A 110,863-nucleotide genomic window follows, 5' to 3' on the forward strand; every position below is an offset into this window, starting at 1 on the left:
TCGAGATCCTCGCGCAGCGACTCGTGGCTGACAGCTCCGAGAACGGCGTACTCCTCGATGAGCTCGCCGGTCGGGACGCCACCGAGCGCGTAGAGGTCCTGGACGCCGAACTCGTCGGCGACGTCGAGGAAGGCGTCGGTGAGCAGGTAGTGACCGTCGTTCGACTGCGCCTGGTGGTCGCCGGTGAGAACCAGCAGGTCCCGGCCAGTCTCGGGTGAGACAGCGTGGATTTCGGCACAGGTCAGGCTCGCGACGCCGTCCTCGATCGAGACCTGTGGCGGGAACTCCCGGGAGTAGATCCGTCGAACGAGCGTGCTCTCGTCTTCGAACTCCTCTAAGACGTGCTCTGCAGCCAGCGTTCCGACGTGGCCGACGCCCGGCAGCCCCTCGACGAGTACGGGGTCTGTGAGCTCGACCGCCGCGACGTCGTCGATTTCCAGTTCGTCCATACCCTATTCGTGATTGCGACGCTTAAGAGCGCGTCGGTACTTGCCGTGTGGATCGGCCGGGTCGAACGGCGCGGGGGCGCTGTTTTCGGCGTCAGCTCCACAGTCGGGACAGCTGGCAGAAAGGGTGTACACCGGTCTGTCGTGGACCTCACGCCACGCCGAACAGACCTGGATGTCGGATTTCACGGCTTACTCGTCGTCGGTCCGACGCTCGCGGTGGTACTCGCCGTCGCCGCCCTGGTCCTCGATGGCGGCGACTGCACGGTCGGCGCTCGCCTCGAGTTCGGACTCGGCGGTCTTGTAGTTCGGTGCCTGCACCTCGATGCGGTACTCCGGCGCGCCGACGTAGCTCACCTCGAGGTCGACCTCATCGGGCACGTTCCCGTTGCCCTCTGCTGCCTGCAGGGCCTCGCGGACGCCGTCGACCCCGCTTTCTGCGGGGTTTTCCAGATCGACGTAACCGGTGACGTTGACGTACGGTACCGAGACGTTCTCTCGGGCGGTGTCGACGATCGCCTCGATCTCCTCGTCGTCGAGATCTGTTCTCTCGAGCGCGTCCTCGCCGTGGATCGCAGCCTGTTTGAAGCCGTCGTAGAGACTGCCGTGTTCAGCGAGCAGCTCGTTCGCGATTGCGCCGTACTGCTCGCCGGTGACGTCTTCGCCGAAGGCGAGCTCCATCCAGTTGTCCGCTTTCTGCTCGTTTTTCCACTGCTGAATCTTCTCGGATCGCTGGTGGTCGTTGACGTCTTTCAACGAGAGGTCGATCTGCTGTGAGGATTCGTCGACGTCTAAGACCTTACAGACGACGATCTGGCCCTCGCTTACGTGATCGCGGACGTTTTTGATCCAGCCGCTTGCGACTTCGGAGATGTGGATCAGTCCTCGCTTGTCCTCGTACTCCTCTAAGTCGACGAAGACGCCGAAGTCCTCAATCTCGTCGATCTTGCCGACGACGAGCTCGCCGGGATCGGGCCAGCCGCTGTACTTCATCGTGACTCGACTGTTTCGACGATCTCGTGGTCGATCTCGGCTTTGCCACCGGTCGGAACAGCGAGCGTCGTGCCACAGACGGCACAGGCGACCTCGGTGGAGGCCTTGCCGAAGACGACCTGTTCGTTCTCACAGTCGCCACAGCGGACGGTGTAGAAGTTTCCTGCCATCGTGATCACTCCTGGAACTCGAGTCGGCCGGCGCGCCATCCCTCACGGAGGTGGGCCTTCCCACACTCGCTGCAGCGGTACTTGAGGTCCGTCTTTTTCGTCGGCTTGTCGCCACTCGGAACCTTCGAGAACTTGCCGCTGTTCCCGATGCCCGTGTTGCGTTTGCGCTGGCGGTCGATCCACTTCATTCCGGTCTGGCGACCGGTACGGACCTTCTCGACTTCGTGTTCGTGGTGTTCGTTACAGTGCGGACAGTACGTGTTGAACCGGCGTGGCATCTGCATGGTTATCTCACTTGCCGAGGGCTACGAGAGGGGCGTTTAAAACGCGTTTGGTTCGCCGCAGGCGTCGTCACGAGAGGGGCCCAAGCGTCGCGAACGCTTGCCGGGCCACACGAGTTGCAAGTGTTGGCCCCTTGCTTATGACTCCCCACTCCCAAACCCGAGCGATGGTTCGATCTGATCGATTCTCTCGGCGATCGATGCTGCGATTCGTCGGCGGCGCAACGGGGATCGCACTCGTCGCGGGCTGTACCGAGGGGACGGGAGACGGCAACGACGTTTCCGAGGAACACGACGAAGATTTAGCTGACATCGCAGACGATCCCGACGTGCCTGAAACAGGCTGGGATGAGGGCTGGGAAGACGTCGACACGATCGAACTCGAGGCCGAGAGCGACGGCTGGCTGGGGAAGCGACCGGCGGCCATCGAGGGTCAGGAAAACCCCGACCTCGCTCTCTACGAGGGGCGGGAGTACGAGTTCGTCTGGACGAACGGCGATGGCGACGAGCACAACCTCGCGATCTGGGACGACGACGAGGCGATCGTCTCGTCCGAGTTCGCCGAAGACGAAGATGAAACGACGACGCTCACCGTGGAAGCGACCGACGAGATGGAGTTGTTCCTCTGTGAGACCCACGGGAACGAAATGGCCGGCGCTATCGAAATCCGAACCGAATAGTCGCCGTCCGCTTTCCTGCGTCGAACCTGGTCGGTCCAACGGTAAGGATAGAATTATATTGTTATACAATACATGAATGTGTTTTTCAACGTCACCGTCTATCGATACTGTGGTCCTAGCTAGGCTATAAGAATCTCGGCGTAGTCGAGAGCCTGCCATGAGTCAACCGGATCAAACGTCTCCCTCGGATCGGCCACGTCAAACGTCCACTCCGGATCAACCGGGAGCCAAACGACGGCTCGATCACGAGGAGTTCGATCCGATCGGGACGCTCGCGCTGATCGCACTGTATTTCCTGGTGCTGATCGCGATGTGGTTGTTCATGTACTTCGTCGAGTTTCTGGGTAACGAGCTAACGGTGGTGGGTCTGGCGTGAGGATCCACACCTACGAGAAGTGGTGGCTCGGCGCGTCGCTTGTACTTATCGTCCTGTTCGTCGTAACGGTCACGTTCGGTGCGGTCGGGCTCGGCATCACGATGGTCGGCGACGAGGAGAATGTCGACCCGGACGAACTCGACGATCCAGACGAACTTCCCAACGAGTTCGAGGAGTTCGCCGAACCGGGCGTCTACGAGGTCGGTGACGGCGAGTACGAAGTGTACGTGCGGGCCTGGCAGTTCGGCTACACGCCCGGCTCCGAGCAGTTAGGACTGGACCCGATCGAGGTGCCAGAAGACAGCACGGTCACCTTCTACGTCACGAGCGAGGACGTCATCCACAGTTTCAGCATCGTCGGGACGAACGCGAACACGATGGTCATTCCGGGTGAAGTGTCCACGATGACCGTCGAGTTCGACGAACCCGGCGAGTACGGCGTCATCTGCAACGAGTACTGTGGGATCAATCACCACGACATGGAAGGGACGGTGATCGTCCTCGAGGAAGACGAGTTCGAGGAAGCGGAGGAGGAGGACGACGAATGACGTTTGCCGACGCGTATCCGGATCAGGCACGCATCGTTCGGATGTCGTTCTGGAGTTCGTTCGTCGCGCTCGCACTCGGCGCGTTCTTCGGCATCCTCCAGGCGCTACACCGAACCGACATCCTTCGAGTGATCGACTCGAGTACGTACTACACCGTGTTGACTGGCCACGGCGTCTTCCTGGTCATCACGTTCACGATCTTCTTCCTGGTCGGCGTCTACCAGTGGGCGGTCACCGATAGTCTGGGACGCGGACCGGTCGACATGCGATTCACGTGGACGTGGCACGGGCTGATGACGATCGGGACGATCATGGCCGGCGTTGCGATCCTCGCGGGCTTTACCGACGCGACCGACATCGACGCCGACGTCCTCTTTACGTTCTACGCACCGCTTGCGGCTCACCCACTCTTCTATCTCGGACTCGTGGTCTTCGTGATCGGGACCTGGCTCGCCGGCGTGGACTGGTTCCGGTCGTGGCTCGCCTGGCGTTCCGACAATCCCGGCGAACGAATCCCGCTGCCGACGTTCATGGTCCTGACGACGATGATCATGTGGTACATCGCATCGATCGGCGTCGCAGTGGCAATCGTCGCGTTCCTGTTGCCCTGGTCGCTGGGAATCGTCGACTCGGTCAACCCGTTACTGACCCGGACGCTGTTTTGGTACTTCGGCCATCCGGTCGTCTACTTCTGGCTGCTACCAGCGTACCTGCTGTGGTACACTCTCCTGCCGAAGCTCTCGGGCGGCCGGCTGTTCAGCGACCCGCTCGCGCGCGTCGTGTTCATCCTCTTTATCCTCCTGTCGACGCCGGTCGGGATCCACCACCAGTACTTGGATCCCGGTATCGCGGAAGGCTTCAAGTTCATCGTGATGACGAACACGATGTTTCTCTTGCTTCCCAGCTTGTTAACGGCGTTTACCGTCGTCGCGAGCATGGAACACGGCGCGCGCCAGCGCGGCGGCGAGGGCTACTTCGACTGGCTGACCGCCCTTCCCTGGCGCGATCCCGCCTTTACGGGGATGGCACTCGCAGGACTCGTATTCGCCTTCGGCGGCTTCACCGGCATCGTCAACGCCGGGATGAACATCAACTACCTCGTCCACAACACGCTGTGGGTCCCGGGTCACATCCACACCCAGGTCGGCACCGCCGTCGCGCTGACGTTCATGGCCGGTTCCTACTGGCTCATCCCGCAGGTGACCGGGAACCGCCTCGTCGGCAGAGACCTCGGCCTCGTTCAGGTCGTCCTCTGGTTCCTCGGCATCGTGTTCATGACGAACTCGATGTACCGTGGCGGCCTGATCGGCATCCCGCGCCGAACGGCCGAACCCCGCTACACCGGCTTCGAGTACGAGATCGCCGTCGGCTCCGTCGCCGAACTCGAGTTCCAGCTCGCACTCGGTGCGGCGTTGCTGTTCGTCTCGACGGTCCTGTTTCTCGGTATCGTGATTGCGACGGCGCTCAACCACGACTCCGAGCCGCTCGACGACGGGACGATTCCCCCGGCGCTGTCCGGTCCCGAGGACGGTCCGCTCGTGCTCGACAACCTGAAGCTGTGGACCGCTATCGCCATCGTCCTCATCGTCATCGCGTACACGGTGCCGCTCGCGAGCATCGTCGACGGCGGCGGCCTGTTCGGTCCCGGAATCGATCCGTTCGATCCCATTCCCACCGCGCTCGAACCGACCGGCCTGCTTGCTGCACTCGAGTCCGTCCTCACGTAACGTGATCAGTCGATGCGTACCTCTCGAGCGAAACTCCTCATCCTGATCGCGCTCGTCATCGTCGTCGTCGTCGAGCTCCGAACGGTGCTCGCGTTCTTCGGGATTCGCGTCTCCTACGCCGCGATAGCGGGACTCGGCGTCGCGGCGATCGTCGTCCTCCTGCTCTGGGCGTTGTTCCCGACGTCGGCGTCGAGATAACGACGGTCCGAGCTGCTGCGGCACTCGTTCGAGACGGGCGTGCCTCCGAAGACCTTAATTTCCCATCGTGCGAACCGGCACCCATGAAACAGCTGATCGTCTACGGGGACCCCGGCATCCGGAAGGGTGCTATCATCGAGTACGACGACGAGGAGGTCGTCTGTTTCGGCATCAACCGCAACGGCGAGTGGCACGGCCCCAGCCAGGTCCAGCTCTGGTGTACCGTCGGCGACGAGTCAGAGTTCGAGGACTACGAGAAACGAAACTTCGTTCCGCACTTCCTCGACGTAGACCACGTCGACGCCGACGAGGTCACCGTCCGCAGAGAGCGCAGCGATCTCGCGATCTGACCGACGGCCTTTACTCTCGGGAGCGTTCACCCCGAACCGATGGCCCGGATCGCAAGCGTCGTGAGCCCAGCGTCTCGGTCGGACACGGCCGTCTTCGATGGCTAACTCGTTCACCGAGGCGGTACGGGTTCGCCTCAAAGCCTTGCTCTCGAGTACGCGACTCGGCCAGTTCGCCTCCGTGGGCGTCGTCGGTGCGACCGTCGACACCTTCGCGTTGTTCCTGCTAGTCGAGGTTACGATTCTCGGCCCCGTCGGGGGAAAAGTGCTCGCCTGGGAACTCGGAATCGTGGTCATCTTCGTAATCAACGAACGCTGGACGTTCGCAACCTACGGCGACCCGGGGGCCCGGGCGCTCGGACGGCGGTTTCTGCGCTCGAACGCTGTCAGGTTCGCCGGGTTTATCGTCACACTGACCGTTCTTACGATCCTCGTCTACTGGTTCGACGTCTGGTATCTGGCCGCGAACGTGATCGGGATCGGCGTCGGATTCGTCGTCAACTACACCTGTGAGAGCCTCTACACGTGGAAGGTCCACCGCGACGGGAGATAGAAACCACCATAGGGCAACCGAATCACAACCCTTAACTGTGAAAGCGGGTTACGAGTGAGTAGCGGGATGGGATAGCCAGGAGATTCCGGCGGGCTCATAACCCGCAGATCGGTAGTTCAAATCTACCTCCCGCTACTTTTCGACGCGAACAACAGCGAGGAACGGAGTGACGAGCGTCGTGAGCGTCGAAAGTCCGACGAGTAGATTTGAGTTAGAGAGCAGCTTGCCTGCGACCGTAGTTCAAATCTACCTCCCGCTACTTTTCGACGTCCCGACGCATCGCGATCTCGAACCACGGACAGAGCCTGAGCTGTCGGTACCATTCGGGGCGAGTGTGGAGCCGTTCGTACGGTGCCCACAGCAGCCCCGCGACCTCCTCCTCGTTGGGCTCGAGCGAGCGATCCGACAGCGTGAGCTGTAAGACGGTACAGACCTCGTGTTCGACGCCGTCGGTCTCGAAGTAGCGTTTGTACTCGAACTTGTCCGTCACGCGAAGATCGCCGTACTGGTCGGGGGTGATCCCGAGTTCCTCACGGAGACGCTGTCTGGTCGCTTCTTTCTGGGGCTGGTCCGGAGCGGGATGGGAGGCGACGGTGCCGTCCCAGTAGGTCCCCCAGAGACGTTTTTCCGGGGCGCGCTGTGCGAGCAAGACGTTGTCCTCGTGATCGAACACCAGCGCCGTAAACGCCCGGTGGCGAACGCCGTCGCCGGTGTGGGCCTCGAGGCGATCGACGACCTCGAGTTCGGTGTCGTCTTCGTCGACTGCGACGACGTCCTCACCGGCGTTCTCGTGTGGCAGATCGTCCTGCAGTGACATACCACGACGATCGAAGGGGAGCCACAAACCAGTGTCGACTCCGTGTCACTCGATCACCGACCGGCGTCCGGGTTCGGTCGGTAGCCGTCGCCGACGGCGACCTCGAGGATGTTAGCGCTCGTTTCGAGCTCGAGGCGACCGGCTTCCAGCGGTTCGCCGTCGAGAGTGTACTCGACGGGGTCGTCGTGGCGCGTCTCGACGGTGAGCCCCGGAACCCGCCGCCTGATGACGTGGCTGGAGTCGGGATCGTCGAACAGCCACGCGAGCGCCGCGTCGCCGACGAGGTTCGTCGGCGGTGCCTCCTCGACGATGGTGACCTCGAACAGGCCGTCCTCGACGTTCGCCTGCGCCCGGCGCGCGCTCGTAAAGCGCCGACAGTTTCCGACGAGAACGAACATCGCCTCGCCGGTCCATCGATCGTCGGAGCCCGCGGTCGTCTCGAGCGTGACCGCGAGCGGGAGCGGGTCGAACGAAGTGACGGTCTCGAGCGTCTGTAAGGCGTACGCGAGGACGCCGAACGTGCGTTTTCCAGTCGGCGTCGTCGCGGTGCTGGCCTCGGCGGTGATGCCCCCGACACAGGAGTTGACGAACGCGCGGTCGGTTGCGATTCCGAGATCGATCCGGCGTCGCTCGCCGTTTTCGATAACCTCGAACGCCGCGTCGACGCTCTCGACGCCGACGTTCGCGGCGAAGTTGTTTCCCGTTCCGGCGGGAACGACGGCGACTGTCGTCTCCGCCAGCGCGTCGCCCGCGTAGAGCCCGTTGACGACTTCGTTTACCGTCCCGTCGCCGCCGGCTGCGGCCACGAGGTCAGCACTCGCCGCCGCTCCCTCTCGAGCTAGCCGTCTCGCGTCGCCGGCGCAGTCGGTCGTTCGGACGTCGAATCCGTGTTCGCGGGCACGCGAGGAGATCCACTCCGTGTGGTTTTCGTTCCCGCTCACCGGATTGAGCACCAGGACGCGATCGGCCATACGTCGCCTTCGAGAGCAAGAGGCAAATTCCCTGGCCCCGTGTACGCCGACATGTTCGCCGTCGATCTGCACGCGCACACGCGCTTCTTCCATGGCTGTCATAGCCTGGGCGATCGGTTCGACCCCCTCGGCTTCCGGCTGCTCGCGTGGGCCGTCTCCCGTCGCGGTCTCGACGGCGTCGCGACGACCAACCACGATTACTACACGCCGTTTTCCAGTTCGTCGGTCGTCACGATCCCCGGGATCGAGGTCTCGACGACCCACGGTCACGTGCTCGTCGTCGGCCCGGATCCCCCGACGGAGACGGTACCGCTCGAGTACACGCCCACCGAGACGGTCGAGCTGGCTCACGAGCGCGATTGTGCCGCGATCGTCGCACATCCGTTTCGCAACAGCACGGTGGCCGACCTCGAGGACGTTCCGTTCGACGCGATCGAAGTAAACGGCAAACATCCCCGGACGCGGCCGCTGGTCGAGCGCGTCGCCGACGCACACGACGTACCGCTGGTCGGTGGAAGCGACGCACACGCTCCGTTCGAGGCCGGCCGCGCATACACGGTGATCGACGCCGACCGTCTCACGCCGACGTCGGTCGCCGACGCGATTCAAGACGGCCGCGTCGAGCCCCGCGTCGCAAAGAGCCATCTCGACGGCGTGCTTAGACGCGCCTACCGGGAGCTTCATCGCCGAAAGCATCCCGACGACGTCCTCGCACGGCCGACACCGGGCGTCGGATCGCCGCCAGGAGAGCGCGACTGACGTCCGCGCACCGATCGATCTGCGATCGGAGAGAAACCGGGTCTCTCGTTGACCGTTTATAAACTGGGGCGAGGGCGTGTGGACGGTACACACCCGCATCAGGCCCCCTGCCAACGGTTTTCAGTGCTCTGTCGACCGATACATTTAAATTGTCTGGAACAGTAGTTGCCGGTACCAGAACGCCACCGGCGTGGCGCGTATCGCTCGATGATCGATGACAGGGAATCTTATTCACGAGGTTTCGCAGGTCACGAGCGGACGCTATCGCCGGTGCGGGTATGGCACAGAGGTTTGACTAACACATGGTAGACGAATCACAGAACATCGAACTCACAGAAGACGACCTCGAGAACAAATCGAAAGGACAGCTCATCAAGATGGCCGGTCAGCTCCGGGACCGGCGAAACGAGCTGAACCAGATGGCCTCGGAACGGGCCTCCAAACGCGACGAGCTCAACGCGAAGACCCGCGAGAAAGTCGACGAAGCCCAGGAACACCGCGAGAAACGCGACGAGCTCAACGAGCAGGTCCAAGAGCACAAATCGAAACGTAACGAACTCAACGCCGAGGCCAACGAGCTGTTCGACCGCGTCGACGAGCTCAAATCCGACATGGAGCTCGACGAGGGCAAGGACTTAGAAGAACTCGAGGAGGAGATCGAAGACCTCGAGTTCAAACAACAGACCGAGGTTCTCTCGAGCGAAGAGGAAAAAGAGCTCATCGAGAAGATCGAGGCCAAACGCGAGGAGTACGAGAACCGAAAGCAGAAACTCAAAGGCAGCGACGAACTCGAAGAGCTCCGCGAGGAGGCAGAGGAAGTCCGCTCGGAAGCCTCGAAACACCACCAGAAAGTGACGGAGCTCGCGGACAAGGCCCAGGAACATCACAACGAGATGATCGAGGCCTACCGCGAGGCCGACGACATCCGCGACGAGGCCGACGAGATGCACGAGAAGTTCGTCGAGGCCCAGGAGGCAGCTGACCGCCACCACGAGGACTTCGTCCGCGTCCAGAAGCGCCTGCGCGAGCTGGACAAGAAAGAGGAAGAAGAGCGCAAATCCGAACGCGATAAGAAGAAAGAAGAGGCCAAAGAAGAGGCCGAGGAGATCTATCAGAAGTTCAAAGAGGGCGAGACGCTGGATACCGAGGATCTGATGAAGCTTCAGAAGACCGGCCTGCTCTGATTGTGGATATCTGACCCGATACGACAGGAGACGGGACGACCAGATTCGATTCGACCCGATCCGCTGTGATACGAGCTGGTTCTGTCACTCTCGAGTGAACTCGCTACAGCAACGCAGCGACGCCGATCCAGGAGAAGAACGCGCCGAACCCGGCGAGTACGACCCCGCTTCCGAAGGCGACCAGCGGTGCAAACGCGTCGATCCGTCGTCCCATTACGACGAGTGCGGCCGGGTAGGCGACGATCCAGAGAAAGATGCCGCCGAAGAAGCCGACGAGCAGCACCGAGCTGCCCGTCTCGACGACGATTCCATCGAGCAGCGCCGAAAGCGGCTGGGCGACGTGTGCGGATAGCTCGAGCGACCCGGGTCGGACGAGACCGACGCCGACGGTCAGCCAGAAGGCGATCTGGTAGGGGTTCGAAAGCGAGAGGAGAAACGCCTTCTGAAAGCCCGTTACACCCGCCGAGACGTCGCCCTCGACGAAGCCGGTCGCGGCGGTTGCGTTCTCGAGGGCGTCGACGGCGAAGACGAGCATGAGGAGTCCGCCGACGAGAAAGAGGACGTCCTGGATCGTCCCGTAGTGCTCGAGAACGGCGGCAACGCCCGCGAACGTGAGTACAAAAAAGAGCCCGTCGGCGAGCATCGCGCCGACGCCCGTCCGGAAACCGGAGCGCCAGCCGCGGAGGACGCTTTCTTCGGCGATGATGGCGTTCATCGGTCCCGGCGGAGCGGCGAGTGCCACGCCGAAGACGACGCCGACGATGGCGGTAGCGAGTGGCGAACTCACGGGCTGTCGTGGGTGGTGAGCGTACAAAACGACATCGCTCCCGCTGTGTGTCGTTTCGCGGCAGTCTCTAATGACGACTGTGAGTAATTATCACAGCACTCGATAATTCACGTGATACTGCCTATAACAGGCCTCGAATACGGGAATTCGGCTGTCGCTTTATATCGATGGCCAGTGTCAGTAACCACCATGGTAGAGAAGATCACTGCTACCGACCTTCGAGACAAGATCGACGCCGGCGAGGAGTTCGTCCTGTTCGACAACCGTCCCGAAGCGGATTACGAGAACTGGCACATCGACGGCGCGAAAAGCGTCGAATACTCCGCAGCCGACGACGAACTGATCGGCGACCTCGAGCGACATCGCGAGGAAGTCGAGGCGGCCGAGGAGGTCGTCACGATCTGTGCAGTCGGGAAGGCGTCGCAGGCGTTCGCCGAGTATCTCGAAGACGAGGAGGGACTCGAAGACGTCACCGTGGTCGAAGAGGGTATGGACGGCTGGGGACAGGTCTACGACGTCGTCCCGATCGCAACCCGTAGCAACGACCTCGAGATCCTGCAGCTCCAGCGTCGCGGCAAGGGCTGTCTAGGGTACGTCGTGGGCTGTTCCCGAACCGGCGAGGCCGCCGCGATCGACGTCACGCGTCACAACCGGGAGTTTCTCGAGGCGGCTCGCGATCACGGCTTCAGAATTACGGCGATCTTCGAGACGCACATCCACGCCGATCACTTGATGGTCGGCGGGCGCGAACTGCGCGACGAGCTCGAGGTCCCCTACTACCTGGGAAGCGAGATCGAGACCCGGGATCCCGAGTTCGAGTACGATCCGGTCGAGCCGACCGGAACCATCGAGGTCGGCGAGGTCACCCTCAAGGGAATCCACACGCCCGGACACACGACCGGCTCGACCTGCTGGCTCGTCGAAGACGAGACGGTCATGACCGGCGATACGCTGTTCGTCGAGTCGGTCGGCCGGACCGAACTTCAGTTCGAAGGCGCGGACGCGGAAGACGCCTCGGAGATACTGTACGAGAGCCTCCAGTCGCTGATGGAACTGCCCGATACGGTGACCGTCCTGCCGGGTCACTTCAACGTCACCAACGACGGCCGCTACGTCGGTGTCACGCCCGGCACGCCGATGTCGACGACGATCGGCTACATCCGACGGCACAACGAGATGGTGCGAATGGACAAAGCGGAGTACGTCGAGACGGCGTTCGAGAACATCCCCGAGAAGCCGCCGAACTACGAGACGGTCATCGCGACCAACGAGGGGAAACGCGACCTCGAGAGCGAAGACGAGGCCGACGAACTCGAGCTCGGTCCGAACCGCTGTGCGGCGACCGAAGAGAGCGTCCTCGCCACTGACTGACCGACGCCTGTCGCTGCTGTCGGCGAGGGTATCAGAGACGTTTTCCCACGGTGTTGATTCTACTCGTTCTTTCGGGACTTGACCGCCAAGTGGGTCTGCAAACTGATTTCTGACAGATAAATATCCTAATAGTTACTCATCTTTCTCACGAATGCCGTACGAGGTGGGGTTAATCGCCGGCCCCAATATGATCATGACCGTGATATCCTCGGTAATCTTAAAGAAGTCGTGTTCAAGAGAGGGTTCGACGTAGACAAGATCGCCCGCTTCGATATCGTGGGTGTCATCGCCGACCCGAATTTTACCCGACCCCGAAAGTACGTAGTACAGTTCCTCTTCGTTGTGGGGGTTCTTCGGGGCAGCACTGTCGGCGGGATACTTGCCAACGTCAACGGTGATCGGCCCAGCCTCGAGGACTTCCTTGTGTTGGAGTTCGCCCGGTTCAAGATCGTCGAGTGTGTCGGTGATTGAAACACGAGTCATGCACTGTCACTTCAGGTCCGGATCAGCTTAACGCTTCTATGCGGTAATCTCGTGAACCTGTACGTACCGTTCGTTGGATAGTCACAGAGAGAGTATCCGAGCCATTCTATGACACGCTACCGGCTGTAGCTGGCTCTCGCCGTGAGCGCTCGAACTCGATATACCCGCAGTGGCGTCGCTTTCGCGGTTGGTGCGTGTGCAGGTACGCCGCTCAAGGTCGTCCGCCGCCGGGGTTGGATAGACGCGTCTCATGGACCCGTTCGAGCCCGTTCGACAGGTCTCGGATCGTGCGGCCAGGGCCCCGACGAAGCTCGCACAGCTTCCGCTGCGAACCCGCCAGCTTGCACGCGCCGAGCCAGGACAGACTCCGTACACCGTCGTCCACGAGGAGCCGCTCGTCGACCTCCGGCGGTACGAGCCGGCCGCGGTCGACGCCACCGAGAGACGGGCCCCAATCATGATCGTCTACCCGTTTATCAACGATCCGTCGATCCTCGACTTTCGCCCCGAGCGAAGCGTCATCAGGGGATTCCTCGAGCGTGGCTTTCCGGTGTACGTCCTCGAGTGGACGGACGCCTCGCCGCTCGATCGATCGCGAGGACTCGACGACGTCGTCGGCCGAACGCTCGCCCGCTGTGTCGCGTTCGCCCGCCGGGACGCAGACGCCGAGGCGGTCCACCTGCTCGGATACTCGACCGGGGCACCGCTTGCCGCCGCGTACGCTGGACTCTATTCCGACACCGTCCGAACGCTCACGCTCCAGGGGGCACCGCTCGATTTCGACGCCGGCGGCTCCGTCGGTCAGCTTCGATCGATCGCGAGGCGACTCGACCTCGAGCAGGTCGCCGAGACGTTCGACGTCGTCCCCGCGTCGTTTCTCGAGGCCGGGTTCGTGCTCCGAAAGCCCGTCGAGTACGCGATCACGAACCCCCTTCGCCTGTGGGACCGGTTCGACGACGACGAGTACGTCGAGGACGTCGCCCGGAAACTGGCGTGGACAGTCGACGGGCCAGCGATTCCGGCCGCGTTCTTCCGGGAGTTCGTTCGACGGCTACTGGTCGAGAACCGGCTGGTACGCGAGGAGTTGTGCGTGAACGGCCGAACGGTCGCACTCGAGGACGTCTCGATGCCGGTACTGCTCGTCGTCGGTCGGGACGACGCGTTCGTCCCGCCTGAGGCGAGCGTCCCGTTTCTCGACGTGATCGGAAGCGAAGATACCGAAGTGCGCGAGTTTCCGACGGGTCACGTCGGCCTCTCGACCGCCCCCGACGTCCACGACGCCGACGGCGGGTGGCCGAGCGTCCGTGACTGGCTCGTCGCTCGCGAGTGACTCCATACGGACCGCTGTATGTCATTGCCGGCGAAACCACAGACGAATCGTGGTGTCGCCGGGACGTCGTTACACAGACCGTATCAGCTGGGAGCCGTGAGCGTCGACGTCGGTTCGTCGAGAAAGCCCTCCACGCCCTCGAGGTCGAAGACGAACTCGGGACCGAACGCCCCGGCGGGGGTCTGGAACCCGGTGTCGGCGTCGCCGGCGAGGACGCGTTCGGTCGCGGTGACGGCGGCGTCTACGGTCACGGCGTAGGGATCCGGCGTCTGCAAGCGCGAGACGACCCGCTCGTCTTCGGTTCGTGCCTCGCCCCAGAGGTACGCGGAGCCGCGTTCGCGCGCTCGCTTCGAGGGGCCTTCCCGAACGAGACCGACGAAATCGGCGAGTCGTTTCAACAGCCACTGTGACGACCTCGTCGCCAGCAGCGGGGCGAGATACCGGTGAGATTGGAGAGCCAGTCGGGCGGGCTGGGGAATGACCGCGTACACCGCCACGTTCGGAACGTCGGTCGTGTGGTGGGCGACCGTGACGTCGCCCATCGGCATCGTGGTGGCCGGAACGAGTCGAGCCCCAGCGAAAGCGCGGTCGCATCGGGACAGTGTTCGTGGAGGTGTGCGGCCAGACAGTCCATCGGGACCGCGGAGAACCCGGACGCCGGAAGCAGCGTCACGCCGGCGTTGGCTGCCGTCTCCCCTCGGCTTTCGATCCGTTCGATGACCGGAATCTCACCCGTGATGTCGACGTAGTCGGTTTCGCTCCGGAGACAACCCTCGACGAGGGGCTCGGCGGTGTTCGAGAACGGGCCGGCACAGTTCAGGACACACTCGACGTCAGCGAGCGCCTCGGCGACGGTCGCAGGCGCCGTCAGATCGAACCCCCGGGCCCGACAGCCGAGGTCGTCGGAGTGGGCCTCGAGCGCCTCGCGGTCTCGACCCGCAAGAACGACGTCCACACCGCGATCGAGCGCCTCTCGAGCGACCAGGCTCCCGACGAAGCCGTACGAGCCATACAGAAGGACCGATGTCACACCCAGTTTTCGACCCCCGCGAGATTAAACGGCCGGCCGGCAGTCGCCGCCCGTGGAGCCGAGACGCTAACACCCAGCGTGGTCGTCAGCGACGCACGATCGGGACGATGGCCTACTCATACTGTCGGTCATACCGACGTGAACACGGCTGGTGACAGCACGGCCAGACACACGTTCAACGGCCGGATCACCCGGACACCAGTTCACAGGTCCATGACCGACAGTATCATACTATCGGACGTAACTGTGTGACGGCTCTCGCCACCCCGGGCGGCGAGGGTTTTCACGACGTACGTCCGGCAGTATTACTCCTGCCCCTCGTCCGCGAGCGCCTGCCAGGAGAGGCGTGGATTCCGGGCGGCGGTCGTCTGATCGATCCGACCGGCGGCGGTACGTCCGGGCGCAGCCTCGAGGGTCTCGTCGTCCTCGCCGATTACGGCGTCGAACGCCGCCGCGAGCTGGTCGAGCGTCTCCTTGCTCTCGACCTCGGTGGGCTCGGTCATCAACGCCTCCGGGACGATCTCGGGCCACTTCGTCGTCGGCGGGTGGACGCCGTAATCGAGCATCCGTTTCGCGACGTCGGCGGCGTCCTGATCGCCCGCGCTCGCGACGAACTCGTGGTGGAACGGGCCGTACGGGACGTCGTAGGCAATCCGGCTGGCGAGGTAGTTCGCGTTGAGCACGGCTTTCGCGCTGGCGTCGGCAAGCCCTTTGTCGCCCAGCCGAGCGATATAAGCGAAGGCTTTCACGAGCACGAGCCAGTTGCCCTGGAAGCCGTGGACCGTGCCGATGGTGTGGTCGGGCTCGAACAGCTCGTACTCGAGGTCGCGTTCCTCGTCGGCTTTCCTGACGCGAGGGGTCGGCAAGAATGGTGCGAGCTCCTCGACCACGCCCACCGGACCGGCGCCGGGCCCGCCGCCGCCGTGTGGCGTCGCGAACGTCTTGTGGACGTTGTAGTGCATCACGTCGAATCCCATATCACCCGGCCGAGCGCGCCCGAGCAGGGCGTTTAAGTTCGCCCCGTCGTAGTAGAGCAAGCCGCCGACGTCGTGGACCATCTCGGCGATCTCTTCGATGTCGCGCTCGAACAGCCCCAGGGTGTTGGGGTTCGTGAGCATCAGTGCCGCCGTATTCGCAGAGAGAGCCGCCTCGAGTGCCTCGAGGTCGACGCGACCGTCGTCGTCGCTTGGCAGCGTGACGACGTCGTAGCCGGCAAGCGCGGCGGTTGCGAAGTTCGTTCCGTGAGCACTCTCGGGAACGATGACCTCGTCGCGGTGGCTCTCGCCGTTGTGTTCGTGATAGGCCGTGGCGATGCGGATCCCGACGAACTCGCCGGCTGCGCCGGCGGGCGGCTGGAGCGTCACCGCGTCCATCCCGCCGATACGACCGAGGTAGTCCTGTAGCCGGTACATGAGCTCGAGGGTCCCTTGGACCGATCCCTCCGAGCGGTCGGGATGGACGAGTGCCGACGGCAGCGTCGCGACGTCCTCGGTAAACGGCGGGTTGTACTTCATGGTACACGATCCGAGCGGGTACGGACCGCTGTCGATCCCGTAGGTCATCTGAGAGAGCCGGGTGTAGTGGCGGGCGAGTTCGGGCTCTGAGAGCTCCGGTAGCTCGAGCGAATCGCGCGTGAGTTCGTCGGGCAGTGGCGACTCCTCGCCGACGTCGACGCGCGTCCGATTTTTCTCGATCAGCAACGGCTCGTAGCTCCCGTCGGTCCTCCACCGGGCCTGATCGTAGCGAACGCCTGCTCGGGCGTCGTCTCCGCCGCTCGGGTCGTTCTCGCCCGTCATCCCATCACCTCCGACAGCGCCGCGACGAACCCGTCGAGTTCGTCGTCGCCCGCGCCCGCGACGCAGACCTGGATCTCGTGATCATCGACGACGTGGATCGCGTAGCCGCGGTCCTCGAGGTCGTCGGCAACCGCCCGTGCCGACCGGTCGACGCGGGCGACGAACTCTCGGAGATGGTGTCTGTCGTGGATCGGTGCCGTAACGCCGTCGATCGCGTCGATCCGGTCTGTGAGGGTCTCGGCTCGTTGGACGCCACGGTTCGCCAGCTCGACGAGTCCCGAGGGACCGAGGACGGCCGCGTGCATCGCCGTCCGCAGGGCGACCCAGGCCTGGTTCGTACAGATGTTGCTCGTCGCTCGCTCGCGACGGATGTGCTGTTCGCGGGTCTGCAGGGTGAGGGTGTAGGCCCGCCGGCCGTCGGCGTCCTCGCTCGCGCCGACGAGTCGCCCCGGCACCTGCCGGAGGTACGCCTCGCGGGTCGCGAACAGCCCGAGCCCCATCCCGTAGCTCGTCGGCAAGCCGAGAACGCTCGCGTCGCCGACGACGACGTCGGCACCGACCGCAGCCGGCTCCTCGAGCACGGCGAGTGCGACGGGATCGGAGCCCAGCACGAACAGTGCGTTCACCTCGTCGGCGACGTCGCCGATCTCGTCGAGCCGTTTCTCGATCGCACCGCGAACGGTCGGGTTCTCCGCGTAGACCATCACGACGTCGTCGTCGACCGTCTCGGCGAGCCGATCGACGTCCGCCGTCGCGTCGTCGGTCGGGTACGTAGCGACCGCGAGGTCGGTCCCGGCGACGTAGTTCGCGAGCGTGCTTCGCTGTCTCTCTCGCAGCGAGTCGGGCACGAGTACGCGGTCGCCGTCAACGTCCCGGACTCGATCGGCGAGCGTCGCCGCCTCGCCCAGTGCCGTCGCCGCGTCGTACATCGAGCAGTTCGCGACCCCGAGGCCGGTCAGTTCCACCAGCAGCGACTGATACTCGAACAACGCCTGGAGAAAGCCCTGGGAGGTCTCGGGCTGGTACTGCGTGTAGGAGGTCAGAAACTCCGAGCGGTCGGCGAGGTGGTCGACGACCGAGGGAACGTAGTAGCCGTAGTGTCCACGACCGAGCAGCTCGGTCAGCTCGTCGTTTTCCGAGAGGACGTCCGCGACCAGCTCGCGCGTCTCCCGCTCGGTCCGTGCGTCGATCCCGAACTCGTCGTCGAACTGTACTGCCGCCGGGATGTCGAAGAGGTCCTCGACCGAGTCGACCCCGATCGCCTCGAGCATCGCCGTCGTCTCCGCATCCGTGTGAGGAGCGTATGGGCTCCCCGTCGTGTCTGATCCGTGCATGGGCATGGGTTCGTCATACCGTTTTGGTGTCCACGTGTCGTCTCGAGCGTATCACGCGGGCATCCGAAACACTACGTAGTCGTTAGAAACAGACGGTAATGAACGCACGCCTTTGGGTTCGGGACCGCGTACGTCTCGGTCACTCGACGTAGCGATACTCGCGTTCGCCCATTCGACCCCAGCCGTCGAAGACGAACTCGCCGTCGGGTGTCGTACAGGCCTCGATGTCGACGTCCATCTCGTGGTTGTGGACGTCGTGGATCTCCTCGTACTCCTCGAAGGTGATATCGTATCGGGACTCGAGCTGTTCGTCGACGTTCAGCGCCTCGATCTCCTCGGCCCAGCCCTCCTGGACGGTCTCGGCGTGGAGTTCAGCCTGTGCGCCCGAGCCGTACGAGCCGACGAGCAGCTGCTGGCCCGCGAGCTCCTCGTCGTTCTCGAGGGCGTGTTTCAGGGCGCTAAGCCGGGCGACGTGGACCGAACCCGTGTACCAGTTGCCGACCTCCCGGGCGATCGACAGCGTCGGATCGATCGTCTCGGCGTACCACTCGCGGTACTGGTCCGTGTCTTTCAACGCGTCCATGTACTCCCGCAGTGCGTCGTGGTAGGCCTCGTCGTCGTCGAACCCTTCCGGCCGGGGCTGGCGACCGATCTCCGCGGCGAGTTCGTCCTCGATCGCCGTATCCCGGGTGATGTGACGGTACGCGAGCATCGCCGCCTTGCGTACCATGCCGGGGAATGGGGTGTGGAACGGGGCGTAGGCGACGTCGTCGGGGTGGACGTCGCCGGCGACGCTCTCGTAGTCCTCGAGGGCTTCGCGCATCCGTGCGAGGTAGACCTGCACCGATCGCTTCCCGTCGACGCTTGGGAACTGCTGGTTGGGTTTGAGGAAGTCGGTCTCGTCGGCCGAGCCGTAGCCCTGTTCGACCGACAGCTCCACGAGGTCGGGGTCCTCGTCGATATACATCGCGACGGCACCCGCACCTTGAGTCGCCTCGCCGGCGTCGCCGCGGGCGTACAGCGCCGTGTCGGTCGCGATCACGAGCGCGCCGCGGCCGCGGTTCCGGCCCGCGCGGATCCAGTTACAGGCGTCGTCCAAACTCTGGGTGCCAGCGATACACGCGAACTTCCGTTCGCCCTTGTTCGCGTGATGGAAGTCGCCGTCGAAGACCTCCTCGAGACAGCCTGCGACGTACGTCGAAACCGGCTTCGAGTTGTCGAAGGCGCTCTCGGTCGCGACGTCGATCCGGCCGACATCGTCGGGCTCGAGCCCCTTGCGATCCATCAGCCGGTGGGCGGCGTTTGCCCCCATCGTGACGATGTCCTCGTAACTGTCGGGGAACGAACTCGCCTGTAGCCCCAGTCCCTTCGTATACTTCTCGGGATCTTCGTCCATCTGCGGGGCGAACGTCTCCGGGAGGTCGAGTTTGAGGTTTCCGGTCCAGACTTCGACGGCGTCGATGCCGACAGCTGTCATATGGTCGTACGTGCAACCGAGGGTATAAGTTATTGTCGTTCATGAATTCGACGTCTGTCGATACTCGGTGCGGAGTCGGCCGACGACCAAGACGCAGGATGGGCCATCGAGCAATGAGAATAGACTCTCGGTTGGAACTGTTACTCGAGGGATAGCAATCCACGAGCAATCCGGTCTGAACGCGGGCCGGGCGCGATTTGAACACACAGTCGGACGTGCTCGCTTCGCTGCGCGCGACCTCCCTGCGATTCAAATCGCGCTGGCCGCTTTACTCCTCGCGTAATCGCTCGGAGCAAAAGCGGGCCGGGCGCGATTTGAACACGCGACCGTCTGATTAAGAGTCAGACGCTCTGCCGGACTGAGCTACCGGCCCTGTATCAGGACGTTTCCGATGGGCGTTGATATAGGTTTCCCTTGGACAGCAGTCTGTCCTGCCGACACAAACACCTCGAGTGTCGTGGTCTTCCGGGAAACCACGCAAAAACGTAACAATCTTCGGGAGCGTTAAGTAGGCAGGATCCAAGAGGCCGTCTATGAGTACGGGGGTTACGATCTCGTCGATCTCCGACTACGCCATTCTCGGGTGTGGCAGCGTCGGCTACGCCGTCGCGGAGGAACTCGTCGAGCAGGGAAAGGACGTGCTGATCGTCGACCGCGACGAGAGTCGCGTCGAATCGCTCCGCGATCAGGATCTCGACGCCCGTACTGCTGATATCGGCGAGGAGAAAGCCGCCGAACTCGTCGCCGATCGCAGCGTCGTGCTCATTCTCGCCTCCGACGTCGAGGCCAACAAACGAGCCATCGAACACATCCGAGAAGACGACAACGACCAGTTCGTCGTGGCGCGCGCGAGCGACCCCGTCTCCGGCGACGAACTCGAGAAAGCTGGCGCCGACATCGTCATCAACCCCTCGACGGTGATCGCCGAATCCGCCCTGCGTGCCCTCGAGTCCGGCGAACTCGAGTACAACGCCGGCAAGCTCGCCGAGATCATCGAGAACACCGCGAACGAGCTGGCGATCGTCACCCAGGACAACCCCGATCCGGACTCGATCGCGAGTGCGGCAGCGTTGCAGGCGATCGCGGGCCACCTCGAGATCGAGTCGGACATCGTCTATTTAGGCGACGTCGGCCACCAAGAGAATCGGGCGTTCGTCAACCTGCTTGGGATCGACCTCCATCGGTGGGACGACATCGAGGCCGAGGATCGCTCCCGGTACGATACGGTCGCACTCGTCGACCACACCACCTCGGCGGAGATGGACTTAGAGATCGACATCATCGTCGACCACAACGAGGCAAGCGAGGAGTACGAGCCGGAGTTCGTCGACATTCGCCCGAACATGTCCTCGACGTCGACGATCATGACGAAGTACATTCAGGAGTTCGATCTCAACGTCTCCGAGGAGGTTGCGACGGCGCTTCTGTACGGTATCCGCGCGGAGACGCTCGATTTCAAACGCGATACGACCCCCGCCGACCTCACCGCCGCGGCCTATCTCTACCCGTTCGCGAACCACGACACCTTAGAGCAGGTCGAGTCGCCATCGATGTCGCCCGAGACGCTCGACGTCCTCGCAGAAGCGATTGCCAACCGGGACGTCCAGGGGAGCCATCTCGTCTCGAACGCCGGCTTCGTCCGGGATCGGGAGGCGTTGACCCAGGCGGCGAATCACCTACTCAACCTGGAGGGCGTAACGACGACGGCCGTCTTCGGCATCGCCGACGAGACGATCTTCCTCGCGGCACGCTCGAAGGACATCCGGATGAACATCGGAAACGTCTTAGCGGACGCCTACGCCGAGATCGGCGAAACCGCCGGCCACTCCACCCAGGCGAGCGCGGAGATTCCACTCGGCATCTTCACCGGGATCGAAATCTCCGAGGACACGCGCGATACGTTGCTCGAGCTCACCGAGGAAGCGGTAAAGCGGACGCTGTTCGACGCGATGGGTGTCGAAAGCGAAGGATCGAACGGGAGCTAACGCGCCGGAACCGTCACGCGACGATCTCGGTTTCCTCTTCGTCCGGATCGCGAACGCGTTCGACCACGTCGTTGATCAGAATAATGTCGCCGGCAGCACGAACCCACCGGTACGGAACGATGATGCCACGTGCCTGGTCGACGTTCGATCCGAACAGTTCGGGGTTCAACTCGCCGAGTGCGAGTCCGGTGACCGCTTCGCCGTCTAAGTCGAGTCGCAGGTCTTCGATCTCGCCGACGAAGACCCCGTTGTTCGAGTAGACTTCTCGACCGACGAGCGACGTAATCTCCTGGGGTGTGTCGTCCATGTCCGGATACATGTGCGACTCACTATTAACTCTTGGTCAGCGGACGGTCCCGGCATCCGACGGTTCGGTCGGACCGAAACGCCGATCGAAAACCGGGAGCCAGTGCCGGGACACGGAGCGTCAGCACGAACTACTATTTCGGTAGAGCGTATCCTGGTCACACATGAGCGATCAGTCAACCGCGGCATCGTTCGAACAGGTCTGTGAGATCGAATCGGCGAAACCGACGCTCGTCGAGGGGCTGCCGGGACACGGTCTGGTCGCGTCGATCGCCGTCGATCAGATCACGGACCAGCTCGAGCTCGATCACTGCGGGAACATCGCTTCCGAGGATTTCCCGCCGGTAGTGACGTTCGAGGACGGCCTCGTTCAAGATCTCGTTCGCGTCTACGCCGGATCGGACCCGGACGTGATGACCCTCGAGAGCGACCTCGCGCTCCCGCCGACGGCGTTCGAACCGCTCACGGAGTGTGTCCTCGAGGATCTCGCAGAGGACTTCGGTCGCGCCATCTTCCTCGCGGGCGCGCCAGCCGAGACCGAAGCGGAGATCGGCGAGGTCACCGGCGTCGCGACGACCGAGCCGATCAAGGACGATCTCGTCGAGGCTGGCGTCTCGGTGCCGGACGATCCGGGACTGGTCGGCGGGATCACCGGCGCGCTCGTCCGAAAGTGCTATCAGGCCGACGTTCCGGCCGCGTTGCTGATCGTCCGATCGCACCCGTTCCTTCCCGATCCGCGGGCGGCCAAGTCCGTGATCGAGAACGCCCTCGAGCCGCTCGTCGAGTTCGATATCGACACGACACAGCTCGAAGAACAGGCCGAAGAGATCCAGCAACGCATGCAACAGGTGGCACAGCAGTACCAGCAGATGGCCGAAGAACAGGGCGCCCAGCAACAACAGTCTCCGACGGGAATGTTCCAGTAATACGGGACGGGGTCGTCGGCTCCGACCGCCAAGCTCTATTTCGACCGCCGGTGTATCCATCGTGCTCGACGGCTCGGTCCGTCGGCAGATTCCGATGACACGACTGTTCAAATCGCCGACCGCGTACGTACAGGGACGGGGAGCGCTCGACGAACTCGGCGACCACGCCGAGCCACTCGGCGAATCGGTACTGTTACTCGGGGACGATCTGGTTCTCGATCTCGTCGGTGACCGCGTCCGGTCGAGTCTCGAGGACGCGGGGCTTGAAGTGACGCTCGAGGAGTTTCGCGGCGAGGCCTCAGAGGCGGAAATCAGCCGCGTCGCCGACGTCTACGCCGACTCCGACGCGGACGTGATCGTCGGTGCCGGCGGCGGGAAGGCGATCGACACGGCGCGGGCGGTTCGCGAACGAACCGGCGGCGCATTAGTGTCGCTGCCGACGATCGCCTCGACCGACGCCCCGACGAGTTCGGTCGCGGTCATCTACACCGAAGACGGGGAGTTCGTCGAGTTCCACGTCTACGACGACCACCCCGACCTCGTGATGATCGACACCGAGATCGTCGCCGAGGCACCGACCCGGCTGTTCCGTGCGGGAATCGGCGACGCACTGGCGACCTGGTTCGAGGCGAACGCCGCCCACCGGGCCGGTGCGGCGACGATCTTCGGTACGCGCTCGACTCGGGCTGCACAGGAGATCGCGAACCTCGCGTACACGACGCTTCGCGAACACGGCGTCTCGGCCGTCGAGGCCGTCGAGGAAGACGCCGTCACCGAGAGCGTCGAGGCCGTCGTCGAAACGAACACGCTTCTGTCGGGTCTCGGCTTCGAAAGCGGTGGTCTCGCAGCAGCCCACGCCGTTCACAACGGACTGACGCAGCTCGAAGCGACCCACGACGCCCTCCACGGGGAGAAAGTCGCCGTCGGCACGCTGGCCCAGCTCGTCCTCGAGGGGCGAGACGACGCCGTTATCGAGGACGTCGCCTCGTTCACGGCTGCAGTCGGGCTTCCGGTTACACTCGCCGAGATCGGTCTTGCGGAGCCCTCGCGGGAAGACCTCGAGGCCGTCGCCGAAGCGGCGTGTGCCGAGGAAGAAACGATCCACAACCTACCACGGGAGGTGACCCCGGACGACGTTCGCGACGCGCTCGTGAGCGTGGACGCGATCGGTCGCCGGGTGCGCGACTGATCAGCGGAGAGTCGAGTGTCGAACGGCTTCGAGGCTGTCGTCAGCGGCTAGTCCCACTCGATCCAGTCTTGCTCCCAGCCTCGACGTGACTCGGCGCGTCGTCTGGCGAACTCGAGGTCCTCGCGAGCCGTGCGATCGCGTTCGATCGCACCGGACTGTTCGCCCTCGACCAGCAGTGGGTCGAACGCGACGACGCCGTGTTCCTCGCGGGAGCCGTCGTCCTCGATGGCGAGAAGTCGCTGGCGGCGGCTCCCGCACGGGAAGACGAGTCGGCCGCCCGGAGCCAGTTGCTCACGGAGTGTGCGTGGCGGCTCGACGGCGGCAGCTTCGAGCAGGATCCGATCGAACGGTGCGTACTCCGGGAGTCCGCGTGCGCCGTCCCGGCAGTCGACGAGGACGCCCTCGTAACCCGCTCGAGCGAGGTTCTCTCGGGCCTCGTAGACGATCGGTCGCGCGATGTCGACCGCGTGGACGTTCGTCTCGCCGACCAGTTCGGCGAGCACCGCGGCGGTGTAGCCGACGCCGGCCCCGACGACGAGAACGGCGTCGCCCGGACGGGGCGTAAGCGCCTGCAAGAGGCGGGCAACGACGCTCGGTGAGAGCACGCGGGTGCCGAGACGTTCGTGCTCGCGGTCTGCGTATGCCTGCCGGTCGTCCGCGAGGAACTCGTGGCGAGGCGTCTCGCGCATGGCGACGCCGACGGCGTCGTCCTCGAGTACGGCTTTCGACTCGTGCTCGAGGCTGTCGACCATGTCCTCTCGCAGTGCCGCACGGTCCATACGACCGGTACTGCGCCGAGGCTAATGAATGACGCGCGATTCGCCGAGACGTGGCTCGTACGGATATCAAACCCGGGATCGGTCCCGGTCGAGCCGTTCGGGAGCCTCGAAGTCGGTCGTCAGCTCGAGCAACTGCACGAGGATGCGACCCGTCGCGCCCCAGACGGTGTAGCCGTCGACGTGAAAGTAGTGGATGACGATGTCGCCGTAGTAGGGGTGATCTCGCCGTTCGGACTCGTAGTTCCTCCGGTCGAGCAGTCCCGACAGCGGGAGAACGGCGACCTCGGCGACCTCGCTCTCGTCGGGGACGTACTCCCGATCGGGGACGCGCGCGACGAAGGGCGTGACGGCGTACTCGGTCACGGTCCGGATGTCGTCGAGCTGACCGACGACCTCGACCTCGTGGGCTTCGAGGCCGATCTCCTCGTTTGCCTCCCTGAGAGCGGTCTCGAGCAGCGTGTCGTCGTCGGGTTCGGTACCGCCGCCCGGAAAACTCATCTGGCCGGGATGTTCCCCGAGGTGGTCGGCACGTTTCGTAAACAACAGGTAGTGTTCGCCGTCCCGGTCGAGAACCGGCGCGAGGACGGCTGCGTCGTAGGGTTGGTCGTCTATCTCGGTGGGATCGTACGCCGCGACCGGCTCTACGTTCATCCGTACCATCGGTTCACTCGAGTGCGTCGTCGAGACGGGCTCGTTCGCTCGTACAGTCGATCGGGGCCCACGCCTCGAGGTCGTAGCTCACGTCGAGCAGGTGCCGGATACGGTCGTTCGAGCCGGATTCGAGCGCCTCGTCGGCGGCGCGTGCGAAGCGATCGCGGGTTCGCTCTCCGAGGCGTTCCCGATCGATCGTTCGGGGCTCGACGTCTAAGATGTGTGGCAGGTCCTCGGCGTGATCGGGTGGTGACGGAAACGCCGTCGGACCCGCGACCAAAAGCGGCTCGGTCGAGACGCCGTCCCCGTTGTCGTCCGGGGCCGTCCCCTCGTCGCCGGCCGCCGGTGGGACCGCCCGCTCGTATCGGACCAGGGCAAACGACGAACGTGCCGACTCGATCGCCGCCTCGAGCGTCGGCGTCTCGACCGAGCTGCCGTCGGTGCGGTAGGCGACCTCGGAGCAGGCACGCTCGAGTTCCGTTCGCGTCAACCCGCCAAAGAGGTCGACCAGGCCGGCGAGTTCGTCGGCGGTCGCGTCCATGCACGCCACATCGGCGGCGGGAAAGATTAGCATTGCGGTGACAATCAGGCGCGCTTTCGACAGCGGCCGATCAGTTCGACCGCTCGAGCGAGAGCTCTTCGGTCTCTACTCCTGCCCGTTCGGCCCGTTCGTTGGCGTCGATCAACCGCTCGAGCTTGGCCTCGAACTCCGACTCCGAGAGCTCGCCGGCGGCGTATCGGTTCTGAAGTCTCGTCACGGGATCGGATGCGTCCGGGGCGTCGTCCCTGTCCGAACGCGTTCCGACGCGCTGGGTGAGATACCACGCGAGAAAGACGCTGGCCAGGAGCAAGGCGGTGATGGCGACGGCATACAGCGGTCCAGCAAAGAGCAACGCCATGATGATCACGACGTCCGCGAGCACGAACTTGATCGCGAAGATCTCCGTGAGGCTGTACTCCCTCCCCATACGGTAACGTACGGCCACGACGGGGATAACTGTGCAGGCCCCGTGGTGCTCACACCGGACCGTAGGCTACTCGTCCGGAGCCGGCCGCGCCGCCGCCACGACCACCTCGGGTGCAAACGGCGCGTCCGTCCACGGCGGGAGTCGTCGGTCGGGACCCGGCGGTTCGATCGCCTCGGCGTAGCGGGCGAGTTGGTCCCGTTCGGCCGCTGGGTCGTATTCGAGGCCGTTGAACGCCGCGTCGGCCCGGTAGCGCTCGATCAGTCGCCGGCCCGTCTCGCGGTAGCGCCCGGGCAACGTCTCGTAGTCGGGCTCGAGTCCGCCCTCCTCGAGTACGCGAAAGAGCGCGGCGGCGACCTCGCGGCTCATCCCCTCGAGGCCGGTGTCGCCGGCGACCGACCGGTGGTCGTGTTCGTGACGGCCGAGATCGACCTGGGCCGTCCCCTCGAACCCGGCGTGAGCGTAGGCGTCCCCGAGCGTGGCGATCTCGAGTCCCCAGGCCCGCGGCGGGCGAAGCCGTCGGACGAGGTCGGCCGTGGCGGCGAACTCCCCGGCGAGTGCGTACCGGAACGACTCGAGGTAGTCGACGATCGGCTCGTCGTGAGCGTCTGTGAGTGCCCGCACGAGCGGTTCGTAGAACAGCCGACAGAGCCGGCCGTAGAGCCGGTCGTTCTCGACGCGGGCGTAGTAGCCCTTCGCGAACGTAAACCCTTGCTCGAGGGGGGCGACGAGCCGGGCGACGTGGTCGGCCTCGTAGCTTCTCGCGTCCGCGTCGTGGACGACGACCCGATCACAGGCAGTAGCCGCCGGCCCGAGTGCGAGCCAGACGTCTCGCCCCTTGCCGAACCCGTTCGCGAGTCCGGCCTCGACGAGCAGGTCCCCGACGGCCGGCGCGTTACACCAGAGCACCCGCAGGGAGAGCTCGAACGACTCGAGCCACTCGCGAAACGGCTCGATGCGATCGGGGGCGGCACGGACGGGGACGTAGACGGCGGCGGGATCGAACCGCTCGAGTTCCGAGAGCACGCGTTCGGCGGCGAGACTGGCGTGCTCGCGGTCGGTCATCGGGACGACGACGGCGACGTCGTCGGCCGGTCCCGTGACCGAGGACGGCCTCGTCCCGAAGTCATGAAGCGTCGCGATTCGCTCCTGGATGTACTCCATCGGTCGATGGTTCGGGCGAACGGTGAAAACGGCCACGACTTCGACGACCCGTCACGACCTGTTCTCCGCCTCGAAAATCTGTGAGCGCGTTGTGGCTCCCCACCGCTTCGATCAGCTCGGCCGCTCCGCTCCGAGCTCTTCCGTTTCGGTCTCGGTGTCCGCAGCTTCGTGATACGTGTCGACGCCGAGACGGGCACTGATGGGACACGTCCGGGTCAGGGCAGTGCCGAGCAGTACCAGTCCGACGACGACCGCGAGAGCGGCCAGCGCGGTTCCGAGTGCGATCGCACCGCCGACGGCGGCGAGGCCGACGACGAGCAAGACGAGGCCGACGACGATTCGAAGACCGCGGTCGTATCCACCGACGTTTTTCTCCATGGTTTTGACACCGACTACCGATAGGACCGACAACGATATAACGTGTGTGTGATATTCTGTGTCACAGTCTCGGCGGGAGATAGATCGCGATTACGACACCGGACAGTTACGATTCCCGAACGTCGGTCTCGCCGGTACCGGCGCTCGAGTGTACCCGCTCGAGCGTTTCCCGGACCCGGTCCCAGTGGCTCCCCTTCCAGAAGTGCTGGCCGCAGTCCCGACACCGCCAGACGGCTGTTTCGGCGAGGTCGGGTGCGTACTCCGGCGTCGAGCCGCTCTCGACGCGCTCGAGGTCGCCGTTGCACGCCCCACAGTAGGTCGGTTCGGACTCGAGTTCGAGGTCGATCCCCGCCGCGGCGAGTTCCGCGAGCTGGCCCTCGACCGGGCGGGACTCGAGTAGGATCGAGCGTTCGGCCCGTGTCGCGAGGTCGACGTCTCGGGTGACGATCGTCCGACCCTCCTCGCGGGCGACGTCGCGGATCGCGTCGTCTGCCTCGAGGGCGCGGTCGCCGGTGTAGACGGTGTCGTGACCACACATCCGGAGGTAGGAGACGACCCCGCCGCACATGAGGTCGACCAGCAGTCGCATTCTCAGTGGAGAAACGCCTGCAACTTCTCGATCGGCCACGTGTTCATCACGTCGTCGGCCTCGGCCCACCCCCGGCGGGCGGTGTGAACGCCCCAGCGCATGTACTCGAGCGTCGCTGGCCGGTGAGCGTCGGTGTTGATCGCGATCGTCGCCCCCTCGTCTACGGCCGCCTGGACGGCACTGCCCCAGAGGTCGAGCCGGCGCGGATTGCCGTTGACCTCGAGGGCCGTCTCGTGGTCGGCGGCGACCTCGGCGAGGACGCCCGCGTCGAAGGAGAGTCCCTCCCGGCGGTTGAGCAGCCGCCCGCTGGGATGGCCGAGCACGTCGACGGCGCGGTTCTCGATCGCCCGGACGAGCCGTTCCGTGGCCGTCGAGGCGTCCTGACCGAGGCCGCTGTGTGGCGAGGCGACGACCAGGTCGAGCGCGTCGATCACGTCCGCCGAGAGGCCGATCTCGCCGTCGGCGTCGACGTTCGCCTCGATACCGGCGAACACCTCGAGGTCGGAGTTCTCGTCGACGGTCCGGATCTCCTCGACCTGCTCGAGAATCTCGTCCTCCGAGAGCCCCACGCCGCCGACGACGCCCGGCCCCTCGGCGTGGTCGGCGATACAGAAGTAGTCGTAGCCCCGTTTCTCGGCGGCAGCGACCATCTCCGCGATCGTGTTGTTGCCGTCGGACCACTCGGTGTGGGTGTGGAGGTCGCCACGGACGTCCGCCCGCTCGAGCAGGTCCGGCAACGCGTCGCGTTCGGCCGCGTCGATCTCGCCGCGGTCCTCGCGTAACTCGGGTGGAATCCACGGCAGGCCGAGTGCCTCGTACATGCCTGCCTCGGTCTCGCCGGCGACGCGGTCGCCGACGCGCTGGCCCGCCTCGTGATCCGCGACGTCCGAGACGTCGAAGGCGCCGTACTCGTTGAGCTTCATTCCCCGTTCGATCGCGTAGTTCCGCAGCCGGACGTTGTGGTCTTTGCTCCCCGTGAAGTACTGCAGCGCCGAGCCGAACTCCTCGGGGGAGACGACCCGGAGATCGACCCGCATCTCGCCGACCCTGACACTCGCTTTCGCCGGCCCGGACTCGATCTCGCTGTCGACGGCGTCCCACTCGAGGAGTGCCTCGACGACCGCCTCCCCGCGGTCGGTCGCTGCCAGGGCGTCGACGTCCCCGATCGTCGCCCGCCAGCGACGGATCGAGCCCGCCACCGCACAGCGCTCGACGGCCTCGAGGCCCTCGAGGTACGCGAGCACGTCGTCGGCCAGCGGCCGGGCCTCTCCGAGTAGCTGGCGAGTGCCGACCTCGCGGGCGAACTCGAGGTTCTCCAGAATGTTTTGCTCGGTCTTCGGGCCGAACCCCTTGACCTCCTGGATCTCGCCGGCCTCGGCGGCCTCCTCGAGGTCGTCGAGCGTCTCGATCCCGAGTTCGCGATAGAGTGTCCCGACGGTCTTTGGGCCGACGCCCTCGATTCGGGTGAGATCGGCCATCTCGACCGGTAGCTCCGCGCGCAGCTCCTCGAGTTCCTCGATCTCGCCCGTCTCGACGTACTCGATCAGCTTTGCGGCGATGGCCTCGCCGACGCCGTCGATGTTCTCGATCGCCTCGCGATCGTCCGACGCGACGTGATCGGCGATCGGCACCGGGTAGGCGGCCACGTTCTCGGCCGCCCGGCGATAGGCCCGGGGTTTGTACTCGACGTCGTCGGCCTCGAGCAAGTCCGCGAACGCCTCGAGCCGGGCGGCGAGTTCGGCGTTGGTCGTCATCGCCCCCTCCGTGCGGACGCGTCGTCGTCCTGGCCGAGCGCCTTCTTGAGGAAGGACATCCACCGTTTCCTGTCGGCGGCCTCCGTGGCCTGCTGTTCGCGCTCGAGGTCGGTCGGGCCGAGACTCTCTAAGGCGTTCAGCGCCCGATCGATCCCGATGACGCTTCTGGCGAGTTCCTCGCCCTCCTCGCGGTCGATGTCGCCCTCTTCGATACGCTCGACGCGCTCGAGGCGCTCGCGTCGCAGGTTCCGCTTGGCCTGCTCGACGCGGTCGCGCTCGCCCGCGGGCACCGTCTCACGGCGCTTGATCTCGAAGACGAACGTCCGGAGGTCGATCTCCTCGCCCTGGACCTCGATCGTCTCCGGAATCTCCGCGCCGACGGTCGCGCCCTCCCGCTCGACGCGCTCGAGCAACTGCTTTCGCTCGTACGGTTGCACGCCAGAAACTGGGTGGTGCGGGGCAAAAAATATACCGCGGCCGGCCCCGTCCGGAGCGTCGGGCTAGAAGGTCGACTTCAGCCGATCGAAGAAGCCCTCGCTGACCTCGATCTCCTCCCCGCCGGCCTCGGCGAAGGCCTCGAGCGCCTCGCGCTGTTCGGCGTTTAGGCTCTCGGGGGTGACGACCTGGACCGTCACGTAGAGGTCGCCATGACTGCGCCGCTGGAGCCGGGGCATCCCCTTGCCCTCGAGGCGGAACCGCTCGCCGCTTTGGGTGCCATCGGGGATCTCGAACTCGACTGCGCTGTCCAGCGTGGGCACCTCGACGGTGTCGCCGAAGACGGCCTGCGGGAACGAGATCGGCAGCCGGTAGTAGAGGTCGGCCCCCTCGCGGTCGAACTCGTCGTGGTCTGCGATCGAGACGTCGATCAGCAAGTCGCCGTGGGGGCCGCCGTCGGGACTTGGTGCGCCCTCGCCTTCCATCCGTAACGTCTGGCCGTCGTCGATTCCCGCGGGTACCTCGATCGACAGCGTCGCCTCCTCGCGGACGTAGCCCTCGCCGCGACAGTCGCTGCAGGTCTCGGAATACAGCGTCCCCTCGCCCTCACAGCGCGGACAGGTCGTCGTCTGCTGGACGCGGCCAAGCGGCGTCTGCTGGACCTGGGTGACCTGGCCCCGACCCTGACACTCGGGACAGGTCCGGGAGTCGGCCTCGGGCGGATGACCCATGCCGTTGCACGTCGCACACTCCTCCGGTCGTTCGACGGTGAACTGCTTCTCTGCGCCGTCGTAGGCCTCCTCGAGATCGATGTGGAGTTCGGTCCGGAGGTCACGACCCTTCCGTGGTCGCGATCGGCCACGCCCGCGGCCACCGCCGCCGAAGACCTGCTCGAAGATGTCCCCGAGGCCGCCGCCACCGCCGCCCATGCCGCCACCACCCATGCCGCCGAACGGGCCGCCGCCCTGGCCGGCGTCGCCGGCGTCGAAGCCGTGCTTTTCGGCCTGTTCGTACCGGTCGTGGCCCATCCGGTCGTAGGCTTCCCGTTTCTCCTCGTCGGTCAGAACCTGCTTTGCCTTCTGGATCTTCTTGAACTTCTCTTCGGCGTCGGGGTCGTCGCTGACGTCCGGATGGTACTCGGTAGCCTTCTCTCGGTAGGCCTGTTTGATCTCCTCGGCCGACGCGTCCGGACTCACGCCGAGCACGTCGTAGAAGTCCTCGCTCATTCGTTGTCACCCGATAATCCGTTGACCCACTTGAAACGACCGTTCCCGAGACGCTCGAGTTGCGTCGGACTGCGATCGGCGACCTCTCAGAAGAGACGCCACGCGCCGAGTGGCTAACGGTGGTCGATCAGTTCTCGTCGTCTTCGTCGTCTACGTCCTCGAAGTCGGCGTCGACGAACTCCTCGTCACCAGCGCCGGCATCGGGGCCCATATCGCCCATGCCGCCAGGGCCAGCGCCTGCGCCGGGACCGGCACCAGCACCCGCAGCACCGGCACCAGCACCCGCAGCACCGGCACCAGCACCCGGGCCAGCACCGCCGGCACCCGCTCCGGCGGCGTCAGCGTCGTACATCTGCTTGCCGATCTCCTGGAGTTCTTTGCTCAGCTCCTCGGTCGCCGCCTCGATCTCCTCGGCGTCGGCCTCGTCGTCGTCGATCGTCTCCTCTACGTCTTCGATCGCCGCTTCGATCCCCTCTCGCAGGTCGTCGTCGACGTTCTCGTCGTTTTCCTCGAGTAAGGTCTCGGCGCGTTGAATCGTCGCCTCGGCGGTGTTGCGCGCCTCGATGCGCTCGCGGCGTTTCTGGTCTTCCTCGGCGTGTTCTTCGGCCTCCTGTTGCAGCTGTTCGATCTCCTCGTCGGAGAGGCCGGCACCGCCTTCGATCGTGATCTCCTCGGCGTTACCCGAGCCCTTGTCTTCGGCGGAGACGTTGACGATACCGTTCTCGTCGATGCTAAAGGAGACCTCGATCTGTGGGGTTCCGGCCGGGGCTGGCGGGATGCCGGTCAGGTGGAACTCCCCGAGCAGTTCGTTCTTCTCGGCCAGTTCGCGCTCGCCCTGGAAGACGCGCACCTGCACGGAGGTCTGGTTGTCCGCGGCGGTGGTGAAGATCTTCGACTCCTCGGTGGGAATCGTCGTGTTCTTCTCGATGAGCCGTTCGAAGAGGCCACCTTTGACCTCGATACCCAGCGACAGCGGCGTGACGTCGAGCAGGACGATGTCGTCGACGTCGCCGCTCAAGACGCCACCCTGGATCGCCGCACCCAGTGCGACGGCCTCGTCGGGGTTGACGTTCTTCTGGGGCTCCTTGCCGGTGAGTTCTTCGACCTTCTCGGCGACCTGGGGCATCCGGGTCGAGCCACCGACGAGGATGACCTCGTCGATGTCGTCTTTCTCGTAGCCGGCGTCCGCTAAGGCCTGCTCGGTCGGTTCGACGGTTCGGCCGATGAGGTCGCTGGTCAGGGACTCGAACTTCGCGCGGGTGAGCGATTTCTCGAGGTGGATCGGGCCGTCGTCGGTCGCGGTGATAAAGGGCAGGTTGATCTCCGTCTCCTTGCGGCTCGAGAGCTCGATCTTTGCCTCCTCGGCGGCGTCTTTCAGTCGCTGGAGGGCCTGGCGGTCCTCACGGAGATCGATGCCGTGGTCGTCCTCGAACTCCGCGGCGAGCCAGTCGATGATCGCCTGGTCCCAGTCGTCGCCGCCGAGGTCGTTGTCCCCGTTCGTGGCGACGACCTCGTAGACGCCGCCACCGAGGTCGAGGATGGAGACGTCGAAGGTGCCGCCACCGAGGTCGTAGACGAGCACCGTCTGGTCGGACTCGTCGTCGAGTCCGTAGGCCATCGACGCGGCGGTCGGCTCGTTGATGATCCGTTCGACCTCGAAGCCAGCGATCTCGCCGGCGTCTTTGGTCGCCTGGCGCTGGCGGTCGGAGAAGTAGGCCGGCACCGTGATGACGGCTTTCTCGACTTCCTCACCGAGGTACTCCTCGGCGTCGCGTTTGATCTTCTGGAGGATCATCGCCGAGATCTCTTCGGGCGTGTACTCCTCGTCGTCTATCCCGACGGTGTACTCCTCCTCGCCGATGTGGCGTTTGATCGAGGCGATCGTCTTTTCGGGATTCTGGATCGCCTGATTTTTCGCGGGTTTTCCGACGAGGCGCTCGTCGTCGGTGAAGGCGACGACTGAGGGCGTCGTCCGATCGCCCTCGGCGTTGGCGATAATCTCCGGATCGTCGCCTTCCATGACGGCGAAGGCGCTGTTCGTCGTTCCGAGGTCGATTCCGAGAATCTTGTTGCTCGCCATCTTGGCGGTAGTTACGCGCACTTTGTTTTAAAGCTTGCTACACGCACCTCTGGTGCGAATTAAATCCACGCCGGCCGTCGGCGAGGCGACCAGGGTGGGCGAGAAACGATCGGCTACGCGGTGAGTGAACCGGGAGACGAGTCGGTGTGGGGGCGACGGTACATCGTTACAGCAATCCGTCTCAGTCGACGAGCCAGCCGCCGTCGACGTCGACGGCAGCCCCGTGCATGAACGAGGCCTCGTCGCTCGCGAGAAAGCGGACGACACTGGCGACTTCCGCCGGGTCGGCGTACCGTCTGGCGGGCGTCGCCTGGACGAGTTCGTCGACCTCGTCGGGCGTCTCCTCGATCAGATCCTCGGTCATCCTGGTCTCGATGAAGCCAGGGCAGATGGCGTTGGCACGGATCTCGGGACCGTAATCGTACGAGAGCTGTCTGGTGAACCCGATCAGGCCGTGTTTCGAGGACGTGTAGGCGACGCCACCACCGCCAGCGACCTTGCCAGCGACCGAGGAGACGTTCACCACGACGCCTTCGGACTCGCCATCGGTGAGCGCCGGGAGAGCTTCCTTCGTGAGCAGGAACACGCTCTTCAGGTTGACGTCTACGATCGTATCCCACAGCGCTTCGTCAGCCTCCTCGAGCGACGCGAAGTCGTCGAAGACTCCCGCGTTGTTACAGAGGACGTCGATCGTTCCGTACGCCTCGGTCGCTCGATCGACGATCACCTCGACGCTGTCGGGATCGGCGACGTCGCCGACGACACTGATCGCCTCGCCGCCGTCCGCGTCGATCTCGTCGACGACCTCCTCGAGCCCGTCCTCGTCGACGTCGGTGACGACGACGGACGCCCCCTCGTCGGCGAATTCGAGAGCGACGGAGCGACCGATACCCGATGCACCACCGGTGACGACGAGAACGCTGTCGGCTATCGAGACCATGCCGTACGCTCACCATGCATCATGATAAGGCTGTCACACTGCCAACACGGGCGACGTCTCGACGATCGACTACGTCTCCGCGTCGTCGCTTTCTGCCGCCGATTCGTCGTCGCTCGAGTCGTCCTCCTCGGCGAGCGCGCCGTTGCTCACCGTCACCTGTGCGTCCTGGATGACCTTGCCGGCCATCTCGTAGCCCGACGTGTACACCTCGTCGATGGTCCCTTCCGGCAGGGCGCTGTCGACTCTAACCATCACCTCGTGGCGCTGTGGATCGACCTCGGTTCCGGGATCGGGGTCGATCTCTTCGACGTTTTCTTCCTCGAGTACGCGGTCGAACTCCCGCATCGTCATCTCGACGCCGTCGCGAAGCGCCTCGGCGTCGCCGCTTTCCTCTTCGAGAGCGCGTTTCAGGTCGTCCCGGACGTCGACCAGTCGGGTGACGAGGTCTTCTGTCGCCCGCTCTTCGAGCTGTTGCTGGCGCTTTTTCGCGCGTTTCTTGTAGTTCTGGAAGTCGGCCTTGGTGCGTTTCAACGCGCTCTCGAGGTCGTCGATCCGTTCGTCTTTCTCCTCGATCGTCTCGGCCTGGTCGTCGATGCGTTCGCGCAAGTCCGCCAGTTCCGCACGCTGGGTCTCGACCGCCTCCTCGAGGTCGCGGGCAGTTTCGACGATCGCGGAGACGTCGGCCGCGAGTTCGTCGTCGTACTCGGTGATCCGGTCGAGAACGCCTCCGGCTTCGACCGCCGACTCGTGATCGGCGTCGTCCGGGGCGTCCGCCGTCGGCTCGCCGTCGCTCGAGGAGTCAGACGCCGACGGCTCGTCGACGTCCGTCTCGTCGTCGGGTTCCGCCTCGGACGAGACACCCGAAACGGCCGAGTCCGTCCGCTCGTCTTCGCTCATGTCTCAGTCAAGGCACAGCGGTAATAAAAGGGTTGAGGTACGCCGTCGAACGACCGTCGTCGGTGCACCCACAGGCAGTTTCGGGATCCATCGACACCCGTATCGGGTAGTGGCATATATGTACTGTCCGCCCGGAACAGGTGATGTCGTGGACACGATCACGCTCGCCTACGAGGACGGGACGGTTCGCGTCGACGGCGACCTCGCCCGCCTCGAGTCGCCACCGTCGGTCCTCGAGCGCGACGAGCGAACGGGGACGTATCGCACCCCTGCGTACCGCTACGTCGACCTCCGCGTCGCGCTCGAACGAGCCGGCCTCGCGGTCGACGATCGCGTTCTCTCGTCTCCACCGCTTTCGGCTCTCGAGTCGGCGTACGAACTCCGATCCTACCAGCACGACGCCCTCGCCGACTGGTTCGACACCGACCGCTGGGGCGGGCTCGCGGACGTCCCCGTCGATGCGGCTCCCGCCGGCGTCCTCGAGCTTCCGACCGGCAGCGGCAAGACCGTCGTCGGGCTGAAAGCGATCGAACGCCTCGGGGTGTCGACGCTCGTGGTCGTCCCGACGATCGACTTACTCGAGCAGTGGATTCGAGAACTCGAGCAAGAGTTTTCGGTTCCGGTCGGACGTTTTGGCGGCGGCGAGCAACGCCGCGAGCCGATCACCGTCTCGACGTACGACTCGGCGTACCTCAAAGCCGACGCGGTCGGCGACCGGTTCGGGCTGGTCGTCTTCGACGAGGTACACCACCTCGGCGGCGAGGGGTATCGAGAGATCGCCCGTCTGCTTTCCGCACCGGCCCGGTTGGGGCTGACCGCCACCTTCGAGCGACCCGACGGCGCACACGAGGTGATCGAAGACGTCGTCGGTCCGCTCGTCTGTCGCGTCGACGTCGACGACCTCGCCGGCGACCATCTCGCCGCCTACGACGTCAAACGCCTCGAGGTGTCGCTCACCCCCGAGGAACGCGAGGCCTACGACCGCAACCAGGAGACGTTCACCGACTACCTCGCACGATCGACCCTCGAGCTTCGAAGCGGCTCGGACTACCAGGAACTCGTCAAACGCTCCGGGTCGGACCCAAGGGCTCGCGAGGCCCTGCTGGCCAAACAGCGCGCTCGCGAGATCGTCTACGGCAGCGAAGCGAAACTCGATGCGCTCGAGGGGATCCTCGCCGATCACGCCGACGATCGGATCATCGTCTTCACGGCGTACAACGACCTCGCATACGACGTCTCGGAACGCTTTCTGATCCCGGCGATCACCCATCGGACGGGCGCGAGCGAACGCCGGGAGATTCTGGAGCAATTCCGCGAGGGGACGTACTCGCGGGTCGTGACCTCGAACGTCCTGGACGAGGGCGTCGACGTCCCCGACGCGAACGTCGCGGTCGTTCTCTCCGGCAGCGGCAGCGAACGCGAGTTCACCCAACGACTCGGTCGGATCCTCCGGCCGACCGAGGACGGCCGTCGTGCGCTGCTTTATGAGGTCGTAAGCGGCGACACCGCCGAGGAACGGATCGCCGACCGCCGTCGGTGACCGCTATACTATCGGACGTAACTGTGTGAAGATTCGCGCCACCCCGGGGCGGCGCGAATCTTTCACGACTTACGTCCGGCAGTATACTCCCCCGCTGCGTCGGCCGTCCGTCGTTCTCTCGCCGGTGGTGTCTTCGACAGCAACTTCCCCCACAGCATGCGGTTGTTCGCGACCCGGCCGTACGCCCACTCCCTGACGGCGGTGTAGTCGTCGAACCGCCGCAAGAACTCGATCGCAGGCCGGAGCGGTCGGCCGACGGTCGATCGGACGAACGCTTCTTCCATCGCGGCTCCACAGGAGTATCGCATCTCGGGCGTCACCAGGTGGGCACACCGATCGTAGTCGTCGGGAAGCTCGTCCCGGAGTTCCGACTCGAGGTCGGAGAAGCCGACGATCGGCACGTCGGAACGCGCCTCGAAGAACTCGGCCCACCAGGTGCAAAAGCCGCAGTCGTCGTCGTACACGAGAAGCGCGTCGCTCATGGACCGGTGTACCACGGCCGACGACTAATAGGTGACACTCGACCTCTGTGGTCCACGTTCGGGTGACTTTTGCCCTCGAGTCCCCCACCGACGGGTAGATGCTGACGAAGGACCTGCTTCGCGTCTCCCGGGCCGGCGGCGGCTTTCACCCACAGTTCGCCGGACGCGAGCACCGGCCGCTCGCTGCGCGGGTCATCGGCACCTTCCAGGGCCACGTCGAGAAACCGCGGGCGACCCTCGAGTCGGCCCTCGAAGACTGCGAGCGCGAGGCCGACGACTACAAGCTCGTCCGGGGGTTCAAGTCCTTGCTCGAGCGCGAGGCGACGTTCGAGACGCGGGCGGCCGTCGCTCCCGAACGTGCCAGGGAGGCGGCCTTCGAGGCGGCGGAAGCCGTCGGCGTCGTCACGGCCGACGACCGGGCGATGGCGTTGATTCGTGCCGGTGAATCGCTCGAGGTCTCAGCTGATGACATCGAGGGCGCGCTGTACGCCGACCTCGAGGAGCGACAGATTCTGGCGAGCGTCGACTCGCGGTGGGGTCCCAACGACCTGCTCGCCCAGTACAACCTCTCGCTTGCCCAGACCGCGCTGTTCGACGCCACCGAGATTCGGGTACGCTCGAGCGATCCGAAGGCGCTGGTCTCGGCGATCAAGCGCCTTCGGTTGATGTACGAGATCCACGAGACCGAACGCGGACGCGAGTTCGTCGTCACCGGACCGACGCGACTGTTCCGGGCGACCCGCCGGTACGGCACCCGCTTTGCCCGTTTGCTGCGGACGGTCGCGAAAGCCGACGAGTGGTATCTCGAAGCGACGATAGACGACCGTGGCACCGAACGGACGCTCTCGCTTTCGGACTCCGATCCCGTCCGCGTTCCAGATGCCGAGCCCGTCGCCGACGTCGAGTTCGACAGCACGGTCGAGGCCGACTTCGCCGGCCGGATCGAGCGTCTCGACCTCGAGTGGGAACTGCTGCGTGAACCCGAGCCGCTGGCGACGGGGACGCGGGTGATGATCCCCGACTTCGCGTTCGAGTACGCCCACGACGTGTCCTCCGATCCTGAGACGGGGAGTGGCCCGTGCGACCACGACCACGACACCGACCGCCGTTTCCGGATCTACCTCGAGATCGTCGGCTTCTGGACCCCCGAGTACGTCGAAAAGAAACTCGCCCAACTCGAGGACGTAGAAGACGTCGACCTGCTGGTGGCGGTCGACGAGAGCCTCGGCGTCGGCGAGGAGATCGAGGCCCGCGACCACCGGGTGATCACCTACGCGGATCGAGTCCGGGTCAAAGACGTCGTCGACGTCCTCACAGAGTACGAACGGGAGCTGACTGCGGCGAACGCCGCCGCCTTGCCCGACGAGCTCGTCCCCGACGACGACGACGTCGTCACGCTCGCCGAACTCGCCGCCTGTCACGGCGTCAGCGAGGCCGCCCTCGAGGGGAAGCGATTCCCGGAGCACGACCGCGTGGGTCGGACGCTGATTCGGCCGTCGGTCCTCGAGACCGTAGACGACGAACTCGAGCCCGGCATGCGCCTCGCCGAGGCCGAATCGGTCCTCGAGGCGGTCGGGATCACCGACGCGAGCGCCGCCCTCTCGTCGCTCGGGTATCGCGTCGAGTGGGAAGGGCTCGGTGGCGGCATCGTCCGGAAGCAAGAGTGACAGTCCGATCGAGATGCCTCAGCCGGACGTCGGCCGCAGCCGACCAAGCGTTTTTGTCGTCGGTGTAGTGGAATACCCAGAGAGGATCCCAATGCGCGTACCACGTCCGGAGACCGGTCAGCTCGCGGGACAGTTCCCCTACGTCCGGGTCGGCGACGGCCCGAAGACGGTACTCGTCATCCCCGGTATCGGCGACGCGATGTTCGACGGCGAGTACGGCCGCCCCGGAGCCATGGGCGTCGCAGTCCAGTTTCGGCGGTTTCTCGAGGAGTACACGGTGTACGTCGTGAGCCGTCCCCGGGGGCTCCCCGAAGGAACGTCGATCCGCGAGCTGGCCCAGAACTACGCACACGTTCTCGAACGACACGTCGAACCCGCCTCGGTACTCGGCATCTCGATGGGCGGGCTGATCGGCCAGGAACTCGCGTACGAACGACCGGACCTGGTCGACCGGCTCGTCGTCGCCGTCGCCGGCTGTCGGCTCGCAGCCGAGAGCGTCCGGGTGCTCCGGCGACTTCGCCGATACGGCGTCGAAGGCAGGTGGACCGAGATCCGATCGGCGTTTCTCGAGGCGATGTACACCGGCTGGCGACGACAGCTCTACCCGCGACTCTCTCGGACGGTCGGTCGGATCAGACCGCCGGCGCCGGCAGATCCCGACGACTTCCTCCACTCGGTCGACGCCGTCCTCGAGTACGACGCCACGGACCGTCTGGCGCGGATCGAGCCGCGAACGCTCGTCATCGGCGGCGACGACGACCCGTTCTTTCCCGAACGAATCCTGCGCGAAACACACGACGAGCTGCCCGACGCCCAGCTCGCGATGTTCCGCGGGGCTCGTCACGGGGCCTTCCTCGAGCGAAAGGAGGCGTTCGACGACTGGGTGAGGCAGTTTCTCGCCGGCGAGCCGGCGCGGGCTCGATCGTAGATGCCGATCGAGGGAGCGCCCTCGGTGACGGCGGTCCGCGGCGACGGGAGAAACAGCACGCTAATGACTGCGTGTTACCACTCCCCGACATCGATGGTCGAGACACCCACTGCATTCGACTTCGAGTACGTTCCGACCGAAATCGTATATGGGCGTGGCTGCGTCGCGAAACTCGGCGAGGTCCTCGAGGAGATCGGCTCGGAACGCGCGCTGGTCGTCTGCGGCTCGAACGTCGGCGCGAACCGGGACGTGATAGACCCCGTCACGACCGGGATCGGCGATCGGCTGGTCGGCGTCTTCGACGAAACGACGCCGGAGAAATCGCTCGAGACCGTCCTCGACGGCGTCGACGCGATCCACGACACCGACGCCGACGCCGTCGTCGGGCTCGGCGGCGGAAGCTCCCTGAACGTCGCTCGAGCGATGTGCTCGATCGCGCCACTGGACCGTCCTCGTGAGGACGTCGTCGAGGAGGTTCTCGAGACGCAGACGGTGCCGTCGCCCGCCGCGTCGACCGAACCGATCCCGAACGTCGCCGTCCCGACGACGATGCCGGGCGCTGACGTCTCCGCGGGCGGGAGCGTCTTCGTCGCCACGGAAGCGCACGCCCCCGATGCGGATCGAATCGCTGCCAATATCTCTGACTCGCGGCTCATGGCCGACGCGAACGTCTCCGATCCGGAGCTGTACGCGACGACGCCGACTGACGTGCTCGCGTCCTCGGCGATGAACGGATTCGACAAGGGGATCGAAACGATCTACTCGCGGGAGACGACGCCGATCGCCACCGCCCACGCAATCGAGGGACTTCGACACTACCGCGCCGGGCTGTCAAACCTCGTCGACGCCGCTGTCGACGATCCGGCGTACGACCACGCCGTGCTCGGAACCCTGCTCGTACAGTACGGACGGAAGACGAACATCATCCACACGTTCGGGAACGGTATCTCTGGCCAGTACGACGTTCAACAGGGGGTCGTTCACGGTATCGTGGCCCCGCACGTGCTTCGGTACGTATTCGACAACGCCGACGGCTCCCGACGCCGGATCGCAGACGGACTCGAGATCGACACCGCGGGCAAACGCGACGACGCTGTTGCGGACGCGATCGTCGAGGACGTAATCGAAATTCGCGACGCGCTCGGACTCCCGACCCGTCTGAGAGACGTCGAGGGACTGACGCGCGATCACGTCCGCGACGTCGCCGAGGCGATCCACGGCAACTACAAACACGCACGTAACCCGCCCGGTGTCGATCCCACCGTCGAGGAGATCGGTTCCGTGCTGCAGGCGGCCTGGTGATTCGATACCCGGCGACGCTTCTGGCGAGTTCGCTCGTCGTCACTCGTCTCCGCCTGCTGGGACGCAAAACACGGGCACGTCGGCGTTTCGAACGACGTTCTCGGTGACGCTTCCCAGCAGGCGCCGTCTGATCCCTGACCGTCCGTGGGTACCCATCACGACGAAATCGATGTCGTTGTCGTCGACGTACTCGAGGATCACCCGCGCCGGCGGACCGCTCGCGAGAGTCCCTCTGACGCTGACGCCCGCTTCGGTCGCCCGTTCTCGCACCGTCGCGAGCGCGTCCTCGCCGCGTTGCTCGAGCGCGGCGAAGAGTTCGTCGACCCCGTCGCCGGTCAGAAGCCGGCTCGTATCGGCCGAGTAGATCGCATGCCCTGTCGCGTCGTACGTCTCGGCCAGGGCGATTCCCCACTCGACGGCGACGGTCGCCGGTTCGCTCCCGTCGGTCGGCAACAGGACGCTCCCGTAGCCACCGTCGCCCGTCGGCTCGGGCGACGCCGGCGGCACGGCGAGCACCGGCACGCTCACGGTCCGGAGGACGTTCTCGGTGACGCTGCCGAGCAGGGCTCGCTCGAGGCCGGTCCTCCCTTCCGTCCCCATCGCGACGACGTCGATTCCCTGCTCGTCGGCGTACGACTCGATGACCCTGGACGGAGCGCCGCGTTCGACGACCGTTTCGACCTCGAGGTCGGCGTCGACGTCGGCGGCGAGTGCCGCGACCGTCTCGACGGCCTCTTCGGCACTGCGTTCGAACGGCGAGTCCTCCTCGGCTGCGAGCATGCGCTCGGGGGCGTCGGCCTCGGTCGTGTCGACGACGGAGATGGTAGAGACATCGGCTCCGACCGTGCTGGCGAGTGCGAGGCCGTGTTTCGCGCCGGCGAGTGCACCGTCGCTGCCGTCGGTGGGAATCAGTACTGACTCGATCGATCGGTTCATGATGCGTGATATGACCTCCGTCGTAAAATAACGGTGGGAACCGACGAGGCGGCGGTCGGAGACTGACCCGCCAGCACGGTTTTCGGGCTCGCCACCCATGTGCCTCCATGACACGCACCGATATCATCTGACGCACACGTTCCGTCCGAGCAGGTGATCAGTAGCGTTCGTTACAAATCTCGCTGTCTCCCTTTCGGCACCATCGAGCGCAACTCGCCGTGGACGTAGAGTCCGACGCCGAGCGGTTCGCGGTCGCCACCGAGTTCGTGGGCGGCGATCAGGTAGCCCCAGTCGCCGTCCCAGGCGAGCTCCTGGTCTTCGCCGGCGACGAACCGACGGGCCTGCTCGCGGGAGAGTTCGATGACACACGTCCTGGCGTGGGCACCGAATCGCTGAACGAAGTCGGTGGTCGGCTTCCAGTGTTCCTGGCGCGTCCGCAGACAGGTCATTCCGAGCGCCTCGAGTTCGGCAGGCGAGGGTGACTCGCCGGCGTAGATCCAGATCTTGCCCGCGCCCTTCTCCCAGAACGTGTGCTCGTCGAACGTCTCGGGCGGAATGCCAAAGCGGTCCGCGAAGTACGCGAGGACGTCGCCACGGCTCACCCGCCCCTCGACGGTCCGTTCGGCGTCGGTCGCCGGGAGACGGTCGAACTGCTGGCCGACGTTTTGCTCGAGTGCGTCGCTGTCGCCGTCCTCGCTCATTCGGCGGTCACCTCCAGTTTCGCGACGAAGAACCCACCCGTGTCGTTCTGGTGGGGGTAGATCCGGGCCGCGTGCTCGAGACTCGGGTCGTACGTCTCGTTCTCCCACTCGGTGACCCCCGGCGAATGCTCGAGGTCGAGTTCGAAGGGAACGACCCGACAGTCCTCCCGGTCGAGGACGTGGTCGACGACGGCCTCGTTCTCCTCGGGGGCGAACGTACACGTCGAGTAGACGACGGTCCCGCCCTCGCGGGTGGCCTGGATCGCCCGTCGGAGAATGCCCTTCTGGATGCCCGCGACCGAGTGGACGTGATCCAGCGACCAGTCCTCGAGTGCGTCGGGGTTCTTCCGGATCGTCCCCTCACACGAGCAGGGGGCGTCGACGAGCGCGCGATCGAACTCGTCGAACGCGAGCGGTTTCAGCGAGTAGTTGCGAGCGTCCTGGTTCGTGACGGCCATCGCGGTCACGCCGAGGCGTTCGGCGTTGAACCGAAGCGCGGAGAGTCGACCGAGGTTGTTGTCGTTCGCCACGACGGTGCCGCGGTCGTCCATCAGGGCGGCAAGTTGAGTCGCCTTCCCGCCGGGTGCGGCACAGGCGTCCCAGACCCGCTCGCCGGGCTCGGGATCGAGCACGACCGGCGGCACCGCCGAGACCTCCTCCTGGCCGTGGGTGAAGCCGTGGTAGGAGGTCCACGTCGACCCCGGTGAGTCCGTCTCGAGGCCCAGTACGCGGGGGTTCCAGTCGGCCTGCTCGTAGCCGACGCCTTCCTCCTCGAGGGTCGTCGTTGCCCGCTCGACGCTCGCTTTGATCGTGTTCACGCGCACGGCGATTCCCAGATCTCGCCGGCAGGCGGACAGAAACGCCTCGAAGTCGTCGATGACCGGCCGGTACCGCTCGAGTGACTCCATCGCCCGCGGCTTCGCTCCCCCGGCGTTTGTGGGTTTCGAAGCGGCGACGATCGCCGGCAGTCGGCCGGATCTCGTTCCGACATACTGTAACAATCCTGTCAGAAACGCTTATTGGAGGGATCGTTGAACGAACGGATAGCTGGTTGATAACTATGTCGAGAACGTCAGCGGAAACAACGGTAGTCTGTCACGTACGTGCCCCCCTGCTTCTCGAGCCGGTAGACCAGCAGGTAGAGACGCTCAACGAGTGCGAAAACGAGGGAACGATCGACACGGTATTGCTCCGAAGCTGGCCCAAGGAGGTGACGATCTCGTCGGAGAGTCCGTACCCGGAGGTGCTTGACGCGGTCGATCGGTTCGAACGGTGGGCAGACCGGCAGGGGGTGAGCATCTATCCCCCGTTTAGAGAGCGAACGCGTTCGACCCTGACCGAAGGGACGAAAGACGTGCTCGTGACCCCGATGCTGTGTCTCGCCGTCTACCGCGGTGACGAGCTGTACGGCGTGTTCCCACACTCCGACGGCGAGGAGACCTACACGGCCACCGATACGATCGCGACGCTTCGGACCGGCGAACTGCCCACGCCGATGGGATCGCCGGCGCTCGAGTCGCCGGAGCCGGACACCTGTCCGGAGTGTGACGGTCGCCTCGTGAACGGTCAGGGCGTCTACGTCTGTCGCGACTGCGAGTGGATCGGCGAGACGATGTCCGACGGCCAGTACGTCCCGGTCTCGCTGTCACCGGTGACGAGGCCGACGCGATCGCCGACCCTGCCCGAGACGTAAGCGTCTGTTTTCGTTCCCGAATCGATCCGAGTCCGTCCCGGCGATATCACAACCTCTTTTCAGCTGCTCGGTTATCTCTCGTCCATGGAGCCCGACATCGGTCCCGAAGACTGTCCGACGGTCGACGGCATACCGCGGCTCGGACTCGGCACCTACCGGAACACCGATCCGGATCAGTGTACAGAGAGCGTCCGGACCGCCCTCGAGCTCGGCTATCGGCACGTCGACACGGCGGCGATGTACGACAACGAGGTCGCCGTCGGCGAGGGGATCCGACAGGCCGCCGTCGACCGCGAGGAGGTCTTTCTCGCGACCAAGCTCTGGTATACGGACCTCGGTCGTGGCGACGTTCGCGAGGCCGCTCGAGCGAGTCTCGACCGGCTGGGTGTCGACGCGGTCGACCTCTTGTACGTCCACTGGCCGACCGAGACGTACGTCCCCGACGAGACCCTGCCGGCGTTCGCCGAGCTGTACGACGATGGACTGATCGACCGAATCGGCGTGAGTAACTTCTCGCCGGAACTGCTCGAGGAGGCGATCGACGTCTGTGACGCCCCCATCGCCGCGAACCAGGTCGAGATGCACCCGCTATTGCCACAGCGAGAGCTACGCGAGGCCTGCGACCGCCACGACGTCGAGCTCGTCGCGTACACGCCGATCGCTCGCGGCGCCGTCTTTGACGTTCCTGCGATCCAGGACGTCGCGTCGAAACACGGCGTCAGCGAAGCGCAGGTCAGCCTCACCTGGCTGCGCGAGAAAGGCGTCACGGCGATCCCCAAAGCGACCGGACGAGACCACATCGCTGACAACTGGGCGTCGCTCGCCCTCGAGCTCGACGACGAGGACGTCGCGGCGATCGACGGCGTCGACCGGCGACGTCGCGAGGTCGACCCGAGCTTTGGCCCCTGGAACTGATCGACTCCCGACCCGTCGTTGTACCCAACTGTCTTCGTGCCGTGAAAAACCCGAAAGTTAACGGTACCCCGCAAGTTGTGATCCGGTATGGCTACCCGCGCACGAAGCGGCGGTGGTGGTGGTATCGTCGGCGCGGTGAGGGTCGACCTCGAGCGTCTGTACGGGGCGTGGATGGAACTGGCCTTCCCGCGCCAGCGCGGCCGCGGCCACTCCGTGATGGGCAAGTGGAAACCGGAGACTCTCCCCCAGACGGTCGCGTACCGGTTCTGGAGCACCCTGGGCGTGCTCGGGCTCGTCGTCCTCTATCCGCTGACGGTGTTTGGCTTTGCGACTCGCTACTACGCGAGAAAACTCGACTCGACGACGACGCGACTGGGGATCGCCGGCGTAACCGGTCTCGCGATCCTGATCTGGGGAGCGTTGACCGTCCTCGCTCACATCCAGCTTCCGTTCGATGCGTTTCTCGCCGTCGCCGCGGCGAGCGTCGCCGCGGTCGTCTCGGCAGCGCTCGCGGCGACGTTCTCGAAAGTCGGCGGCCGCGGGACGTCGGTCGCGCTCGCGTATCCGTTCGCGATGACCGCGATCTTTCTCCCGCCGGTCGTCGCCGCACTCGTCACGCCGTCGCTCGAGCCGTACGTCCTCGAGCCGAGCTACGACTTCGCCGCCTGGTTGCTCGATACCGTCCTGTTCGTCGGCGGACTCAACGACTACCTCCGGACCAACTACGAACTCGAGGGCGTCGCCTACGCGGCGATGTGGGTCGGATTCTCGTTTCCGCTCGGCTGGTTCCTCGGCGGACTCGTCGCGCTGGCGAATCTCGTCCGACCCTCGGAGTGATACTGTCGGACAGAAGTACGTAAACGAAAGAAGACGACAATCGGGACAGCCGACGAAACAGCGGGCGCGAAGAACGGGACTGCTGTCCCGTGATGAGCGCCCGGACACTGAAACACCGTGTTCGATACTGGCGGGCGAAAATCCGCCAGGATTTTCGTCCGACAGTATGAGTCGGAACGTCCAATTGTTGCCCTCGAGTCGTCCTCGATCTGCCGAATCCGAACGTACTGCCGGTTCCCGATACCATTAGGAGAACTGACTGCTAACGCTTGCGTATGGAACTCGACCTGCCGAAGACCGTCGTCGCGTTCGTCTTGGTCGTCGCGATCGGAACAGGTGCACTGTTGACGATGCCGATGGGTATGACGACCGACACCGTGTTGATGATGGTGACGCCGTCGATGGTGATCTTCGGGCTGATCACCCTCGCGATCGGCGTCGCACACGGACAGTACCGGGCGACGAACTGACCGTTACATGTACCCGAGGTCGCGCAGACGCTGCATCAGGTCCTCTTTGTCCTGGGCGCGGCCGGCGCGTTCGGTCGTCTCTGCGAGATCCTGGAGCCAGGCTGGTTCCTCGTCGCTTTTCTCGGTGGAGACCTCGCTGCCAAGCGACCGGAAGCCGGCGAAGTACTTCGGCGAGACGGGGATGTCCTCCTGTGTGAGGTCGTTCGGAAGGTCGTCGGCGCTTTCTGGCACGTAGCCGTCGTCGGGGAACTCGGGGACGGTGTCGGGAACGACGTAGTTCCAGAACGCCTCCCAGACGGCGGTCTCGTCGAACTGGAGGATGGGCTGGATACGGTCGTGAGGCGGGTAGATCTCGGGGTCGTGTCGCGGCGAGAAGAACGTCTCGTCGGCGCGGGCCTCCTGTTCGTCCCAGCGCACGCCCGAGATGACGCCATCGACGTCGTACTCCTCTAAGGCGTTGTTCAGGGCGACGGTCTTCAGCAGATGGTTACCGACGTACGTATCGAGCAAGAACGGGAACGTCTCCTCCTCGTACTCGAGGATCTCGCGGACGTGATGGTGGTTGTGCTCTGAGAGGGCGTCGACCGGGATGTCGTCGCCGGGCGTAAGGTCGTGTTCGTCGACGTACTCGCCGACGTCCTCGTTGCGGGCGTAGACGACCTCGAGGTCCCACTCCTCGGCCCAGCGGGAAACGAAGCTGTGAATGTCCTCGAAGTGCTGGAAGTGGTCGATGAAGATCGCCGTCGGCAGGTCGTAGCCGTACTCCTCGGCGACTTCTTTCATGAAATAAAGCGTCAGCGTCGAGTCCTTGCCGCCGGTCCACATCACCGCCGGGTTCTCGTACTCCTCGAGTCCCGTGTGGGTGACCTCGATCGCTTTCTCGATTTTGTCCTCGAGACGCAGGTAGTCTTCGGGATCTTCGCCAGCACCGTCTTGGTAGTCGACGTCGACGTAGTCGGGAAAGTTCTCGGGCATGAGCTGTAATTAGATATAATTAGGAGCGTAAAACGCTTTGGGACGCCGGAAACCTCTGTCGGTACTGTGAACTCGCCGGCCGGCGACTCCCGGAGTCGCGCCGGTCAGCCGTCGGAGCCGGTCAGCTTGTACCGCGCTTCCGCGACGACCGCGTCGCCCATCTCGAAGACGTTCTCGATCCTGTCTTCGCCGTCGGGATCGAGCGCGTCGGGATCGCCATTGGCGTCTTCGACCCACTCGTAGCCGACCTCGACGTCGTTGAGAACGAGCCACAGCCCCGTGAGCGTATCGGAGAGCTGTCGGCCGTCGACGTCCCACTCCTCGTCGTCGGCAGTCGCGGTAAACCCCCACTCGTCGATCTCGGCCTCGAGTGGCGCAACCTCCGCGTCGTACTCCCCGAGCAACGCGTCGGCCTCGGCGGCGACCTCGACCAGCTCGTCGGTCCCCGCCTCTGCGGGCTCTTCGAGCCACGCGTCGAACGCGATCTGGGCCGTCTCGACGGTCGAGACAGCATCGTCCATCCAGGCCCGGACGGTCTGCCAGTCGTCGGGTGGGCCGTTTCCGAAGCCAGTACACCCTGCAAGCGAGAGCGAGAGTCCGCCACCGATCGCGGCCACGAGTTGCCGTCGGTGCATGCGCTGCACCGGTCGCTACGGCGTAATGAGTGTTTGGAAAATAGAGTCACTATCAGCCGTCGTCGCATTCGGGGACTCACGGAGAACGTGTCGACCATCGGACGTCCATCGGTCAACGACTTCGGATAGCGATGATAAATCCGCCGACCCTGATTACGATAATCGCAAAGACAGCAATAGCGAACGCTGCCATGATCACGTCCACGACGGTAAACTCTCCGCCGGTGAGAGCCCAGGCCCCACCCAGAATTACCACTGCGACGACGAGTACGGCCACGAAACGGAACAGGTCTTTCATGTCCATCGTGCCATCGGCCATCCTGAATCCGATGTGACGCTGTGTACCGTGATAAAACGTACGTATAGCTAAAGTTAAGATTCGTTTGGATGGTTCAGTGTTTTTCCGGATATCTTCACGATAGCCCTACGAAGGACTCACGCCTCTCGGACGACGAACACCGGGGTCGCCGCGTCGTCGACGACCCGTTCGGAGACGCTACCCATCGAGAACTGCTTCTCCCGTGCGCTTTTCCCGTGGGTACCGATGGTGATCAGGTCGATGTCTTCCTCGTCGGCGTACTCGAGAATCGTCTTCGACGGCGTCCCGCGTCGAACCGATTCGGTGGTCTCGAGGCTGGCCTCGGCGGCCCGGTCGGCGACGGCGGCGACGGCGTCTTCGCCCTCGTCCTCGAGTTTCGTTTCGATCTCCGTACGCGTCTCGTCGGTCGCCGCCTGCAGGATTCGGGTATCGATCACGTACAGCGCGTGGATCGTCGCGTCGTTGTCCGCGGCGATCGGGATCGCGTGCTCGAGGGTCTGTGCGACGGTGGCGCTGCCGTCCGTCGGCACGAGGACGTCGTCGTACATAGTCGGCTGCACTCATTCCGAGGTGAGAAGTGTTTTGGTCGGGGCTGTAGCCGCGGTCGTTTTGAGGGTCGCGATCGAACGACCGGTATGTCCCTCGAGAGATACGACGACGCGATCGCCGACCTCGAACCGGACGCCGACCAGATCGAGACCGCGGAGGTGGTCGTCACGGACGACGTGCTCGTGAAGGCGTTCGCGCTGGGTCCGGGTGCGACGCTCGAGCCACACGAACACCCCGACAGCACGAACGTCTTTCACGTTCTCTCCGGGACGGTGACGGTTCTGCAAGATGACGAGCACGAACGGGTCTCGGCTCCGGGAGTCGTCCTCCACGAACGAGGCGTCGACCACGGCGCGCGAAACGACACCGACGAGACGGTCGTGTTCACCGCGAGTCTCTGTCCGCTTCCGTCCTGAATCGGGGCTCGGCTTCGACGCGCTCGTACTCGTTCGTCGCCACCACATCAGTGACACGCGGCCACGAGCGGGTGCGTCGAACGCTCGAGACGGATTCTCCTCGGTGACGGTCAGACATAAAGTACTTTGCCCTGTGCTCGAACGTATCGGCGTATGATAGATCCCGTCTCCGTGGGGCTGGTTCTCGCCGGACTGGTTCTGTTGTTCGCAGGTGCGACGCTGTCGAGTTACGGCGTCGGCGCGCTGGGACTGGGGCTGGGCGGAAGCGGCGGGTACCTCTTCGGACCGGCAGTCGGTGCCGCGGTCGGGCTAGACGGGCTGGTCGCGACCGCCGTCGGCGTCGTCGTCGGTGCCGTCGCTGGCGTCGTCGTCACGTATCTGTTGTTGTCAGTCGCTGTCGCGACCGTGAGCTTCGTCGTCGGTACCTTCCTCGGTCTCGCGGTGTTTTCTCCCGTCCTCGCCGGCGGCGCGTGGTACCTCGAGTGGCCGGTCGCGATCGGGACCGGCCTCGCCGCGGCGTTGCTCGGGCTGGTGATGACCAAGACGGCGACGATTCTCGTCACCGCACTCGTCGGCAGCGCGTTAGCGACCCGTTCCGTGACGCTTTCGGCACTCGAGTCCGCGCAGGCGACGGGGAGTCTCGATCCGCTGTTGTTCGATGTCACCGCAGTGCCGTTTCTCGCCCTGTTCATCCTCGGGGTGCTCTCCCAGCTGGGGCTGTTCAAGTTCGGTTACGTGACCAGCGTGGCGAAGCTGTTGCCCGGCGCGAGCGTGCTCCGGGATCGGCGGCGGGGCGAAGCCGGATAAGACGCGTCCTCACCCACTCTTCTCGAGTTCGTCGACCAGCTCCGGTCCGACGCCGACGTAATCCGACGGCGTCAACGCGAGCAACTGCTCGCGGGTGCGGTCGTCGACTTCGAGGTCGTCGAACAGCTCCCGGAAATCCTCGAGAGTGACCTCCTGGCCGCGGGTGAGTTCCTTCACGCGCTCGTAGGCATCGTCCTGGCCTTCCCGGCGGAGGATCGTCTGGACTGCCTCGCCGATGATCTCGGGGGTCGACTCGAGCTCTTCGCACACGACGTGTTCGTTGGGGACGACCTTTGCGAGACCGTCGGCGGCTTTCGAGTAGCCGATGAGACAGTGAGCGAAGGCCGCACCGATGTTTCGCTTGACCGTCGAGTCCGAGAGGTCCCGCTGGAGTCGGGAGGTGGTGACGTAGTCGGCGAGGAACTCGAGGTCGGAGTTCGCCTTCGAGAGGTTGCCCTCGCTGTTCTCGAAGTCGATCGGGTTGACCTTGTGGGGCATCGTCGAGGAGCCGGTTTCACCCTCGACTGCCTCCTGGCCGAGGTAGCGATCGGAGACGTACAGCCAGACGTCGAGGTCGAGGTCGAGGAGGACCTGGTTCGCACTCCGGAACGCGTCGAACAGGGCGGCGAGGTCATCACACGGGTTGACCTGGGTCGTGAGTGGCTCGAACTCGAGACCCAACTCCGTGACGAACTCCCGGGCGAAGGCGGGCCAGTCGACGTCGGGGTAGGCGGCGACGTGGGCAGCGTAGGTGCCAGAGGCACCGCCGAGTTTCCCTCGGAGGCCGTCGGTCGCCTCGCGAATCTGCCCCGTCGCTCGACCGAGGCGGGCGGCGTAGACGGCCATCTCCTTGCCGAAGGTCGTCGGCGTCGCGGGCTGGCCGTGGGTCCGGGCGAGCATCGGCAGGTCGCGATACTCCCGGGCCATCTCCGCCAGCGCGTCACGGACCTCGTACAGCGCGGGCAACAGGACCTCGTCGACGGCGTCGCGGACGAGCAGCCGGTAGGCGAGATTGTTGACGTCCTCGCTGGTCAGCCCGAAGTGGATCCACGCGGAGGCGTCGCTGTCGTCGGGCAGTTCGTGGCGAATGAAGTACTCGACGGCTTTCACGTCGTGGTTCGTCGCCTCGAACTCGCCGTGGCCGGAGACCTCGAGGGTCTTGATCAGCCGGGCGTCCTCCTCGGCGAAGTGGCGGTACAGTCCCCGCAGATCGTCGCGGGCGGCGTCGTCGAGTTCCAGTGGCGTCGCCTCGAGGTCGGCGAGTGCGATCAGGTACTCGACTTCGACGCGAACGCGGGCACGCATCAGCGCCGCCTCGCTGGCGTACGGCGACAGCGGCGCGGTTCGGCTGCCGTACCGGCCGTCGAGCGGCGAGACGGCGTACAGCGCGTCGGTATCGGTCATGCTCGTCCCTGCCCGGCCACGGCCAAAAAGCATGTCGAAATGCCCCGCGAGAACGTGCACACTCGAGGGGATGTACAGGGTCTTCTCGGGCGGATATATCCACGTTCGTGGATACTCCTGCGGGAGAGACCGCAACCGCTTTCCCGCTCGCGGGCGGGCGTTCGACCATGACGCGAATCGCCGGGATGGCCGGCAACCGAGGGCGTAACCTGCTGAACATCGCCGACCGCGCGCCGGGCGGCGCGGAACTGTCCGTCGTCCTCACGAACACCGAGGACGCACCCGTACTCGAGGCCGCCGACGAGCGCGGGATTCCGACCGAGGTCGTCCCGCTCGAGGAGGACATGAGCCGACGGGAACACGAAGAGGCCGTCCTCGAGGCGCTTGCCGGCTACGAGTTCGACCTGGTCTGTCTCGACGGCTACATGCGCATTCTCTCGGATACGTTCCTCGAGGCCGCGCCGACGACGCTCAACGTCCACCCCTCGTTGCTGCCTGCGTTCCCTGGGATGGACGCCTGGGGTGACGCGCTCGAGGCGGGCGTCTCCGTGACGGGCTGTACGGTCCACGTCGTCACGGACGCGACCGACGGGGCGGGCAACGTCATCGAGGACGAGGTCGACGGCGGGCCGATCGTCACCCAGGAGCCGATCCCCGTCTACGAGGGCGACGATACGGAGACGCTGAAAGAGCGCGTCCTCTACGAGGGCGAGTTCCGCGCGTACCCGCGGGCTGTGAAGTGGTTCGCCGACGGTGCAATCGAGGTCGACGAGGAGACCGGCGAGGTCACCATCGAGGCCGACGTCGCCGACGAGGAGGGCGGGCTACCGGCTCGACGGGTGGTCTCGAGCGATCGTCTCGACACGCTCCGCTACGGCGAGAACCCCCACCAGGACGCCGCGGTCTACGCCGACTACACCTGCGACGAGGCCTCGGTGGTCCACGCCGACCAGTTAAACGAGGGCGCGAAGGACCTCTCGTACAACAACTACAACGACGCCGACGGGGCCTTGGACCTCATCACGGAGTTCGACGAGCCGGCCGCGGCGGTGATCAAACACACCAACCCCGCCGGCTGTGCGACGGCCGACTCGATCGCCGAGGCCTACGAGAAGGCCCTCTCGACGGACCCGATGAGCGCCTTCGGCGGCATCGTCGTCCTGAATCGGGAGTGCAACGCCGAGACGGCCGACCTGATCACCGACTCGTTCAAGGAGGTCGTCGTCGCACCCGGCTACACGGACGACGCCCTCGAGGTCCTCCGTGAAAAGGACAACCTGCGCGTCCTCGACGTGGGTGAACTGGGCGAGCGAACCGAACGCTTCACCGAGAAACCGCTCGTCGGCGGCCGGCTCGTCCAGGAACGCGACGACCAGTCGGTTTCCGTCGACGACCTCGAGGTCGTCACCGACCGCGAGCCGACCGCGGACGAACTCGAGTCGATGGTCTTCGCCTGGCAGACCCTGAAACACGTCAAGTCGAACGGCATCCTCTTCGCCGACGGCACCGAGACGGTCGGCATCGGGATGGGGCAGGTCTCCCGCGTCGACGCCGTCCGGCTCGCGGCGATGAAAGCCGACGAACACGCCGAGGGCAAAGACGCCGAGGGTGCGGTGATGGCCTCGGACGCCTTCTTCCCGTTCCCGGACGGGATCGAGGAGGCCGCGAAGGCGGGCATCGAGGCGGTCATCCAGCCCGGCGGGTCGGTCAACGACGAGGACGTGATCGAGGCGGCGAACGACCACGAGATGGCCATGGCGTTTACGGGGCAACGGTCGTTCCGTCACGATTGAGCGTCGCGTATCCTGCTCGAACTCGCGAGCTCTCGAGTTCTCGAGTTCTCGCCGGTTTGGACACGGAGCGTATCATAGAGGGCTTAGTACACGCCGACTGTCGGAGCCTTGTCAATAACCGCGTGCAAGATACAGAGCGCGAATGTGTCACGAAGGTTCCGCCAGGCGTGAGGTGTTTCGATCGGTCGGTGTAGGAACTCTGTGACACCCTAATCGATTTTAATGATTGGGTCTTACTGAAATTATGGCCCTATTTTCAGATATGGACGTGGAAAAGAGGCTTGGAGCTGGCCTGTTATTCCTCATCATAGCGCTTGTCGTCCTGGTAACCCGGCCATGGGAACCTCTGCTAATTGCAGCCATTGCAGGTCTTAACCTCCTGATAAGCGCTATCTTCCTCCTCACCGTTGGAAGGGACACAGTCGAGGACACAGGGTACGATATGGGGTTCTGGCTTCTCGCTCTTGCAACCGCCACAGCCGCCTACATTGGTGCTGGATTCGGAATCAGAGGAGAGATCGTTACAACGGAGTTCCTCGTATTCATAATAGGGTTCGGGATTCTCCTGGGCCTCCTTGCAGAGATCAGAGGTAGAATATCAGAATAAGCCCTAAGTACCAGATCTCGTTCAAATCGCAAGCACGTCCTTGTAGCCGATTCAGCACACCTACGATAGGAGCGTGTCATAGAAACATTCACAGCCGATTTATCCCAGTGCAACATTGGGTGGTGAAATATTGGAACAGAGATGGTTACCGAAGGCAGCGCAAGACTTAGAAAGTGGATTCAAAACCGGAACGCGAGAGGTAAAACGAATCGGTAGCGATCTGTGATCCATTAATAAGCGTTTCCGAAGTTCACCCATCGTTTCGATTGAGATCCATCAGTCTGAAATAGCCCTTGACTACTCCCCAAGAGCTTTCAGTGTTTGATAATTAGTACCCATAGCCTCCGATTTCGATTTGGTTCCGTCCCGTGGCGTCAAAAACACCCGTTGTGGCAATTTAAACGGGCGAGATATCGGACTAACCGTTGAATATGATAGATGTAATCACAGAACGTACAGTTTGCGGGAAGAACGTGGGCTTGTATCGGATTCCTCTCGTTATTGCGTACCGACCGTCCGAAAACCAGTAGCAGCGTATGAGCACGAAGAATTTCACCCCGTTTCATACTGTCGGCTAAAAGTATTTTAAACGAGGCGAGACATTGATCGATTATGAACTCTCTCGACAACGTCTCTACCGAAGACTTCCGCCAGGTCTTGGCGGAGGTCGAGGGAAAGAAGCCGGCACAACGGCTGATGGCGGCGATCAATTACCTCGAAGAAGACGATGCGACGTTAGAAGAAGTCGCTGAGCGGTATGGATATACTGGTGCCTGGCTCTCGCAGTGGCTTGATCGACTCGAACGGCTCTCTGATGAGCCGTTCGAGGAGGTTGTCTACGACGATCATCGTTCAGGAAGGCCCTCAAAACTCTCCGATCAAGAGTACGAGCGGTTCGTTGAAGCACTCCATAGCTCACCAGAGGACGTTGGACTTGACGCGCCTGCTTGGTCTGTTCCACTCGCTCGTCACTATCTCGCTGAGGAGTTCGACGTTGAGTACTGCGAACGACACGTCCGACGACTGATGTCCGAGGCCGGGCTGTCCTGGAAGACAGCCCGGCCGGAGTTCCACAAGTCCGACGAACGGGCCCAAAAAGCGTGGAAAAACGGGTTCAAAAAAAGCTCGACAACCTGGACGACGAATACACGATCCTGACCATTGATCAGACGCGTCAAGTGCTCTCGACGCTGATCTACGCGTGGTTTCCGGAGGGAGAGCGCCCGTCACTCCCGGTGACGGGCGCGTGGGACAGTGTTAAACTCCTCGGGGCAGTCAGCGATAGCGGCGAGACGTTCTTTCTCCCGTGTGAAGAAAATTTCAACAGCGACACCACAATCCGGTTGCTCGACGCTCTCCAAACCGAGTTCGGCGAAAAGATCTGCGTCGTCTTGGACAATGCGTCTTATTTTACAGCGAATAGGGTGCAGGAATTCGCCGAAGGAACGCCGATCGAACTGTGTTACCTTCCACGGGGTTCACCGGAGCTGAACCCCGTGGAAGAGTGTTGGCGACGACTCAACCAGACACTGGGCAACCGTCTGTTCGACACACTGGATGAACTTCAAGAGGCTGCACTGACTGCGCTTGACGCCATTGAATCGCCGAACGTCTTTACGTACTTATGTCCTTGAGTATCAGGACGCGACTGAATTCACACAGAAGTACGGGCTGGCGTTCGTAATGGTTGCCAGTTACTTCGGCTCTGGCTCGGTGTTCATTGCCAGTCAAGCTGGCGTCATGCACGGATACACACTGCTTTGGGCCGCCGTCGGAGCGGCATTACTCGGATTCATGGCCCAGGACATGAGTGCTCGGCTAGGTATCCACGGAACATCGCTGATGGCGTTCACCCGCGAAAAACTGGGCCGGCCACTGGCGATAACGATTGCACTCTTCCTGTCGATTGGCTGCATCGCCTGGACGCTCGGGTTGGTCGCCGCAGTCGGCGCTGGTCTCTCCTTCCTGCTCGGGGGTGTTGTCGGCTGGCAACCCATTGCTGTTCTCACGACCTTCGCTGCGATCGGTATCGGACTATTGCGCTACGACACTGTCGAAAACATGATGATCGCAATGATGTTTTCGCTGATGGTCATCTTCGTGATCGTTGCCCTGCCGAGCGGTGCTGATCCAAGCAGTGTTACGACCGGGTTCGTCCCGGGCACTGACTCGTTGGGTGCGCTGGCGATGGTAGCAGGGCTGCTCGGTACGACCGCATTGTGGCCGAATTTCTTCCTGGAATCGATCCTAGTGGATACCAAAGGTTGGACTGACGAGAGCGACCTCCCGGAGGTTCGGAGAGACTTGGCAATCGGCTATGCAGTCGGCGGGATCACGATGGTTGCAATCCTGATCGGCGCAGCAGCATTACTGCGCCCGATGGGTTACACTGAGCTTGAGTCGTTCATTACACCGGGTCAGGCGCTCGTTGATGTACTTGGAACATGGGCCATGGTGCTGTTCGTCGGCGGCGTGATTGTCGCAGCGTTCAACAGTATCATCCCGATCATGTGGACGCCAGCCTACATCATTCCGCAAGCGGCGGGATACCCAGTTCAAAAAGGGGATCGGTTGTTCAACACCATATTCGCAGGACTGACCGGGATCGGCGTGTTCTCGCCACTTGTGAGCTGGTGGCTGAATTTGTCGGTCGTTGACATGGTAATCCTGTTTCCGATGTACAACGGAATCTTCGCGCTGCCGGTCGTAGCCATCCTGTTGTTCTGGGCGGTTAACGACCGCGAGACGATGGGCGAGTACACGAATTCGAAAGCGGTAAACGCTGTCAATTCACTACTTGTACTACTCGCGGTTATCCTAGCGATTCTGTCTATCCAAGACTTCGCTAAACTCATCACTGGCGGTGGGTTCTGACGGTGGGGCCACTCATCTCTCTTGAGACTCTGAGCGTGTCATAGAATTGATCACAGGGTTTTGAGCTTCGTTCGTCCGGGATTGTGTCCTCTTTCGTAGTTGGCAACTGCAACGATCACGCGGAGACACAGTGCAAGGAACACCTGTGTTCGCGTACAGGTGTTCCTGTCCTTGTGTCTGCGCCTCGTCATTGCGATCACCAACTACGAACGAGGAGACAATCCGGGAAGCACGATCATCACGGTGTGACAAGAGTTCTATGACACCCTCCTACGATAGAATAAACGCAATCGCCGTGCTGCATCCATGCTCTGGATGTTGCACGCGATCTCTGCCAGCCACTTGATAGATAGAACGAGACGTGCTGAATTGAGAGTGCGAATGTTCCATGAGGCGAGTGACGATCTGCGAGGGTCGTGGTCGGTCAGTACAGGCGAACTATCTAACGCGGCGAACTGTGACTTGTCCCTCAACAGATAGGAACCCTGCGCAAGACTCAGAGTATCAGTATTCTGGAACAATTTTAAGAACAAGAAGGTATAATTATGTCTTATGGAATGGGAGGACTTCATTAGCGACTTTGAAAATCTCCCGTTAGCTTTCCCGAACAATTGGGTCCATGAGTCTACAGAAGGGTTTTTACTTGAGACCAAAAGCGAAGGTTATGTGGGACGATGGCTTAAGGGAAATGATCGAGGAGAATCCGTTGGAATACTACCTCGACGGGAGCAACCAATCGATGGAGAACAAATATATTTTATCATATCTGAGGATGCATTCATTGTGTTTGAACCATGGTATAGTTTAATATCAAACGTTGTTGAAAGGTTAGTATCAACCCTGGGTATTATTTCGGCAGTGCCTTATATAAACGACTGGCACCCTTCCGACATTTTTGGATATATCACCACAAAGTTTGATTTGATAGGAATCAAGCTCAGCTACCCAATTTTTCTCTTGATCTTCTTTACAATCCTTAAATTGAAGGGCTGGCTATCAAAAGGGTATCTGTATGATACCGCATGTAATATGTCCAACGACAACATAGAATGACATTTAATATGAGCCATAGGGTACCCAAAATTCGTTCTATTATTCTGGTTATCACATTATGGTTAGAGAAACGGTCAATACTAACCACTTCCCGTGTTATCAATCGAATAGAATAAATTAGACCGCCATCCACGCTACGTTCGCGTCCCACATCCTGCACGGCGCTCAGAACATCATCTTGAACTGGTAGGATTCTCACCGTTCAATAAGCACGTGTAGTGATCGGATGGTTCACCGCTTTCGGAGTGAAACAAACGGTGTCGTCCTGCTGAACTTATGCTCTATATCTTGCACTGCCTTCCGTTACTATATCTATCTCAACATTCACCATCCGGATTGAACCGCAGTAAATCAGCTGTGAATGTTTCTATGACACGCTACACCGAGTAAAACACGAGAGCGAGAAGCGGGATCAGCCGTGGGTATAGCCCCGATCGGGTAACGGCTCCCCGTCGATCGTCACGCCGTCCTCGCGGACCCCACCGACGACCGACAGCGGGACCGACGTGGCCGATCGAGCGGCCTCGAGCTCGCCCTCCGGAACCGTCACGACGAGTTCGAAGTCTTCGCCGAAGGTCGTCGCGAGCTCGAGAGCCGCGTCCTCGCCGTCGGTGAGCTCGGAGACGGCGTCGTCGACCGGAACCCGGTCCGAGTCGACGGCAAAGCCACAGCCGGAGGCTTCGGCGAGCTGGTGGAGCGACCGGGCGAGCCCGTCGCTCGAGTCCATCATCGCCGTCGCGTGCGGGGCGAGTGCCAGCCCGGCCGCGACGCGGGGTTCGAACCGGAACAGGTCGTTCGCGCGCTCGAGGTCGCCGCGCTCGAAGAGTTCGATGGCGGCGGCGCTGCGTCCGAGAGTGCCGGTGACGCAGACGACGTCACCCGGCTGTGCGCCGGAGCGGAAGACGGGGTCGTCGGTCCGTCCCAGCGCCGTCGAGACGACCGTAAACTCCTGGTGGTCGTCGAGATCACCGCCGACGTAGGCGGCGTCGACGCGCTCGCAGACGTCGCGTGCGCCCCGGACGAACGCGAGTAGTTCGTCCTCGTCGAACGTGGGTGCAGCGTAGACGGCGACGGCCGCCGTCGCCTCGGCACCCATTGCCGCGACGTCGGACAGTGATGCGCCGACGGTCCGCCAGCCGGCCGTGTATCGGCTCGTCCCCGCGGGAAAGTCCGTCCGCTCGTGGAGCATGTCCGTCGTCAACACCTGTCCGTCGACGACGGCGGCGTCGTCGCCGACCGGATCGAGTTCCGCATCCAGCAGTGCCAGCGCCTCGCGTTCGTCCATACCCGCCGTTTCGAGTCGAGTGCGAAAAACGAACCGAAACGGGCGATCCGATCCAGGCTCGAGACGCAAGTCGGTGTCCCGTCCGAACGGACAACGATGCCCTTAAATGCCGCCGCAGGGAACGAAACGCCAATGGCTACGATGTACGACGTTCCGGCCGAGGACCTCATCGAGGCCCTCGCCGAGGACCTCGCGGATCGACTCGAGGAACCCGACTGGGCCGCATTCGCAAAGACCGGCTCGTCGAAAGAGCTCCCGCCCGAACAGGAAGACTTCTGGGCCGTCCGTGCGGCCAGCCTCCTGCGAAAAGTCGCCGACACCGGCCCCGTCGGCGTCGAACGGCTCGCTACCGAGTACGGCGGCACTAAACGCGGGACGAACCGCTACCAGGTCGCCCCCGACCGCCGCGCCGACGGCTCGCGCAACGTCATCCGGACGATCCTCCAGCAGCTCGAGGAGGAAGATCTCGTCGAGACCGCCGAAGGCGAGGGTCGTCGGATCACCGCCGAGGGTCGGAGCCTGCTCGATGACACCGCTGGCGAGGTCCTCGAAGAACTCGATCGTCCGGAACTCGAACGGTACGCGTAGGCGATTCTGTTCTTCTCTGCGTTCGCGGACACGCCCAAGCTCCGCGTCCACCGGTCCGTAATGGTTTTCCCACCCGATAGGTAACAGTGAGTTATGAGCGAAACGCCCGACGACGACGAACTCGAGGAACTCCGACGCAAGAAGATGGAACAGCTTCAGGAACAGGCCGACCGGCAAGGCGGCGACGGACAGGAAGCCGCCAGACAGCAGGCCGAAGCCCAGAAGAAGGCACTCCTGCGCCAGCACCTGACCGACGACGCCCGCAAACGGCTCAACACCGTCAAGATGAGCAAACCGCAGTTCGGCGAACAGGTCGAACGCCAGGTCGTCGCCTTGGCCCAGAGCGGACGCCTCCAGGACAAGATCGACGACGAGAAGATGAAACAGCTTCTCAACGAACTAAAGCCCGAGGAGAAGAGCTTCGACATCAAGCGACGCTGATGGAGCTTGGACTCCTCTACAGCGGGGGAAAGGACTCGACGCTTGCCGCGCTCGTCCTCGATCAGTTCTACGACGTCACCCTGACGACGGCACATTTCGGGATCACCGACGACTGGAAGCACGCCCGTGACACCGCAGAAGCCGCCGGCTTCGCGTTCGAACGTCTCGAGCTCGAGCCCGACGTCGCCCGGGAGGCCGCCGATCGCATCCGCGAGGACGGCTATCCACGAAACGGCATTCAGCTCGTCCACCACCACGCATTAGAACGGCTCGCCACGGAGGGGTTCGACGCCGTCGGCGACGGCACCCGCCGCGACGACCGCGTTCCGACGGTCTCGCGAGCCCAGGCCCAGAGCCTCGAGGACCGCCACGGCGTCGACTACGTCGCGCCGCTGTCGGGGTTCGGGCGACGTGCCGTCGATCGGCTCGTCGAAGACGCCCTCGAGGTCACCGCCGGCCCGAGTGAGGAGATTCCCCGTGCGGACTACGAGGCCGAACTGCGGGCGTTCATCGCCGAGGAAGACGGCCCGGAGGCGATCCGGGAGTACTTTCCCGATCACGAACAGACCTACGTGACCGACGTCGCGGACGGTCTCAGGTGAGTACCGGAGCCCAGCGCCGCTCCGTTTCGTGTACCCAACCCATTTTGGCTCGCCCTCCCTAGTCCATCCATGAGCGACGACGACGGATCCGAGCTGTCGGTCACGGCGTTCTTCGAGTACTGTCGGACGCAGGCGCGATTGCTCTCGGGGCGGGCCGAGACGATGCGGTCGGACGTCGACGACCTGCTCGAGGAGATCGACGACGATCTCGAGACGATTCGCGGGCGACTCACGGACCACGCTAACGATCGGGAGGGACCGACGGCCGGTCCGGCCGGAACCGACCTCGACGTCACGGAACTCGAGGAGCTCGAATCGACCGTCGAAACCAAACAGGCGCTCGTCGAGGCCAAACAGGCCCGGCTGGCTGCGTTTCAGGAACTCGCCGCCGACTACGCCGACCTCGCCGCGGAACTCCACTCCGAGATCGACGACGGACACGAAGCGATGGAGCGCGTAATCCGCTTCGAACTCGAGCACGATGCCCCCGTCTACTTCGACGATCGGCAGACGGTAGCCGAGGCCGCCGCCGAATCGAACGACCAGCGAGACGAGTAGCCGACTCGAGTTCGAGTGAGACGGGAAGGAAGCATAGAAGTGCGCCGTGCTCGAACCTGTGGCCATGTACGAGCGAATCAAGGGATTTCGTGACTTCTACCCCGGCGAGATGGCCGCCCGCCGGGAGACGATCGACACCCTCGAGGACGTCGCCCGACGGTACGGCTTTCGAGAGATCGCCACGCCAGCGCTCGAGCGGGCGGAGATGTGGACCGACAAAAGCGGCGACGAGATCGTCGAGGAACTGTACGCCTTCGAGGACCAGGGCGGCCGCCACGTCACGCTCACGCCGGAGCTGACGCCAACGGTCGCACGCATGGTCGTCGCCAAACAACAGGAGCTGTCAAAGCCCATCAAGTGGTTCTCGACGCGGCCGTTCTGGCGGTACGAACAGGTCCAGCAAGGTCGCCAGCGGGAGTTCTACCAGACGAACGTCGACATTTTCGGCTCGGCCGAACCCGAAGCCGACGCCGAGGTGTTGACGTGGGCCGCAGACGCCCTCACCGGCCTCGGACTCACCGGCGAGGACTTCGAGTTCCGGGTCTCTCACCGCGACATCCTCGGTGGCGTCCTCGAGACCTACGACGTCGACGTCGACACCGAGGCGGCGATCCGGGCGGTCGACAAGTCCGATAAGATCTCCCGGCCGGAGTATCACGACCTGCTGGTCGACGCCGGCCTCTCCTACGAGCAGGCCGCCGAGTTCGACGAGTTGATCGCCCAGGGCGACCTGGATGAGGTCGTCTCCTTCGCAGACAGCGAACGGGTGAGCGACGCCGTTTCCAACCTCCAGGCCGTCCTCGCGGCCGCCGCGGACCTCGGTGCCCGGGAGTACTGTACGATCTCGCTCGAGACCGCCCGCGGGCTCGATTACTACACCGGCGTCGTCTTCGAGTGTTTCGACTCGACGGGCGAGGTCTCCCGATCGATCTTCGGCGGCGGGCGCTACGACGACCTCATCGAGAGTTTCGGCGGCCAGCCCACCCCCGCGGTCGGGGTCGCACCCGGCCACGCCACCCTCTCGTTGCTCTGTCAGCGCGCCGGCGTCTGGCCCGCAGAGGAGATCACGACCGACTACTACGTCCTGCAGGTCGGCGACACGCGGGAAACGGCAGCCCGAATCGCCCGCGACCTTCGCGAACGCGGCCACGTCGTCGAGACGGACGTCGCCGGGCGGTCCTTCGGCGCACAGCTGGACTACGCCGACTCGATCAACGCCGAGACGACGGTGATCGTCGGCGAGCGCGACCTCGAGAACGACGAGGTGACGGTCAAGGACATGGACACCGGCGACCAGGTCCAGGTGTCCGTCTCCGAGTTCCCAGGTGAGGACGACCGGCCGACGTTCGACGACGTCGCCGAGTAACGAGTGCGAGTACGAGCGCGAAGACGAGTACGGCTCGGAATGTTCCGGCTGCGAGCCGGTACCGGTGCAGCCGGAAGAACGTCGAACTGCCCGCGACCGACTGACCTACCATTAACTACCGGGCCGGTGTACGACGCCCGATGGCCACCAGCCGCCCGAACGTCCTGTTCGTGCTCACCGACCAGGAACGATACGACCTCACTGCGCCCGACGGTCCACCCGTCGAGACGCTGGCGTTCGATCGGCTCTCGAGCGAGGGCGTCCGCTTCGAGCGGGCGTACACCCCGATCAGCATCTGTACGAGCGCCCGGGCGTCGATGCTGACGGGGTTGTACCCACACAACCACGGAATGTTGAACAACTGCCACGAGGAGGACGCGGTTCGGTCGACCCTCCCAACGGACCTGCCGACATTCTCCGAACGGCTCGCCGACGCGGGGTACGACTGCAGCTACACCGGCAAGTGGCACGTCGGCCACGACCGGACGCCCGAGGACTTCGGCTTCTCCTACCTCGGCGGGAGCGACAGACACCACGACGACATCGACGACGCGTTCCGTGCCTACCGCCGGGAACGAGAAACGCCGATCGAAGACGTCACGCTCGAGGACGCGATCTACACCGGCGGCCAGGACGGCACGCTCGTCGCCGGGACGACGCCGGTCGACGTCGCCGACACGCGGGCACACTTCCTCGCGGAGCGAACACTCGAGATGCTCGATCGTCACACCGAGTCGAACGCGCCGTTTTTCCACCGCATCGACTTCTACGGACCACACCACCCCTACGTCGTCCCGGAGCCGTACGCCTCACAGTACGATCCCGACGCGATCGAGCCGTGGGACAGCTACGCCGAGACCTTCGACGGCAAGCCAGCCGTCCACGAACAGTACACCCAGTATCGCGGCGTCGCGGACTTCGGCTGGGAGACGTGGGCCGAGGTCGCCGCGAAGTACTGGGGCTTTCAGTCGTTGATCGATGCGCAGGTCGGGCGCATCCTCGAGGGACTCGACGACCGCGGACTCGCCGGGGAGACGATCGTCGTCCACGCCTCTGACCACGGCGACTTCGTCGGCAACCACCGCCAGTTCAACAAGGGACCGCTGATGTACGAGGACACCTACCGGGTCCCCCTGCAGGTTCGCTGGCCCGGCGTCGTCGACGCGGGAACGACGCGGACCGAACCCGTCTCGCTCGTCGATCTCGCACCGACGTTTCTCGAACTCTGTGACGTCCCGGTACCCGACGGCCTCGACGGGCACAGCCTCCGTCCGCTACTCGAGGGCCAGGTCCCGCTCGAGTGGCGCGACGCCGTCGCCGCCGAGTACCACGGCGACGAGTTCGGCCTCTACAGCCAGCGGATGATTCGGACCGAGCGGTACAAGTTCGTCTACAACGGCCCCGACACAAACGAGCTGTACGACCTCGAGAGCGATCCGGCGGAGCTTCGAAATCTGATCGATCACCCGGAGTACGAAAACGCCAGACGCAAGCTGGCGAGACGGCTCGTCAGGTGGATGCACGAGACAGACGATCCGAACCGGACGTGGGTTCCGGGGACGCTCGACGGCTAGTCGCGTCGTTCCAGAATCCGGTCGACGATCAACCGCGTCGAGAGCAGTTCGCCGTCGTACCGGGGTTCGCGACCGTCGACTCGTCGGACGTCACAGTCGACTCCGCGCTCTTCGAGTTCGGCCTCAATCGCTTCCTCGTCGTGGTGTTGATCGTGACCGAGCGCGATCACGTCCGGTTCGATCTCCTCGATCGGGACGAAGATGTCTTCCTCGTGGCCCAGGATCGCCTCGTCGACGACCTCGAGGGCGTCGACGACGTCCCGTCGCTGTCTCGCATCACAGATCGGGGGTTCCTTGTGATCGACGTTGCTCGAGCGAGCGACGATGACGACCAGTCGATCGCCCATCGCGGCGGCCTGCTCGAAGTAGTGAACATGACCGGGATGGAGCAGATCGAACGTTCCCTGGGCGACGACGGTTCGTGTTCGTGTCTGTGTCCGTGTCATCGTTTCAGTCCCACCCGCGCAGCTCGGCGTCGATGTCCGCCTGCGTGAAATCGAAGAAGTCCTCGGCGTCGGGCAGCTCGACGTCGAGGACGTTCAGCGTCGTCGGCTTTCCCTCGGAGTCGAACGCCTGCCAGTCGTTTCGGCCATAGGGTGCACCGATGATGACGTGGACCGACCCTCTGGTGAACGTCTCGAGGTCGGCGTCGCTCGGACGCAGTACGCCGTTTGGGTGGGAGTGAACGCTCCCGAGTGATTTCACGTCGTTCGGTATCTGACTCGTCTTTACGGTCGCGCTCACGCTGTTTGCTTCCGTGCCCGGGATAACCAAGACGTCGGTGATGACGAGCCCGTCCCGATCCAGCCCCAGTCGCGACGCTTCGGTCCCGCGGAGCATTCCCATGTACTCGTCCGGGTGGGATGCCTCGGAGGACTCGAGCGCGAACTCGAGGGTCTCCTCGGCGATGCCGAGAATCTCGCTCGAGCGAAACAGCGCGTCGAACAGCCCCATACGTTCCGTTCGGTGCTTCCCGTTGCTAAACGTTCCGAAAGCCCTGCCGGCATCGTCACACACGAGCGATACGAACCCTTCTTGGCAAGGGTTATACGCGACCGCCCCAAACAGTTGGCAACGATGTCACGTGATTCTGCCGGCGAGGCCGGCGACGACGGGTATTCCGTCGTCTACGATCTCGATTCCGACTGTACTGCCGAAGACGTCGAGGAGGAGACACCATATCTCGCGGAGATCAACGGTATCGTCGACTACGGCGTCTTCGTCGACCTCTCCGATTCCGTCTCCGGACTCGTTCACGAGTCCGTCCTCGAAGGTACCTATCGCGTCGGCGAAGAACTCGTCGTGGAACTCGAGACGGTTCGAGAAAACGGCGACATGGCGTTCAAACCCGCCGACGTCGACGTCGAGGAGTACACCGTCCGGGAGGTCGGCCACGACTACTCGCTTACCGGCACCGACCGCCTCGAGGCAAACGCCGGCGATCAGATCCACATCGAGGGCGAAGTCGTCCAGGTCAAACAGACCGGCGGCCCGACGATCTTCCACGTCGCCGACGAGCACGGCGTCGTTCCCTGTGCCGCTTTCGAGGAAGCCGGCGTCCGCGCGTATCCATCCGTCGAAGTCGGCGACCTCGTCCGGGTAACCGGCGTTCCGGAACGACGCGATGACTCGTTTCAGATCGAAGTCGACGGCCTCTCGACGCTCGACGGCGAGACCGAAGCCCAGGCTCGCAAGCGACTCGAGGCGGCACTCGAAGACCGGGCGAGTCCACACGACGTCGAGCCGCTGATCGACTGGCCGGCCTTCGAGAAGCTCCGTCCCGACTTAGAGGAGGTGGCTCGCCGTCTCCGCCGGACCGTCCTCGAGGGACGACCGATCCGGGTTCGCCACCACGCCGACGGCGACGGGATGTGTGCCGCCGTCCCCGTCCGGATCGCCCTCGAGCGGTTCATCGCCGACGTTCACGAAAACGACGACGCGCCACGACACCTCGTCAAGCGCCTGCCCGCGAAGGCCCCGTTCTACGAGATGGAAGACGCGACGCGCGATCTCAACTTTGCCCTGGAGGACCGCGAGAAACACGGCCAGCAGCTTCCCCTCCTCCTGATGCTCGACAACGGCTCGACCGCCGAGGACGTGCCGGCCTACGAGACGCTCGCTCACTACGACATCCCGATCGTCGCCATCGACCACCACCACCCCGATCCCGAGGCGGTCGAGGGGCTGCTCGATGCCCACGTCAATCCCTACCTCCACGACGAGGATTACCGGATCACGACGGGGATGCTCTGTGTCGAACTCGCCCGGATGATCTATCCCGATCTCACCGACGAACTCCGGCACATTCCCGCCGTCGCCGGGCTCGCGGACCGCTCGAAGGCCGATGCGATGGACGACTACCTCGAGCTGGCCGCCGAAGAGGGCTACGACGAGAAACGGCTGAAAGACGTCAGCGAAGCGCTCGACTACGCCGCGTTCTGGCTCCGGTACGACTCCGGCGACCGGGTCATCCGGGACCTCCTCGAGATCGACGTCGGCGAGCCCCAGCGCCACCGCGATCTCGTCTCCCTGTTTGCAGACCGCGCCCGAACGGAGGTCGACGACCAGCTCACGGACGCGATGGTCCACGTCGAACACGAGTCGCTCGCAAACGATGCCCACCTCTACCGGATCGACGTCGAGAACTACGCCCACCGCTTTACCTACCCTGCACCCGGCAAGACGACCGGCGAGATCCACGACCGCAAAGTCGAAGAGACCGGCGGTCCGGTCATCACGGTCGGCTACGGCCCCGACTTCGCCGTCTTGCGAAGCGACGGCGTCCGGCTGGACATCCCGACCATGGTCTCGGAACTCGAGGCGGAGGTTCCCGGCGCCGGCGTCTCCGGCGGTGGCCACCTCGTCGTCGGTTCGATCAAGTTCGTCGAGGGCAAACGCGAGGACGTGATCGACGCGCTCGTCGAGAAGATGGCGGCCGCGGACATCGACGAAGAGCTCTCGACTGCGGCACCGATCGACGACTGAGGGCGGTTCCGTCTCGAGTCGCGACGCTCCCGGTCGATCGGACCGAACACGAGGTATCGCCGCGCCACGAGCAGACAAACGACGAGAAAGCCACCGACGACGACACCGAGTCCGATCGGCAGCGGCCACGACTCGCCCTCCCAGTCCTCGTCGAAGACGCCGGCGTAGAACGTGCCGGCCTCCTCGCCGTGTAACACGAGCGCCACCTCGCGGTTGTCGCGAACGGAGGTATTGTTCCAGTTCGGGCTGCCGACGATCGCTTTCTCCTCGTCGATCACCACACCCTTGGCGTGGAGCTTCTCGAACCGACTGCCGGGCTCGACGAGTCTGACCTCGAGTGGTAACCCCTCCTCGCGTGCCGTCCGCTCGAGACGGTCGGCGAGGGCGCGGTTCTCGTCCTCGACGTACCACGACGTGTCGAGTAAAATCCTGACCTCGACGCCGCGGCGAGCCGCCTCGAGGCTCTCCTCGAGCAGCGGAAACGCCGGGTCACCGATCCGGACCTGCTTGATACGGATCGACTCCTCGGCACCGGCGAGTAGCTCCGCGGTCCGGGCCTCGACGTTGTCGGGAGCGAGCAGGACCTCGACGTCGTCGACCGCGACGGGTTCGGGATCGACGCGCTCGGGGTAGGCGCCGTCGCGGTTGCCGTCTTCGACGAACGTCGCCGTCTCGCGGTGGTCTGTCCAGGCCGTCGTATCCCGACCGTCGGCGTCGGCCCGAAAGACGTCCGCCAGGTGGGAAGCCACGGCGGGATCGTCGACGACCACGCCCCAGCCGCGACTGGAAGCGCCCCCGACGCCCGAGGGTTTCCAGTTCTCCGTGAGCACGATCGCGCTGTCGTCGACGACGGCGTACTTGGGATGGTGGTACGTGTAGCGCGCCCCCTCGCCGCCCAGCACCCGGACCGTCACGCCGGCCGCCTCGAGGTCGTCGACTACCCCGCGGGTCCGTTCGGGCGTGCCGCCGACGGGACCACCCTCGAGCAGGACCTCGACGTCGACACCCCGATCCGTAGCCGCCACGAGTTCGTCGGCCACGTCGTCGGAGGTGAACGTGTACCCGGCGAGGAGGATGCGGTCGTCGGCCTCGGCGAGGGTCTCGAGCGGGACCTCCGGCGAGTCAGGGAGCACGAAAGCCGTCACCGCGTCGGCGTCGCTCGTCGCCGGGGAGAGACAGGTCGCCCCGTTCGGCCACCAGACGCCGTCACGGTCGTCGGCCCGGTGCCACGTCTCGGCTGTGGGCGCGCGATCATAGGCGACGGTGTCGACGACGCGTCCGTCTGCCCGGAGTTCGAGTTCGTCTCCGTCGGCTGCGAGCCGGAGGTATCCCTCGAGTTCGACCACGGGGCGGTCGGTCAACCGGTGCGTCTCGTCGGGGTCCATACTGATTGCGACCTGGCCGGAGACATCGTCGGGAACGGATGCGGTCGTGTGACCGTCCGTCACCGTCAGGTTCTCGGCCGCCGCCTCCGGCGGCACCTCGAGAACGAAAAACTCGCCGACGTTCCCCTCGGTCGTCGGGTTCGGATGGAGAGAGAGGATTCGCGGATCGGCGTCGGAGTCGATCGGCGGTAGCTCCGTCGGCCCGTCGGCACACCGAGTCGGCGTATCAGACGCGTCGACGGCAGGCGACGAACTCGGCTGGGCCGTCGTCACGAACGCTCCGACGACGAGCGACGCAGCTACCAGAGCGAGTGTCACACAGAGAGTCGCGACGGCCGGCCCGGAGCGCATTGTCGGGCGTGGCCGCGCCCCCGTACTTAAACGTTCGCCGCCTTCTCGGCTTCGGCCTGGACGATGTAGGAGCAGTCGTCGGCGTACTCGGCGGCGGCCTCGAGCGCCTCGGCGGTGCCGATCCGGTTGAGCGCCCAGGCGGCACTTGCCCGGACGGTATCCTCGTCGTCCTCGGCCAAGACGTCAGAAAGCGGTTCGATGGCGCGGGTATCACCGATCAGACCGAGCGCGCGGGCGGCGTGGCTTCGCACCTCGGGCTCGTCGGCGACGAGCTGGTTCGCGATCGGCTGGATCGCTTCCTCCGCGCCGAGCTCTCCGAGCGCCCTGAACGCGGGTTTCTGGAGCTGAGGGTTCGAATCGACGTAATCGAGCAGCGTCTCGACGACCTCCTCGTCTGCGACGCCGATCTTGCCGAGGGTCTCGATCGCCGCCTCGTCGCGCCGTCCCGCCCGCTGGAGCATCGGATCGATCGCCTCCTCGGGCCCCATCCGTTTGAGCGCCTCGAGACAGTGTTCTTCCATGAACTCAGACCCCAGCGACTCGAGTGCGAGCAGGACCATCTCGACGTTGCCGCGTTTCTCGTGGACTTTCAGTGCGTGCCACTCCGGCGGGAAGTCCTTGACGTGATCGAGCACGTCGTAGTAGCCCTCCCGGCGGAGCTGTTCGCGCACCTCGAGGTCCGTCCACTCGGTCGCGTCGTCGATTCCAGACGCGAGGTCGTCGGTCGCCTCGAGCAGGCCAGCGATCGTCTCGGCGTCGTCGTCGGGATCGAGGTCGGCGTCTTCGACGGCGTCGGCGACGCTTTCGAGAGTGGCATCGAGTCGGTCCGGCACGTCGTCGCCGTCGGCGATCGACTCCGCAATGTCGATCAGGCCGGCGGCGGCGGTCTCGAGGAACGTCTCGACGCTCGCTGTGAGTTGCCCGTGACCCTCCGCCTCGGTCCAGCGGGTGCCCGTGATCTCGCGTCGGGCGTCGTCGACCGCCGAGACGACGTCGTCGGCGTAGGGACCGCGTTGCTCTTCGACGCCGTCCTCGACGTCGTCGATTCCGCTCTCGACGTCGTCGATCTCGTCTTCGACGTCGTCGAGTTCCGCCTCAACGTCCTCGTACTCGGCCTCGAGATCTGCGAGCGGACCGCTCGGCTCCTCGTCTTCCACTTCTTCGTCCTCGTCTTCCTCCGGCTCCGGCAACTCGATCTCGTCGAACCGATCGCGAACCGCGTCGAACTCCTCGCGGACGGTCTCGAGTTCCTCGCGGACGGGCTCGAGGTGTTCTTCGACGTCGTCTAAGTCGTCTTCGGTCTCGGCGGCCTCGAGTTCGTCTTCGACGGGCTCGAGATCGTCCCGGACGGGAGCGACCGTCGGGCGGACGGGTTCGACATCCTCGCGGACGGCCGCGAGGTCTTCGCGGATGGCCTCGATCTCGGACTCGAGGTCGACATCTGCGTCCGTCTCCTCGTCGCTCATCTGCTCACCCGGCGGACCGACGCCGTGGCATTCGTAACCATGCTCATGCTCGTACGGGCACGTGTGAGGAGTATACCCCTAAGCGTTTCCATACTCCGCGTCGGCGATCGACGAGCCGTTTGCCCAGTACAGCCACGGGGCGAGCAACATGTACGCCAGTCCGAGCGTGAGCAAGGCGTACGGAAACGTCCGGCCGGCGAAGTCGGGGATCACAATCGCGAGCACGTGGACGACGCCCATGATCAACGCGTCGCGGGCGAGCAGATCGGGGTATCGGATCGGCGAGACCATCAGATACGCGAACAACGCGGTGCCCCCGATGACGAGCCACGGTTCGGTGACGCCGGCGAGAATTGCGGCCCCGATGATCGTCGCCGCGAGCGTCGTCTGGACGCCCTCGGTGTACTCCGTGGTCGTGTCGTAGGCGGTGTACATTCCGAGCCGGGCGACGGCCATCGCGACGAACGTCGCACAGACGACGCTCACGAGGAGGAACTCGAGTGTCAGCGTCTCGAACCCACCCAGCCCGTCGGTGACGACGACGAACGCGAGGACGGCGGGTGCGATAGCGAACGAGGCGACGTCGGCGAGCGAGTCGAGGTACGGCCCCGCCGGCGTGCCGCCGTACCGTCTGGCGAGGATACCGTCGAGTCCGTCGGCGACCGCCGCGAGCAGGACGAGCCTGGCCGCGAGATGTACGTCGACGAACGCGACGACGACGGCGACGAACCCGAGCGCGGCGTTTGCGATCGTCACCGCGTCGGCGACGCCGAGTCGTCCGACGAACCGGGGCAGCATACTCGCGGATTCGGCGTGGGGTGACCTTACGTGTTTTCGTTTCCACACGCCGAGTCCGCCGTCGATTCCCGCCGTTCGGGAACCGAACCGGGGGCGTTATATCGCGGCCGTTCTAACCCGCGACTATGCATCGGCGCGCCTATCTCGCTGCAGTCGCCGGCGGCGGCTTCGCCGGGCTCGCGGGCTGTACCGCGCTCGGTAGTCTCGGGAATTTCGGCGTCGACAACTACGACATCGGGATGACGCGAAACGAGTTCGTTCCGGACGAGTACGAGGTGACCGTCGGCGAAACCGTCGTCTGGAAGAACACGAGCGGTTCGTTACACACCGTCACCGCCTACGAGGGGAGTATTCCGGACGGTGCCGAGTACTTCGCGTCGGGTGGATACGACAGCGAGGAGGAAGCTCGCGAGGCGTGGCACGACGACTTCGGTGGCGGCTTCGATCCGGACGCGCTGTTCGAACACACGTTCGAGGTGCCGGGTACCTACTCGTATTTTTGTATTCCTCACGAGATGGACGGCCACGGCGCTGTTCGGATGGACGGACTCGTTCACGTCACCGAGTGACGTGACTCCTCGTCTTCACAAACGACGAAACGAATCGAGTGGGTCTAGTCGTCCGCCGTCGCTTCCTCGTCGACGTCGACCGAGGTCGCCTCTTCTTCGGCGACCTCCTCGGGGTGGGCCTCGAGGGTCGCCTTCTGGATCTCGACGCGACGCAGCGGATAGATCGTCTTCGCCTCGCCGTAGATCGCCGAGGAGAGTCGACCTTCGACGACGCCGTCGATAAGTTCCTCGAACGTCCGTTCTTCGGCAGCCGACTCGATCATCTCGACCATCTGCTCGCGGATGGCCTGTTCCTGGCTCGCGTCTGCCTTCTTCGTCGTGAACGCGACCGGCTGGATCTGGACGCGGTAGTCGTCGGTTGTCAACACGGTGACGTAGGCTTCGATCTTCGAGGCACCGCGTCGAACGAGCGAGCGCAGGTAGTCACGGGTCAGCGAGTGAGCCTTGAACTCGGTGTAGGCCGCGTCGCTGCCGACGTCTGTCACCTGGAAGGTAAGTTTCGTGTTGTTCTCGCTGGCGTCGTCGCGCAGGTCGCCAAGCGTCGTCTCGATCGTTCGGTCGAGTACCTGTTCCGGTTCGTCTGCGGGGGTCTCGCCGAGTTCCTCCCGGTCGAACTGCTCCGGGGCGAACACGGTGTACCACCGCTTTTCCTGTTTCGTGCGTGAGACTGATCGTTCGCTCATGAGTGGTCTGTGTCTGTATCGGTGCCGGCGTCCGCCGGCCGGTTCGCGTGCTGTGCCACTGTGGCCGCGACCTCGAGGTTGATCACGTAGTCGTCGATCGTCGAGTGCAGCCCGCCGGTCGTCTCGCGTTCGATCTGCGTGACGACGGTGCCGTCCTCGACGGTCGTCTCCATCTCGTCGGTGTTGTCGGGCGCGATCGCCCGTGCGACGAGTGCAGCGTCGTCGTGGTCCGTCCTGATCGTCGCCGTTCGGGTCATCGCTCTCTCACCGCCGTGATCACGGCCGAGTCGTCCAGCTGTGGGTCGTACTGCAGGTAGCCACGTCGCCGGCCGACGTCGTAGCCGGCTTCGAGTTCACGGGCGACGCCCTCGAGCGCGCTGCCGATCGGCTCTTCACGCGCGTAGAGGGCGGCCTCGCCGTCGCCGACCGCGAGCACGGTCGGTTCCGGCGAGCGATAGTCCGCCACGAGTCGGGCGATCGTCTCGACCGGTCCCTCGCCCGCGTCGACCACGACCAGGCCGTCGTACCGACCCGTCGAGGCCACCGCGAGCGCCTCGTGTGCGCGCCGACCGTGCTCGCGCCAGGCCGTGAGTGCCGCCTCGCTGACGTCGTGGCCGATCGCGAGCGCGACGCCCGTCCCGGATTCGGTCCGGGCCGTCGCCTCGAGGACGTCGGCGTGGCCACCGACCGTCTCGAACGGGGCCGCCGGCGTCACGTGTGGCCCCAGCACTCGAGCGACGGTCTCCGCCGCTTGGCGTCCGGCGTCCTCGCCGCCGACGGTCTCGAGGGCGACGAGCGAGCCGACGCGACGATGCGCGTCGTCGTCACGGTCGCCGAGTGCGAGCGAATCGAGCGTCTCCCGGACCGCCTCGCGGTCGCCGGACCACGGCGCGTGATACAGCGTCGAGTGTGCCAGTCCATCTGCCAGATCGGCAGTCGGGACGGCCACGCCGGGTCGGCGCTCGAGCAACCCGCGTTCGCGAGCGGTCTCGAGCAGCGGTTCGGTCTCGCCAGCACCGGGCTCGACACCCGACGCGAACGCGCCTGCGAGCGCGAGTACGGGATCGGGCTCGACGCCCAGTTCTCGGACGAGCGAGACGGTCTCGAGCGTCGCCGGTCGATCGCCGGTCCCGAGTTGGGGAACGTCGGCGTCAACGGCGCCGATCGCGACGGTCTCGGATGCATCGTCGTGACCGTTGCCGTCTTCGATTCGGTTCGTCCGTTCTTCGATCGTCCGACTGACGGTCACCTGAAACGCCGTCTCGCGTTCCGAAAGTGCCCGTGCGAGCACTCCCGCGGCCGCCAACGCGTCGCCGTCTGCCCGCGACGTGATCCGGACGAAGCCGGCGCTCTCGAGGGCGGCGGATGACGGCGACGTGTGACGACCCGTGGTGGACATCTACTCCTCGAGGATCTCTTTGGCGACGTCGTAGGAGTACGTGAAGCCTGGATCGAGTTCGTTCCCGCGGTAGTACTCCACCAGCCGGCGCACCTTCGATTCGGTGTTCTGGAGTGCGCGTTTGTTCTGGTGGTCCTGGGGATTCTCCTGGACGTGCTCGCGCAGGCGCACGGCACGTTCCATCAGGTTTCGCAGGTCCTCGGGAACGGCGGCTTCGGCGTCGTTCTCTTCGAGGATCTCCGTGATCTTCTTGCCCGTCGCCAGTTTGACGTCGGGGACTGGCGTGCCGGTGACGCCTTCATCACGCAGCTTGATTCCGATCTGGCTGGGATCGTGACCCTGCTCTGCTAGTTCGACGACCCGATCTTCGATCTCGTCGGGGTCGACGTCGCTCCACTCCGGTGGTTCGTCTGCCGTTGGCCTGTCCGAACCGGACGAGCCACGACGGCGGGTATGCATTCGTGCCATGGGTAGAGGATAGGAACCGCACTGACCGCTGTCGCGTGAATCCGGCTCTCGCCGGGTGCACTTCCGCAATCCCAAGCCACGCGAGATAGACGACAGCGGCCCAACGGACCGTCGCCGCCAGAGCGTGACGAAGTCGGATTTGCGGCCGTGCGCTTCCCACCGAGGGGTTTCGGCGACGGCGACTAAAGCGTTCCGGGATGGGGTTCGGCTACCGGCTGGCCTATCTGCCGCTAGACTCGGCCGTAGGCGGTGTCGAGAAAGCAAGAGAATCGACGAGAGACGACCAGCGCCGGCCGATCGCGTCGGTCCAGGATTACGCTTCGGCACCACTGTCGGCGGTGGCACCGACGCGGGCGTCCTCCACTGCGAGCAGCTCCTGGTACCGGTTGCGGATCGTAACCTCGCTCATCTCCGTGACCTCGCTTACCTCCTGCTGGGTGAGGTCGGCATTGGTGAGCCGTCCGGCCGCGTAGATCGCCGCGGCAGCGAGCCCGACCGGCGACTTGCCGCTGTGGAGGTTCTCGCGTTTGGCCCGCTCGAGCAGTTCGCGGGCGCGGTGTTCGGTCTCGTCCTCGAGCGCGAGTTCGCTCGCAAACCGCGGGAGATACTCGAGCGGATCGGCCGGCTGGATCTCGAGGCCGAGTTCCCGGTTGATGTACCGGTAGGCGCGTTTGAACTCCTCTTCGTCGACGCGGGTGACGGCGTCGATCTCGTCGATCGAGCGCGGGACCTGCTCCATCCGTGCGGCGGCATGGAGACTCGCGGTCGCGATTCCCTCGATCGACCGGCCCGGCAACAGGTCCTGCTCGAGGGCCTGGCGGTAGATCACCGAGGCGGTCTCGCGGACGTTCTCGGGGAGACCGAGAGCCGAGGCCATGCGGTCGATCTCGCCCAGCGCCTGTTTCAGGTTTCGCTCCTTGTGGTCACGCGTGCGGAACCGCTCGTTCCAGGTGCGCAGCCGTTGCATCTTCTGGCGCTGGCGACTCGAGAGGGACTTGCCGTAGGCGTCTTTGTTCTGCCAGCCGATGTTCGTCGACAGCCCCTCGTCGTGCATCATCTTCGTCGTCGGTGCGCCGACGCGGCTTTTCTCGTCTTTCTCGGTGGCGTCGAACGCGCGCCACTCGGGACCGCGATCGATCTCGTCTTCCTCGACGACGAGCCCACACTGGCGACAGACCGTTTCGGCCCCTTCGCTCTCGAGGCGACCGCCACACTCCGGACACGTGGTCGTCTCCTCGTGGTCGTGTTCGGTCTCGCGGTGTTCGGTTTCCTGTCGATCCGATTCGGTGCGCTGGTTAGCGCGGAATTTCGTCTGTGTCATGATGAAAGCGGGGATGGAAGGGCGGCGTATCATCGGGCGACCGCGCTCATGTGAGAAGGTCGCCCATCGGCGCTTCGCTTCACTTCACGTTAGGGGCCCACCATTTATAAATGTTTCGCACTATTTGTTGTTCATTATCACGGATAACGCGGCCGAAATCGGGTGATTTAGGCCCTCTTAGCGATGTGGGTGTTTCTGATATATCGATGTGGGGGCGAGATTCAATAGATAAGAACCTGTCGGGGGTCTCGAGCGGTCGATCTCCTGCGGCGAACACCGCTCGTACGGTGGCCGGGGACGTTATCACGCTACGCGTGCAACCCAGTACCATGGTTGCTGAACGTCCACGTGACAGTCGTCACGAGGAGATCGACGCGATTCTGGACGAACGGGACGGTAGCGTGACGGAGACGCGGGACGACGCCGACAAGTACACGGTCGTCGGTGCAGCCCACCGACGAACGTTCGCGAACTGGTTGACGCCTGTCGAGGAACACTTCGTCTGTCACAGAAACGATATCCCCTCAATCGACGAGGAGGCCTGGACCGTCTCGCTCACCGGGCAGGTCGAGGGGTCGGTCTCGGTTGCCGACCTCGAGGAGTCGTACCCGACAGTTGCGGTCGCACACACGATGGAGTGTGCCGGCAACGGTCGCGGCCAGCACCGCCCCGAAACCGGAAGCGTCCAGTGGGAGTTCGAGGCCGCGGCGACTGCGCTCTGGACCGGTACCCCGGTCCGTTCGATACTCCGAGAACACGGTATCGAGTCGCCCGACGGGCGGTGGCTCACGGCGATCGGCGGGGATCCCTCAGACGGCGACGACATCTTCGCACGATCGATCCCGCTCTCGAAGGCGCTCGAGGACTGTCTCCTCGCCTACGAGATGAACGGCGACCCGCTCCCTCGAGAGCACGGCTATCCGGTCAGGTTGATCGTTCCCGGATGGTACGGCGTCAACAGCGTCAAGTGGGTCGAAGAGCTCGTGATCATGGACGAGATGGTGACCGAGGGAGCGCTCGACCGTCCCGGCAAGCACGCATCCTGGCAGCAGGAGTCCTACCGCATTCACCCCGAGGGTGTCGAGCCCGACGCGCAAGCGACGATCGACGAGGTCGACACGTGGGCACAACTTGAGGGCGACGTCAGCTATCCGTATACGTTCGACGCGAACGTCATGTCGCTGATAGGCGCTCCGGACGGGGAGTCGCCCGTCCCGTTCGACCGCGACGGGATTACCGTACGCGGCGTCGCTTGGGCGGGTGACGACGCGGTCGACTACGTAGACGTGTCGACCGACGGCGGCGAGACGTGGGACGAGGCGGAACTGTTCGGTCCCGACTACGACGGAGCGTGGCGACTGTTTCGATACGACTGGGACGTCGAGCCCGGAACGCACGTGTTGTTCTCCCGTGCGACGGACGAACTGGGTCGACGGCAGCCGGTGAGCATCTCCGACCCGGACGCCTGGAACGAGGTGCTCGAAAACGACGAGTACCCCTGGAACGAAGGCGGGTACGCCGCAAACGCTTACGAGCCAAACGGCGTCGAGGTAACGATCCTCGAAGGCGACGACGAGTGATACGGATTGTGTAACCATTTCCCGGGGCAACCGCGAGACGAGTCGCGGTCGCTGAAACGGACTTTCAGCAGTCAGCATGCGTCATGACGTTCTAACCCGTACCGACGGGACCGCCGGGTCCGGCCGACCCGAGCGATCACCGACACGTAGAACGTGTCGTCTATCAACCACATCTATAACGAAGTCGGAAGAGATGCGTGACGGAACGTCCGTTCACTGCAGCTTCGTCTCGAACCAGTCTGCCGCCACCTCGGCGACCTCTTCGAGCTCGCCCGCTCCTTCGAAGAGGTGTCCGGCACCCTCGACGACGTGCAGTTCCCGCTTACACTCGAGTCGATCGTGAGCCTCGCGATTGAGCCCGAGAACCTCCGTGTCCCGCCCGCCGACGATAAGCAGTACCGGTGCTGCGACCTCCTCGAGGACGTCTGACGCGAGATCGACCCGTCCACCGCGAGAGACGACAGCACCGACGTCCTCGTCGACACGCGCTGCGGCTCGCAGGGCCGACGCAGCGCCGGTACTCGAGCCGAAGTATCCATACCGAAGGTCGCCGGTATCGTTACGCTGACTTACCCACTCCGTTACGGAAACTAGTCTGTCGGTCAACAACGGGATATCGAAACGATTCTCGCGGCTCTGATCTTCTCTCTCGGTGAGCAGATCGAACAGTAACGTCCCCACTCCTCGCTCTCTAAGGACTTCGGCGACGTAGTTGTTGCGTGGACTCTTCCGACTGCTGCCGCTACCGTGGGCGAAGATTACGAGTCCGCGTGCGTCGTCGGAAACGATGAGTTCACCCTCGAGTTCGACGTCGTCGACCGGGATGGATACCAGACTGTCGCTGGACATACGTCCGTGCTACGACAACTGTTGTCTTAGTGCCCAGCGGTATCAGTTACCACAGGCGATGGTCACCGACACTGTAACTGTTCTATACGTGACCACAGTATGTAACTTCGGACACACTATCACCTTGATATGATAGAGTAACGCGATACGGAGGGCTGTCAATATCGGTCCTGACTTCGATATACAAAAGGCCACACAGCCACAGCTGTGGCTGTGTAGGGCCGTAGATAAGTATGAAAGTATGAGTGGAGGCGGCGAACCAGCGTTTCCAGAGGGTCTCCCACTCCAGTACTTGCCGGAACGCTGGCGGGCTTATCTTCCGTGTTCGGGATGGGTACGGGAGCGCCCCGCCGCTGTGGCCGCCCGAACGCCGATCGACGGAATCGAACCGTCGCCACTCCAGTATCGGTCTCTCTCCGCCACAACCGTGTCGTACGTGTAGTCCAGTCTGCGCCTGGACCCGTTTCCGGGTCATGATCCATGCGGTATGAATGGTGGCTCGATCTGTTAGTGCTCGCGGGCTCAACGCCTCGTTGCCTTGGCGCGTACACCCCGAGTCTATCGACCTCCTCTTCTAGGAGGGATCTCAGGTGGTTCCTCGTTTCCAGGTGGGTTTCCGGCTTAGATGCGTTCAGCCGTTACCCCGTGGTGCGTCGCTGCCCGGCACGTGCTCTCTCGAACAACCGGTACACCAGTGGCACCCATTCGTAGTTCCTCTCGTACTATACGAACGTTCCTGTCAGGAACCGTAACACCCCCAATAGATAGCAGCCGACCTGTCTCACGACGGTCTAAACCCAGCTCACGACCTCCTTTAATAGGCGAACAACCTCACCCTTGCCCGCTTCTGCACGGGCAGGATGGAGGGAACCGACATCGAGGTAGCAAGCCACTCGGTCGATATGTGCTCTTGCGAGTGACGACTCTGTTATCCCTAAGGTAGCTTTTCTGTCAGCAATTGCCCGCAACGAGCGGGCTAATTGGTTCGCTAGACCACGCTTTCGCGTCAGCGTCCGTCGTTGTGCCGGACACTGTCAGGCTCCCATGTGCTCTTGCGCTCTCTCCCGCGTCTCCGACGCGGGTGAGGGAACCGTGGGGCGCGCCCGATATCTTTTCAGGCGCGTACCGCCCCAGTCAAACTGCCCGGCTACCGGTGTCCTCCTCCCGGAGTGAGAGTCGCAGTCACCATCGGGTAGTATTTCAATGCTGCCTCGGTGACCCGCTGGCGCGGGTACCTGTGTACTGGCTCCTACCTATGCTGCACAATGGCGACCACGTCTCAGCGACAGCCTGCAGTAAAGCTCTATAGGGTCTTCGCTTCCCCTTGGGGGTCTCCAGACTCCGCACTGGAATGTACAGTTCACCGGGCCCAACGTTGGGACAGTGGCGCTCTCGTTGATCCATTCATGCAAGCCGCTACTGAAGCGGCAAGGTACTACGCTACCTTAAGAGGGTCATAGTTACCCCCGCCGTTAACGGGTCCTTCGTCCTCTTGTACGAGGTGTTCAGATACCCGCACTGGGCAGGATTCAGTGACCGTACGAGTCCTTGCGGATTTGCGGTCACCTATGTTGGTATTAGACAGTCGGAGCGCCCGAGTCACTGCGACCTGCCCCGAAGAGGGCAGGCATCCCTTCTTCCGAAGGTACGGGACTAACTTGCCGAATTCCCTAACGTCGGTTGCTCCCGACAGACCTTGGCTTTCGCCGCCACGAGTACCTGTGTCGGTTCTCGGTACGGACAGTGTGCTCGCCTTTTCACGGGCTCTCGGTTGACCTGACTTGCGCTATCCAGCCATTCGCTCGCTTCCTGCCATTACGGCTTCCACGAACTTCGACTGTTCGACCGGGCGATGGCCCGGCTCAGGCGGCCCCAAAGCGTCGGCTTTGAGTGCACACTGGCACAGGAATATTAACCTGTTTCCCTTTCATCAGCTTCGACTTACGGGCTGATTTAGGACCGGCTAACCCTCAGCTGATCAGCAGTGCTGAGGAACCCTTACTCGTTCGGCCGTCGGGGGTCTAACCCGACTCACGCTGCTACTATGACCAGGATTTTCGTTACTGAACGGTCCACACGACCTCTCGGCCGTGCTTCCACCCGAACAGAACGCCAACCTACACGATCACCCGGTAAAGGGTGCGGCTAGGTCTCGGTGGTGGACTTGAGCCCCGATCATTTTCGGCGCCCCGAACCTCGGCCGGTAAGCTGTTACGCTTTTCTTAGAGGGTAGCTGCTTCTAAGCTCACCTCCCGGCTGTCTAGGGCTCGGGACCACCTTCGATCGCACTTAGTCCACACTTGGGGACCTTAACCCAGCTCTGGGTTGTCTCCCTCACGGTACACAGGCTTACCCCGCATACCGGACTCCCTGCGTCGACGGCGTCCGTAGGTTCGGAGTTGGACAGGGGGGCGTACTCCTCTCGGAGTACGGTCCCCCAATCCGTCGCTCTACCCCACGGACTACCTCGGCAGAGGTCATGCTTCGACATGTTTCGGTTGGAACCAGCTGTGTCCGGACTCGATGGGCCTTTCACCCCTAGACGTAGGTCACGCGAGGGTATTGTAGGACACCAACGCTAACAGGCCTCCACGCACCTTTCGGCACGCTTCACCTTGCCCACGCCTAGATCGTCCGGTTTCGGGTCGTGTCCGATTGACTCCCCGCGCTTGAACACGGCGGCCCTCGCAATGCTGCGGCCATGTCGGTTTCCCTGCGCCTTCCCCGATGATCGGGTTAGACTCGCCAATCAGACACACTCCCTGGTTCGTTTTTCAAAACGTACGACGGAACACCGGCTTCCCGATCTTCCTACTGTACCCTCGCGGGTAGGTCGTTTTGATCGGGACCTTGTATGCCCCGTCGTTCCATCGCCAACTGATTTCACGCCCTATTGCACCTCCCTTCGTGGGGTGCTTTTCAGCGTTCGCTCACGCTACTTGTTCGCTATCGGTCTCGAGGAGTGTTTAGTCTTCGCGGTCGATGCCCGCGAGATTCACGAGGGATATCCAACCCCCGATACTCTGGAGCTGACGCGTCCCGTACTACGCTTCACTACGGGGTTGTCACCCTGTTTCACGCTCCGTTCCAGGAGACTTCGTGAAGCGGTTCGAGGAGTGGTTGTCAGTCCGAACACCACATTGCCCGAAGGCTTCGGTTTGGACTGTGTCGCGTTCACTCGCCGTTAGTAACGACATCGCGATTGCTTTCTTTTCCTGCCGGTACTGAGATGTTTCAATTTCCGGCGTTCCCCATTGCGCGAAGCAATTGCGGTGGGGATTCCCATTCGGAGATCCTCAGTTCTTTCCCTCCGTGCGGGTCCCTGAGGCTTATCGCAGCTTGGCACGTCCTTTATCGGCTCTCGAGCCGAGCGATCCACCAGCTGGCACAGTAGCCACGTTCGACGGATCGGCGTTGCGACGAAGTCGCAACGATGTAGTGACCCGGGAACGGGTCCAGTGGACGCCTGGACTACACGTACACACGGTCTCATCCGCACGCCAGTAGACAGCTGGCCTGCATTAACCCTTCCCACCCGCGTTTACACGGGGTGGTGCATCGGTTCTGTCGTACCCAATCGTCGCGCCGTCTCCCACTTAAGGGGAGCGATTCGACGACGGGCCGAGACATGGACCCACTGGGAGTCGAACCCGGGGCGACCGCCGTCGGCGGCGGTCGCCCTTCCAGTCAGGTATGGGTCCAGCCCGCTCGCGTTCTCGTACAGAGCGAGCGGGAACGAGGTGTGAGCCCTGGTAGTTCAAAGGTGCCCGATCGGCCTACGGGTGGGCGACCGAACGTGGTGGTGTGGCACAACGGGCCACGAGTGGTGGGCTGGGGCGACGCCCCAGTCCCGGGCTGTGGAGGTGATCCAGCCGCAGATTCCCCTACGGCTACCTTGTTACGACTTAAGCCCCCTTGCGAAGCCCAGATTCGACCCCGATCGGGGCCTCATCCGGACCTCACTCGGGTGCTTTGACGGGCGGTGTGTGCAAGGAGCAGGGACGTATTCACCGCGCCCTTCTGAGGCGCGATTACTACCGAATCCAGCTTCATGCGGGTGAGTTTCAACCCGCAATCCGAACTACGACCGAGTTTCGGAGATTAGCGTCGCCTTTCGGCGTGGCATCCCACTGTCTCGGCCATTGTAGCCCGCGTGTCGCCCAGCACATTCGGGGCATACTGACCTACCGTTGCCCGTTCCTTCCTCCGCTTTGGCAGCGGCAGTCCTCCTAATGTACCCAGCTACCACAAGGGTACTGCTGGCAATTAGGAGTGCGGGTCTCGCTCGTTGCCTGACTTAACAGGACGCCTCACGGTACGAGCTGACGGCGGCCATGCACCTCCTCTCAGCAGGTCAGGTAAGCTCATCACACTGACCGTCACTCCTGCTGTCGATGCTGGTGAGATGTCCGGCGTTGAGTCCAATTAAACCGCAGGCTCCTCCGGTTGTAGTGCTCCCCCGCCAATTCCTTTAAGTTTCATCCTTGCGGACGTACTTCCCAGGCGGTCTGCTTCACGGCTTCCCTACGGCACACCACAGGCTCGTAGCCTGTGGCACACCTAGCAGACATCGTTTACGGCTCGGACTACCCGGGTATCTAATCCGGTTCGTGACCCGAGCTTTCGTCCCTCACCGTCGGATCCGTCTTCCAGAGGCGCTTTCGCCACCGGTGGTCCGTCCAGGATTACGGGATTTCACTCCTACCCCGGACGTACCCCTCTGGTCTTCCGGTCCCAAGCCAGGCAGTTTCCGCCGGACGCCCGCACGTTAGGCGTGCGGATTTCCCGACGGACTTGCCCGGCCGGCTACGGACGCTTTAGGCCCAATAATAGCGGTCATCACTCGAGCTGCCGGTATTACCGCGGCGGCTGGCACCGGTCTTGCCCAGCTCTTGTTCCACGACCACCTTACGGTAGTGAAAAGCGAGGACTGTATGCCCTCGCACTCGGAGTCCCCTTATCGCACTGTCGTGCAGTGTAAAGGTTTCGCGCCTGCTGCGCCCCGTAGGGCCCGGTATCTTGTCTCAGATACCGTCTCCGGGCTCTCACTCTCATGACCCGTACCGATTACTGGCACGGTGGGCCGTTACCCCACCGTCAACCTAATCGGCCGCAGCCACATCCTATGGCGCGAAAGCGTTTCGGACTCGACCCATTCCAGGGGTCGAGTCGTATGCGGGATTAGCCTCAGTTTCCCGAGGTTGTCCCGCTCCATAGGGTAGTTTGGCCACGTGTTACTGAGCTATCTGCCACGAGCCTGAACTCGTGCGACTAGCATGGCTAAATCGGACTCCAATAGCAATGACCTCCGGCAGGATCAACCGGAATGCTATCTCCCCGTGAAGGGGAGGGTTTGGCGGTGAATGTAGATACACACTCACACAAATGGTCCACGTTCGGTGATCGACCCACGATCGCGAACCGATCGGGCGTCACCGAACTACCAAGGCTCACATCAGATCCCATCTGTACGGAAGACCGCAGGGGTGGGATCCTCATCGACTGCGTAACTAAACAGAGTGGCTGGTTAGTACTTAAGGCCTACGAACCTTGGCTCCAGAGGTAGGTAGTCACAAACAGGTTCGGATTGGCCGGCGAAGCCTGCGTAGAGAGCGTACTCGCCCGCACATACTCACTTCCAAGGCGTTCCGACGGCTTCGGCCTGAATCGCGTGGCCGACGCGGAGCCGGCAGTCCGCCGTCGGCGTCGCGATGCAAGCGAGGACGAATCCTCGGTTTCGGGCTTCGGGTTTCAGTGCTCGAGGCGGTTCGCAGTACTCGAACTCCCCACCGAGCAGTCGTGCAGTGCAGGTTCCACAGGCTCCATACAGACAACCGTACGGGATCGAGACGCCAGCGGCATTGGCGGCGTCGACGACGGTCTCGCCCGGATCGACGGCGAGTACCTCCACGCTGCCGTCGGCTCGGACGAGCGTGACGGCGTGGGTCTCGTCCGTCGGGTCGTCTACGTCGTCCGGTCGGTCCATCACTGCCAGACGTCGCTGGTACAGTCGCCGCCGGGCCAGCGGATCTCGTGGGCGCGGGCGGGGCCGCCGGGAGCCTCACCGAAGTCGACCAGAAACTCCTCGTCGAGTTCCATCCGTCCTTCCTCGGGGTAGACGTTGGCTTTCAGCATGAGCGACCCCTCTTCGGCCATCTCGGGGTAGAACTGGTTGTCCCACGAGGAAAACAGCGAGGTGGTCCAGTACAACCGCTGGCCGTCCCGGGAGAGCTGGAGCATCTGTGGCGCACCGCGGATCTCGGTGCCCTGAACCACCTGGCGGTCACCGAAGAGCCCGCCAGCCCAGATCCGGTCGACCAGCCGGGGATTACCCATGTCGCTGACGTCGTACATCCGGACGTCGCCGTGGAGCCAGTTCGAGAAGAAGAGGTACTGGTCGTCGAGCGAGAGCACGATGTCGGTGATAAGCGGCGGCACGGGCATGTCCCAGTCGGGGTGTTCGCGAGGTTCCTCGTCGATGACGACGTCCCAGTCCCACGTTCCCTCGCTTTCCTCATAGAAGTGGATCATGTTCGAAGACAGCGCTGCGCCGACGTAGCCCTGGGTCTCTTCGGGATTGTGACTCATCCGCACCTCGAGTGGTATCTGTCCGTCCTCGCCGAATGCGAGCGTCTGGACGTGCTCGCGTGACTCCCAGTCCCAGATGTGGAGGCTGTCGCCGTAGTTGCCGTCCTCGACGTCATCGAGGTCGAAGCCGGGATAGTACGTTTCGGGTGCGGCCCACTCGCTCGAGACCAACACGTTGTGCCGGGGCTGGTACCAGTAGTCGTAGTTCATCGCCATCTCGCCGCGGTCGGCCTCCCAGCGGCCGTCGATGCTGAAGTCCTCCTGGTCGAGCTGGAGGAAGCCGCCGGGGAGTTCGCCGTCGGCGTTCCCGAGCATGCTGATGATGATCTTCCCGCCGGGGACGCAGTGGACGGTGTGGGGTGCCGAGAGGTCGTACTCGAAGACCTCCTCGGGTTCGATCACCCGAACCATCTCCGGATCTCGTGGATCCTCGACGTCGATAATGTGGATGCGCGAGGAGCGCTGTCCGGGGACGACGAGGTACTGCCGGGCGAGGTCGCCGACGTGACAGGACGACGAGCAGGCGTTCCAGCCGAAGTGGTGTAGTTCGTCGCCTCGGTTCGGCATCTCGACGACGTCTACCAGTTCGCTGTACGTCTCGGAGTCGGGATCGAGGTCGACGACGCCGACGACGTCGTGTCCTTCCGTCTCCATCCCGACGCGAGGTGCCATCACGTACGCCGTTCGTTCACGACCGGACTCCGTCCGCATAGCTGCAGGCGTCGGATAGCCGGGTCCGCCGACGTCCGGGTGCTCGTGTTCGTGGTCGTGGTCGTGGTCGTGGTCGTGGTCACCTGTGTGATCGTGTGTCTCGCTCATACGCTGACCCTCGTCCCGAAGTACGACACTAGCTACCAAGGGGTTTTTTCCGAGATACACGAACTGTACCGATAGGAAACGTATTTGTGTCTCCGTTGGACGGAACGGTTCGAGTATCGAGAGCGTACCAGACAACAACGTGATACAATTCTGTTCGGCGGCCACTATCTGGACTCGAAACGGACAATAGACCGCTCTTAACTAACGGCCGACAGTTCCCTGATAGGTGTATGTCCGACGCATTCCGATTGCGACCGATTTCCGGGGGTGGTGTCGATGGCATCTGAGACGTGGACGGGTCGATCAGTCGCTGTGCCGGCCGTCTCTGCACCCAGCACTGTCGCGTGTCTGCGCTCTCTCGGACGGCGTGGGGTTCGAACGATCGTCCTCTCGGACCACGAGACGACCCCCGGGTCGCGATCAGCGTACTGTGACGAGAACGTACCGGTTCCATCGCCACACGACGATCTGATCGCGTACCGGGACGCGTTGCTTTCGGTCGCGATGCGTCCGGACGTGGCGACGATCATTCCCGTCCGTGACGTAGACGTCTACGTCCTCTCGAAGTACAGAGATGCATTCAGCGAACACGTCTACCCGCTCTGGCCGACTCTCGACACTCTCGAACACGTCCAGGACCGCATCAGGCTGTTCGAAACTGCCGACGAGGCCGGCGTCGTAACGCCGACGACCGGATTGCTCGAAGACGACACCGAGTGGGACCGCGAGTGGATCGTCAAAGCGCGCTACTCGATCCTTACGAACGAGTACGTCGACCATTACGCGCCGGCCCAGTACCGCGATCCACCCAAAACCGAGTATCTCCGTCCCGGCGTCGAGCCTGACGTCGAGCGGCTCCACCGACGAATGGGACACGTCCCGCTGGTCCAGGAGTACGTCCCGACGACCGACGAGTACGGTTTCTTCGCCCTCTACGAGCATGGAGAACCGGTCGCGACCTTCCAGCACCGTCAGCGCCGGGGCTACAGTTACGCGGGTGGCGCGAGTTCGTTTCGCGAGTCGGTCAGCATTCCCGCGCTCGAGGACGCTGGACGGAGCCTACTGGATCGACTCGAGTGGCACGGACTCGCGATGGTCGAGTTCCTGCGTGACGACACGACCGGCGAGTTCAAGCTGATGGAGATAAACCCCCGCTTCTGGTCGTCGCTGCCGTTTTCCGTCCAGGCTGGAGCCGACTTTCCGTACTACTACTGGCTGCTCGCGACGGATGAACGAGAGCGGATCGACGACAGCTACGAGCCCGGCGTCGCTGGACACCTCCTCCGGGGAGAACTCCTCCATCTGCACTCCGTGCTCACCGACGACGTCGAGCTCGTGGAGAAACCGTCCGTTCCGGAGACGGTCGGCGAGATCCTGTGGTCGGTCGTGAAGCATCCGCGGTTCGACTACGCTCGCCTCGACGACCTGCGACCGTTCGTTCGGGATCTACTCAACGCCTACGGTGAGACGAGAGCGAAGTACCGCCCCGAGCGAAGCGATCCCGAGGAGTCAAACCCGAACACCGACGCACTCTCGGAGCCGGACGAGACAGGCAACCCCGCGGACGGCAGCGTCTCCGTCGACTGACCGGAAAACCGTGATCGGCTACCGGGTTCGAGTCGCTACTGGGAGACGAACGCCAGAACGTGTCCGTCGGGATCGGCGACCACGACCCGATCCGATCCGCGCTCGAGCAGTCTCACCCGCTCTTCGACCGCCTCGAGCGCTGTCTCCGGCTTCGGCGTCTCGAATCCGAGGTCGACGTGGACGCCGCCTCTGGCGTCGGCCAGCCCGAGCTGAGGTTCCCAGAGTTCGAGGTCGACAGGACCGGTCATTCGGACGCGAGTGCGTTCGTCGCCCCGATCGACCGTCTCGAACCCCAGGTCAGCGTAGAACGCGCGTGCGCGCTCGAGGGATTCGACCTCGAGGACGACCTCGAAGATCCCGTCGATCCCGGGTCCCGTAACCTCGCGTTGGCCGAGTTCGACACAGTTGCCGTCGGGATCGTACAGGTACAGCGACCGCGCGGATCCGAACTGAAACTCCGTTAGGTCGTACTCGTCGGCGAGTCGGTCCCACCAGTCGTCGTACTCGCCGGCCGGGATCGAGAACGCGAAGTGGGTGTGCAACCCCCCACGGGGGATCCCGTCGGATCGACGGCAGACGAACGCAGTGTCGCCGGCCTCGAAGCGGACCTCGCGGTCGGTCGCTTCGCGTACCGATAGGTCGAGCGTCTCCTCGTAGAACCGACGGGACCGCTGGAGGTATTTGACCTCGAGGGCGAGCCAGGCCAGGCCGGTCAGCATACCAGTGGATACTCGCGGGAGCGACAAAGAGGCGTCGGGACGGTATCGCCCCGACGCGTGTTTATGATGCTCGTCGTCGTAGTCGTCTCCATGACACTGCGAGTAGACGAACGCGCGACCGACGTCAGAGAGATCGATCGCTTCGAAGGCGGCGTCGGCTGGATCGCCCACCCCGAGGAGACGATACAGCGAGCGAGTCACGCCCTGGCCGTCGACGACGAGGTGTGGGTGATCGATCCCGTCGACGCCGACGGGCTGGACGAGTTACTCGCGGAGTTCGGTGAGGTCGCCGGCGTCGTCGTCACGTTCGATCGGCACACGCGCGACGCCGCGACCGTCGCCAACCGCCACGGCGTGTCCGTCTACCTCCCGAGCTTCTTCGAAAACGTCGCCGAGGGGATCGACGCCCCGATCACTCGCTTCGGAGCCGAACTCGACGAGACGGGCTTCGAGGTCCACGTCCTGCAAAACAACCGCTTCTGGCAGGAGATCGCACTCTACGACCCCGACGAGCGAACACTCGTTGTCCCCGAATCCGTCGGCACGGCGGCGTACTTCCTCGCCCGCGGGGAACGTCTCGGGGTCCACCCGATGTTGCGCGGGTTTCCGCCGCGTGATCTGGCCGGGTTCGATCCCGACCGCGTACTCGTCGGCCACGGCGAAGGGGTGTTCGCCGCCGCCTCGAGCGCGCTCCGGTCGGCGATCGACGGCTCCCGACGGCGGATGCCGGCGCTGTACGCGAAGACTCTGCGGACGTTCCTGCCGGTGTGACTCGATCACGGTCGACGGCCGAACGCTGCCGCCAGGCCATACATCTAACACTCACGCGTGTCTATGACAACTGTGATCTACGTAACGCGCGGCCTCGTCGACGTCTTGCTCGATCTTGCGAGCGACGCCGATCCCGACGACGTCACGACCGGTCTCTCGGTGACGCCGGCGGGCGAACTCGAGGGAGCTGGGCGACTCCCTCCGGAGACGCCCGTGTTCACGGACTTCTACCTGCCGGATCCAGGTAATTCGGTGAACGCCGTCTTCGGCGTCGACCTCTCGACGCCCGCTCGCCAGATTCAGGGTCGGTTCGTCTCCCACCCCGTCGGTGAACTGGAAGTGACGAAACGCGATCACCTCGCGCAGGTCGTCTTCGTCGCCGTACCACCGTGGGAACCCGACGAAGACTCCTTCGGTGCGTTCGATCGGGCAGGCGAGCGACAGCCACTCGAGATCGTCGACGCCCGGCCGCCAGAACGGTCGCTATCGGACCGGGACGGTCGGTGACGGCGGTGCCGGTCAGTCGAGATAGCCGAGCCCTTTCAGCTGCTCTGTGATCTCCTCGAACTCCGCTTCGGTGAGTTCGCCCGATTGCTGATGTTGGATGACGATGCTCCGCAAGAGAAATCGCACGAGGTCACTCGTGCTCTGGAAGCTCGTCCCCTCGATCGTTTCGTCGACGCGATCAGCGAGGTCTTTCGGGATCGAGACGGTCGTGTACTCGGTCATACTCGAGTATTCTCGGAGAGATACGTGAACCTGTCCCTGCTCGAGTGAGAGTATCGACTCCACAGTGATTTTTGTAGGGGGGCACTTACGTGTCCCTATGGGAGTCCGGCCACCATCGAACGACGACGACGACGAGCCCGACAGCGTCGAGTTCGGCATCGCAGCCGTCGACGCGACGCTTCGACGATCCGACCTCACCTTTCCGGCCACCAGAGACGACGTCGCAGCAGAACTCGGTCACGAACGTATTCCGTACGACGTCCACGGTAACGACGTCGCACTCGGCGAGATCCTCGCGGAGGTCGATCAGGATCAGGATCGCTTCGAGAGCCGCCAACAGCTCTTGAACGCGCTCCATCCGGAGTTCGAGGAGTACCGCAAGAATCACTCCGGTGGCGTCGTAAAGCAAGTGCGGTCGCTACTTCCGTTCTAGTCCCGGTCGTTCGTGTTCGTCTCCCGATCGCGCTTCGTCTCGCGTCGTAACCGATCCAGCCGCTGTCGTTGTTCACGGTGCAACGTGACGATCATATCGGAGAGAACGCCGAACATCACGAGCTGAACGCCGAGTAAGATTCCAGCCGCCGAGACGACGGCCAGCACCTCGTGGCTGATGCCGTACTGGAGGTATCGGTAGAGCACGTAGGCGGCGATCGCGGTCCCCGAGAGGATACCGGAGACGCCGACGCTGCCGAAGTAAAGCAGCGGGTTGTTCGTCTTCGCGAGCGAGTACAGCGTGAGCGCGATCGTCCCGCCGTCCCAGATCGGGTGCAGGTTCGTCGTCGAGTCCTCCGGCCGGGCGCGGTAACTGATCGGGACGACGGTCGTGTCGATCCCGTTTTTCACACACTCGACGGCGAGTTCGGTCTCGATCGTGAATCCGTCGGACGAAAGCGAGAGCCGCTGAAACGAGTCGGTCGTAAACGCCCGATAGCCCGAGAGGATGTCCTCGAAGGCCGCGCCGTGGACGAACCGAAACGCGCGGTTTATCACCCGGTTGCCGAAGCCATTGAGCGCGCGCATGGCGTCGTCGTCCATGTCCGCGAATCGATTACCGATGACGTGTTCGTACCCCTCGGCGAGCGGCTCGAGCATCGTCTCGGCGTCGGCCGGATCGTAGGTCCCGTCGCCGTCGACCATCAGAACGTACGGCAAATCGACGTACTCCATGGCCTCCCGGACGGCCTGTCCTTTCCCCGAGCCCGACTGTACCAGCACGCCCGCACCCCGCTCGCGTGCGATCTCGCGAGTAGCGTCTTCGGAGTCCCCGTCGACCACGAGAACGGTCGTATACCCCTCCTCGTGGAAGCCGTCGATCACCTCGCCGATGGTCGCTTCCTCCTCGAGCGTCGGAACGAGAACGCAGACGTCGTCAGGAGAGATATCGCGCGGCTCGTCGGTCATGGTGAGGACCTCCGTGTCCGCGCGAATCGCGTCATGCTCCATCGAGTGATCATTCGCCCGTCGGAGCCGAAAAGGCTACTGATCTGCCACGAGAGCGCCGTCCGAGCCGCGTCTCGTCGGTCGTCACCACGTCAGTCCCTCGTAGACCTCGAGGTCGGCCGGATCGACGCCGATTCGTCGCCCGTCGACGACGACCCGGCGGGCCATCCCCTCGACGTCGAGGTCGTCGAACTCCGGCCAGCCGGTGGCGACGACCGCACCGTCTGCACCCTCGAGAGCGGCGATTGCCGAGTCGGCGTACTCGAGGTCGGGGTAGTCGGGCCGGACGTTCTCGATCGCGACGGGATCGTAGGCGACGACGGTCGCGTCGCGCTCTCGGAGATGCTCGATCACGTCGAGCGCTCTCGATTTGCGGACGTCGTCGGTGCCGGGTTTGAACGAGAGGCCCAGGACGGCGATCCGTGCGCCCTCGAGGTCGACGTGATCGCCGAGGAGGGAAACGAGCCGGCGGGGTTGCTCGTCGTTGACCGCGACGACGGCATCGAGCAGGACAGGATCGTAGCCCTGTTCTCGTGCGCCCGCGCGAAGCGCGTTGACGTCTTTCGGGAAACAGGAGCCGCCCCAGCCCAGTCCCGACCTGAGAAAGCGTTCTGAAATCCGCTCGTCGAGTCCGACGGCCTCGAGCACCTCGTAGGCGTCCGCCCCGTAGGCTTTCGCGACGTTGCCGAGTTCGTTGACCAGCGACACCTTCGCCGCGAGGAAGGCGTTGTTGGCGTACTTGATGAGCTCGGCCTCGCGAATCCGGGGTTCGACGAGGTGGGTGTCGTCGTCGAGAATCGGCGCGTACAGCTCCCGAAGCGTCGCGGCCGCCGCCTCGCGTTCGGTTCCAAGCACCACTTTGTCCGGCTCGAAGAAGTCGGCGACGGCGGTGCTCATCCGGAGGAACTCGGGGTTCATCGCCAGCTCGAGATCCTCGCCAACCTCCTTGCCCGACCGATCGGCGACGATCGGACCGACGACGTCCTCGGTGGTACCCGGCAGGACGGTGCTCTTGACGACGACGAGGTGGTCGCCGTCTTTCTCGGCGAGGGCGTCGCCCAGCGACTCGACACCCGCTTTCATCACGGCGAGGTCGAGGCTGCCGTCCTCGCGCTGGGGCGTCGGGAGACAGAGCATTGTGAGGTCGGTCTCGGCGACGGCGTCGTAGTCGGTCGTCGCCCGGAGCCGCGTGCCTGCGTGTGCGTCGATGCGGTCGGCGAGGCCGGCCTCGTGGATCGGGGCCTCGCCCGCGTTGATCGTCTCGACGATCTCTTCGTCTACTTCGACGTTGACGACGTCGTGGCCCAGGTCCGCGAGACAGGCCGCGACCGTCGTCCCGACGTAGCCGCTGCCCACGATGGAGACGTGCATGTGCCCCGTCTCGAGGGGAGCGCGTTAGTCGTTTTTGGCTTCGCCGTACGCGATCGTCGAGAGCGTCGCGTGCTCGGCCTGTCGCGTGTCCTGGCGAGTGAACTGGACGACGACCGGCACGTCCGACTCGAGCACGATGCCGTAGTCTCTGCCGAGTGGCGGTGCGTAGGGGTCGATCAGGTCGTTGATTCGGATCCGCCGCACTCGACGCGGGGCGACGGTGAGCGGGTACGGCCCCGCTTCGTGGCCGTCGGCGTAGGTGAGCGTGATCTCGAGGGTGGCCATCTCCTCGCCCGCGTTCAACAGCGACAGCGCGTCGTGGCTGACCATCTCCGGCTCCGGGCCGGTGCTGTCAGCCGGTACGAAACCACCGGGAACCTCCCAGCGCGTCGCACCGATCGGGGCTTCGTCGGTCATGGTGAGGAACCCTCCTCCCCGACCAGCAGCTCTTCGAGGTAGTCGGTCAGGAACACGCCCTCCGGATCGAACTCGCGACGAAACTCGTGGAACCGGTCCCACTTCGGGTACAGCTCCCGAAGCTTCGGCGCGCGAAGCGTGTGCCGTTTGCCCCAGTGGGGACGGCCGTCGTACCTCCGGAAGATCGGTTCGATGTCCTCGAAGTACTCCCGATACTCGAGTTCGGCGTTCTGGATGCACGAGATCGTCGTCGTCTCGCGGTCGTACTCCGTCGAGAGGTACGTATCGTCGGCCGCGACGGTCCGGACGAGCAGCCGCCAGCCGACGTCGCTTCGCCAGCGATCTCGCACCCGATCGCGGACCTCGCGGAAACACTCCCTGGTCGCCTCGCGCGGGATGGCGTACTCCATCTCCTCGAACTTGCGGCCGATCTCGTTGTGCGCGGGAATGGCCTGGTGCCACCAGTCGGTCTCGCGTTCGACGAGCGTCGCGTACTCGAGGTCTGCGTCGTCAGTGCCGCCGCCGGGCGGGTTGAGCAGTCGAAGCTTGACCTCGTCCGACCGGGGATACCAGTAGAAGTCGAAGTTCCGGTTCTCGGCGATCAGCTCCTCGAGGTGGTCCCAGACGTCCCGAAATCGCCCGCAGTACTCGCGACGCTCGAGCTTGTACGTGCGTCGACAGTCGAGTTTCACCTCGGTGAAGATCCCGAGCGTGCCAAGCGAGACGCGCGCTGCCTCGAGCAGGGCGGGGTCGTCGTTGGCGTCGAACGCGCGGACCTCGCCCGTTCCAGTCACGACTCGCCCGCCGACGAGCGACCCGGCGAGGTTCTCGAAGGCTGGACCCGTGCCGTGGGTGCCGGTGCCGAACGAGCCCGCGACCGTCTGCATCGTCACGTCGCCGAGGTTCGCCAGCCCGAGGTTGCGCTCGTGGAGGTCGAGACCGGCCTCATCGAGCGTCGTGCCGCCCCGGACCGTCGCCGTCTTCGTCTCGGAGTCGGCGGAGACGAGTCCGGTCATCCGCTCGAGCGAGACGATCACGTCGTCGGTTTCGACGACCGGCGTCCAGGAGTGACCCGCGCCGGCCACGCGGACAGTCCGACCGTCGTCGGCACACTGGCGGACGATCGACTGGACCTCGGATTCGGTCTCGGGCGTGTACATCCGGTCCGGTTCGACGGAGACGCCGCCCGACCAGTTCGACCACTCCTCGCCTGCCGTCTCGCCGGGATCACTCTTGTCCACGATTACCCCTCGGAAAGCGCCGTAGTGATTCTCGACGGTCCAGTCGCTCGCACCATTACGAATCACCCGGGTGTGCGATCGTCGAGAGCAACGCGTTCTCCGCCTGCCTCGAGTCGAGCCGCGTGTGCTGACAGACCACCGGCACGTCCGACTCGATCACGCTCGCGAACGGTTCGCCCTCGGGAATTTCCGCAGGCTCTTCGAGTTCGTTGAATCGGAGGTGTTTCGTTCGGTTCGCGGGAACGGTCTCCTCGTAGGGACCGACCGGTTCGCGGTCGGTGAAATAAACCGTGAGTTCGACGGCCGCATCCTCGTCGGTGGTGTTCAGGAGACACACCGCCTCGTGGCTGACCATCTCGGGTTCGGGGCCCGTACTTTCTTCGGGGATGTACCCCTCGGGAATCGCCCACGTGTGTTTGCCCGTCATCGTCACGTGTCGAGTCTACGAGCGAGCGGTTACCGCCCGGGCTTGCAGTCTCAGGCGATCGAGTGCTGTGCTCGAGGTAGACCGGCGTCTCGGATGCACTCACTGCACACCTCGACTCGGCGGCGTCGGCCTCGTGGTCCGGCGTCGAAAGCGTAATCGAAATGCCGTCATTTCGACGCGTCGCTCGAGACCGCACACCGTTCGGGATGGCCCGCCCGTCCGAGGAAGAACAGCAACAACGCGAGGCCGCCGATCCGAAGGAGCGCGCCGTCGAACGGCAGCAGTGTCAGGCCGCCGGCGAACCCGAGGAAGGCTAGCAACCCCGCGCCACAGCTCGCACAGCCGGACGCGAGGAGGCCCGGGAGGACGGCCGAGAGGTCGGTCAGACTCGAGAATCCGACGATCCGAAGCTGTGCAACGGCGTTGACGACTGCGACACCGGTAAGGAGCGCGTAGAGGACGAGGATCACGAGCCCGGCGGGACCGTCAGCCAGATAGATCGACTCCGTCAACGAGACGAGGACATAATCGAACCAGTGGAGGCCGTCGCCGAGCATCTGTAACGCGAACTCCGGCATCGCGCTTAGTACCAACACGATGTACGTGGCGAACGCGACGGCGACGAATCCGATCGTTCCGCGCCACGATTCGAACGGGTAGGCGACCGCGGCCGAGAGGTTCCGGCCAAATCCGGCGATCGAGTCGGTCCAGTTCCAGGTCATCGGCTGATCACCGTACGGCCCGCCGGGGGTGCTGTCGTGGCGAGAGAGCGTGTCGTTTCGATCGTGTTCGAGTACACCAACAGGTGGATCGACGCAGGCCACTACCAAAATCGCATCCCCGATTTGCCGAGTCAGCAAAACGGCGGCTCCGTTACGGGTGGTCGATGAACCCAACACGCATCCCGAGCCGAACGCGAGAGCCACGTCAGAACGAGACGGCGGGTCAGTCGAACGCCGGCAACACCTCTTCTTCGTAGCACTCGAGAAAGCCCTCCTGATCGGAGCCGACCTGGTGGACCGCGATCGCGTCGAAGCCGGCGTCGACGTACGCCTGGATCGCCTCGACGTGAGCGTCCGGGTCGGGACCGCAGGGGACCGCCTCGGCGACGTCGTCTCTCGAGACCGCCTCGGTCGCTTCCGCGAAGTGCGCCGGCGTCGGCAGGTCCCACAGCAGCGTGCTGGGGAGTGCCTCCTGGGGCCAGAGTTCGGCCACCGTGTCGATCGCCTCGTCCTCGTCTTCGGCCCAGCAGACGGTCGCCTCGCCGTAGACGATACCGTCGTCGTCTGCGGTCTCTGCGAAGGTTTCGACCAGGCGCTCGTCGGGAACGACGGTGATGAGTCCGTCGCCGATTTCGCCGGCTTTTCGGGCCGTCTTCGGGCCGTCGGCTGCGACCGCGACGTCGGGCGGTTCCTCGGGGAGTGTGAACAGACGCGCGTTCTCGACGGTGTAATACTCGCCGTCGTGGCTCACGTTGTCGCCGGACCACAGCGCCCGCATCAGCCAGATCGCCTCTTCGAGCATCTCGAGGCGCACCCGGTGTTCGGGCCAGCGATCGCCGAGGACGTGCTCGCTCAGGTTCTCCCCGGTGCCGACGCCGAAGGTGAACCGCCCCTCGAACATCGTCGCGGTCGTCGCGGCCGCCTGCGCGATTATCGCGGGATGGATTCGGGTCGTCGGGCAGGTGACGCCGGTCCAGACCTCGAGGTCGTCGGTCGCCTGGGCGATCGCGCCGAGGACGTTCCAGACCAGCGGACTCTCTCCCTGCTCGGGAAGCCACGGGTGGAAGTGGTCCGAGACGTTGGCGAATTCGAACGCCGAGTCCTCGGTCAACTGGGCGTATTCGACGAGGTCGGTCGGGCCGTGTAACTCGCTGACGAGTTTGTGTCCGATGTCTACCATGATATCGTCCTCGAAGACGACCCGTACGACGACGGAGACGGGCATAATACTGCCACCGTCCGTTCGTCCATCCGAACTATCGTCCCATCGAACCGGTTCCGTTTCGTTCGTCGCGAGCGACGGGTTCCTTGCTGGTTGCGAAACCACGGCGACGGGTTCGGTCGGAACTCCCAGCGAGTCGAGCAGCATTAAGGGTCGGACCGATAACTCCGAGACATGCACGTCGAGGAAGACGACGGAGTCCTGCAGATCACCTTCGACCGGCCAGACGCGATGAACGCGTTCTCGACGGCGGCGGCGATCGAGTTCGCCGAAGCCGTCTCGACGGCGGATCCGGACGACCACCACGCCGTCGTCCTCACTGGCGAAGGCGAGGCGTTCAGTGCCGGCGGGGACATCGAGTCGATGGCCGAACGCGAGGAGGGGCCACAGGAGGCCTACGAACGGGTCTGTGAGACGTTCGGTCGCGTCGTCGAGGAGCTGCTCGAGTGTCCCGTTCCCGTCGTCGCGCGGGTCAACGGCGACGCCGTCGGCGCGGGTCTTGCGATCACGGCGCTTTCGGATTTCGCCTACGCCGTCGAGGACGCCACCTTCTCGTGTGCGTTCGTCCGCGTGGGACTGATTCCGGACACCGGCGGCACCTTCCTGTTGCCCAAACTCGTCGGCCTGCGAACCGCGAAACGGCTCGCGTTCACCGGCGAGTTCTTCTCGGCGGCGGAGGCGGCGGAGTACGGTCTGATCACCGAAGCCGTCGCCGAGGACGAACTCGACCAGCGGGTCGACGAGACCGTCAGGACGCTCGAGCGCCGTCCCACGGAGACGATCGGACTGATGAAACGGGCAATACACGAGAACCTCGGTCGCCACTGGTCCGAGGCGCTTGACTACGAGTCCTTGCTTCAGGTACAGGCCTACAGCTCCGACGCACACGAAGAAGGCGTCAACGCCTTCCTCGAAGGTCGGGAGCCGAAGTTCGACTGAGAAGCTACAGCGTGTGACGCTCACAGGCGTATGAAAGCACCATCGACTTGCGCCGGGACGTCTCTATTCGTGATGTTATGTGCGCACAGTTCACCGACGACGACGTCGGCAAACGGGTCATCAACGCGAACGGCGAAACGGTCGGAATCGTCGCCGCCATCGAACACGGAACAGCACACGTCGAACCCGATCCGGGGATGTTCGAGACGATCAAGGCCAAACTCGGCTGGGAAGGGACAGACGAGGAGAGTTACCCGCTACAGGAAGAAGCCGTCGCAGAGGTAACAGACGACGAGATCCGCCTCGAGGGAGATCTGTCGGACGTCGGCGGCTCTCGTATGGGAACCGACACTACGACGGAGACAGAGTCCGGCACTGGGACTGACGACACCGGAATGGGAACGGACACCAGTGTGGGCGATGACGACATGATCGGTGACGACGACGACAGTATCGTCGGAGATGACGACGACGATCTGATTGGCGACGACGACAGTCGGAGATAACGACAGCCAGAGCGGTGACACCCGCGGCCGAACGACACCTAGCTGGATCGGTCGACGTCCGTGTTTTTGTCCGTCGTACCGAAGGTCGAGAACTCGAGACGCGCGAGACACGAAACGCACGCCGAAGCTACAGCCCGAGGAACGCCTCGGCGTTCTCCCAGAGGAGCTTTCGCTGGAGCTCCTCGTCGAAGTCGAGTTCCGCGAACCCCTCGAGCCAGGGTTCGGGCTCTAACATGGGGTAGTCGGTACCGAACATGACCTTCTCGGAGATGAGCGACTCGGCGTACTGAAGCACCTGCTCGTCGATGTACTGGGGCATCCACCCCGAGAGGTCCATGTAGACGTTGCCTTTCTGCTGGCAGATCGCGAGCTGTTCTTTCTCCCACGGGAACGCGGGGTGAGCGATGAGAATCTGCAGGTCGGGGAAGGTCGCGGCCACGTCGTCGATCAGCATCGGATTGCCGTACTTGATCTTCAGCCCCCGGCCGCCGGGTGCACACGCGCCGAGCGTGGAGTTGCCGCCGTGGAAGACGACGGGCACCCCGAGGTCCTCGATGGTCGCCCACAGCTGCTCGTGGTCGGGGTCAGAGGGGTCAAAGCCCTGGGCGATCTGCTGGAACTTGAACCCCGAGAGATCGAGGTCCTCGACGCAGCGGATCGCTTCCTCGACGCAGTCGTCTTTGAGCGGGTCGACCGACCCGAAGCCGACGAAGAAGTCGCCGTACTCGTCCCGGACTTCGGCGACGTAGTCGTTCGGGACGGGCGGGTTGCCGGTGTTCGTCTCGGCGTCCCAGCCGAGCAAGACGGCACGGTCGACGCCGACCTCGCGGTACGCTTCGATCATGTGCTCGTAGGTGTCGGTCTCGAGGTCGGTGCCGAAGCGGTCGGCTGCATCCTGCATCATCTGTCCGCCGGCGTCGTGGAGGAACTCGCTCGTCGGCTGGTGGGCGTGCGTGTCTATCGCCCGCGGCCCGTCTGCGTGCTCGAGTGCAACCGGAAGCGACATGTGTTCGGGTGGGGCCGCCAGCGTGAAAACACGCCCGTTTCGCCCCGGCCACCGCCCGGGGTATCGAATCGTGCTCCCGGCTCGATAGACGCGAACGCGACACCTTTGGTTGTCCCGTCCGAACGACAGCCAATGCGAACGAGCCTCACTGTTCCCGAGGAGACTCTGGCCGAATTCGATCGGACCTGGCAGGCAGAGGGCCTCGACTCGCGCTCGCGGGCGCTCCGGGAGGCGATCCAGGAGTACGTCGAGTCACACCACGACCTCGAGCGCGCCGACGGCCCCGTCGCCGCGGCGATCGTCTTCGATTACGAACACGACGACGTCCTCGAGGAGCTCCACGACCTCCAACACGAGTTCCAGGCCGCGATCGATACGACCAGTCACGTCCACCACGGCGAGTGGTGTCTCGAGACGGTCTTCTGTCACGGGCCGGCGTCACGGGTTCGAGAACTCGTCTATCGGCTCAAAGACTTCGATGCCGTCCGCCGGGTCTCGGTGACGCTGTTGCAGGCAGAGCACTGACAGTCGCGGTAACTCGGAGACAGCGTCCCCGTTAGGGGACGACGACGAGCTTGCCGAGATAGCTCTCGGTCACGACGTCTTCCTGGGCAGCAGCCACCGCCTCGAGGTCGTACGTCCGGGAAACGACGGGTTCGACGTCGCCGCGTTCGTACAGTCGGACGAGTCGTCCGAGCACGGCCCCGATGTCGGGCGTGTTGAACATGCTAACGTGGTGGACCGAGAGCGCTTTCCCGCGTGCGGCGGGAACGTTCGGGAACGTCGCCTCGAGGTCGGTGTTGCCGATGGCGGCGATATCGCCGTCGAAGGCCGCGACGCGACAGTCGAGCCCGAGGTAGTCGTCCAGCCGGTGGTCGAGGATGGCGTCTGGGTCGCCCGCCTCGAGGATGGCGTCCTCGAGGTCGCCGCGCCCGTAATCGAGGACCGTCTCGGCTCCCATCTCGGCGAGTCGGTCGTGGTACTCGGGGGAGGCGGTGGTCGTCACGTCGGCACCTGTCGCGGCCGCCAGTTGGACGGCGAGGTGGCCGACGCCGCCGCTGCCGCCGTGGACGAGTGCCCGCTCGCCCGGCGAGAGATCGCAGGCGGCGATCAGTGACTGCCAAGCGGTGACCCCAACGAGCGCGCCGGCCGCGGCGGTCTCGACGGAAACGGCGTCGGGAAGCGTTGCGGCGAACGTCTCGGGGACGGCGACGTACTCGGCGCAGGTCCCCTGGTGGTCGTTCCCGAGCCCGGTCGCGACGATCCGGTCACCCTCCTCGAGGTCGGTCTCTGCACCCGTCGCCTCGACGACGCCGGCCACGTCGGAACCGGGGATCCAGGGGAGATCGCCCGGCGGGTACGAGCCCTCCCGGAAGTAGGTGTCGACGGGGTTTACCGCCGCCGCCCCGACGCGAACGAGCAGTTCGTCGGCTCCCGGTTCGGGCCGGGAGACGTCCTCGACGTCCAGCACCTCGGGGCCACCGTGGTCGTGGTATCGTACGGCGCGCATATTGGCACCGACGGAAGCCGGCACCAAAAACCCGGCCGAACCGGCGGCGGTACCCGGTTCGTCAGTCCCTGGCTTTCTCGTCGGCCCGGTCGGCCTCGAGCGCTTCGGGGTCGCGTTCGTTCGGATCGCCGTGTCCGCCGCCACCGGGTGTGCGAACCGTCACCGTCGTCCCCGCACCGACGTCGACGGTCGTCTTCGCCGGAACCGGTTCGCCGTCGATCAGGTTCTCCCCCGGCCGTCCGTCCTCGCCGCCTGCGACGCCGCCTGGAGCGTGACGACGTCGCTCGGTCAGAAGCGAGACCGTCGCGTCGGTCTCGACGGCGACGGTTCGCTCGAGGCCGAGCCCACCACGGTGTTTGCCGCGGCCGCCGCTGTCCTCACGCAGGGCGTATCGCTCGACGCGAAGCGGATACTCCGTCTCGATGGATTCGACGGGTGTGTTGAGCGTGTTCGTCATTCCGACCTGGACGCCGTCCATGCCATCGCGCTCGGCTCGGGCGCCGAAGCCGCCGGCGATGGTCTCGTAGTAGGTAAAGGAGCCGTCTCTCGCGCCGACGGTCAGGTTGTTCATCGTCCCCTGTCCCTGGGCGGGGACGCGATCGGGTGCGGCTTCGGCGAGCGCCGCGAAGACGACGTCGGTCACGCGCTGGCTGGTCTCGACGTTACCGCCGACGACGGCCGCGGGCGGCTCGGGGTTCAGCAGCGTTCCGTCGGGCGCATAGACGGAGACGGGCGCGTAACAGCCGTGGTTCGGCGGGATCTCGGGATCGGTGACACAGCGGACGACGAAGTAGACCGCGCTCTTTGCGACCGCGATCGGCGCGTTGAGGTTGCCCTCGAGCTGGTCTGCCGTCCCCGAAAAGTCGACCTCGATCTCGTCGCCGTCGATCGTCACCGTGACGGCGATCTCGACGTCCTCGTCGGTGACGCCGTCGCCTTCTAAGACGTCCGTCGCCTCGTAAGAGCCGTCCGGCAGCGTCTCGATCTCGCTCGCGATCCGATCGCGGGAATACTCGATCACGGCGTCGAAGCCGTCGAGGACGGTCTCGCGGCCGTGCTCGTCGAACAGCGAAACGAGACGCGTTTCGGCGCGGTCGTTCGCCGCCAGCTGTGCCCGGAGGTCGGCCCGGCGCTCGCGGGCGTTTCGGACGTTCGCGAGCACGATCGACCGGACGTCTTCGCGAATCTCGCCGTCCGCGACGAGGCGAACCGGCGGGAGCCGCAGTCCTTCCTGGTAGATCTCTCGTGCACCCGCGGGCATGCTGCCGGGAGCCATCCCGCCGACGTCGGCGTGGTGTGCCCGTGAGACGGCGTAGCCGACGATCTCGCGGTCGTCACCGTCGCCCGGTGCGAGCGGCGAAACCATCGTCACGTCCGGCAAGTGGGTACCGCCCCGGAACGGGTCGTTGAGCACGAAGACGTCGCCCGGTCGGGGGTCGCACTCGCGGACGGCGTCGACGGCTTCGGGCATCGCGCCGAGGTGAACCGGGATGTGTTCGGCCTGGGCGATCATCCGCCCCGCCGCGTCGAACAGCGCCGTCGAACAGTCCCGTCGTTCCTTGATGTTCGGCGAGTACGCCCCGCGGATCAGGGTCTGGCCCATCTCCTCGGCGACGCTCTCGAGCTGGTTGCGAAGCACTTCCAGCGTGATCGGGTCGACGTCGTCGGTCGCGTCGGTCATTGCTCCACCCCCTCTCGAGTCATCGTGAGCGTTCCGTCTTCGAGCACCTCACCCGCCCACATCGGCGGGATGACGGTCGTACTCTCTGCCTGCTCTAAGATCGCCGGCCCGGAGACCGTCGTCCCCGACTCGAGGCGATCGCGGTCGTAAACCGTCGTCTCCCGCGCCCCGACGCCGGGGAAGTGTGCTTCTCTGGTTCCGAGCAGGGCACCGCCCTCGCCGGCGTGACGGACGACGGGTTCGTCCCCCTCGACGGTCGCCGTCGCTCGCAGATTGACGATCTCGATCTCCTCGTCCATCCGGTAGCCGTAGGCCCGTTCGTGGGCCGCGTGGAACCGCTCGGCGACGGCCCCGACGTCGACGCTCTCGTCGACGGAGACGGTGAGTTCGAAGCTCTGCCCGGCGTACCGACAGTCCGCGGCCCGTTCGACGACGGCCGCGTCGGGATCGGAGGTATCCGCGAGCACGTCGGCGACGAGGTCGGCGTAGACGTCCTCGAGGTGGGCTCGCTCGACCGTCGATAGATCGACGCTTACGGTCCGGACGGCGTCGTAGCTCTCGTCGGCCGCCAGTAGACCAAAGGCAGAGAGGACGCCGCTGGGTCGCGGGACGATCACGCGGTCGATCTCGAGCGCCTCTGCGAGTGCCGCCGCGTGCATCGGGCCGGCACCGCCGAAGGCGACGAGCGCGAACGCGCGCGGATCGTATCCGCGTTCGACCGTCACCGACCGGATCGCTCGGGTCATCGTCGCGTTCGCCACGCGGTAGACCCCGCGGGCAGCCTCGAGTGCGTCCTCGAGGCCCGCCTCGTCGGCGAGGTCCTCGAGCGCGCCGTAGGCGGCCTCAACGTCCAGGGTCATCTCACCGCCCAGGGCCGTCTCGGAACCGATGTACCCAAGCACGACGTTCGCGTCGGTCACCGTCGGTTCGGTGCCGCCGCGGTCGTAGCAGACGGGGCCGGGTTGGGCTCCTGCCGATCGCGGGCCGACGCGGAGTGCGCCGCCGGCGTCGATCCAGGCGATCGAGCCGCCGCCCGCGCCGACGGTGGTGACGTCGACCATCGGCGTGCGGATCGGGACGCCCGCGATCTCCGAATCCGTCGTCCGTTCGGCTTCCCCATCGCGGACGAGGCTGACGTCGCTCGAGGTCCCGCCCATGTCGAAGGTGACCAGCCCGTCGACACCCTCGTCGTCGACGGTCGCCGCGGCACCGACGACGCCGGCGGCGGGGCCGGACATCGCCGTCGTCACGGCGCGTGTCCGTACCGTCTCCGGGTCGGCGATGCCGCCGTTTGCCTGCATGATTCGCGGTTCGGGAATCCCCTCCGATCGAGCCTCTTCGACCAGCCGCCCGACGTAGCCTTCGATTACGGGTCGGACGTAGGCGTCGGCAGCCGTCGTCGAGGTGCGCTCGTACTCGCGAAACTCCGCGAGCACCTCGTGGGAGGCCGACACCGGCACCTCGAGTTCGTCTCTCAGGGTCTCGGCGACGACGCGTTCGTTCTCGGGGTCGGCGTAGGCGTGCAGCAAGGAGACGGCGACGGCCTCGACGTCTCGCTCTCGTACGGTTTCGGCGAGCTCTCGGACCTCATCGGGATCGACCGACCGCTCGACGCCGCCGCCGGTCGTTCGCTCGTCGATCTCGAATCGACGGCGTCGTGGGACGAGTGGCTCCGGCTTCTCCGCCTCGAGGTCGTACAGATCCGGCCGATCCTGGCGACCGATCTCCAAGACGTCCCGGAATCCGTCGGTTGTCACGAGCGCCGTCTTCGCCCCGCCGCGCTCGAGCAACGCGTTGACCGAGACGGTCATCGCGTGGGCGAACGTCTCGAGGTCGCTCGGGACGATCCCGGCCTGCTCGCAGGCTTTCGCGATACCCTCTAAGACGCCGACGCTCTGGTCGTCGGTCGTCGGCACTTTTGCCGTCACGAGCCGGTCGTCGACCGACAGTGTCACGTCGGTGAACGTGCCGCCGACGTCGACGCCGACTCGCGTGGCGGTGGTCGATGCGTCCCGTTCGGTGTCGTGTGGCTCTGTCATAATGGAGGAGTTTCAAGACGTCTGGCGTCGGTAGCGAACGCCGCCGTGGCGAGCGCCTCCGCCCCGACCGTTTTCAACTGTCCGACGACTCCCATGTTCGGTATCCACTTGCAACCTTCTCTGACTCGTCCAAAAGGGTTCGGAGACGCGGTCGGCGGCCGCGACGAACTCGGGATCAGGCTCGCCGCCGGCCTCGGTCTCGGTCACGAGACGCTCGAGAGCCGCGTTCGAGTCGTCGTCGAGCGATACCGTCACACGCCGGGTCATGAGACGACGGACGAACGCGAGACGGGTATATACACCCGGTCATGATTCGTTCAACAGTCGGCTGCCGGGAGTGGCCTCGATACGGGTTCAGTCGGCCATTCAGTCCACGAGACCGTTGACTGGACCATGACCGGGTGTATAGTTCACGTCCGGCGGCGACGACTCGGACTCGAGGGCGTCCGTCGAGAGCCCGCCCCATACTCGGTCGAAACCTCCCTAAATGTCTTTTCCCATATGATATAGTTGTACTATCATATATATTATCTAATTACGGCTCGACGAACTGCGTTGGTCGCCTTCGATCTCCAATATCGGTTTGTGAGTCGGTGTATCGCCAGATATAGCCACATACTGGCGTATTTCGACGGCTTCACATAACAAATCTCCGATAGTATCGAATCCGGAGTATCTATCTGCGTCAAACCGGCTACCTAGCGCACGTATCGCCGCAATCGAGCACGGTATCGATCCCACGTCTTGTATATCGCGTCACAGCGCCGACTGACGTCTGCCGTCGGATTATTGCAGATCTTTCAGATTAGCATATGGAATGTGAATATGATGATTGGAGTCCCCCACGTTACAGCGGCGGCATCACTGGGTCCGCCCGTCACGGCTCGCCGACTCGGCGCGATCTACCGGGTCTGGCTATACTCTTCGATCCACTCCTGGAGCGTGACTCCCATCGCGGACCGGGTAATCGCGTTCGAGGACGCCGAGTTGGCGGACTTGACCAGTTCTGCCTCGAGCGTTCGCGTCGGTACTTCGCCGAGGAAGTGCGGGATCGCCCGCTGGACCGCGAGGGGACAGCCGACCTCGTGAGCCAGCGCGTAGCCGGAGATCGAGTGGGGGACCTCCTCGCTCGCGTAGCGTTCCCGGTCGGGTTCCTCGAGGAGGTCGGCGTCGACGACGTCGACGTACTCGTAGCACTTGCCCACGTCGTGGAGCAGGCAGGCGGCGACGATCACGTCCTGGTCGGGGTCGGCACCGTGGAACTCCCGTTGCACCGCGGCGGACTCGAGGGCGATCTTCGTCACGCCACGGACGTGTTCGACGTTGGTTACCTCGTGGATGTTCCACGCGTAGGGGATGTCCTCGATGTCTCGCCAGCCGCCGCGTTCGAGTCCCAGCCGCCAGGCCTCGACGACCTTCGCCCGGAGGTCGTCGTCGCCGATCTCCTCGAGTTCGGGGTAGGCCTCGCGGATCTGGGCCTCGTACCCCGGCGGCGCGGTCATTCGAGGTCGTCGGCCCGGACGAGTCGTTCCTGGCCGACGAAGCGGGGACGATCCGCGAGCGCGAGAAAGTTCTCGACGTCCTCGCGCGGCGCCTTCGCCGTGGGATGGTCGGGGTCGTAGTCCCGGGAGGACTCGTGGCCGAGGGCGGCCCGCAGCGCATCCAGCTCCTCGAAGTAGAGTTCGGCGATGCCGTCGAACTCGGACGTGTCGGGCTCGGTGGGAACGACGCGGGCGTAGCGAACGACGCCGGGGATCTCGCGTGCGAGCGGGACGTGTTCGGTCGCCCAGTGCTCGAGGAACGCCTCGTAGCTCATGCCCGCTTTGCGGACGAGAAACGCCGAGTGCTTGTAGAGGCCGTCGGTGTCGCCGCCGACGTCGTCTCTCTCGACGATCTCCTCGCCGATGAGTCGAGGCCGCTCGTCGATCGCGAGGAAGTTCTCGACGTCCTCGCGGGCTTTCTTTGCGTTTCCCTTCTCCGGATCGTAATCGCGAGATCCCTCGCTGCCCAGCGCGTCGTACAGCTTCTCGACGTCTTCGAAGTAGAGTTCGGCGATACCGTCGAACTCGGTTGCGTCGGGGTCAGCCGGCAGAACCTGCTGGTAGCGAACGACGCCGTCGATCTCCGTGGCGATCGGCGTGTGTTCGCGTTGCCAGTGCTCGAGGAACGCCTCGTGGCTCATGCCGGCCTTGCGGACGAGCAAGGCGACGTGCTTGTACATGTCACTAGACAATTGATGCGATCTAATAAAACGTGAGCACCGGCCTGGAAACGGGTGACGTGACGAGACCGGTGGAGGACGGGCCACCGGCCGACGTCGTACTATGCGTTCGCCGGCCGGTCGGCCGGAGCCAGCCCGACGGCGTCGGCGATCGGTTCCTCGAGGGACAGTCGCATCCGGACGTCGTTACCGCGGCGTTCGATCTCCTCGAATCCTAACGTCCGATAGACGGCGACTGCGCGTTCGTTCGTGGCGGTGACGTCGAGCACGAGCGCCTCGTGGCCGTCGGCGTCGGCGTAGGCGATGGCCTGACGGACGAGTTCGCTCCCGATGCCGCGCTCGAAGAAGCCGGGGTCGACGAAGACGATGAGGTGGGGCTCGTCGCTCGAGGTCGGCGAGTACGCCGCGTGGCCGACGACCCGGTCGCCGTCGCGAGCGACCAAATTTCTACCGCGTTCGCGCAAGTCCGCGAGCCACTCCGCGACGTACCCGCTGGTCACGGGCGGCAGCCCCATCGAGCGGTGCTCGGCAGGGTAACTCCCGTACATCGAGCACAACTGCTCGAGGTGGCCGTCGGCGAGCGGTTCGACGAGCAACACCTCGCCCCGCGCGTCGACGAATCGCGGGCAGCGAGGCGGACAGTCCGTGCCACCGGTACAAGATGTCGGATTCCAGGCGCGACAGGTGTCGCCGGTCATCGACCAGGAGTACGGGATCGACGCAGATCACATGTCTTCTTTATATACACGGTCTTCATATTCCCCCTCCCCACCGAATCGAGTTACCGTCCGACATGGACCGAAGGAAAAGTATTTAGCATCAATGTCGAAACAGTACCCTCATGGCGTACAGCTACGAGCCCCACTACTTCGAGGACTTCGAAGTGGGGCAGACGTTCGAGAGCGTCGGCCGTACGGTCACCGAGTACGACTTCGTCATGCACTCTGCGTTCACGGGTGACTGGACGGAGCTACACACGAACAAACACTTCGCCGAGGAGGGACATTTCGGCGAACGCGTCGCTCACGGTCCCATGACGTTCAGTCTGGCGACCGGCTTCGTCTATCGCTGTGGGATCGTCGAACGGACCGTCTACGCCTTCCTCGGGATGAACTACATGGACATCCCCGCCCCCGTCCACATGGACGACACCATCAGCCTCGAGATGGAGGTCACGGAGAAACGCGAGATCTCGAGCAAGGACGACGCCGGCCTCGTCACGATCGACACGACGATGACGAACCAGGAGGACACGGTCGTCTTCGAGGGCGACATGAAGTTCCTCATCAAACGCGCCGAGCACTACGCGTAACTCGCTACCAGCGCCGGCGTCCACAGACGCCGGGATCGATTCTCACGCCGTCGGGTCCTGTCGGTAAAGCCAGAGGCTACACGCGAGTGCAACCGCGCTCGCGACGGTCGCGATCGCGAACGACACCTGGTAGCCGACCTCCGTGTAGATCCGCGCGCCGGCGACCATCTCGCCCGTCCAGTAGGCGTCGAGGACGTAGCCCAGAAGCGTCGGGAAAAGCGCCGCACCGAGAAACGCTGCACCGTTTATCGTCGACGTCGAGACGCCGCTTGCGCTCGTCGCGTGTCGTTCCTTGATCACGGCGTAGCTCAGCGTGAACGCCCCGAGCAGAAAGCCCATAGCGAAGTAAACGACGCCGACCACGATCCGTGGCGGCTGTCCCGCGACCGCGAGGATACCGAAGCCGGCGACGTAGCCGACACCGCCGACGACGACGAGAACGGTCCGGCGCTCGAGGCGATCCGAGAGCCAGCCGAACGCGGGCGGGCCGAAGAGGAGTCCGAGACTGCCAAGCAGCGTGTACCAGGAAGCGGTCGTCACCGAGACGCCGTAGGTCTGGACGACGTAGGGCACTCCCCACAGTCCAAGCAGCGTGATCAGCATCCCCGTCGAACAGAACAGCATGAGGCTGATGGCCCACGTGACCCGTTCGGAAAGCACGACGCGAAGGTTCTCGACGACGTCTGCGAGCGTCAGACTCGTCGTGTCGGTCTCGGTTACGGGTTCGAAGCCCGCGTCTTCCGGTTCGTCGTCGGCGAGTACGAAGACGACGACGGCGAGTGCGAGTCCGAACGCCCCCAGCGCGAGCGTGGTTCCGCGCCAGCCGAACGTCCCGGCGGCGACGGCAAGCGGCGTCGTCGCGAGGATGCCGCCGAGCCCGGAGACGGCGACCGTGAGTCCGTTCATCGTCGCGAACTCGTCGGCACGAAACCAGCTCGCACAGAATCGTAGTATCGAGATGTATATCACCGCGCCGCCGAGACCGACGAGCGCTCGAGCGAGAAACGCAACGACGTAACTGTCCGCGAGTGCGAACCCGACCGCACCGACGTTGAGAACGATCGCCCCGGCCGTCGCCGTTTTCCGGGGACCGGTTCGGTCTGCGAGCACGCCGGCGGGCAACTGCATGAGCGCATAGACGTAGAAGAACGCGGCATGAAGCGTTCCGAGTGCCACACCGCTGGTATCGAACGCCACCATCAGCCGGTCGGCGAGGACGGCCGAAGAGAGCCGATAGAGGCTCACGAGCAAGAAGACGACCGCGAGTATCCCCCAGATAATCCAGCGCTGGTAGCGAAACGTTCCCCAGTATTTCACGGTAACTGATACCAATCAGCGAGGGGACGAAAACGTTCGGGTCACGGAACCCGCGTGCCGGTACCGGATCGCCGACCGAGGGTCGTCACCGACCGTTCCACGTCGGCTCGCGATCCTCGAAGAAGGCGTCGATGCCCTCGTTTTTGTCTTCGGTACCGAACAGCTGGGCGAACAGTTCGGCCTCGTACTCGATGCCCGCCTCGAGGTCCATCCGGGAGCTCGCTTTCACCGCCTTCTTCGCGAACTCGAGCGCGACGGGACTTTTCGCGGCCATCGACTCGGCGAGGTCGTACACCTCCTCGTCGAGTTCGTCGTCGTCCGCACAGACGACGTCGACGAGGCCGATCTCGCGGGCCTCCTCGGCGTCGATCAGCTCGCCCGAGAGGATCAGGCGCATGGCCTGTCCCTCGCCGACCAGCCGGGGCAGACGCTGGGTGCCGCCACCGCCGGGCATGATCCCGAGGGTGATCTCGGGCTGGCCGATCTTGGCCCGCTCGTGAGCGATGCGTACGTCACAGGCCTGGGCGAGTTCACAGCCACCGCCCAGCGCGTGGCCGTTGAGCCGACCGATGACGGGCTGGGGGAGGTCGTCGACGACCTCGTAGACCCGCGGCCGTTTCGAGATCTCGCGTTGCTCGAGGGCCGTACGCTCGCGGAACTCGGAGACGTCGGCCCCGGCGACGAACGCCTTCGCCTCGTCTTCGCCGGTGAGGACGACGACGCGGACGTCACTCGCTTCGATCGCTGCCGCGACCTCCTTCAACTCGGCGCGGACCTGCGCGTTCAGGGCGTTTCGCGCGTCGGGCCGGTCGAGGGTGACAGTCGCGACGCCGGCGACGCGGTCGCCGACCGAGGCGTGGACCGTCTCGCAGTCGTCGGCGACAGCCTCGACCTCCTCGGCACCGTCGACGGGGCTCTCGGGCAGGCTCATTCCTCGACCTCCCCGCTGACGCCGACGATTTCGCCGTCCTCCCAGACGTAGAAGCCTTCGCCGGTCTTCTTGCCCAGTTTGCCCGCACGGACCTTCCGTTTGAGCGCCTGTGGCGGCTTGAACCGCTCGCCCAGTTCCTCGCGGAGGTACTCGAGGATGTCCAGGCGGACGTCCAGGCCGACGACGTCGCCGAGTTCGATCGGTCCCATCGGGTGGTTGTAGCCCAGTTCCATCGCGGCGTCGATGTCCCGGGGG

The 110,863-nt window shown here is 64.3% G+C and carries 113 protein-coding genes, 2 tRNA genes, 3 rRNA genes and 3 pseudogenes (2 of these 121 running past the window's edge); 48 read left to right on the forward strand and 73 right to left on the reverse strand.

Annotation, left to right across the window (positions count from 1 at the left end; translation table 11 throughout):
- The 5 genes in view from QQ977_RS14415 to QQ977_RS14435 are tightly spaced (at most 5 nt apart) and all read right to left on the reverse strand, a layout consistent with a single transcriptional unit that may run on beyond the window.
- Positions 1-449, reverse strand: partial view of a proteasome assembly chaperone family protein gene (locus QQ977_RS14415; RefSeq protein ID WP_285926467.1) — the 5' portion only. Its footprint begins 322 nt before the window's first position; the window shows 449 of its 771 coding nt (coding positions 1-449); it begins with the start codon at positions 447-449; the stop codon falls past the left edge of the window.
- A 3-nt stretch (positions 450-452) separates the two neighbouring features.
- The gene (locus QQ977_RS14420; RefSeq protein ID WP_285926468.1) at positions 453-635 is read right to left on the reverse strand and encodes an RNA-protein complex protein Nop10; all 183 of its coding nucleotides are present in this window, start codon (positions 633-635) and stop codon (positions 453-455) included.
- 3 nt (positions 636-638) lie between these two features.
- Entirely contained in the window at positions 639-1,439 is an 801-nt protein-coding gene (locus tag QQ977_RS14425) for a translation initiation factor IF-2 subunit alpha (RefSeq protein ID WP_285926469.1), read from the reverse strand.
- Positions 1,436-1,609, reverse strand: coding sequence for a 30S ribosomal protein S27e (locus tag QQ977_RS14430; protein ID WP_285926470.1), 174 nt, complete (start codon positions 1,607-1,609; stop codon positions 1,436-1,438). The genes QQ977_RS14425 and QQ977_RS14430 overlap by 4 nt, the downstream gene beginning before the upstream one ends.
- Positions 1,610-1,614: 5 nt before the next feature.
- Positions 1,615-1,893, reverse strand: coding sequence for a 50S ribosomal protein L44e (locus QQ977_RS14435; RefSeq protein ID WP_285926471.1), 279 nt, complete (start codon positions 1,891-1,893; stop codon positions 1,615-1,617).
- Positions 1,894-2,090: 197 nt separating this feature from the next.
- Here QQ977_RS14435 and QQ977_RS14440 point away from each other — a divergent pair, with 197 nt between their 5' ends.
- The 8 genes and pseudogenes from QQ977_RS14440 (at position 2,091) to QQ977_RS14475 (ending at position 6,454) form a co-directional block, all read left to right on the forward strand.
- The gene (locus QQ977_RS14440) at positions 2,091-2,570 is read left to right on the forward strand and encodes a cupredoxin domain-containing protein (RefSeq protein WP_345783339.1); all 480 of its coding nucleotides are present in this window, start codon (positions 2,091-2,093) and stop codon (positions 2,568-2,570) included.
- A gap of 157 nt (positions 2,571-2,727) precedes the next feature.
- On the forward strand, positions 2,728-2,946 hold the full coding sequence (locus QQ977_RS14445; protein ID WP_285926473.1) for a hypothetical protein: 219 nt from the start codon (positions 2,728-2,730) through the stop codon (positions 2,944-2,946).
- A pseudogene (locus QQ977_RS14450) lies at positions 2,943-3,488 on the forward strand (cytochrome c oxidase subunit II); the annotation flags it as partial. The gene QQ977_RS14445 and the pseudogene QQ977_RS14450, both read left to right, overlap by 4 nt.
- A gap of 2 nt (positions 3,489-3,490) precedes the next feature.
- Entirely contained in the window at positions 3,491-5,221 is a 1,731-nt protein-coding gene (locus tag QQ977_RS14455; RefSeq protein WP_285926474.1) for a b(o/a)3-type cytochrome-c oxidase subunit 1, read from the forward strand.
- A 12-nt stretch (positions 5,222-5,233) separates the two neighbouring features.
- The gene (locus QQ977_RS14460; RefSeq protein WP_285926475.1) at positions 5,234-5,419 is read left to right on the forward strand and encodes a CbaC protein; all 186 of its coding nucleotides are present in this window, start codon (positions 5,234-5,236) and stop codon (positions 5,417-5,419) included.
- Positions 5,420-5,502: 83 nt separating this feature from the next.
- Positions 5,503-5,769 carry an HAH_0734 family protein gene (locus tag QQ977_RS14465; RefSeq protein WP_285926476.1) on the forward strand — a complete coding sequence of 89 codons (267 nt, stop codon included), beginning with the start codon at positions 5,503-5,505 and terminating at the stop codon, positions 5,767-5,769.
- A 97-nt stretch (positions 5,770-5,866) separates the two neighbouring features.
- Complete coding sequence (locus QQ977_RS14470; RefSeq protein WP_285926477.1) at positions 5,867-6,319, forward strand: GtrA family protein; 453 nt, start codon at positions 5,867-5,869, stop codon at positions 6,317-6,319.
- A 60-nt stretch (positions 6,320-6,379) separates the two neighbouring features.
- Positions 6,380-6,454, forward strand: a tRNA-Met gene (locus QQ977_RS14475).
- A gap of 121 nt (positions 6,455-6,575) precedes the next feature.
- Here the strand turns inward: QQ977_RS14475 and QQ977_RS14480 are convergent.
- Positions 6,576-7,136 carry an NUDIX hydrolase gene (locus QQ977_RS14480; RefSeq protein WP_285926478.1) on the reverse strand — a complete coding sequence of 187 codons (561 nt, stop codon included), beginning with the start codon at positions 7,134-7,136 and terminating at the stop codon, positions 6,576-6,578.
- Between the two features lie 53 nt (positions 7,137-7,189).
- On the reverse strand, positions 7,190-8,107 hold the full coding sequence (locus tag QQ977_RS14485; RefSeq protein WP_285926479.1) for a diacylglycerol/lipid kinase family protein: 918 nt from the start codon (positions 8,105-8,107) through the stop codon (positions 7,190-7,192).
- 51 nt (positions 8,108-8,158) lie between these two features.
- On the opposite strand from QQ977_RS14485, the gene QQ977_RS14490 reads away from it, so the two are divergent.
- On the forward strand, positions 8,159-8,866 hold the full coding sequence (locus QQ977_RS14490) for a PHP-associated domain-containing protein (RefSeq protein WP_285926480.1): 708 nt from the start codon (positions 8,159-8,161) through the stop codon (positions 8,864-8,866).
- 302 nt (positions 8,867-9,168) lie between these two features.
- The gene (locus QQ977_RS14495; RefSeq protein WP_285926481.1) at positions 9,169-10,050 is read left to right on the forward strand and encodes a coiled-coil protein; all 882 of its coding nucleotides are present in this window, start codon (positions 9,169-9,171) and stop codon (positions 10,048-10,050) included.
- Positions 10,051-10,153: 103 nt separating this feature from the next.
- On the opposite strand, the gene QQ977_RS14500 is transcribed toward QQ977_RS14495, so the two are convergent.
- On the reverse strand, positions 10,154-10,837 hold the full coding sequence (locus tag QQ977_RS14500) for a LysE family translocator (RefSeq protein WP_285926482.1): 684 nt from the start codon (positions 10,835-10,837) through the stop codon (positions 10,154-10,156).
- Positions 10,838-11,026: 189 nt separating this feature from the next.
- Between QQ977_RS14500 and QQ977_RS14505 the strand changes: the two genes are divergently transcribed.
- Positions 11,027-12,208: an MBL fold metallo-hydrolase gene (locus QQ977_RS14505; protein WP_285926483.1), complete on the forward strand. Its 1,182-nt coding sequence runs from the start codon at positions 11,027-11,029 to the stop codon at positions 12,206-12,208.
- Positions 12,209-12,340: 132 nt separating this feature from the next.
- Here QQ977_RS14505 and QQ977_RS14510 read toward each other — a convergent pair whose 3' ends face one another.
- Entirely contained in the window at positions 12,341-12,691 is a 351-nt protein-coding gene (locus tag QQ977_RS14510; RefSeq protein WP_285926484.1) for a cupin domain-containing protein, read from the reverse strand.
- A 250-nt stretch (positions 12,692-12,941) separates the two neighbouring features.
- Between QQ977_RS14510 and QQ977_RS14515 the strand changes: the two genes are divergently transcribed.
- Positions 12,942-14,021, forward strand: coding sequence for an alpha/beta fold hydrolase (locus QQ977_RS14515; RefSeq protein WP_285926485.1), 1,080 nt, complete (start codon positions 12,942-12,944; stop codon positions 14,019-14,021).
- Positions 14,022-14,104: 83 nt separating this feature from the next.
- Here QQ977_RS14515 and QQ977_RS14520 read toward each other — a convergent pair.
- From QQ977_RS14520 to QQ977_RS14540, 5 genes and pseudogenes are all read right to left on the reverse strand, one after another.
- Positions 14,105-15,057 (reverse strand): annotated as a pseudogene (locus QQ977_RS14520) (saccharopine dehydrogenase family protein).
- A 299-nt stretch (positions 15,058-15,356) separates the two neighbouring features.
- On the reverse strand, positions 15,357-16,847 hold the full coding sequence (gene gcvPB / locus QQ977_RS14525; RefSeq protein ID WP_285926486.1) for an aminomethyl-transferring glycine dehydrogenase subunit GcvPB: 1,491 nt from the start codon (positions 16,845-16,847) through the stop codon (positions 15,357-15,359).
- Complete coding sequence (gcvPA, locus tag QQ977_RS14530; protein ID WP_285926487.1) at positions 16,844-18,181, reverse strand: aminomethyl-transferring glycine dehydrogenase subunit GcvPA; 1,338 nt, start codon at positions 18,179-18,181, stop codon at positions 16,844-16,846. The genes gcvPB and gcvPA overlap by 4 nt, the downstream gene beginning before the upstream one ends.
- A gap of 139 nt (positions 18,182-18,320) precedes the next feature.
- Entirely contained in the window at positions 18,321-19,658 is a 1,338-nt protein-coding gene (hmgB, locus tag QQ977_RS14535; protein ID WP_285926488.1) for a hydroxymethylglutaryl-CoA synthase, read from the reverse strand.
- 299 nt (positions 19,659-19,957) lie between these two features.
- A tRNA-Lys gene (locus QQ977_RS14540) sits at positions 19,958-20,031 on the reverse strand.
- Between the two features lie 160 nt (positions 20,032-20,191).
- On the opposite strand from QQ977_RS14540, the gene QQ977_RS14545 reads away from it, so the two are divergent.
- Complete coding sequence (locus tag QQ977_RS14545) at positions 20,192-21,643, forward strand: DHH family phosphoesterase (protein WP_285926489.1); 1,452 nt, start codon at positions 20,192-20,194, stop codon at positions 21,641-21,643.
- Between the two features lie 13 nt (positions 21,644-21,656).
- Here QQ977_RS14545 and QQ977_RS14550 read toward each other — a convergent pair whose 3' ends face one another.
- Complete coding sequence (locus QQ977_RS14550; protein WP_285926490.1) at positions 21,657-21,950, reverse strand: PRC-barrel domain-containing protein; 294 nt, start codon at positions 21,948-21,950, stop codon at positions 21,657-21,659.
- A gap of 163 nt (positions 21,951-22,113) precedes the next feature.
- On the opposite strand from QQ977_RS14550, the gene QQ977_RS14555 reads away from it, so the two are divergent.
- The gene (locus QQ977_RS14555; RefSeq protein ID WP_285926491.1) at positions 22,114-22,875 is read left to right on the forward strand and encodes a proteasome assembly chaperone family protein; all 762 of its coding nucleotides are present in this window, start codon (positions 22,114-22,116) and stop codon (positions 22,873-22,875) included.
- Positions 22,876-22,969: 94 nt separating this feature from the next.
- Positions 22,970-24,064 (forward strand): glycerol dehydrogenase, encoded by a 1,095-nt coding sequence (locus QQ977_RS14560; protein WP_285926492.1) that lies wholly within the window; start codon positions 22,970-22,972, stop codon positions 24,062-24,064.
- Between the two features lie 47 nt (positions 24,065-24,111).
- On the opposite strand, the gene QQ977_RS14565 is transcribed toward QQ977_RS14560, so the two are convergent.
- The 13 genes from QQ977_RS14565 to grpE all read right to left on the reverse strand — a co-directional run bounded on the left by QQ977_RS14565 (position 24,112) and on the right by grpE (position 35,922).
- Positions 24,112-24,843 carry a protein-L-isoaspartate O-methyltransferase family protein gene (locus QQ977_RS14565; protein ID WP_285926493.1) on the reverse strand — a complete coding sequence of 244 codons (732 nt, stop codon included), beginning with the start codon at positions 24,841-24,843 and terminating at the stop codon, positions 24,112-24,114.
- Positions 24,844-24,909: 66 nt separating this feature from the next.
- The gene (locus QQ977_RS14570; RefSeq protein WP_285926494.1) at positions 24,910-25,503 is read right to left on the reverse strand and encodes an NUDIX hydrolase; all 594 of its coding nucleotides are present in this window, start codon (positions 25,501-25,503) and stop codon (positions 24,910-24,912) included.
- A 4-nt stretch (positions 25,504-25,507) separates the two neighbouring features.
- Entirely contained in the window at positions 25,508-26,035 is a 528-nt protein-coding gene (locus QQ977_RS14575; protein ID WP_285926495.1) for a DUF7109 family protein, read from the reverse strand.
- A 70-nt stretch (positions 26,036-26,105) separates the two neighbouring features.
- On the reverse strand, positions 26,106-26,462 hold the full coding sequence (locus tag QQ977_RS14580; protein ID WP_285926496.1) for an SHOCT domain-containing protein: 357 nt from the start codon (positions 26,460-26,462) through the stop codon (positions 26,106-26,108).
- Positions 26,463-26,528: 66 nt separating this feature from the next.
- Entirely contained in the window at positions 26,529-27,623 is a 1,095-nt protein-coding gene (locus tag QQ977_RS14585) for a glycosyl transferase family 2 (RefSeq protein ID WP_285926497.1), read from the reverse strand.
- A 111-nt stretch (positions 27,624-27,734) separates the two neighbouring features.
- Entirely contained in the window at positions 27,735-28,001 is a 267-nt protein-coding gene (locus QQ977_RS14590) for a YgaP-like transmembrane domain (protein WP_285926498.1), read from the reverse strand.
- Positions 28,002-28,107: 106 nt separating this feature from the next.
- On the reverse strand, positions 28,108-28,590 hold the full coding sequence (locus tag QQ977_RS14595) for a Mut7-C RNAse domain-containing protein (RefSeq protein WP_285926499.1): 483 nt from the start codon (positions 28,588-28,590) through the stop codon (positions 28,108-28,110).
- A 2-nt stretch (positions 28,591-28,592) separates the two neighbouring features.
- Complete coding sequence (polX, locus tag QQ977_RS14600) at positions 28,593-30,344, reverse strand: DNA polymerase/3'-5' exonuclease PolX (RefSeq protein WP_285926500.1); 1,752 nt, start codon at positions 30,342-30,344, stop codon at positions 28,593-28,595.
- A complete protein-coding gene (locus QQ977_RS14605; RefSeq protein ID WP_285926501.1) occupies positions 30,341-30,781 on the reverse strand; it encodes a DUF5788 family protein in 441 nt (146 codons plus the stop codon). Before QQ977_RS14605 ends, polX begins: the two co-directional genes overlap by 4 nt.
- A gap of 63 nt (positions 30,782-30,844) precedes the next feature.
- Entirely contained in the window at positions 30,845-32,005 is a 1,161-nt protein-coding gene (gene dnaJ, locus QQ977_RS14610) for a molecular chaperone DnaJ (RefSeq protein ID WP_285926502.1), read from the reverse strand.
- A 127-nt stretch (positions 32,006-32,132) separates the two neighbouring features.
- Complete coding sequence (dnaK, locus tag QQ977_RS14615; protein ID WP_285926503.1) at positions 32,133-34,085, reverse strand: molecular chaperone DnaK; 1,953 nt, start codon at positions 34,083-34,085, stop codon at positions 32,133-32,135.
- 181 nt (positions 34,086-34,266) lie between these two features.
- Positions 34,267-35,025, reverse strand: coding sequence for an SDR family NAD(P)-dependent oxidoreductase (locus QQ977_RS14620; protein WP_285926504.1), 759 nt, complete (start codon positions 35,023-35,025; stop codon positions 34,267-34,269).
- 69 nt (positions 35,026-35,094) lie between these two features.
- Positions 35,095-35,922 (reverse strand): nucleotide exchange factor GrpE, encoded by an 828-nt coding sequence (gene grpE, locus QQ977_RS14625; protein WP_285926505.1) that lies wholly within the window; start codon positions 35,920-35,922, stop codon positions 35,095-35,097.
- A 118-nt stretch (positions 35,923-36,040) separates the two neighbouring features.
- On the opposite strand from grpE, the gene QQ977_RS14630 reads away from it, so the two are divergent.
- Positions 36,041-37,462 carry a DEAD/DEAH box helicase gene (locus QQ977_RS14630; RefSeq protein WP_285926506.1) on the forward strand — a complete coding sequence of 474 codons (1,422 nt, stop codon included), beginning with the start codon at positions 36,041-36,043 and terminating at the stop codon, positions 37,460-37,462.
- A 62-nt stretch (positions 37,463-37,524) separates the two neighbouring features.
- On the opposite strand, the gene QQ977_RS14635 is transcribed toward QQ977_RS14630, so the two are convergent.
- Complete coding sequence (locus QQ977_RS14635; protein ID WP_285926507.1) at positions 37,525-37,944, reverse strand: DCC1-like thiol-disulfide oxidoreductase family protein; 420 nt, start codon at positions 37,942-37,944, stop codon at positions 37,525-37,527.
- A gap of 98 nt (positions 37,945-38,042) precedes the next feature.
- On the opposite strand from QQ977_RS14635, the gene QQ977_RS14640 reads away from it, so the two are divergent.
- From QQ977_RS14640 to QQ977_RS14650, 3 genes are all read left to right on the forward strand, one after another.
- Positions 38,043-39,611 (forward strand): DUF790 family protein, encoded by a 1,569-nt coding sequence (locus tag QQ977_RS14640; protein ID WP_285926508.1) that lies wholly within the window; start codon positions 38,043-38,045, stop codon positions 39,609-39,611.
- Positions 39,612-39,702: 91 nt separating this feature from the next.
- Positions 39,703-40,539, forward strand: a complete 837-nt coding sequence (locus QQ977_RS14645; RefSeq protein WP_285926509.1) for an alpha/beta fold hydrolase — start codon at positions 39,703-39,705, stop codon at positions 40,537-40,539.
- A 93-nt stretch (positions 40,540-40,632) separates the two neighbouring features.
- Positions 40,633-41,841: an iron-containing alcohol dehydrogenase family protein gene (locus QQ977_RS14650; protein WP_285926510.1), complete on the forward strand. Its 1,209-nt coding sequence runs from the start codon at positions 40,633-40,635 to the stop codon at positions 41,839-41,841.
- Positions 41,842-41,880: 39 nt separating this feature from the next.
- On the opposite strand, the gene QQ977_RS14655 is transcribed toward QQ977_RS14650, so the two are convergent.
- The 3 genes from QQ977_RS14655 to QQ977_RS14665 form a co-directional block, all read right to left on the reverse strand.
- Entirely contained in the window at positions 41,881-42,777 is an 897-nt protein-coding gene (locus tag QQ977_RS14655; RefSeq protein ID WP_285926511.1) for a universal stress protein, read from the reverse strand.
- Positions 42,778-42,947: 170 nt separating this feature from the next.
- On the reverse strand, positions 42,948-43,478 hold the full coding sequence (locus QQ977_RS14660) for a DUF7122 family protein (RefSeq protein ID WP_285926512.1): 531 nt from the start codon (positions 43,476-43,478) through the stop codon (positions 42,948-42,950).
- A complete protein-coding gene (locus QQ977_RS14665) occupies positions 43,475-44,386 on the reverse strand; it encodes an RsmB/NOP family class I SAM-dependent RNA methyltransferase (protein WP_285926513.1) in 912 nt (303 codons plus the stop codon). Before QQ977_RS14665 ends, QQ977_RS14660 begins: the two co-directional genes overlap by 4 nt.
- A 152-nt stretch (positions 44,387-44,538) precedes the next feature.
- Between QQ977_RS14665 and QQ977_RS14670 the strand changes: the two genes are divergently transcribed.
- The 4 genes from QQ977_RS14670 to QQ977_RS14685 all read left to right on the forward strand — a co-directional run bounded on the left by QQ977_RS14670 (position 44,539) and on the right by QQ977_RS14685 (position 47,393).
- Entirely contained in the window at positions 44,539-45,171 is a 633-nt protein-coding gene (locus QQ977_RS14670; RefSeq protein WP_285926514.1) for an HTH domain-containing protein, read from the forward strand.
- An 84-nt stretch (positions 45,172-45,255) separates the two neighbouring features.
- Complete coding sequence (locus QQ977_RS14675; protein ID WP_285926515.1) at positions 45,256-46,086, forward strand: aldo/keto reductase; 831 nt, start codon at positions 45,256-45,258, stop codon at positions 46,084-46,086.
- Positions 46,087-46,173: 87 nt separating this feature from the next.
- Positions 46,174-46,923, forward strand: a complete 750-nt coding sequence (locus QQ977_RS14680) for a hypothetical protein (RefSeq protein ID WP_285926516.1) — start codon at positions 46,174-46,176, stop codon at positions 46,921-46,923.
- Between the two features lie 275 nt (positions 46,924-47,198).
- Entirely contained in the window at positions 47,199-47,393 is a 195-nt protein-coding gene (locus QQ977_RS14685) for a DUF7333 family protein (RefSeq protein ID WP_285926517.1), read from the forward strand.
- A gap of 3 nt (positions 47,394-47,396) precedes the next feature.
- Here QQ977_RS14685 and QQ977_RS14690 read toward each other — a convergent pair whose 3' ends face one another.
- The 4 genes from QQ977_RS14690 to QQ977_RS14705 form a co-directional block, all read right to left on the reverse strand.
- Complete coding sequence (locus tag QQ977_RS14690; RefSeq protein ID WP_285926518.1) at positions 47,397-48,368, reverse strand: phosphoadenosine phosphosulfate reductase family protein; 972 nt, start codon at positions 48,366-48,368, stop codon at positions 47,397-47,399.
- A 104-nt stretch (positions 48,369-48,472) separates the two neighbouring features.
- Positions 48,473-49,003, reverse strand: a complete 531-nt coding sequence (locus QQ977_RS14695) for a hypothetical protein (protein WP_285926519.1) — start codon at positions 49,001-49,003, stop codon at positions 48,473-48,475.
- Positions 49,004-49,115: 112 nt separating this feature from the next.
- Positions 49,116-49,322, reverse strand: coding sequence for a hypothetical protein (locus tag QQ977_RS14700; protein ID WP_285926520.1), 207 nt, complete (start codon positions 49,320-49,322; stop codon positions 49,116-49,118).
- Between the two features lie 116 nt (positions 49,323-49,438).
- Positions 49,439-49,870 (reverse strand): universal stress protein, encoded by a 432-nt coding sequence (locus QQ977_RS14705; RefSeq protein ID WP_285926521.1) that lies wholly within the window; start codon positions 49,868-49,870, stop codon positions 49,439-49,441.
- An 87-nt stretch (positions 49,871-49,957) separates the two neighbouring features.
- Here QQ977_RS14705 and QQ977_RS14710 point away from each other — a divergent pair, with 87 nt between their 5' ends.
- Entirely contained in the window at positions 49,958-50,287 is a 330-nt protein-coding gene (locus tag QQ977_RS14710) for a cupin domain-containing protein (protein ID WP_285926522.1), read from the forward strand.
- 153 nt (positions 50,288-50,440) lie between these two features.
- Positions 50,441-51,094 (forward strand): phosphate ABC transporter permease, encoded by a 654-nt coding sequence (locus tag QQ977_RS14715; protein WP_285926523.1) that lies wholly within the window; start codon positions 50,441-50,443, stop codon positions 51,092-51,094.
- A 9-nt stretch (positions 51,095-51,103) separates the two neighbouring features.
- On the opposite strand, the gene purB is transcribed toward QQ977_RS14715, so the two are convergent.
- Complete coding sequence (gene purB / locus QQ977_RS14720) at positions 51,104-52,498, reverse strand: adenylosuccinate lyase (RefSeq protein ID WP_285926524.1); 1,395 nt, start codon at positions 52,496-52,498, stop codon at positions 51,104-51,106.
- A gap of 167 nt (positions 52,499-52,665) precedes the next feature.
- Here purB and purH point away from each other — a divergent pair, with 167 nt between their 5' ends.
- From purH to QQ977_RS14745, 5 genes are all read left to right on the forward strand, one after another.
- The gene (purH, locus tag QQ977_RS14725) at positions 52,666-54,291 is read left to right on the forward strand and encodes a bifunctional phosphoribosylaminoimidazolecarboxamide formyltransferase/IMP cyclohydrolase (protein ID WP_285926525.1); all 1,626 of its coding nucleotides are present in this window, start codon (positions 52,666-52,668) and stop codon (positions 54,289-54,291) included.
- A 262-nt stretch (positions 54,292-54,553) separates the two neighbouring features.
- Positions 54,554-54,898 carry a hypothetical protein gene (locus QQ977_RS14730; protein WP_285926526.1) on the forward strand — a complete coding sequence of 115 codons (345 nt, stop codon included), beginning with the start codon at positions 54,554-54,556 and terminating at the stop codon, positions 54,896-54,898.
- Between the two features lie 612 nt (positions 54,899-55,510).
- Positions 55,511-56,532, forward strand: a protein-coding gene (locus tag QQ977_RS14735; protein ID WP_285926527.1) for an IS630 family transposase whose coding sequence is annotated in 2 segments (ribosomal slippage) — positions 55,511-56,024 and positions 56,024-56,532 — 1,023 coding nt in all. Because the reading frame shifts where the segments join, the coding sequence is not laid out codon by codon here.
- Between the two features lie 49 nt (positions 56,533-56,581).
- Positions 56,582-57,772 carry an NRAMP family divalent metal transporter gene (locus QQ977_RS14740; protein WP_285926528.1) on the forward strand — a complete coding sequence of 397 codons (1,191 nt, stop codon included), beginning with the start codon at positions 56,582-56,584 and terminating at the stop codon, positions 57,770-57,772.
- A 552-nt stretch (positions 57,773-58,324) separates the two neighbouring features.
- Positions 58,325-58,825, forward strand: a complete 501-nt coding sequence (locus tag QQ977_RS14745) for a hypothetical protein (RefSeq protein WP_285926529.1) — start codon at positions 58,325-58,327, stop codon at positions 58,823-58,825.
- A 412-nt stretch (positions 58,826-59,237) separates the two neighbouring features.
- Here the strand turns inward: QQ977_RS14745 and thiL are convergent, their stop codons facing one another.
- The gene (gene thiL, locus QQ977_RS14750) at positions 59,238-60,110 is read right to left on the reverse strand and encodes a thiamine-phosphate kinase (RefSeq protein ID WP_285926530.1); all 873 of its coding nucleotides are present in this window, start codon (positions 60,108-60,110) and stop codon (positions 59,238-59,240) included.
- Between the two features lie 132 nt (positions 60,111-60,242).
- On the opposite strand from thiL, the gene QQ977_RS14755 reads away from it, so the two are divergent.
- From QQ977_RS14755 to QQ977_RS14780, 6 genes are all read left to right on the forward strand, one after another.
- Positions 60,243-60,698 carry a 30S ribosomal protein S19e gene (locus tag QQ977_RS14755; RefSeq protein ID WP_285926531.1) on the forward strand — a complete coding sequence of 152 codons (456 nt, stop codon included), beginning with the start codon at positions 60,243-60,245 and terminating at the stop codon, positions 60,696-60,698.
- Positions 60,699-60,791: 93 nt separating this feature from the next.
- Positions 60,792-61,139, forward strand: a complete 348-nt coding sequence (locus QQ977_RS14760; protein WP_285926532.1) for a DNA-binding protein — start codon at positions 60,792-60,794, stop codon at positions 61,137-61,139.
- Positions 61,139-61,741: a DUF7411 family protein gene (locus QQ977_RS14765; RefSeq protein ID WP_285926533.1), complete on the forward strand. Its 603-nt coding sequence runs from the start codon at positions 61,139-61,141 to the stop codon at positions 61,739-61,741. The genes QQ977_RS14760 and QQ977_RS14765 overlap by 1 nt, the downstream gene beginning before the upstream one ends.
- 69 nt (positions 61,742-61,810) lie before the next feature.
- Positions 61,811-62,299, forward strand: a complete 489-nt coding sequence (locus QQ977_RS14770; protein WP_285926534.1) for a ubiquitin-like protein Pup — start codon at positions 61,811-61,813, stop codon at positions 62,297-62,299.
- Between the two features lie 64 nt (positions 62,300-62,363).
- Complete coding sequence (gene hisS, locus QQ977_RS14775) at positions 62,364-63,665, forward strand: histidine--tRNA ligase (RefSeq protein ID WP_285926535.1); 1,302 nt, start codon at positions 62,364-62,366, stop codon at positions 63,663-63,665.
- Between the two features lie 140 nt (positions 63,666-63,805).
- A complete protein-coding gene (locus tag QQ977_RS14780) occupies positions 63,806-65,239 on the forward strand; it encodes a sulfatase-like hydrolase/transferase (RefSeq protein WP_285926536.1) in 1,434 nt (477 codons plus the stop codon).
- Here the strand turns inward: QQ977_RS14780 and QQ977_RS14785 are convergent.
- The gene (locus tag QQ977_RS14785; protein ID WP_285926537.1) at positions 65,236-65,685 is read right to left on the reverse strand and encodes an FAD synthase; all 450 of its coding nucleotides are present in this window, start codon (positions 65,683-65,685) and stop codon (positions 65,236-65,238) included. The genes QQ977_RS14780 and QQ977_RS14785 overlap by 4 nt on opposite strands.
- A 4-nt stretch (positions 65,686-65,689) precedes the next feature.
- Complete coding sequence (locus tag QQ977_RS14790; RefSeq protein ID WP_285926538.1) at positions 65,690-66,193, reverse strand: Mov34/MPN/PAD-1 family protein; 504 nt, start codon at positions 66,191-66,193, stop codon at positions 65,690-65,692.
- Between the two features lie 123 nt (positions 66,194-66,316).
- On the opposite strand from QQ977_RS14790, the gene QQ977_RS14795 reads away from it, so the two are divergent.
- Positions 66,317-68,224 carry a DHH family phosphoesterase gene (locus tag QQ977_RS14795; protein ID WP_285926539.1) on the forward strand — a complete coding sequence of 636 codons (1,908 nt, stop codon included), beginning with the start codon at positions 66,317-66,319 and terminating at the stop codon, positions 68,222-68,224.
- Between the two features lie 152 nt (positions 68,225-68,376).
- Here QQ977_RS14795 and QQ977_RS14800 read toward each other — a convergent pair.
- From QQ977_RS14800 to QQ977_RS14810, 3 genes and pseudogenes are all read right to left on the reverse strand, one after another.
- Positions 68,377-69,960 (reverse strand): annotated as a pseudogene (locus QQ977_RS14800) (phospholipase D-like domain-containing protein); the annotation flags it as partial.
- 26 nt (positions 69,961-69,986) lie between these two features.
- Complete coding sequence (locus QQ977_RS14805) at positions 69,987-71,426, reverse strand: HEAT repeat domain-containing protein (RefSeq protein ID WP_285926540.1); 1,440 nt, start codon at positions 71,424-71,426, stop codon at positions 69,987-69,989.
- Positions 71,427-71,504: 78 nt separating this feature from the next.
- Complete coding sequence (locus tag QQ977_RS14810) at positions 71,505-72,224, reverse strand: protein sorting system archaetidylserine synthase (protein WP_285926541.1); 720 nt, start codon at positions 72,222-72,224, stop codon at positions 71,505-71,507.
- Positions 72,225-72,349: 125 nt separating this feature from the next.
- On the opposite strand from QQ977_RS14810, the gene QQ977_RS14815 reads away from it, so the two are divergent.
- Positions 72,350-72,793 carry a cupredoxin domain-containing protein gene (locus QQ977_RS14815; RefSeq protein ID WP_285926542.1) on the forward strand — a complete coding sequence of 148 codons (444 nt, stop codon included), beginning with the start codon at positions 72,350-72,352 and terminating at the stop codon, positions 72,791-72,793.
- 44 nt (positions 72,794-72,837) lie between these two features.
- Here QQ977_RS14815 and QQ977_RS14820 read toward each other — a convergent pair whose 3' ends face one another.
- From QQ977_RS14820 to QQ977_RS14840, 5 genes are all read right to left on the reverse strand, one after another.
- Positions 72,838-73,476: a 30S ribosomal protein S3ae gene (locus QQ977_RS14820; protein ID WP_285926543.1), complete on the reverse strand. Its 639-nt coding sequence runs from the start codon at positions 73,474-73,476 to the stop codon at positions 72,838-72,840.
- A complete protein-coding gene (locus QQ977_RS14825; protein WP_285926544.1) occupies positions 73,473-73,733 on the reverse strand; it encodes a KEOPS complex subunit Pcc1 in 261 nt (86 codons plus the stop codon). The genes QQ977_RS14820 and QQ977_RS14825 overlap by 4 nt, the downstream gene beginning before the upstream one ends.
- Positions 73,730-74,875: an exonuclease gene (locus QQ977_RS14830; RefSeq protein ID WP_285926545.1), complete on the reverse strand. Its 1,146-nt coding sequence runs from the start codon at positions 74,873-74,875 to the stop codon at positions 73,730-73,732. The genes QQ977_RS14825 and QQ977_RS14830 overlap by 4 nt, the downstream gene beginning before the upstream one ends.
- Entirely contained in the window at positions 74,876-75,343 is a 468-nt protein-coding gene (locus QQ977_RS14835) for a 30S ribosomal protein S15 (protein WP_285926546.1), read from the reverse strand. It lies immediately after the preceding gene.
- 313 nt (positions 75,344-75,656) lie between these two features.
- Positions 75,657-76,664 carry a transcription initiation factor IIB gene (locus tag QQ977_RS14840; protein WP_285926547.1) on the reverse strand — a complete coding sequence of 336 codons (1,008 nt, stop codon included), beginning with the start codon at positions 76,662-76,664 and terminating at the stop codon, positions 75,657-75,659.
- 329 nt (positions 76,665-76,993) lie between these two features.
- On the opposite strand from QQ977_RS14840, the gene QQ977_RS14845 reads away from it, so the two are divergent.
- Positions 76,994-78,244 (forward strand): sulfite oxidase, encoded by a 1,251-nt coding sequence (locus QQ977_RS14845; RefSeq protein ID WP_285926548.1) that lies wholly within the window; start codon positions 76,994-76,996, stop codon positions 78,242-78,244.
- Positions 78,245-78,457: 213 nt separating this feature from the next.
- Here the strand turns inward: QQ977_RS14845 and QQ977_RS14850 are convergent, their stop codons facing one another.
- From QQ977_RS14850 to QQ977_RS14875, 6 genes are all read right to left on the reverse strand, one after another.
- A complete protein-coding gene (locus QQ977_RS14850; protein WP_285926549.1) occupies positions 78,458-79,093 on the reverse strand; it encodes a dienelactone hydrolase family protein in 636 nt (211 codons plus the stop codon).
- A gap of 246 nt (positions 79,094-79,339) precedes the next feature.
- Positions 79,340-79,460, reverse strand: a 5S ribosomal RNA gene (rrf, locus tag QQ977_RS14855).
- Positions 79,461-79,582: 122 nt separating this feature from the next.
- A 23S ribosomal RNA gene (locus QQ977_RS14860) occupies positions 79,583-82,496 on the reverse strand.
- Positions 82,497-82,951: 455 nt separating this feature from the next.
- Positions 82,952-84,421 (reverse strand): 16S ribosomal RNA (locus tag QQ977_RS14865).
- Together the 16S, 23S and 5S rRNA genes form the textbook arrangement of a ribosomal RNA operon.
- A gap of 304 nt (positions 84,422-84,725) precedes the next feature.
- Positions 84,726-85,079: a 2Fe-2S iron-sulfur cluster-binding protein gene (locus QQ977_RS14870; protein ID WP_285926550.1), complete on the reverse strand. Its 354-nt coding sequence runs from the start codon at positions 85,077-85,079 to the stop codon at positions 84,726-84,728.
- Positions 85,079-86,500 carry a selenium-binding protein SBP56-related protein gene (locus tag QQ977_RS14875; RefSeq protein ID WP_285926551.1) on the reverse strand — a complete coding sequence of 474 codons (1,422 nt, stop codon included), beginning with the start codon at positions 86,498-86,500 and terminating at the stop codon, positions 85,079-85,081. Before QQ977_RS14875 ends, QQ977_RS14870 begins: the two co-directional genes overlap by 1 nt.
- A gap of 276 nt (positions 86,501-86,776) precedes the next feature.
- Between QQ977_RS14875 and QQ977_RS14880 the strand changes: the two genes are divergently transcribed.
- Positions 86,777-88,087, forward strand: coding sequence for a carboxylate--amine ligase (locus QQ977_RS14880; RefSeq protein ID WP_285926552.1), 1,311 nt, complete (start codon positions 86,777-86,779; stop codon positions 88,085-88,087).
- A 35-nt stretch (positions 88,088-88,122) separates the two neighbouring features.
- Here the strand turns inward: QQ977_RS14880 and QQ977_RS14885 are convergent, their stop codons facing one another.
- Positions 88,123-88,806, reverse strand: coding sequence for a VOC family protein (locus QQ977_RS14885; RefSeq protein WP_285926553.1), 684 nt, complete (start codon positions 88,804-88,806; stop codon positions 88,123-88,125).
- Positions 88,807-88,896: 90 nt separating this feature from the next.
- On the opposite strand from QQ977_RS14885, the gene QQ977_RS14890 reads away from it, so the two are divergent.
- Both QQ977_RS14890 and QQ977_RS14895 read left to right on the forward strand, forming a co-directional pair.
- Positions 88,897-89,577 (forward strand): hypothetical protein, encoded by a 681-nt coding sequence (locus tag QQ977_RS14890; RefSeq protein ID WP_285926554.1) that lies wholly within the window; start codon positions 88,897-88,899, stop codon positions 89,575-89,577.
- A 72-nt stretch (positions 89,578-89,649) separates the two neighbouring features.
- Positions 89,650-90,084, forward strand: a complete 435-nt coding sequence (locus QQ977_RS14895; RefSeq protein WP_285926555.1) for a hypothetical protein — start codon at positions 89,650-89,652, stop codon at positions 90,082-90,084.
- A 12-nt stretch (positions 90,085-90,096) separates the two neighbouring features.
- On the opposite strand, the gene QQ977_RS14900 is transcribed toward QQ977_RS14895, so the two are convergent.
- Complete coding sequence (locus tag QQ977_RS14900) at positions 90,097-90,306, reverse strand: ribbon-helix-helix domain-containing protein (protein WP_285926556.1); 210 nt, start codon at positions 90,304-90,306, stop codon at positions 90,097-90,099.
- 97 nt (positions 90,307-90,403) lie between these two features.
- On the opposite strand from QQ977_RS14900, the gene QQ977_RS14905 reads away from it, so the two are divergent.
- Complete coding sequence (locus QQ977_RS14905; RefSeq protein WP_285926557.1) at positions 90,404-90,739, forward strand: hypothetical protein; 336 nt, start codon at positions 90,404-90,406, stop codon at positions 90,737-90,739.
- Here QQ977_RS14905 and aglJ read toward each other — a convergent pair.
- The 7 genes from aglJ to QQ977_RS14940 form a co-directional block, all read right to left on the reverse strand.
- Entirely contained in the window at positions 90,736-91,749 is a 1,014-nt protein-coding gene (gene aglJ, locus QQ977_RS14910; protein ID WP_285926558.1) for an S-layer glycoprotein N-glycosyltransferase AglJ, read from the reverse strand. The genes QQ977_RS14905 and aglJ overlap by 4 nt on opposite strands.
- Before the next feature lie 81 nt (positions 91,750-91,830).
- The gene (gene aglM, locus QQ977_RS14915) at positions 91,831-93,117 is read right to left on the reverse strand and encodes a UDP-glucose 6-dehydrogenase AglM (RefSeq protein ID WP_285926559.1); all 1,287 of its coding nucleotides are present in this window, start codon (positions 93,115-93,117) and stop codon (positions 91,831-91,833) included.
- Positions 93,118-93,141: 24 nt separating this feature from the next.
- The gene (locus QQ977_RS14920) at positions 93,142-93,534 is read right to left on the reverse strand and encodes a sensory rhodopsin transducer (RefSeq protein WP_285926560.1); all 393 of its coding nucleotides are present in this window, start codon (positions 93,532-93,534) and stop codon (positions 93,142-93,144) included.
- Positions 93,531-94,775, reverse strand: coding sequence for a D-arabinono-1,4-lactone oxidase (locus QQ977_RS14925; RefSeq protein WP_285926561.1), 1,245 nt, complete (start codon positions 94,773-94,775; stop codon positions 93,531-93,533). The genes QQ977_RS14920 and QQ977_RS14925 overlap by 4 nt, the downstream gene beginning before the upstream one ends.
- Before the next feature lie 55 nt (positions 94,776-94,830).
- Positions 94,831-95,202, reverse strand: coding sequence for a sensory rhodopsin transducer (locus QQ977_RS14930; RefSeq protein WP_285926562.1), 372 nt, complete (start codon positions 95,200-95,202; stop codon positions 94,831-94,833).
- A 167-nt stretch (positions 95,203-95,369) separates the two neighbouring features.
- A complete protein-coding gene (locus tag QQ977_RS14935) occupies positions 95,370-95,924 on the reverse strand; it encodes a hypothetical protein (RefSeq protein ID WP_285926563.1) in 555 nt (184 codons plus the stop codon).
- Between the two features lie 223 nt (positions 95,925-96,147).
- On the reverse strand, positions 96,148-97,104 hold the full coding sequence (locus tag QQ977_RS14940) for a TIGR03557 family F420-dependent LLM class oxidoreductase (RefSeq protein ID WP_285928716.1): 957 nt from the start codon (positions 97,102-97,104) through the stop codon (positions 96,148-96,150).
- A 216-nt stretch (positions 97,105-97,320) separates the two neighbouring features.
- On the opposite strand from QQ977_RS14940, the gene QQ977_RS14945 reads away from it, so the two are divergent.
- Both QQ977_RS14945 and QQ977_RS14950 read left to right on the forward strand, forming a co-directional pair.
- A complete protein-coding gene (locus QQ977_RS14945; RefSeq protein WP_285926564.1) occupies positions 97,321-98,085 on the forward strand; it encodes an enoyl-CoA hydratase/isomerase family protein in 765 nt (254 codons plus the stop codon).
- Between the two features lie 77 nt (positions 98,086-98,162).
- On the forward strand, positions 98,163-98,591 hold the full coding sequence (locus QQ977_RS14950; RefSeq protein WP_285926565.1) for a hypothetical protein: 429 nt from the start codon (positions 98,163-98,165) through the stop codon (positions 98,589-98,591).
- A gap of 127 nt (positions 98,592-98,718) precedes the next feature.
- On the opposite strand, the gene QQ977_RS14955 is transcribed toward QQ977_RS14950, so the two are convergent.
- The gene (locus QQ977_RS14955) at positions 98,719-99,597 is read right to left on the reverse strand and encodes an amidohydrolase family protein (RefSeq protein ID WP_285926566.1); all 879 of its coding nucleotides are present in this window, start codon (positions 99,595-99,597) and stop codon (positions 98,719-98,721) included.
- A gap of 132 nt (positions 99,598-99,729) precedes the next feature.
- Here QQ977_RS14955 and QQ977_RS14960 point away from each other — a divergent pair, with 132 nt between their 5' ends.
- On the forward strand, positions 99,730-100,122 hold the full coding sequence (locus QQ977_RS14960) for a CopG family ribbon-helix-helix protein (protein ID WP_285926567.1): 393 nt from the start codon (positions 99,730-99,732) through the stop codon (positions 100,120-100,122).
- A 31-nt stretch (positions 100,123-100,153) separates the two neighbouring features.
- Here QQ977_RS14960 and QQ977_RS14965 read toward each other — a convergent pair whose 3' ends face one another.
- The 3 genes from QQ977_RS14965 to QQ977_RS14975 all read right to left on the reverse strand — a co-directional run bounded on the left by QQ977_RS14965 (position 100,154) and on the right by QQ977_RS14975 (position 104,827).
- Positions 100,154-101,107, reverse strand: a complete 954-nt coding sequence (locus QQ977_RS14965; RefSeq protein WP_285926568.1) for an NADPH:quinone reductase — start codon at positions 101,105-101,107, stop codon at positions 100,154-100,156.
- Between the two features lie 61 nt (positions 101,108-101,168).
- Positions 101,169-102,788, reverse strand: coding sequence for a hydantoinase B/oxoprolinase family protein (locus QQ977_RS14970; RefSeq protein ID WP_285926569.1), 1,620 nt, complete (start codon positions 102,786-102,788; stop codon positions 101,169-101,171).
- Positions 102,785-104,827 carry a hydantoinase/oxoprolinase family protein gene (locus QQ977_RS14975; protein ID WP_285926570.1) on the reverse strand — a complete coding sequence of 681 codons (2,043 nt, stop codon included), beginning with the start codon at positions 104,825-104,827 and terminating at the stop codon, positions 102,785-102,787. The genes QQ977_RS14970 and QQ977_RS14975 overlap by 4 nt, the downstream gene beginning before the upstream one ends.
- A 93-nt stretch (positions 104,828-104,920) precedes the next feature.
- Here QQ977_RS14975 and QQ977_RS14980 point away from each other — a divergent pair, with 93 nt between their 5' ends.
- On the forward strand, positions 104,921-105,139 hold the full coding sequence (locus tag QQ977_RS14980) for a hypothetical protein (protein WP_285928760.1): 219 nt from the start codon (positions 104,921-104,923) through the stop codon (positions 105,137-105,139).
- A 590-nt stretch (positions 105,140-105,729) separates the two neighbouring features.
- Here the strand turns inward: QQ977_RS14980 and QQ977_RS14985 are convergent.
- The 3 genes from QQ977_RS14985 to QQ977_RS14995 form a co-directional block, all read right to left on the reverse strand.
- The gene (locus tag QQ977_RS14985) at positions 105,730-106,329 is read right to left on the reverse strand and encodes an HD domain-containing protein (RefSeq protein WP_285926571.1); all 600 of its coding nucleotides are present in this window, start codon (positions 106,327-106,329) and stop codon (positions 105,730-105,732) included.
- Positions 106,326-107,048 carry an EthD family reductase gene (locus QQ977_RS14990; protein ID WP_285926572.1) on the reverse strand — a complete coding sequence of 241 codons (723 nt, stop codon included), beginning with the start codon at positions 107,046-107,048 and terminating at the stop codon, positions 106,326-106,328. The genes QQ977_RS14985 and QQ977_RS14990 overlap by 4 nt, the downstream gene beginning before the upstream one ends.
- 101 nt (positions 107,049-107,149) lie before the next feature.
- The gene (locus tag QQ977_RS14995; protein ID WP_285926573.1) at positions 107,150-107,746 is read right to left on the reverse strand and encodes a GNAT family N-acetyltransferase; all 597 of its coding nucleotides are present in this window, start codon (positions 107,744-107,746) and stop codon (positions 107,150-107,152) included.
- Positions 107,747-107,889: 143 nt separating this feature from the next.
- Between QQ977_RS14995 and QQ977_RS15000 the strand changes: the two genes are divergently transcribed.
- On the forward strand, positions 107,890-108,360 hold the full coding sequence (locus QQ977_RS15000; protein WP_285926574.1) for a MaoC/PaaZ C-terminal domain-containing protein: 471 nt from the start codon (positions 107,890-107,892) through the stop codon (positions 108,358-108,360).
- 42 nt (positions 108,361-108,402) lie between these two features.
- Here the strand turns inward: QQ977_RS15000 and QQ977_RS15005 are convergent, their stop codons facing one another.
- From QQ977_RS15005 to QQ977_RS15015, 3 genes are all read right to left on the reverse strand, one after another.
- Positions 108,403-109,677: an MFS transporter gene (locus QQ977_RS15005; protein WP_285926575.1), complete on the reverse strand. Its 1,275-nt coding sequence runs from the start codon at positions 109,675-109,677 to the stop codon at positions 108,403-108,405.
- Between the two features lie 85 nt (positions 109,678-109,762).
- Positions 109,763-110,608 (reverse strand): enoyl-CoA hydratase/isomerase family protein, encoded by an 846-nt coding sequence (locus QQ977_RS15010; protein WP_285926576.1) that lies wholly within the window; start codon positions 110,606-110,608, stop codon positions 109,763-109,765.
- Positions 110,605-110,863, reverse strand: partial view of a 3-hydroxyacyl-CoA dehydrogenase family protein gene (locus tag QQ977_RS15015; RefSeq protein ID WP_285926577.1) — the 3' end only. Its footprint extends 623 nt past the window's final position; only the last 259 of its 882 coding nucleotides appear in the window; the start codon falls outside the window, past its right edge — the gene reads right to left on this strand; its stop codon occupies positions 110,605-110,607. The genes QQ977_RS15010 and QQ977_RS15015 overlap by 4 nt, the downstream gene beginning before the upstream one ends.

This window comes from Natrialbaceae archaeon AArc-T1-2, from assembly GCF_030273315.1.
Taxonomy (GTDB): domain Archaea; phylum Halobacteriota; class Halobacteria; order Halobacteriales; family Natrialbaceae; genus Tc-Br11-E2g1.

Bases quoted from the DNA above. Each gene is read 5' to 3' on its own strand.
- QQ977_RS14425 (WP_285926469.1), bottom strand. From the start codon at position 1,439: ATGAAGTACAGCGGCTGGCCCGATCCCGGCGAGCTCGTCGTCGGCAAG.
- QQ977_RS14430 (WP_285926470.1), bottom strand. From the start codon at position 1,609: ATGGCAGGAAACTTCTACACCGTCCGCTGTGGCGACTGTGAGAACGAA.
- QQ977_RS14435 (WP_285926471.1), bottom strand. From the start codon at position 1,893: ATGCAGATGCCACGCCGGTTCAACACGTACTGTCCGCACTGTAACGAA.
- QQ977_RS14440 (WP_345783339.1), top strand. From the start codon at position 2,091: ATGCTGCGATTCGTCGGCGGCGCAACGGGGATCGCACTCGTCGCGGGC.
- QQ977_RS14445 (WP_285926473.1), top strand. From the start codon at position 2,728: ATGAGTCAACCGGATCAAACGTCTCCCTCGGATCGGCCACGTCAAACG.
- QQ977_RS14455 (WP_285926474.1), top strand. From the start codon at position 3,491: ATGACGTTTGCCGACGCGTATCCGGATCAGGCACGCATCGTTCGGATG.
- QQ977_RS14460 (WP_285926475.1), top strand. From the start codon at position 5,234: ATGCGTACCTCTCGAGCGAAACTCCTCATCCTGATCGCGCTCGTCATC.
- QQ977_RS14465 (WP_285926476.1), top strand. From the start codon at position 5,503: ATGAAACAGCTGATCGTCTACGGGGACCCCGGCATCCGGAAGGGTGCT.
- QQ977_RS14470 (WP_285926477.1), top strand. From the start codon at position 5,867: ATGGCTAACTCGTTCACCGAGGCGGTACGGGTTCGCCTCAAAGCCTTG.
- QQ977_RS14480 (WP_285926478.1), bottom strand. From the start codon at position 7,136: ATGTCACTGCAGGACGATCTGCCACACGAGAACGCCGGTGAGGACGTC.
- QQ977_RS14485 (WP_285926479.1), bottom strand. From the start codon at position 8,107: ATGGCCGATCGCGTCCTGGTGCTCAATCCGGTGAGCGGGAACGAAAAC.
- QQ977_RS14490 (WP_285926480.1), top strand. From the start codon at position 8,159: ATGTTCGCCGTCGATCTGCACGCGCACACGCGCTTCTTCCATGGCTGT.
- QQ977_RS14495 (WP_285926481.1), top strand. From the start codon at position 9,169: ATGGTAGACGAATCACAGAACATCGAACTCACAGAAGACGACCTCGAG.
- QQ977_RS14505 (WP_285926483.1), top strand. From the start codon at position 11,027: ATGGTAGAGAAGATCACTGCTACCGACCTTCGAGACAAGATCGACGCC.
- QQ977_RS14510 (WP_285926484.1), bottom strand. From the start codon at position 12,691: ATGACTCGTGTTTCAATCACCGACACACTCGACGATCTTGAACCGGGC.
- QQ977_RS14515 (WP_285926485.1), top strand. From the start codon at position 12,942: ATGGACCCGTTCGAGCCCGTTCGACAGGTCTCGGATCGTGCGGCCAGG.
- gcvPB (WP_285926486.1), bottom strand. From the start codon at position 16,847: ATGACGGGCGAGAACGACCCGAGCGGCGGAGACGACGCCCGAGCAGGC.
- gcvPA (WP_285926487.1), bottom strand. From the start codon at position 18,181: ATGCACGGATCAGACACGACGGGGAGCCCATACGCTCCTCACACGGAT.
- hmgB (WP_285926488.1), bottom strand. From the start codon at position 19,658: ATGACAGCTGTCGGCATCGACGCCGTCGAAGTCTGGACCGGAAACCTC.
- QQ977_RS14545 (WP_285926489.1), top strand. From the start codon at position 20,192: ATGAGTACGGGGGTTACGATCTCGTCGATCTCCGACTACGCCATTCTC.
- QQ977_RS14550 (WP_285926490.1), bottom strand. From the start codon at position 21,950: ATGGACGACACACCCCAGGAGATTACGTCGCTCGTCGGTCGAGAAGTC.
- QQ977_RS14555 (WP_285926491.1), top strand. From the start codon at position 22,114: ATGAGCGATCAGTCAACCGCGGCATCGTTCGAACAGGTCTGTGAGATC.
- QQ977_RS14560 (WP_285926492.1), top strand. From the start codon at position 22,970: ATGACACGACTGTTCAAATCGCCGACCGCGTACGTACAGGGACGGGGA.
- QQ977_RS14565 (WP_285926493.1), bottom strand. From the start codon at position 24,843: ATGGACCGTGCGGCACTGCGAGAGGACATGGTCGACAGCCTCGAGCAC.
- QQ977_RS14570 (WP_285926494.1), bottom strand. From the start codon at position 25,503: ATGGTACGGATGAACGTAGAGCCGGTCGCGGCGTACGATCCCACCGAG.
- QQ977_RS14575 (WP_285926495.1), bottom strand. From the start codon at position 26,035: ATGGACGCGACCGCCGACGAACTCGCCGGCCTGGTCGACCTCTTTGGC.
- QQ977_RS14580 (WP_285926496.1), bottom strand. From the start codon at position 26,462: ATGGGGAGGGAGTACAGCCTCACGGAGATCTTCGCGATCAAGTTCGTG.
- QQ977_RS14585 (WP_285926497.1), bottom strand. From the start codon at position 27,623: ATGGAGTACATCCAGGAGCGAATCGCGACGCTTCATGACTTCGGGACG.
- QQ977_RS14590 (WP_285926498.1), bottom strand. From the start codon at position 28,001: ATGGAGAAAAACGTCGGTGGATACGACCGCGGTCTTCGAATCGTCGTC.
- QQ977_RS14595 (WP_285926499.1), bottom strand. From the start codon at position 28,590: ATGCGACTGCTGGTCGACCTCATGTGCGGCGGGGTCGTCTCCTACCTC.
- polX (WP_285926500.1), bottom strand. From the start codon at position 30,344: ATGACGACCAACGCCGAACTCGCCGCCCGGCTCGAGGCGTTCGCGGAC.
- dnaJ (WP_285926502.1), bottom strand. From the start codon at position 32,005: ATGAGCGAGGACTTCTACGACGTGCTCGGCGTGAGTCCGGACGCGTCG.
- dnaK (WP_285926503.1), bottom strand. From the start codon at position 34,085: ATGGCGAGCAACAAGATTCTCGGAATCGACCTCGGAACGACGAACAGC.
- QQ977_RS14620 (WP_285926504.1), bottom strand. From the start codon at position 35,025: ATGGTCTCGATAGCCGACAGCGTTCTCGTCGTCACCGGTGGTGCATCG.
- grpE (WP_285926505.1), bottom strand. From the start codon at position 35,922: ATGAGCGAAGACGAGCGGACGGACTCGGCCGTTTCGGGTGTCTCGTCC.
- QQ977_RS14630 (WP_285926506.1), top strand. From the start codon at position 36,041: ATGTACTGTCCGCCCGGAACAGGTGATGTCGTGGACACGATCACGCTC.
- QQ977_RS14635 (WP_285926507.1), bottom strand. From the start codon at position 37,944: ATGAGCGACGCGCTTCTCGTGTACGACGACGACTGCGGCTTTTGCACC.
- QQ977_RS14640 (WP_285926508.1), top strand. From the start codon at position 38,043: ATGCTGACGAAGGACCTGCTTCGCGTCTCCCGGGCCGGCGGCGGCTTT.
- QQ977_RS14645 (WP_285926509.1), top strand. From the start codon at position 39,703: ATGCGCGTACCACGTCCGGAGACCGGTCAGCTCGCGGGACAGTTCCCC.
- QQ977_RS14650 (WP_285926510.1), top strand. From the start codon at position 40,633: ATGGTCGAGACACCCACTGCATTCGACTTCGAGTACGTTCCGACCGAA.
- QQ977_RS14655 (WP_285926511.1), bottom strand. From the start codon at position 42,777: ATGAACCGATCGATCGAGTCAGTACTGATTCCCACCGACGGCAGCGAC.
- QQ977_RS14660 (WP_285926512.1), bottom strand. From the start codon at position 43,478: ATGAGCGAGGACGGCGACAGCGACGCACTCGAGCAAAACGTCGGCCAG.
- QQ977_RS14665 (WP_285926513.1), bottom strand. From the start codon at position 44,386: ATGGAGTCACTCGAGCGGTACCGGCCGGTCATCGACGACTTCGAGGCG.
- QQ977_RS14670 (WP_285926514.1), top strand. From the start codon at position 44,539: ATGTCGAGAACGTCAGCGGAAACAACGGTAGTCTGTCACGTACGTGCC.
- QQ977_RS14675 (WP_285926515.1), top strand. From the start codon at position 45,256: ATGGAGCCCGACATCGGTCCCGAAGACTGTCCGACGGTCGACGGCATA.
- QQ977_RS14680 (WP_285926516.1), top strand. From the start codon at position 46,174: ATGGCTACCCGCGCACGAAGCGGCGGTGGTGGTGGTATCGTCGGCGCG.
- QQ977_RS14685 (WP_285926517.1), top strand. From the start codon at position 47,199: ATGGAACTCGACCTGCCGAAGACCGTCGTCGCGTTCGTCTTGGTCGTC.
- QQ977_RS14690 (WP_285926518.1), bottom strand. From the start codon at position 48,368: ATGCCCGAGAACTTTCCCGACTACGTCGACGTCGACTACCAAGACGGT.
- QQ977_RS14695 (WP_285926519.1), bottom strand. From the start codon at position 49,003: ATGCACCGACGGCAACTCGTGGCCGCGATCGGTGGCGGACTCTCGCTC.
- QQ977_RS14700 (WP_285926520.1), bottom strand. From the start codon at position 49,322: ATGGCCGATGGCACGATGGACATGAAAGACCTGTTCCGTTTCGTGGCC.
- QQ977_RS14705 (WP_285926521.1), bottom strand. From the start codon at position 49,870: ATGTACGACGACGTCCTCGTGCCGACGGACGGCAGCGCCACCGTCGCA.
- QQ977_RS14710 (WP_285926522.1), top strand. From the start codon at position 49,958: ATGTCCCTCGAGAGATACGACGACGCGATCGCCGACCTCGAACCGGAC.
- QQ977_RS14715 (WP_285926523.1), top strand. From the start codon at position 50,441: ATGATAGATCCCGTCTCCGTGGGGCTGGTTCTCGCCGGACTGGTTCTG.
- purB (WP_285926524.1), bottom strand. From the start codon at position 52,498: ATGACCGATACCGACGCGCTGTACGCCGTCTCGCCGCTCGACGGCCGG.
- purH (WP_285926525.1), top strand. From the start codon at position 52,666: ATGACGCGAATCGCCGGGATGGCCGGCAACCGAGGGCGTAACCTGCTG.
- QQ977_RS14730 (WP_285926526.1), top strand. From the start codon at position 54,554: ATGGACGTGGAAAAGAGGCTTGGAGCTGGCCTGTTATTCCTCATCATA.
- QQ977_RS14740 (WP_285926528.1), top strand. From the start codon at position 56,582: ATGGTTGCCAGTTACTTCGGCTCTGGCTCGGTGTTCATTGCCAGTCAA.
- QQ977_RS14745 (WP_285926529.1), top strand. From the start codon at position 58,325: ATGGAATGGGAGGACTTCATTAGCGACTTTGAAAATCTCCCGTTAGCT.
- thiL (WP_285926530.1), bottom strand. From the start codon at position 60,110: ATGGACGAACGCGAGGCGCTGGCACTGCTGGATGCGGAACTCGATCCG.
- QQ977_RS14755 (WP_285926531.1), top strand. From the start codon at position 60,243: ATGGCTACGATGTACGACGTTCCGGCCGAGGACCTCATCGAGGCCCTC.
- QQ977_RS14760 (WP_285926532.1), top strand. From the start codon at position 60,792: ATGAGCGAAACGCCCGACGACGACGAACTCGAGGAACTCCGACGCAAG.
- QQ977_RS14765 (WP_285926533.1), top strand. From the start codon at position 61,139: ATGGAGCTTGGACTCCTCTACAGCGGGGGAAAGGACTCGACGCTTGCC.
- QQ977_RS14770 (WP_285926534.1), top strand. From the start codon at position 61,811: ATGAGCGACGACGACGGATCCGAGCTGTCGGTCACGGCGTTCTTCGAG.
- hisS (WP_285926535.1), top strand. From the start codon at position 62,364: ATGTACGAGCGAATCAAGGGATTTCGTGACTTCTACCCCGGCGAGATG.
- QQ977_RS14780 (WP_285926536.1), top strand. From the start codon at position 63,806: ATGGCCACCAGCCGCCCGAACGTCCTGTTCGTGCTCACCGACCAGGAA.
- QQ977_RS14785 (WP_285926537.1), bottom strand. From the start codon at position 65,685: ATGACACGGACACAGACACGAACACGAACCGTCGTCGCCCAGGGAACG.
- QQ977_RS14790 (WP_285926538.1), bottom strand. From the start codon at position 66,193: ATGGGGCTGTTCGACGCGCTGTTTCGCTCGAGCGAGATTCTCGGCATC.
- QQ977_RS14795 (WP_285926539.1), top strand. From the start codon at position 66,317: ATGTCACGTGATTCTGCCGGCGAGGCCGGCGACGACGGGTATTCCGTC.
- QQ977_RS14805 (WP_285926540.1), bottom strand. From the start codon at position 71,426: ATGAGCGACGAGGAGACGGACGCAGATGTCGACCTCGAGTCCGAGATC.
- QQ977_RS14810 (WP_285926541.1), bottom strand. From the start codon at position 72,224: ATGCTGCCCCGGTTCGTCGGACGACTCGGCGTCGCCGACGCGGTGACG.
- QQ977_RS14815 (WP_285926542.1), top strand. From the start codon at position 72,350: ATGCATCGGCGCGCCTATCTCGCTGCAGTCGCCGGCGGCGGCTTCGCC.
- QQ977_RS14820 (WP_285926543.1), bottom strand. From the start codon at position 73,476: ATGAGCGAACGATCAGTCTCACGCACGAAACAGGAAAAGCGGTGGTAC.
- QQ977_RS14825 (WP_285926544.1), bottom strand. From the start codon at position 73,733: ATGACCCGAACGGCGACGATCAGGACGGACCACGACGACGCTGCACTC.
- QQ977_RS14830 (WP_285926545.1), bottom strand. From the start codon at position 74,875: ATGTCCACCACGGGTCGTCACACGTCGCCGTCATCCGCCGCCCTCGAG.
- QQ977_RS14835 (WP_285926546.1), bottom strand. From the start codon at position 75,343: ATGGCACGAATGCATACCCGCCGTCGTGGCTCGTCCGGTTCGGACAGG.
- QQ977_RS14840 (WP_285926547.1), bottom strand. From the start codon at position 76,664: ATGACACAGACGAAATTCCGCGCTAACCAGCGCACCGAATCGGATCGA.
- QQ977_RS14845 (WP_285926548.1), top strand. From the start codon at position 76,994: ATGGTTGCTGAACGTCCACGTGACAGTCGTCACGAGGAGATCGACGCG.
- QQ977_RS14850 (WP_285926549.1), bottom strand. From the start codon at position 79,093: ATGTCCAGCGACAGTCTGGTATCCATCCCGGTCGACGACGTCGAACTC.
- QQ977_RS14870 (WP_285926550.1), bottom strand. From the start codon at position 85,079: ATGGACCGACCGGACGACGTAGACGACCCGACGGACGAGACCCACGCC.
- QQ977_RS14875 (WP_285926551.1), bottom strand. From the start codon at position 86,500: ATGAGCGAGACACACGATCACACAGGTGACCACGACCACGACCACGAC.
- QQ977_RS14880 (WP_285926552.1), top strand. From the start codon at position 86,777: ATGGCATCTGAGACGTGGACGGGTCGATCAGTCGCTGTGCCGGCCGTC.
- QQ977_RS14885 (WP_285926553.1), bottom strand. From the start codon at position 88,806: ATGCTGACCGGCCTGGCCTGGCTCGCCCTCGAGGTCAAATACCTCCAG.
- QQ977_RS14890 (WP_285926554.1), top strand. From the start codon at position 88,897: ATGACACTGCGAGTAGACGAACGCGCGACCGACGTCAGAGAGATCGAT.
- QQ977_RS14900 (WP_285926556.1), bottom strand. From the start codon at position 90,306: ATGACCGAGTACACGACCGTCTCGATCCCGAAAGACCTCGCTGATCGC.
- QQ977_RS14905 (WP_285926557.1), top strand. From the start codon at position 90,404: ATGGGAGTCCGGCCACCATCGAACGACGACGACGACGAGCCCGACAGC.
- aglJ (WP_285926558.1), bottom strand. From the start codon at position 91,749: ATGGAGCATGACGCGATTCGCGCGGACACGGAGGTCCTCACCATGACC.
- aglM (WP_285926559.1), bottom strand. From the start codon at position 93,117: ATGCACGTCTCCATCGTGGGCAGCGGCTACGTCGGGACGACGGTCGCG.
- QQ977_RS14920 (WP_285926560.1), bottom strand. From the start codon at position 93,534: ATGACCGACGAAGCCCCGATCGGTGCGACGCGCTGGGAGGTTCCCGGT.
- QQ977_RS14930 (WP_285926562.1), bottom strand. From the start codon at position 95,202: ATGACGGGCAAACACACGTGGGCGATTCCCGAGGGGTACATCCCCGAA.
- QQ977_RS14935 (WP_285926563.1), bottom strand. From the start codon at position 95,924: ATGACCTGGAACTGGACCGACTCGATCGCCGGATTTGGCCGGAACCTC.
- QQ977_RS14940 (WP_285928716.1), bottom strand. From the start codon at position 97,104: ATGGTAGACATCGGACACAAACTCGTCAGCGAGTTACACGGCCCGACC.
- QQ977_RS14945 (WP_285926564.1), top strand. From the start codon at position 97,321: ATGCACGTCGAGGAAGACGACGGAGTCCTGCAGATCACCTTCGACCGG.
- QQ977_RS14950 (WP_285926565.1), top strand. From the start codon at position 98,163: ATGTGCGCACAGTTCACCGACGACGACGTCGGCAAACGGGTCATCAAC.
- QQ977_RS14955 (WP_285926566.1), bottom strand. From the start codon at position 99,597: ATGTCGCTTCCGGTTGCACTCGAGCACGCAGACGGGCCGCGGGCGATA.
- QQ977_RS14960 (WP_285926567.1), top strand. From the start codon at position 99,730: ATGCGAACGAGCCTCACTGTTCCCGAGGAGACTCTGGCCGAATTCGAT.
- QQ977_RS14965 (WP_285926568.1), bottom strand. From the start codon at position 101,107: ATGCGCGCCGTACGATACCACGACCACGGTGGCCCCGAGGTGCTGGAC.
- QQ977_RS14970 (WP_285926569.1), bottom strand. From the start codon at position 102,788: ATGACCGACGCGACCGACGACGTCGACCCGATCACGCTGGAAGTGCTT.
- QQ977_RS14975 (WP_285926570.1), bottom strand. From the start codon at position 104,827: ATGACAGAGCCACACGACACCGAACGGGACGCATCGACCACCGCCACG.
- QQ977_RS14980 (WP_285928760.1), top strand. From the start codon at position 104,921: ATGTTCGGTATCCACTTGCAACCTTCTCTGACTCGTCCAAAAGGGTTC.
- QQ977_RS14985 (WP_285926571.1), bottom strand. From the start codon at position 106,329: ATGACCGCGCCGCCGGGGTACGAGGCCCAGATCCGCGAGGCCTACCCC.
- QQ977_RS14990 (WP_285926572.1), bottom strand. From the start codon at position 107,048: ATGTACAAGCACGTCGCCTTGCTCGTCCGCAAGGCCGGCATGAGCCAC.
- QQ977_RS14995 (WP_285926573.1), bottom strand. From the start codon at position 107,746: ATGACCGGCGACACCTGTCGCGCCTGGAATCCGACATCTTGTACCGGT.
- QQ977_RS15000 (WP_285926574.1), top strand. From the start codon at position 107,890: ATGGCGTACAGCTACGAGCCCCACTACTTCGAGGACTTCGAAGTGGGG.
- QQ977_RS15010 (WP_285926576.1), bottom strand. From the start codon at position 110,608: ATGAGCCTGCCCGAGAGCCCCGTCGACGGTGCCGAGGAGGTCGAGGCT.